The organism is Quadrisphaera granulorum (assembly GCF_003149145.1).
In the GTDB taxonomy this organism is placed as follows: domain Bacteria; phylum Actinomycetota; class Actinomycetes; order Actinomycetales; family Quadrisphaeraceae; genus Quadrisphaera; species Quadrisphaera granulorum.
This window is the reverse complement of sequence record NZ_QGDQ01000007.1, coordinates 1-113,904: the sequence shown is the minus strand read 5'-3', so window position 1 is coordinate 113,904 and position 113,904 is coordinate 1. Positions and strand designations below refer to the sequence as shown.

Here is a 113,904-nt window from a genome sequence, read left to right as displayed (position 1 = left end):
CCGTGGCCGGGCAGGTCCCAGCCCACCACGTGGAAGGAGTCCGCGAGGTGCTCCGCGGCCGCCGTCCACAGCGCCTCGGCGCTGGTGCCGAGCGACGGGCCGACCACGAGCAGCGGCAGGCCGTCGTGCCCGGCGAGCCGGACGAGGGTGGTGCTCACAGGTCCTCCTGCGCGGTCTTCTGTGTGGACTTCGTGAGGTGGTCGGTGGCTCGGGAGGTCGCCTCGTCGACGAGGTCGTCCACCAGGCCCAGGTAGGTGCCGCCGGCGGGCCGGCCGGTCAGCCCGGTCATCGACTCCTGCTCGGCGAGCACGTCGGCGCCCGTGTCGTGCAGCCGGGCGGCCATGTGCGCGGCCTCGACGCGCAGCCCGCGCAGCAGGTCGCTGGCCTGGCTCGCCGCTACCGCCGTGCGGCGCAGCAGCAGGGCGAGGGTCTGCCACTCGACGTGCCACCCGCCGTCGGCGCGCTCGTCGACCTGCTCGGCGGCGGCCAGGTGCAGCGTCGCCGTGAGCTGCGGCGCGCTCAGGGCGGTCCGCCGCACGAGGACGGCGAGCGTGGGGTTGGCCTTGTGCGGCATGGTCGAGGAGCCGCCGGCCGAGCCGTCGCGCAGCTCGCCGATCTCCGGCCGTCCGAGGGCGAGGACGTCGTTGGCGATGCGCCCCCACGCGTCAGTGGCCGTGACCGCCGCGTCGCCGAGGCGCGTCACGGGCGTGCGGCGGGTGTGCCACGGCGCGGAAGGGTCCAGGTCCAACGCAGCGGCGAAGGAGCTCCGCAGCGCCCGGGCGCCGTCGACGCCGGCCAGTTCGACCACCGCGGACAGCGTGCCCGCAGCACCACCGAACTGCACCGGCCAGCGCAGCGCGGCCAGCGCCTCGTCGGCGTCGATGAGGCCGTGCAACCACCCGGCCGCCTTGGCGCCGAAGGTGGTGGGGACGGCGGGCTGCGTCAGGGTGCGCGCGACCATCGTCGTCCCCCGGTGCTCCTCCACCAGGACGGCGAGGCGCTCCACCTGCGCGCGCAGCTCGCTGCGCACCGCCTCGACGCCCTCCCGCGCGCACAGCAGGACGGCGGTGTCGAGCACGTCCTGGCTGGTCAGCCCGCGGTGCAGCCAACGGGCCGCCTGGGGGCCGTGCTCTTGGCCGCTCTCGCGCAGCGACGCCCGCAGCGCCGCGACGAGCGGCATGACGGGGTTGCCGCCGGCTTCGGAGGCCACCCCCAGCGCCGCCTGGTCGAGCCCGCCGGAGAGCTCGAGCACCGCGGCGAGGTCTGCGCCGGCCTCCTGCGGGGCGACCTGCGCGTCGACGAGCGCGTCGAGCCAGGTCTGCTCGACGCGCAGCGCGGCCCGCAGGAGGGCCGCCGGTGCCATGAGCGACCCGGCGCGGTGGTCGCCGGGCCACCACCATCCGTCGGAGCCGAGGTCCACCACGCCCTCGATCCTGCCCGCTGCCGTCACCGGCCCTCGCGCGGCCAGCGCAGGAAGACCGTCTCGCGCTCGCCCTGCAGCCCGATGTCGAAGCGCAGCGCGCCCTCGTCGTCCACGCAGAGGAGCGTGTCCGCGCGGTCACCGGCGGAGCGCAGCAGCGCGTCCGGCTCCGCTCCGTCCAGCGGCAGGTAGGCGCGAGTGAAGAGGCGGTGGAGCAGGCCGCGCGCGAAGACCGTCACAGCGAAGAACGGCAGCCCGCCCTCCACCGCGCCGGGGCGCAGCGTGGTGAACGCGTAGCGCCCGGTCCGGTCGGTGGTGCACCGGCCGAACCCGGTGAAGCTGTGCCCGTCGCGGCGCAGCGAGCCCTGCCGCTGGACCACCCGGCCGGACGGGTCGGCCTGCCAGATCTCCACGAGCGCGTCGCGCACGGGCAGGCCCGAGCCGTCGGTGACGGTGCCGTGGAGCAGCAGCGCCCCGGGTGTGCCGGGCGCGACGAGCTCCCGGTCGCCGTCGTAGGGGAGGGCGTAGTGGAAGAACGGACCGACCGTCTGACCGGGGGTCGGGGCCAGTGCCGTCGGCAGCGCGGGCGCCGCGGCGTCCGTCGTCGTCGTGAGGGTCATCGGGAGGTCTCCTCGTCGTCGCTGCGCTCCACGTCGAGGTCGCCCTCCAGGGGCGTGCGGTGACCTCCCGTGAGCACGATGTCCCAGCGGTAGCCGGTGGCCCACTCGTGCTGGGTGATGTCGTGGTCGTAGGTGGCCACGAGCCGCTGACGCGCCTTCGGGTCGACGATGGACTGGTAGATCGGGTCGAGCGCGAAGAGCGGGTCTCCCGGGAAGTACATCTGCGTCACGAGGCGCTGGGTGAAGTCGGTGCCGAACAGCGAGAAGTGGATGTGCGCGGGGCGCCACGCGTTGTGGTGGTTGCGCCACGGGTACGGGCCCGGCTTGATGGTGGTGAAGCGGTAGTGGCCCTGGTCATCGGTGATGCAGCGCCCCACGCCGGTGAAGTTCGGGTCGAGCGGGGCGGGGTGCTGGTCACGCTTGTGGACGTAGCGGCCTCCGGCGTTCGCCTGCCAGATCTCCACCAGCTGCCGGCGCACGGGGCGTCCGTCGCCGTCGAGCACCCGGCCGGTCACCACCATGCGCTCACCGATCGGCTCGCCACCGCCCTGGATGGTGAGGTCGGACTCGAGGGGGTCGATGTCGCGCTCGCCGAAGCACGGCGCCCACAGCTCCACACCCTCGGGGTCGGCGTGGTGCAGGTCCTTGGTGGGGTGGCGCAGCAGGCTGGAGCGGTAGGGCGCGTAGTCGAGGCGGGGCTGGTGCTCGACGGCACCCGCGGCCTCGTACGCGCGGCTGGTCTGCGCGATCTCGTCATCGATGACGTGCTGGTGCACGAGCCCCGTGCTGGGGTGGCGCGTCGCTGCGCCCTGGATCACCCGCGAGCTGCTCATGACAGTGACGGTAGGCCTCCACGCCTGGCCGAACGCGCTTCCTCTTCCGTCCAGCGGAAGTCATGATGGGGTCGTGGCGGGGAACACCGGGACGGCGGGGCGGAGTGTGACCTCCCGTGCGCTGAGCCTGCTGGCAGCCTTCGATGAGGACCACCGCCGTCTGGCGCTGACGGTCCTCGCCGAGCGGGCCGGCATGCCGCTGCCGACGGCCCACCGGCTGGTCTCCGACCTCGTGGAGTTCGGGGCGCTGACCCGCACGCCCTCGGGTGACTACGTGGTGGGCCGGAGGCTGTGGGACATCGGCCTGCTCGCTCCCGTGCAGTCGGGTCTTCGGGAAGTCGCGTCTCCTCACCTGCAGGACCTCTACGGCGTGACCCGCGCCACCGTGCACCTGGCGGTGCGCGACGGCGCCCGAGCGCTCTACGTGGACCGGCTGCGGGGGCACGCCTCCCTCCCGATCGTCTCCACGGTCGGCTCGCGGCTGCCGCTGCACGCGACGGGCGTCGGCAAGGTGCTGCTGGCGCACGCCCCGGCGGCGGTGCAGGAGGAGGTGTTCCGCGAGCTGCCTCGCTTGACGCCGTTCACCATCACCGCGCCCGGCAGTCTGCGGCGTCAGCTCACCCTCGTGCTGCGCGACGGCTTCGCCACGACCGCCGAGGAGCTGGGCCTGGGGGCGTGCTCGGTGGCCGTGCCTGTGGTGCAGCGCGACCAGGTGGTGGCGGCGCTCGGCGTCGTCGTCCCCAGCCTCACCCGCGACAGGCCCCGTCTCGTGGCGGCGCTGCAGGTGGCTGCACAGGGCATCTCGCGTTCGCTCGCGCGGGTTCCCGCCGTGGTGGGGGAGGCGGCGGAGAACTCAGCACCGCCGGCTCTGGCTGACGGTGGCTGACGGCGCCGTCAGAAGGTGAAGCGTCCTGTGAGTTCCTGCAGCCGGTGCGCGGAGGCCGCCAGCGAGGTGGCGGTGGCGGCGGTGTGGCCGGCGGACTCGCGGCTCTGCACGGTGCCCGCGGCGATGTCGGAGACGTTCGCTGAGATCTGCGCCGACCCGATGGAGACCTCGGTGACGTTACGGACCATCTCGTTGGTGGTGGCCGACTGCTCCTCGACGGCTGCGGCGATGGTGGCCTGCACTTCGTCGATGCGGGAGATGACCTGACCGATCTCCGTGACGGCCGATGCTGCCGCGGCGGCGTCGCCCTGGGTGGCGCTCACCTTGCTGATGATCTCGTCGGTGGCCTGCGCGGTCTGGCGGGCGAGTTCCTTGACCTCTCCGGCCACCACGGCGAAGCCCTTGCCCATCTCTCCGGCGCGGGCGGCCTCGATGGTGGCGTTCAGGGCGAGGAGGTTGGTCTGCTCGGCGATGGAGGTGATGAGCTTGACGACGTCGCCGATCTCGCGGGAGGAGATACCCAGCCGCTCGATCGCTCCTCCCGCGGAGCCCGCGGCCGAGACCGCCGAGGCGGCCATCTGTGACGCCTCGCTGGTGGCGGTGGCGATCTGGGCGATGGCGGCGGTCATCTCCTCCCCGGCCGCCGCGACCGTGGAGATCGACGCGCTGACCTCCGCGGAGGCCGCGGACACCACCTGGGTCTGCGCAGCCGACTGCTGCGCGCTGGAAGCCATCTGTGTGGAGACGCTGCTGAGGGTGCTGGAGGCCGACGACAGGGAACGCGCTTCGTCGCTGATGTCGTGCATCGCTGCGGCCAGGGCTTCCAGGGAGGCATCCGTGGCGACGGCCAGCTGGCCGAGCTCGTCCTTGCTCGTCAGGCCCACCCGCTGGTCGAGGTGGCCACCGGCGAGGCCCTGCATGACCTCCACGACCCTGGACAGGGGGCGAGTCACGGAGCGTGAGACCGCCGTCGTGATCGCCGCTGCCAGGACCAGTGCCGCGACCGAACAGCCGACGAGCAGTGCCACAGAGAAGCGATACGCCTCGCCTGCGGCCGTGGTGGTGCTGTCTGCCGCGGTGTCCTCGGTCTGGGCGAGTTCGCTGAGCACGTCGGCGGTCTTCTTTGCTGCCGTCAGGAGAACTGCGTCGCGCTGCTGCATGTACTCGGTGATGTCCGTGCTCGTTGCCAGGGGGAGCACCCGGGTCATCACGTCGCGCAGCTCACCCCAGCTCGCCTGGAAGGCGGCTCGCTGCTGGGGGGTGCTCGCGGGATCGGTGCTCAGGTACAGCGTCCAGTCGTCCTCGACCGTCGTCAGGGCGTCGTGGAAGGTCTTCGTCGCTTCCTCCGTGTCGCGGTCGTCCATCGCGAGCGCCACGCCGTTCAAGGCGTTGCGGGCGGCGATGACGGAGGTGTTGATGTCGTCGACGGCAGAGATCGAGGCCATGCCGCTGCCGGAGAGGTCTTCGAGGTTCGCCTGGGACGCCTTCAGCTTCGCGATGCCGATGCCGCTGATCGTGAGCAGGAGCAGGCAGACGGCCGCGAAGCCGAAGGTGAGTTTGGTGGCGACCTTCAGGTCGGCTAGATGGCGCATGGCGACTGTCCCCCAGGTGCGTCGGTGTGACACGTCCTGGATCGGCACCGCACTTGTCCCCCTGAAGGGAGACTTCCATCTGTGATGATGGCCACGTGCGCACGTGGCGGGCGCCCATCGTGATCATGGGCGTCTGCCACCCCATGAGGTGGCGGACGCCCATGATCACGGGGAGGGTCAGAGGGGGTACTGGCCGGGCTCGCGGCGCAGGGTGATCCACCGGGTCTCGGTGAACGCCTCGACGTTGGCCTGCGCCCCGCCGTGGCGCGATCCCGTGCCCGACGCGCCGACGCCGCCGAAGGGCGTGTTGGCCTCGTCGTTCACCGTCTGGTCGTTGATGTGGACGATGCCCGTGGGGATGCGGCGCGCCAGGTCCAGCGCCCCCAAAGCGTCCTTGCTGACGATGCCGAGGGAGAGTCCGTACTCGGTGGCGGTAGCCAGCTCCACCGCCTCGTCGTCGTCTGCGTACGAGACGACCGACGCCACCGGTCCGAAGACCTCCTCGCAGTACGCCTGCGCGTCCTTCGGGGTGTGCGCGAGCACGGTGGGCCGGTAGAAGAGCCCCTCGTAGGTGCCGCCGGCGCGCAGCTGCGCGCCCTGGGCCACGGCGTCCTGCACGAGGGAGTGGACGCGGTCGCGCTGGACCTCGTCGATGAGCGGGCCGAGGTGCACCTGCCCGGCGGCCGGGTCACCCACGTGCATCGAGTCGGCCTTGGCGGCGAGCTTGTCGACGTACTCGTCGAAGACCGACTCGTGCACGATGTGGCGGCCCACCGTCATGCAGATCTGCCCCTGGTGGAGGAACGAGCCCCACGTGGCGAGGTTGACGGCCCTGTCGACGTCGGCGTCCTCCCGGACGAGGAACGCGCTGTTGCCGCCCAGCTCGAGGTGGGCACGCTTGAGGTGGCGCCCGGCGAGCTCGCCCACGGCGCGCCCGGCGCGGGTGGAGCCGGTGAAGGCGATGACGCGCACGCGCGGGTCGGTGACGAGGGCCTCGCCGACGTCGGCGCCGCCGGGCACCAGCTGCAGCAGACCGGCGGGCAGGCCCGCCTCCTCGAAGATGCGCACGAACGCCACGCCACCGGTCATCACGGTGCGGGGGTCCGGCTTGAGGAGCACGGCGTTGCCGAGCGCCAGGGCCGGCGCCACCGCGCGGATGCCAAGGATCAGCGGCACGTTGAACGGGGAGATGACCCCGACGACGCCGACGGGCACCTGCTCGGCCAGCGACAGCCGCGGCTGCTCGCTGGACAGGACCGTGCCCAGGGGCGCCGACGGCAGCGAGGCGGCCTCGTAGCACTCGGCGGCCGTGACGTGCAGCGCGAAGCCCGCCAGCGGCGGGATGGCACCGACCTCACGGATGTTCCAGCCCATCACCTCCTCGGCGTGCTGCTCCCACAGCTGCCCTGCGCGGCGCAGGACGGCGGCGCGGGCCGGGTGCGGCGTGGCGGCCCAGGCCTTCTGCGCGCGGGCGGCGCCCTCGGCGGCGCGGGCGACGTCGTCGGGGCCGGCGATGCCGACGGTGGCGATGGTCTCGCCGGTGGCGGGCGCGAGGGACGCGAGCGTCGAGGCGCCCTCCACCCACTGGCCGTCGATGAAGATCCGGCCGCGGACGGCCGCCTCGTCGATGAGGCCGCCGGTGGGGGCGGGAGCGGTGGTGCTGGTCTGCGAGGTGGCGGTCATCGTCGGGCCTCCTGCTGGGTCGGGACTGCCGGGTGGGGCGCGGGGGTGCCGCTGGCCGCGTGCTGCACCAGCGCGAGGGCGCGCTCGGCCAGGCCGAGCCCGTCGTCGTAGGGCGAGCGCCAGATGGCCAGGGCGTCGGCGACGGCGCCCGGCATCAGCGCACGGGAGAAGGCTTCCACGCCCACGCGCCCGGTGTACCCCCCGGCCAGGGCCGAACGGAGCACCCCCGCCACGTCCACCGCCCCGGAGCCGAGGTCGCCGCGGCCGGACTGTCCCAGCTCGAGGTAGCGCAGGTGGGGCAGCGCCGTGCGCACCGCGGCGGCGAGGTCCGCCTCCTCGACCGCCATGTGGAAGGTGTCGAGGTGGACGCCCAGGTGCGCCGACCCGCTCGCCGCCACGTACTCCACCGCCTGCGCGGCGGTGTTGACCAGGCCCTCCTCGTAGCGGTTGAGCACCTCGAAGGTCAGCTGCACGCCGCGGTCCGCCGCGCGGTCCGCGACCTCGCCCACCACCAGGGCGCTGCGCTCGAACGCCGCGGCGCCGGGAGCGGTGGCCGGCTTGCCGAACAGGCCGTACGGCACGCCGTTGAGCTGGTCCGCGCCCAGCGCGACGGCGAGGTCCACCGCAGCGAGGAGCGCTGCGCGGCCGGCGGCGCGCTCGTCGTCGTCGTCCGAGGAGACGTCCTGGCCGGGGGCCAGGCCGACCATGGCGATGGGCGCGAGGTCCGCCCGCTCGAACGCCGTCCGCAGCGACGCGGCGTCGGTGCCCGCCGGGTCGAGCGGGGGCAGCACCGCCCGCCGGTACCCGAGCTCGCGCAGCCGCCCGAGCACGGGGGCGAGCGCGTCGCCCTCCGGGGCCACCGGCAGGGCGCTGGTGTGGAAGGCGAGGTCGACGCCCACCGCCCGGTCGCTCACCGCCACCTCAGAAGGTGGGGAGCTCGAAGCGCTGCTTGAAGACGGTGTACCCGTCGTCGCAGCTCACCACCGTGCCGTTGATGACGTTCGACTCCTCGGAGGCCAGGAACGCCACCACGTTCGCGATCTCCTCCGGCTCCGTCATCGTGTTCCGCAGCAGCTCGGAGGCGAACAGCGCCCGCAGCTCGGGGCTGAACTGGTTGATGATCGGCGTGGCGACGCGGCCCGGGGTGATGGCCACCACGCGGGTGCCCTGGTGGGCCAGCTCGTAGGCCGCGGAGCGCGTGAACGAGATGACGGCTGCCTTGGCCGCGCTGTAGGTGAACGCCAGCTCGGCGGCCTGCTCCCCGTAGATGGAGGACGTGTTGACGATGACGCCACCCCCGCCCTGGTCCCGGAACTGGCGGCCCGCGGCGAGGATGCCGTAGTACACGCTGTCCTGGTCCACCCTGATCATCGGGTGGTAGTCCTTCTCGGGGTCGTGCTCCAGCAGCGGCTTGCCGCCCGCGATGCCCGCGTTGTTGAAGAGCACGTCCAGGCGCCCGAAGCGCTCCACCGTGGTCCGCACGGCCGCCTGGAAGGCGTCGAAGTCGGACACGTCCACGCCCACCGCGGTCACCGCCCCGGGTGCGCCCTCGTGGGCCACCTCGTCGGCGGCGGCCTGCGCGCGCTCGGTGTCGACGTCGGCGACCACCACCTTGGCGCCCTGCCGCAGGAAGACGCGGACGGTCGCGAGCCCGATGCCGCCGGCACCGCCGGTGATGAGGGCCACCTTGTTGTCGAGAGCCATGGTCATCTCCTCTGTGGAGACGTCCGGCGCCCGGCCGGGCGGGGGAGCACCCCGCCCGGCCGGGCGCGGGGACGTCAGCTGCCGAGCTTGTCCGACGGGGTGATCGAGGCGGCGTTGTCCTTGGTCACCAGCGTGGTGTCCACCGCGTCGAAGGTCTCCGACGGCTTGGTGCCGTCCTTCTGGTAGGCGAGGATCGCGTCCTCGACGGTCTTGTTCACCGACGGCCAGGGCTGCTCGACGGTGGCCACGAGCGGGCTGGTGCCCGACTGGATGGCGGCGATCGCCTCGCTGGAGGCGTCGCACCCGGTGACGATCGCCTTCGAGCCCGACTCGCTGACGCCCTGCGCGGCGCCCAGGGCGGCGTCGTCCCAGCCGACCCAGACGGCGTCCAGGCCGCCGGGGTTGGCGGTGAGGTAGTCGCTGACCAGGGCGAGGGCCTCGGTGCGGCCGGTGGCCGGGGACTTCACCTTCTGGATGGACCCGCCGGCGATGTTCGCCCCGGCCTTCTTCAGCTCCGCCTCGGCGAGGCTGGCGCGCATCCGGATGCCGGGGTGCGGGTCGTGGCCGATGACCATGACGTTCTTGCCCTGCAGGCCGCCCAGCTGCTTGCTGATCTCCTGCACGGTCTGGTCGGCGATGCCCTGCTGGTTCGAGGTGACGTTGAGCGCGAAGGCGTCGTTCGCCTCGGTGCCGGCGTCCACCGCGAAGATCGGGATGTCGGAGTCCTTGGCCGCGGTGACGATCGAGCTGATCGAGGCGACGTCGGTGTACCCGTCGAAGATGGCGTCCGCGCCCTGCCCGATGGCGCTCTCCACCTGCGGGTTCATCTTCTGGAAGTCGAAGTCGCCCTGGATCATGGTCAGGTCCCAGCCGTTGGCCTTGGCGTCGGCCTGGACCTGCTTGACCCACCAGGCCCCGATGGGGGTCTGGTTGCCCGAGGTGAACGCGATGACCTTGAACGGCTTGCCGGAGCCGCCGTCGCCGCCCGACCCGGCGTCGGTGCCGCTGCTGCCGCCGCAGCCGGACAGGACGGTGGCTGCGGCGAGCGCCGCCGCGGCGAGGGCCGTGAACCTCATGCGCATGGTGACTCCTTCGTCAGTGCGTGGAAGACCTGCCCCGCGGCGGGTGCCGCGCGGCCGAGGGGGTTCTGGGGAGGCTGTGCTGGGAGGGGGAGCCGGAGCTCCGGGAGGGGCGGGGGTCAGCGGCTCCGCGTCTTCAGCGACGAGAGCGTGACGGCCGCGATGATGATGATCCCGGTGACCACCTGCTGGACGTAGGAGTTCACGCCCAGGATGTTGAGGCCGTTGCTCATCACCCCGATGATCGCGACTCCGATCACCGTGCCACCCAGGTTGGCTGCCCCGGACCTGATGACGGTCATGCCGAGGAACACCGCCGCCACGGAGAACATGAGGTTGTCGCTGCCCTGCACCGCGGACGACGAGCCGAGCCGGGCGGCGAGGAGGATGCCGCCGATGCCGGCCACGAGGCCCGCCACGGTGAAGGCGAGCAGCCGCGACCGCCGCACGGAGATACCGGACAGGCGCGCCACCTCCACGTTGCCTCCGATGGCGTACCAGCTGCGCCCGATGGTGGTGAACCGCAGCACGGCCCACGCCACGAGGGCGATGAGGACGGCGAGGTAGACGGGCATCGGGATGTTGAGCAGGCGGCCCTGGCCGAGCTGCGTGAAGCCGGCGGGGAAGTTGAACAGCGTGGTCCCCTGCGTCACGAGGTACGCCGCCCCGACGATCGAGGTCATCGACGCCAGGGTCGCCACGAAGGCCGAGAGGTTCAGGTAGGCGACCAGCAGGCCGTTGACCAGCCCGATGGCCAGGCCCACCGCCACCGCGGCGAGCACCGCGACGGTCACCGACTGGCCCGCCGTGAGCAGCGCACCGGCCACCGAGCCCGACAGGCTCGAGGTGGCGGCCACCGACAGGTCGAAGTCGCCGACCACCATCACCACGGTCTGCGCCACGGCGATGATCGCCAGGATGGACACCTGGTAGAGGATGTTGCGGACGTTGGTGAAGGTCAGGAACACGTCCGGCCGCATCGCGAAGAAGAAGAGGACCAGGGCGACCAGGGCGAGCACCGTGCCGCCGGACAGGGCGCGCTGGCCCAGGGACCGGCGGGGCACGGCGAGCACCCCGGCCGAGGTGTCCTCGATCCCCGGGTTGCGGGTGGGGGTGGCGGTCATCGCACGTCGGCCTTTCCGTAGCAGTACGACAGCAGGACTTCCTCGTCCGCGTCCGCGGCGTCGACCTCGCCGGAGACCCGGCCCTCGTGCATGATCAGCACGCGGTCGCTCATCCCGATCAGCTCCGGCAGCTCCGAGCTGACCGCGATGACGGTGGTGCCGCCGGCGGCCAGCTGGCGGATGAGCCGGTAGATCTCGGCCTTCGTGCCGACGTCGATGCCGCGCGTCGGCTCGTCCATGAGCAGCACCTTGGGCCTGCGGGCGAGCATCTTGGCCAGCACGACCTTCTGCTGGTTGCCGCCGGACAGCTCACCCACGGGCTGGCGGGGGCTGTGCGCCTTGATCTGCAGGTCGCGCATGCCCCGCTCGACGATGGTGCTGATCCGCGCGCCGGAGACGACGCCCGCGGAGCTGACGGTGGGGATGTTGGCCAGCGCGATGTTGTCGCGGATGGTGGCGCCGAGCACCACGCCCTGGCTGCGCCGCTCCTCGGGCACCAGCGCGACCCCGGCCTCGAGCATCTGCGGGACGGCCGCCCGCATCGACACGGTGGTGCCGGCCACGGTGATGGTCCCGGAGGTCTGCTTCTGCGCCCCCGCGAGGATGCGCAGCAGCTCGCTGCGCCCGGACCCGGCCAGCCCGCCGATCCCCAGCACCTCCCCGGCGCGCGCCGAGAAGGAGACGTCCTTCACGCGCCGGCCCTGCAGGTCCGAGACCGAGATCGTCACCTGCTCGGTGGCCGTGCCGCGGTCGGGGTAGAGGGACCCGGGGTCCCGGCCCACCATCGTGGAGATGACCTCGTCGATGGTCGAGGCGCTGACGTCCCTGGTGGTGATGTGCGACCCGTTGCGCATGATGGTGAGGCGGTCGCAGAGCTCGAAGACCTCCTCCAGCCGGTGCGACACGTAGACGATGGCCACGCCCTCGTCGCGCAGGGACCTCAGGACGACGAAGAGCTCGCGGATCTCGGTGTCCGTGAGCGACGCGGTGGGCTCGTCGAGGATGAGCACCTTGGCGTCGGTGGCGAGGGCCCGGGCCACCGAGACCATCGTCTGCTGGACGGGGGAGAGCTCCCCGGCCAGCATCCCCAGCGGGATGCGCTGGTTGAGCCGCTCCAGGTGCACGCGGGCGCGCTGCCTCATGCTCCGCCAGCTGACGATGCCGCCGCGGGAGGGCATCTGCTCGCCCAGCAGCACGTTCTCCGCCACGGAGATCGACGGGATGATCGACAGCTCCTGGTAGAGGGCCACCACGCCGGCGCGGTTGGCGGCGCGCACCCCGGTGAACTGCACCTCCTCGCCGTCGCGGACCAGCGTGCCGCCGTCGGGGGCGTAGACGCCGGTGACCACCTTGATGAGGGTCGACTTGCCCGCGCCGTTCTCCCCGAGCAGCGCGTGGATCTCGCCCGGGCGCACGGCCAGCTGGGCCCCGCGCAGCGCGTGGACGCCGTCGAAGTGCTTGGAGACGTCGCGGGCCTCCAGCGCGAACGGGCCCGCTGCGGCCGCGGCCGGTGCGGCGGCGGCCGTCGTCGTCGAGGCGGGCTCTGCGGGTTCCGTCATGAGCGTCACACCAGCTCCTCGACGGCGTTGCAGCGGATGACGACCTTGGGGAAGCGGCCGGAGAGGTGGACCTCGAACGCCCGCTCGGCGTCCTCGAGGTCGAAGACGGCCTGCGTCATCTCCTCCAGCTGAAGGTGGGGGAGCAGCTGCAGCGCGCGGGGGAACGCGTACGGGGAGACGAAGACGCCGGTGAGGGTGAGCTCGCGCAGGTACAGGTGCTCGGACAGGTCGAGCGGCAGCTCGAACCCGGTGGGGTACATCGCGCCGTAGATGACGGTGGCGCCCTTGGCGGCGATGTCCAGCAGCCCGCGCACGGCGCGCGTCGACCCGGAGGCGTCGATGACGACGTCGTACCCGCGGCCCTGCGTGATCTCCAGGGCGCGCTGGCCCTGGTCCTCGCCGACCGGGTCGATGACGTGCTCGGCCCCGGTGCGCAGCGCGAGGGCCCGGCGCTCGGCGATCGGCTCGATCATCGTCAGCGACGTGGCGCCGTACCGGCTCATCACCTGCAGCGCCAGCTGCCCGATGGGCCCGCCGCCGCAGACGGCGACGCGGTCACCCACCCGGATGCGCGTCTTGTCGGCGATCCGCACCGCCACCGACACCGGCTCCAGCAGGCAGCCCTGCAGCAGGGTGACCGACTCGGGGAGCCGGTAGACCTGCGACTCGTGCCAGGTGACCGTCTCGGACATGCCGGGCCGGTTGTAGTCCTGGATGTGCTCGCAGAACTGCTGCCTGCCCTCCTGGCAGGGGCGGCAGGTGCCGCAGAACCTCAGGAAGTTGCCGGCCACCCGGTCGCCGACGCGCAGGCCGTTGCGCGTGGCGCGCTCGCCGAGCGCCTCCACCACCCCGGAGACCTCGTGGCCCAGCCCGATCGGCACGTCGGTGCCGAAGAAGCCCTCGGCCAGGTGCGGGTCGGAGCCGCAGATGGCCGCGTAGGCCACGCGGATGCGGACGTCCTCCGGGCCGAGCGGGTGCTCGGGGAGGTCGACCACGCCGATGCGGCCGCGGTCGCCCTCGTCGGTGGCCCTGAGGCTGCCGATCCTCGTGACGGCGACGGTCCTCACGGCTGGGCCGCCAGCACCCGGCGGGTGGCGGCGACGGTGGCGGCCAGGCCGTAGCCGTGCTTGTCGCGCAGCTCCTCGTCACCGCCGAAGCCCGCGTACACCTGCGGGATGCCCAGGCGCTCGAAGGCGGTGAGGCGGATGCCGCGGTCGGCGACGACGTCGGCCACCCGCGTGGCGAGCCCGCCGTAGGCGAGGTGGTCCTCCAGCACCACGAACCGGCCGCCGGTCTCCTCGGCGCACTGCGCGATGAGGTCGGCGTCGATCGGCTTGAGGGTGAACATGTCCACCACGCGCACGGAGCGGCCGTCCTGCTCGAGGGCCTCGGCGGCCTGCACGGCCTGGGCGACCGTGGTGCCGTGCGTGAAGATCGTGGCGTCGGTGCCCTCGCGGGTGACGATGCCCTTGCCGATCCGGACGTCGTGCTGGCCGGGCTGGTAGAGCACCTGGTCGGACTTGCCGACGGCGAGGCGGATGTAGATCGGGCCCTTCATGGCCATCGACTGGCGGAGCACCTCGCCCACCATGAGCGGGTCGCCGATGGAGGTGACCGTCATGTTGGTGAGGGCGCACATGAGGGCCAGGTCCTCGACGGCGTAGTGCGTGGAGCCGCCGTTGCCGACCAGGCCGCCGTGCGTACCGATGATCTTCACGGGGAGGTTCGGGTAGCAGACGTCGGTGCGGATCTGCTCCAGCGCCCGCATGCTCAGGAAGGGCAGCATCCCCGAGACCACGGGGATGTTGCCGTCGTAGGCCAGGCCCGCGGCGATGCCCACGCAGACCTGCTCGGCGAGGCCGACGTCGAGGAAGCGGTCGGGGAACTTCTCGCGGAACTCCACCAGGGTGGCGCCGATGTCGGGGGTCAGCGCCCACAGGTTGTCGTGCGTCTCGCCGAGCTCGGCCAGGGTCGAGCCGATGACGGACCGGGCCGAGAGGAACTCCCCGAAGGTGAAGGTGACGGGCATCAGACGTTCTCCTTCTGCGTGCGGGAGGCCTCGAAGGCGGTGTTGAGGGCGGTGAGGGCGCGCTCGAGGTCGGCCTTGCCGAGGGAGCCGGCGTGCCAGGCGAGGTTGCCCTCCATGAAGTCGACGCCCTTGCCCTTGACGGTCTCGGCCACCACCACGGTGGGGCGGTCGCTGTCGGGGTCGGGCAGCTCGTCGACCACGCGGACCAGGGCGGCCATGTCGTGGCCGTCGACGTGCACGACGTTCCAGCCGAACGCCGCCCACTTGTCGGTGTAGGGCTCGAAGACCACGCGCTCCTCGGCCATGCTCGTCATGAGCTGGCGGTTGCGGTCGACGAAGGCCACGAGGTTGCCCAGCCGGTTGCTGCGGGCGGCCATCGCGGCCTCCCACACCGAGCCCTCGCCGGTCTCGCCGTCTCCCAGGAGGCAGAACACGCGGTGCTGCTGACCGCGGTGGCGGGCGCTGAGGGCCATGCCCACGGCCAGCGGCAGGCCGTGGCCGAGGGAGCCGGTGGAGGCCTCGACACCGGGCAGCTGCACCTTGCACGGGTGCATGCCGTAGGCGCTGTCCAGCTGGCCGTAGCTGGAGACGATGCCCTCGTAGGAGAAGAAGCCGCGGATGGCCATGGCGATGTACATGCACACCGCGGCGTGGCCCTTGCTCAGCACGAACCTGTCGCGCTGCGGGTTGCTGATGTCGTCGGGGTCGACCGTCATGCCGTACTCGAAGAGCACCGTGAGGATGTCGGCGGCGGAGAGGTCTCCGCCGATGTGCACGGCGCCCTCGTAGGTGCCGCACAGCTCGAGCAGCTTGGTGCGCAGCTCGTGCGAGAGCTCCTCGAGCTCGGCGACGCTCAGGTCTCGAGAGGCGGTCAGGGGCTGGGCGGTCATCGCGTGTCTCCTCGTCGATGCACACGGGGGTGGTGCGGCGGGGCGGTGGGCGCGCCGCTGCGGCGCGTCGTCGACGCCGCCAGCGACCCGGTCGCTCCTCGGCGAGACCTCCGACGTCCGTGTCGGTGGCTCGTGCCGCGGAACGTAACAGCCAGCCTGTTGACATGTAAACACCTTCATGGAACAACTTGCTGGCGCGCCGATGATGGCGCTGTGAGGGCGTCCGGGCGCACGCGCCCTTCCACCTGGTGGAAACTCGTCGCACCCGACGTCGGCTCCTGGAACGAGGCAGCACATGGTCATGCCCCACGAGTGGCCCAACGGCGGGCGCGCCGCGGAGGACATCGTCACCGAGCCCCTGAGCACGCGGATCGACCTCGAGGAGTTCACGCCGCGGCTGGTCTACCTCGTCTCCAACGCGCTGGTCTGGCAGGAGTCGCACGAGATGCGCCGCCGCTTCGGGCTGGGCACCAACGACTGGCGGGTCATCTCGGCGCTGGGCTGGCGTCCCGGGCTGTCGGCCACGGAGGTGACCCGCTTCCTCGGCGTCAACAAGGCCGTGGTGTCCAAGAGCGTCGCCGTCCTGGTCGACCGCGCGCTCGTGGCGCTGCTCCAGGGCCCGCGCGGCTCGCGGCCGATGTACCTCACCCGGGCCGGCGCCGAGATGCACGACCAGATGGTCCCGGTCTCCCACCGCGGCCACGAGCTCATCACCACGGGCCTCGAGCCGGAGCAGGTGACGCGCCTCAACGAGCTGCTGCGCGAGATGCTCGGGCAGCTGCGCGGCCAGAGCGTGGAGGGCGACGGCGCCGTGCCCGTGGGCGACCTCGACCAGCCGCCGGTGCGGCTCGACCCGAGGCGGCGCAGCACCGACGCACCCCGAGAGCCGTGACCCTCACCACCCGCACGCTCGACGTCCTGGCCGCCTTCACCCCCCGCCACCCGCGCCTGCGGCTCGCCGACGTGGCGGTGGCCAGCGGGCTGCCGCTCACCACCGCGCACCGCATCGTCAACGACCTGGTCCGGTGGGGGGCGCTGGAACGGGCACCCGACGGCACCCTGTCGGTGGGGCTGCGCCTGTGGGAGCTCGCCTCGCTCGCCCCCCGCGGGCCCGAGCTGCGCGAGGCGGCGCTGCCGTTCCTGGAGGACCTCTACACCGCCACCCGCGAGAACGTGCAGCTGGCGGTCCGGGAGGACCTCGAGAGCGTCTTCGTCGAACGGCTCACCGGACCCGACGCCGTGGACGTCATGACCCGCGTCGGGGCGCGCTTCCCGCTGCCCTCCACGGGCGTCGGCCGGGTGCTGCTCGCCCACGCGCCCTCCGAGGTCCAGGAGGCCGCGCTCGCGGGGCCCCTGCGGCGCTGGACCGAGCACACCGACACCGACGCCGGCCGCCTGCGCGCCCTGCTCGCCGAGGTGCGCCGCGCCGGCGTCGCCTTCAGCGACCAGCAGGTGACCGAGGGAGCGGCGTCGGTGGCGGCCCCGGTGCGGCGCGGCCGCGGCGAGGTGGTGGCCGCGGTCTCCGTGGTCTACAGCACGGCGCGCACCACCGCGGCGCCGCTCGTGCCCGCGGTGCGCGCCGCGGCGCTGGGCATCTCCCGGGCCCTGGGGGCCCGCGCCGCCGCACGCCCCTGACCAGCGCTCCTTCCGCCTGCCGGAAGCGCTGCTGCGGGGCGTCGTCGTCGTCGCCGATCCTCCCGGGAAGCCACGACGACGTGACGCAGCACGGTGAGGAGCACCCATGACCGACGTGCAGGCAGAGCCGCTCGCGGCGCCCGGGCAGGTCAACGCCAAGATCTTCCCCTTCCCCCTCAACGCCTGGTACGCCGCCGCGTGGGACCACGAGGTGACCTCCCAGAAGCCGCTGGCGCGCACCGTCGCGGGGCAGCCGATGGCGCTGTACCGCACCGCCGACGGACGCCCGGTGGCGCTGGCCGACGCGTGCTGGCACCGGCTGGCGCCGCTGTCGATGGGCACCCTGGTGGGCCGCGACGGCATCCAGTGCCCGTACCACGGGCTGCAGTACAACTCCGCGGGCCGCTGCACCAAGATGCCGGCGCAGGAGACCGTCAACCCCAGTGCGCTGGTGACGTCCTACCCGGTGGAGCAGCGGTACCGGTACGTGTGGGTGTGGCCCGGCGACCCGCTGCTGGCCGACCCGGCGTCCATCCCCGACATGCACCAGATGGACTCCCCGGAGTGGGCCGGTGACGGCCTGACCATCGAGGCGCCGTGCAACTACCAGCTGGTGCTCGACAACCTCATGGACCTCACGCACGAGGAGTTCGTGCACCACTCCAGCATCGGCCAGGACGAGCTGAGCGAGTCGGAGTTCACCACCCGCCGCGAGGCCGACGGGTCGGTCAGCGTGACCCGGTGGATGCGCGACGTGGCCCCGCCGCCGTTCTGGCTGAAGAACATCCGCGACAGGTTCCCCGACTTCGACGGGCGCGTGGACCGCTGGCAGATCATCCACTACTACGCGCCGTCCACCATCTGCATCGACGTGGGCGTGGCACCCACGGGCACCGGCGCTCCGGAGGGCGACCGCAGCCAGGGCGTCAACGGCTACGTCATGAACACCATCACGCCCGAGACCGAGCGCAGCTCGCACTACTTCTGGGCGTTCATGCGCAACTACCGCCTGGACAGCCAGCTCATCACCACCCAGCTGCGCGAGGGCGTGCACGGGGTGTTCGGGGAGGACGAGGCGATGCTCGCCGCGCAGCAGCGCGCCATCGACGCCAACCCCGGCAAGGAGTTCTACTCGCTCAACATCGACGCCGGCGGCATGTGGGTGCGGCGCATCCTCGACGAGATGCTGCGCTCCGAGGGCCGGGTGTGAGCGCCTCGCCGACCAGCGCGGCGGTGGGTGCGTCCGCGGCGGGCGCCGCGCTGCGGCCGGCGCGCGTGGTCGAGGCCCGCGACGTGGCCGACGGGGTCCGGCGCGTGGTGCTGGAGCACGCGCCCGGGCGTCCCGCCGAGCCCGGGGCCCACCTGCAGCTGGCCGTGCACACCCCGGCCGGGCGCGAGGTGCGCTCCTACTCCGTGGTCGAGGCCAGCGCCGACGGCACGCGCTCGGCCATCTCGGTGCTCCTCACGCCGACCTCCCGCGGGGGCGGGCGCTACGTGCACTCCCTGGCGGTGGGGGACGACGTCGAGTGCAGCGCCCCGCTGCAGGGCTTCCCGCTGCGCCTGGGCGCCGGGCGCTACCACCTGGTGGCCGGCGGCATCGGCGTCACCGCGCTGGTGGCGATGGCCCGGCGCCTGGCCGCGCGCGGCGCCGACGTGGTCCTCGACCACGTGGTGCGCACGCGCACCCGGGCGGCGTACGCCGCGGAGCTGGCCGAGCTGCTGGGCGACCGCTACCGCCTCCACGTCGACGACGAGCACGGGCCCTTCGACGTCGCCGCCCTGGTGGCGGAGCTGGCCGCGGAGCACGAGCGGGTGCCCGGCGGCGTGGAGGCCTACGTCTGCGGGCCGATCCGGCTCATGGACGCGGTGCGCCGGGGCTGGGAGGCGGCCGACCTGCCGGCGAGCACGCTGAGGTTCGAGACGTTCGGCAGCTCGGGCTGGTACGCCCCGCAGCCGTTCACCGCGTGCATCCCCGAGATCGGGCTGCGCACCACGGTGGGGCCCGACACCACGCTGCTGGAGGCCCTGCAGCGGGCCGGGGCGGACCTCATGTACGACTGCCGCAAGGGCGAGTGCGGGCTGTGCCGCATCGAGGTCGCCTCCGTGCGCGGCGTCGTCGACCACCGCGACGTCTTCCTCAGCCGGCGCCAGCAGGAGGCGGGCACGTCGCTGTGCGTGTGCGTGTCCCGCGTGGCCGCCGCGCCGGGTGCCGAGGGCGGAGGCGAGCCGGCGGAGCTGGTGCTGCGCCTCCCGTAGTCCGACCGGGCCCCGGTCTTCACATGTCAAGTTCAAGGGTCCATGCTCGTCCTGTCGATCCCGTCCGCACGAAGAGGTGCTCACCAGATGACTGACACGCTCGACGCCCCCACCGCCCACGAGACCGCCCCGGTGGAGACCGGCCTCTACATCGGCGGGCAGGCGCGCACCACCGCCGACCACCTCGACGTCGTCGACCCGGCCCGCCCCTCGCGGGTGGTGGGCCGCGCCGCCGCCGCCACCGCGGCGGACGTCGCCGACGCCGTCGCCGCCGCCAAGGGCGCCTTCCCCGCCTGGGCCGCGCTGACCCCGGCGCAGCGCGCCGAGCAGATGACGGCCGCCATCGCCGACCTCGCCGCCGAGCGCGACGGCGACGCCGCCGTGCTCGCCCAGGAGAACGGCAAGGTCGTCCACGAGGCCTGGGTGGACGCCCTCGTCTTCGAGATCCGCTGGCAGCTGGCCCTGATGCACACGGACGAGGTCGAGGCCGCGACGGTGCTGCCGCCCGCCCCCGGCATCGCGGTGGAGACCACGGTCTCCTACCAGCCGCTCGGCGTGGTGACGGTCATCGTGCCCTTCAACTGGCCGCTCGCCATCCTCGCGGCGGCGCTGCCGCACGCCCTGCTCACGGGCAACACCGCCATCGTCAAGCCGCCGCCGTCGGCGCCGCTGGCGACCGCCCGCCTCGTGCAGCGCGTCGCCGAGAAGCTGCCCCCGGGCGTGCTCAACGTCATCACCGGGCGCGACGCGGAGATGTCGGGCCTGGTGGAGAACACCGACGTCGCCAAGGTCTGCTTCACCGGCAGCGTCGGCGGCGGCCGGCGGATCATGGAGATGGCCGCCCGCAGCCTCACCCGCGTGACGCTGGAGCTGGGCGGGAACGACCCGGCGATCATCCGCGCCGACGCCGACCTCGGCGACGAGGCCCTCGACCGGCTCTTCGGCGCCGTCTACGACACCACCGGCCAGATCTGCATGAACGCCAAGCGCCTCTACGTGCACTCCTCGCGCCGGGACGAGCTGGTGGCCGGGCTCTCGGCGCGCCTGGAGCGCACCAAGCTCGGGCACGCGCTGGAGGAGGGCACCACCATGGGCCCGCTCCACTCGCGCGCGCAGCGCGACTTCGTCGCCGAGCTCATCGCGGAGGCCGAGGAGTCCGGCGCCACGGTCCTTCGCTTCGGCGAGCTGCCCGGCGGTGACCTGGCGGACGGCAACTTCCTGCAGCCGGCGATCGTCGTCGACCCCGACCCCTCGCTGAGGGTGGTCACGGAGGAGCAGTTCGGCCCGGTGGTCCCCGTCATCTCCTTCGACGACGACGACGAGGCCGTCCGCGCCGCCAACGACACGTGGAGCGGCCTGGGCGGCTCCGTGTGGACCGAGGACCCCGACGCCGCCACGAGCATCGGCAACCGGCTGGCGGTCGGCTACGTGTGGGTCAACGACCACGGCGCCAACCGCCTCGACCTGCGCGCGCCCTTCGGCGGCATGAAGCAGTCAGGCATGGGGCGCGAGCAGGGCATCGCCGGCGTCCGCGCCTTCCAGGACACCCGGTCCGTGGCGCGGACCGCTCCCGCCGCCTCCTGAGCGGCTCGCGCACGGGACCAGCACCGCACCGACCGCGGCGCGATGCTGGTCCCGTGCCCGACGCCCCCGCTGACGCCGTCACGACGCCGCTGCCCAGGACCCTCCCCAGCGACGCGTTCACCCCGAGGCTCCTCGCGCTGGTCTCCAACGCGCTGGTCTACCGGGAGTCGAGCCTGCTCAAGGCCGAGTTCGGCCTGGGCACCAACGACTGGCGGGTCGTGGCGTCGCTGGCGGTGCGGCCCGGCATGACGGGCGCGGAGCTCAGCGAGTACCTGGGCACCCACGAGGCGCTCGTCTCGCGCAGCAACCGGGTGCTGTCGGAGCGCGGCCTCATCACGAGCAGCGCGGGACCCGGCCGCTCGCGGCACCACTACCTCACGGACGAGGGGGCCCGGCTGCACGACCTCATGCTGCCGATCTCGGCGGCGGGGCAGGACGTCGTGCTGGAGGGGCTCTCGCCGGAGGAGGTCGAGCACCTCAACGAGGTGCTGCGGGGCATGCTCGCCAAGCTCCGGGCGGCCGGCCCCCGCCCCCACCCCTCGTGATCATGGGCGCTGCGCACGGGGGGCGGCGTTGCGCGGGGCCGTGTTCCTCGGCGGGGCGCCCCTCGCGCGTCGATCGCTCGAGGGCGCCCGACCTGACCGCGTGACCCGCCGGACCGTCACCCACCCCCGCGACGATCAAGGACGTTGGCGCCAGAACAGTGCGTGACCTGCATGCTCACCGCTTCAACGATCGCCGAGATCTGCCTCACCTCTGATGGGCCGGTCCTTCCAGACCGCAACGACGGCGTGGTGTCGCCGACGTCCTCGATCGAGACGGAGGGGGTGACGGGTGGTGTCGCGCTCAGGCCGGCTGGAGCGTGGTCGACACCTGGCGCAGGGCCGGCTGGCCCGGTGGCCCCCCTGCCGCCGGGTGGGGGCTGCCCGCTGGGTGGCCCCGTGCCCGGGCTGAGGGCCCGGACCCGGGCACCAGCGCACCCAGCGGGCACCTGACGCCCCACCGCCGCGGTGTGGCGGCGCGGACGCTCATGATCACGACGAGTGGGGGCAGCTCAGGCGTGGGTGGCGCGGAACTGCTGCGCCCACTCGGCCGTGGCCCGCAGGCCGCCGAACGTGTAGAGGTGCAGCTTCACCTCGCCGTGCACCGCCGGGTCCAGCTGCGCCGCCAGCGCCCCGAGGAACCGGTCAGGGCCGGCGGTGCCGAGCAGGTTGGTCAGCGACAGCCCGTACTTCTTGGCGATGCCGGCGCTGGTGCCCACGCCGAAGCGCTTGGCGTAGCCCAGCAGCCGCTTGATGCCCGCGGGGCCCGGCACGCCCACCCGCACCGGCAGGTCGACGCCGCGCCGGCGCACGGCGGCGAGGTAGGCGAGCACCGCGTCGGCGTCGAAGCCGAACTGCGTGATGACCGTCCCCGGCAGCCCCTGCTCGCGCAGCGCTGCGTGCTTGCCCTCCAGCGCCTGCCACAGCACGGGGTCGCCGATGTCGGGGTGACCCTCGGGGTAGCCGCTGACGCTGACCCTCTGCACGCCGTGGCGCTGCAGGAGCCCGCTGCGGATGACGGCGAGGGAGTCCTCGTACGGCCCCTCCGGCGTGGCGGGGTCACCGCCCACCACGAACACCTCCTCGGTGGCGCCCACCCCCTCCAGCGCGGTGAGGAACTCCTCCAGCTGCGCCTGGGAGGCCAGGCGCCGCGCCGAGACGTGGGGCACCGGGACGAAGCCCCAGTCCTTCACCGCCTTCGAGGCGGCCACCCGCATCGGCAGGTCCTCGTTCGCCAGGTAGGTGACGTTGATGCGCGTGCCGGCGGGCAGCGCGGACCGGGCCTCGTCGAGCTTCTCGACGTCCTTCCCGGTCATCTCCAGGGAGAGGTCGTCGAGCAGCGACGCCGGCGGGACCCCCACCGTCACCGCGCCCCTGCCGTGCGCCAGCCGGCCTGGTAGGACTCCCGCGCCACCTTGGAGTACGGGGCCGGGCTGACCACGGCGCGCACGGAGACCTGCTCGTGCGGCTCCACGGTGGTCTTGGCCGAGCCGCCGTCGGGCTCGCCCCACACCACGCGAACCTCGGCGCCGACCGGCACGCCCGGGTCGACGGTGGCCAGTGACAGGCCGGTCCGCTCGTTGGGGCTGTACCCGGTGAACAGCGACAGGCCCACCTGGTGGCCGTCGCCGTCGAGCACGGCGTCGTAGTTGGAAGAGCCGTAGTTGGCGTTGGGCAGGTCGAACCACTGCGCGCCGGGCTCGGGGCTCAGCGGTGAGGCGAGGATCTTGCCGAGGTCCTCCGCGTTCCAGGCCAGGGTCACCTTGCGGCGCTGCTCCCCGGGGACGACGGCCCGCAGGGCGTCGCTGCCGATGAAGTCGTGGTCGAACTTCACGAACGAGCCGTACCCCAGCTCCCACGGGTTGAGGTAGTAGTCACGGATGTCGTCGGTGACGTAGCTGCCGGCCAGGGCGTTGGTGGCCTCGTAGCCGTCAGCGGGGAGCCACTCGCGGTAGGCCTTCAGCTCGTCGGAGGTGTACACGGCGGGCAGCGGGGAGGGGATCCAGCCCGACTCGAAGGTGTTGCAGGAGTAGGCCCGCGAGCCCGAGGGCTCCAGCCCGAACTCGGCGCCGGCCTCGAGGATCGCGTCGCGGACGGCGTCGTAGGTCTCGTACGGTCCCCAGATCTCCAGGCCCGGTGCGCCGGCCATGCCGTGGCGCAGCGTGCGGACCTCGTGCCCGGCGATGCGCATCCGTCCCATGCGGAAGAACTTGACCTGCTCGACAGGGCCGCCGTTCAGCTTCTCGATGACCGGCCACGCGTTCGGGCCCTGGATCTGGAAGCGCCACAGCTCGCGGGTCACGGCCTTGCCGTAGGGGCGCGAGGGGGAGCGCTCGTCGCGCCGCACGTCGACGTCGTAGCCCTGCTGCGCCTGGTAGGTCAGCCAGTTGGCCACCGGCGCCCGGCCGACGAACGTGAACGCCTCCTCGGCGTCGCGGAAGAGGATGCCGTCGCCGATGACGCCGCCCTCGGGGGAGACGGGCACGAACTGCTTGGCGGTGTCGACGGGGAAGTTCGCGGTGCTGTTGACGCCGGTCTCGGTGAGCAGGCGCAGCGCGTCCTTGCCGGAGACGAAGAGGTTGACCATGTGGTGGGACTGGTCGAAGAGGACGGCGGTGTTCCGCCAGGCCTTCGCCTCGCGGCGGAAGTTGGTGAACTCCGCGGGCACCACGGGGTAGATGTAGGTGCCGAGGCGGGAGCTGCGCAGCAGCTCGACGGTGCTGCCTGCGGCGTCCAGCACGTCCTGGAGGTTCTTCGCGCTCATGGGCGTCCTTCCTGCTGAGGGGCTGGTCGCGCGCGGTTCCTCGACGTCGAGGTCTGCGAACCACCCGCTCGCCAGGCTAGGCAGCCGCGCGGCGCCGTCCGACGGCGCGATGACGGGTCGTCGCCGCGCGCCGGGGCCGCTCGGCGTACGTCATCCGTCGCAGGACGACGACGCCGCGTCGACCCGACCAGGACGTCGCAGCACGACCATCCACTGCTGCCTCGCGCCCCTCCTCCCGGTCGGGGGTGGGGGCAGCGGGCGCGACAGCTCCCCGAGCGAACTGCACGAACGGGGCCGGGGCCACGGCGGCGCGCAGGGTGCGCTGCTGGTGTGGCTCCACCTGGGGCTTGGTGGAGTCCGGTGACTCGTCCCACAGCACCTCCATCCGGGTGCCGGGCTCGGCGTGCTCGGCCTCGACGACGAACAGGCTGACGAAGGCGCGTTCGTCGGCGAGGTAGCCGCAGTCCAGGGACACCCGATGGGGGCGCCAGGCGAGCAACAGCTGTTGATCGGTCGACCCGCGACGGACCACACCGGCCCATGGACGTTGCGCGGGCGTGGCGAGCGGCGCAGCTCACGCCCGCGCGAGCTGCTCCTCGGTGCGTGAGTCGCGATCCGCTCGTGGCAACACCTAGCGGATGAGACCGAACAGGCGGGCCGCGTTCTCCTTCAAGATCAGGGGGCGCACCTCGTCCTTGATCGGGAGGTCCTCGAAGTCGCGCAACCAGCGGTCTGGACTGATCGCGGGGAAGTCGGACCCGAAGAGGACCTTGTGCTTCAGGAGAGATCCCGCCTGAGCGACGAGCTGGGGTGGGAAGTACTTGGGCGACCAGCCAGACAGGTCGATGTACACCTGCGGCTTGTGCGCAGCGACGGCGAGCGCCTCGTCCTGCCACGGCACAGAGGGGTGCGCGATGACGATCGGCATGTCGGGGAAGTCCACCGCGACGTCGTCCAGGTGCATCGGGTTCGAGTACTTCAGGCGGATACCCCCGCCTGCACGCTGGCCAGCGCCGAGGCCGGTCTGCCCGCTGTGGAACAACGCGGGCAGACCGGCGTCGGCGATGACCTCGTAGAGGGGGTAGGCGCTCGCGTCGTTGGGGTAGAACGCCTGGTCGCTCGGATGGAACTTGAACCCGCGCACTCCGTGGTCGGAGATCAAGCGGCGCGCGGTGCGCACCGCTTCAGCCCCACGGCCCGGATCCACGCTGGCGAAGGGGATGAGGGTGTCCGGAAAGCGAGCGGCCTGCTCGGCGATCTCTTCGTTCGACACACGAGGCCCTTCACCAGTGCGCGTGAAGGCATCGACCGTGAAGATGACGGCTGCCATCGACCGCTGCTGGTAGTGCTCGGCGAGCTCGGGCACGGTGAGCTCCGGGATCGCGCCGAAGGTGCCGGCAAGCGCGTCGGTTCCCGCGCCGCTGCGATGACCGTCCACCGAGGCCAGGACGTGCGTGTGCACGTCGATGGCCACCAGCTCCTCGACGTCCATGCAGCTCTCCCTTCGCTCGTCGTGTGGATGGCGCTCTCAGACGGCGGTGAAGCCGCCGTCGACGACGAACTGGGCTCCCACCACGAAGGAGGCCCGCTCGCTGAGCAGGAACAGCACCACCTCCGTCACCTCGTCCACCGTCCCGAGCCGCCCGATCGGGTGCTTGGTGGCGATGAGGTCCTGCACCTCCTTGGAGACCTCCTCCAGCAGCCGGGTGCGGATGTAGCCCGGGTGCACGGAGTTCACCCGCACCCCCCTGGCGGCCGCACCAGCAGCGGCCGCCTTCGTCATCCCCGCCACCCCGTGCTTGGCGGCGGTGTAAGGAGCCACCGTGGAGTCACCCACCACCCCGTAGATCGAGGACATGTTGACGACCGCTCCACCACCGGCCGCGATGATCGCCGGCAGCTGGTACCGCATGCCGTAGAAGACGGAGTTCAGGTTGATGTCGATGAGCCTGTCGTAGGCGGCGAAGCCGTCGGAGTCGTCGTAGTCCTCGAGCTGGCCCCTGGGGCCGCCAATACCGGCGTTGTTCACCGCCAGGTGCAGACCGCCGAACGCCTCCACCGCCTGCTCCACGGCCGCCTTCATCACGGCGGGGTCGGCCACGTCACCCTGCCCGGCGACCGCTGTGCCGCCCGCAGCGGTGATCTGCTCGACCACCGCTCGCGCGCTGTCCGCGTCGAGGTCGTGCACCAGCACCGATGCCCCTCGTGCCCCCAGCGCGACGGCCACGCCCTGCCCGAGGCCCGCTCCGGCACCCGTCACCAGGGCCACCTTGCCCTCGAACTCACTGCTCATGTCAGCTCCCACTCCTCGTCGTTCGTCGTTCGTCGGCGTGCACCTGTGCTCCCGGGCGGGGCGCGACCGGAGGACCGGTCGTGACGAGCGAGTTCTTGTCGCCCGTGATGGTGAAGGTGCCGGGCTCCACCAGCTCGACGGCGACCCGGACGCGGAGCCGCTCGCGCACGGCTGCCTCGATGCGCTGGCGCAACGAGGACTCCTGGGCTTCGTCGAGCGGTCCGAGGGGTTGGACCTGCAGCGGGATGGCCTCGTCGAAGCGCACCTGGTCGGCGCTCTCCTTGCGCACCTTCACCACCTCGTGCACCTCGCCGGGCGCCGCGCCGAGCGCCACCTCGCGCAGCGCCGTCGGGAAGACGTTCATGGCCTTGTAGATCAACATGTCATCGGTGCGGCCGATGCAGCGGATCTTGGGCGTCTTCCGGCCGCAGGAGCACTCCATGCCGGTGATGACGACGTGGTCCCGCGACCTGAACCGCAGGACGGGGGTCGCCTCCCTCCGGATGGTCGTGTAGACGAGCTCGCCCTCAGCCCCCGTCTCCCAGGGGAGCTGGTCTCCAGTCGCCGGGTCGATGAGCTCCACGAGGACGTCACGGACCGCGGTGAAGTGCATGCCGGTCCCGGCCTCGCACTCGGCCCACAGCCCGGGCATCACATCGCCCAGGCCCATGACCTCGCTGATCCTCTCGGCGCCCCACTTCTCCATGACTGCCGCCCGGACGTCGGGGAGCCCCATGCCGGGCTCACCGCCGGAGATGATGGTCCGCACGCCCAGCTCGCGGGCCGGATGGCCCAGGACTTCCTCGATCTTCTCTGCGAACATGGTCACGAAAGACGCTGTGGCCACGAGCGTGTTGACCCGGAGCCGTTCGATCGTGGTGACCATCCGAGGAGTGGTCTGACCGCCGAACCAGACCAGGGCGCCTCCCGCGTTCCGGATCCCGTCCGCGTAGGGCACACCGCCGGCGACGATGGGCATGCCCGTCGACAGACCGGCGACCGAACCCGGACCGATCCCGGCGGTGGCGTAGAAGGCACCGATGGCCTCGGTCCAGGTCTCCCGGTCTCGCCGCGTCAGCCCGAAGTAGACCGGGTTGCCCGTCGTGCCCGACGAGGAGATGACCTGCTCGATGGCCGACGTGGGAACAGCCTGCTGGAGCCCGAGGACCTGGTCCTCCGCAGGCTCCGCCTGACCGTCGCGCAGGTCGTCCTTCGTGGTGAAGGGCAGCCCGGCCAGGCCCTCGAGCGAGCCCGCGGCTGCGGGGTCACGACCGCTGAGGCGATCCGCGTACAGGGCGGAGCGGTCGCGCAGCTGGCGCAGGAAGCCGGGCAGCTGCTGCGCCCGTCGCCCCTGGATGACAGCCCAGTCCTCGCCCTCCTCGGCGAACCAGAGGCGGCCTGTCGACGTCATGACGCTCCTCCCGTGCGCAGGTCCTCGACGACCCGGCGAACGGACTGCGGTGAAGCACCGGCGGGCACTTCGTCGCTCGTGGTGACCAGGCGCGCTCCAGCACCCAGCCCGGTCAAGAACTCCTCCGCGGTGGGGGAGGCCAGGTGCTCCGACTCCTCTCCGGTCGACTCCACCAGGGCGATGTCGAAGTAGTCGCACAGGCCCGCGACGAGCTGGCCGCGCTCGCCGGGACCCACCCTGAAGACGACCTCGGGCTGCGCCGCACCGATGGCGCGAAGCACAGAGCCCACGGCGTCCTCGGCCCAGTCCTCGTCGACGGTGGGGCCCAGCGAGGCTGCGAGTGCTGCCCCGGTCGGCACGACCACAGCCGTCTTGGCCCTGCCGGCGAGGAGGGTCCGAAGGCGGGTGACGATCGCCTCCAGGTGGGCCACGGCCTTCGAGGACTCGAGGGCATCGAGGTCGGGGAGCTGGCAGAGGGGACGGCCGGGGTGCTCGGCCGCAGAGGCGGCCAGCGGCGCCCCGGGTGCTGCGGCGCCGCGCACCGCCCACGCCACGGCGTCGGCCGGCGCAGCCGCGACGACGTCGAGTCCGTAGAGGCGCTGGGCCGAGGAGAGCGCTCGCGATGCAGCATCGGGATCGCTGAGCACCGCGGACCGGCTCAGCTGCTCCAGGCTCGCTGCGTGCCAGAAGACCAGTGGGGCGAGGAGCTTCCTGTCACCGCTGGCTGCCAGCAGGGACTCCAGGTCGGCCATCAGAACCGCGCCAGCGGGGTCTCCCGCACGCCCTCGGGCCACGAGCCGAAGTACTCCAGCACAGGCTCCGGCGGCTTCAGCTGCTCCCAGTCCGCGTGGAACTCGTCCCAGGACTTCCCCCGGGAACGCCTCTGCTCCCGAGCCTTCTCCCGCTCGGCGTTGGTGGCGTTCTCGTCCACCGCGAAGGTCTGCGGGTCGACCACCACGTGGTGCACGTGGCAGGCGGTCCACTCCGTGACCGCCTGGTCGCGCAGGTCCCTGGCGACGAGTTCGGGGTCGCGTGCCAGGGGGTCTCCGTAGCCCCCGCCGCCGCCGGTGGTCGCGACGATGATGTCGCCTTCGAGCGCAGGGCGGACGGGTCGGTTGCTGTGTTCGAAGACGTAGTCCCCGGAGATGGCCTTGCGGGTCGCGAGCTCCACCGAGTCGCGGGGGATGTCTGCGTCACCGCGGCGCAGCTTCTCCAGCACGTCCGTCCCGTGGACGCTGATGCCCGGTGCTGAAGCTGCCGGGTAGCCACCGAACACGCCCAGCGTGACCGGCAGGTAGCTGCTCATCGCGTAGACCGTCCACACCGCGAACGGCACGTTCCAGATGCACAGGGCGGTTTCGGTGCCCATGCCACCGCGGTGCGTCCCCGCGCCGGCGCTGTCGGCGCGCAGGCGGAAGTAGAGCCGCAGGAACTGCTGTTCCAGCTCGGTGTCCTCGGTGTCCGGAGCACGAGTGGCGTGGCCGTACGCGAAGCCGTAGGCGTCCACGCCGTCCCGGTCTCCTCGGGCACCGTGGCCGTCGGTGTTGAGGATGGCGCTGTCGACCTCCGCCAGGGGAACTCCGTACTGGTTGGGACCGGCCACCAGCGGAGCGCACGGCTGACAGCAGATGTTGCCTGTGACCTGGTCGCGGTCCTCGCTGGAGAACATCATCCGGGCGAAGACCTGCTGCACCACCGAGACCGTCAGGGAGTTCACCATCGGGCTGGAGCTGATGGCCGCGTCGGGGTTCGCGTTGAAGATCGTGCCTTCTGGTACGACCCAGTTGAAAGGCGCAAGAGCTCCGTTGGACACCGGCAGGTCGTGGAACTGGAACGCGTACATCGTCACCGCCGCATGGGCGGCGACGATGTGCGGGAAGCAGTTGTAGGGACCGTCGTTCTCCGGTGAGGTCCCGGTGAAGTCGAAGGTGATCTCCGAACCCTGCTTGGTCGCAGCCAGCGTTCCGCGGACCAGGACGGACTTCGGCCCGATCGTGTCGATGAAGGCGGAGGAGCGGTAGACGCCGTCGCGCCAGCGGCTGATGCGTCGGCGCGTCGCGTCCTCGGCCTCGATGATCAGCTTGGCCAGGAGCCCGCGCACGAAGTCGTTGCCGCGGTCAGCGGCCAGTTCGACGATGCGCCGCCGGAGTCGGTCTGCGCCGGTGATTCGGGCGCGGACGTCGATGGCCTGCATGCGCGGAGCGCGCGACGTGAAGTTGGCCATCATGTCGAGCATGTCGTCGCGGATCCGGAAGTCCTCACCCACCTTGATGGGGGTGAGCTTCATGCCCTCGTCGTGACGGGAGCGGGCCATGACCGGCATGCCGCCGGGCTCGATGGCACCGGTCTCTGGGTTGTGCGTGAGGGCGGCGACCCAGGCGATGAGCTCACCCTCGTGGAAGACGGGCATGAAGGCCATCTGGTCGGGGTTGTGGATGCCCCCGTAGCGAGCTTCGTTCGCGTAGAAGATGTCGCCGTCGCGCACCCCCACCGAAGGGTTGGTGAAGTACTTGTGCATGACGAACTTGACGGGCAGCACCGCTGTGACGCAGTGCAGGTACGTGCCCGCTGATGCGTTGGCGAGGTCGCCGTTCGCCGTGTAGACGGCCACGATGAGGTCTCCGGCACGCAGCATGCCGGTGACACCGCTGCGGACGAAGACCTCTCGCGCCTCCTCCAGGAAGTTGCGGAGCTTCTCGTCGTAGATCTCGTAGTCGCCGGGCTCCAGGGACTCGACGCACCGGCGCACCAGGGGTGAGAGGGGTTCGGGCTTGGTCCACTCGATCATCGTCGAGGGGCTGATGGTGATCGGCGTGACCCTGAGGTGTTCGTCGACCTCGTGCGTCTGGACGGTCATGACTCCCCCTGCCTGTCGGCCGTGATGACGAAGTTCAGGTGCTGGTCGACCTCGAGGGAGTAGCCCGGCTCGACGACGACGGTGGTGTACGGGGCCTCGACGATGCACGGCCCTGGGACCGCGTTGCCAGCGCGCAGGAGGTCCTGGGCGTAGACCGGTGTCTGGGCTTCTCCGTCCGGCCAGTGCACGGTGCGGCTGCCCTTGAGCGCGGCTGCGGCGTCACGCCCTTCGAGCGGGTGCGTCGGCAGTTCCCAGTCCGGGGGAGCGGTCTGCGCTCTGAGGACGAAGTTGTGGATCTCGACGCCCCCTTCGGGGAAGACGTTGAGCGGGCTGAAGACCTCCGCGTACTCCTGCGCGAAGCGCTCGTACACCGCCTTGACGTCGTCGTCGCTGGTGATCTCCAGCACCGGCGAGGAGGCGCGGTGGAGGTGGAACTGCCCACCGAACTTGATGTCGAGCTCCAGCGTGAGCACGGCGTCGACCGGGTCGTAGCCTTCCGCACGAAGGTCTCGCTCGGCTTGAGAGCGCAGCTCTGCGACAGCGCTGTTGAAGGACTCGAAGTCGGCCAGCAGCTTCTGGCTCACCGGCTCCAGCAGATCGAGCCTGCGCGACAGCTGGTAGATGTGCACCACGGGCATCGTCGAGGAGCCCCACGCGCAGAACACCGGCGAGGTCGGCAGCACGTAGATCTTGGAGATTCCGAGGTGGCCCGCGAAGCCCGTGCAGTGCGTCGGGCCCGCTCCACCGAAGGCCATCAGAACGAACTTGCGAGGGTCGTAGCCGCGCAGGAGGGTCTCCCGCGCGATGACGTCAGCCATGTTCGCGTCCACGATGCGGCGGATGCGCAGAGCGGCCTCGACCACGCTGATCCCGAGCGGTTCGGCGATGTGCTTTCGGATCGCCTCCTCGGCCAGGGCCGGTCGGAGCTTGAGGCTGCCGCCGAAGTAGCCCGTGGGATCGATGAGCCCGAGGACCAGGTCAGCGTCTGTGACGGTCGGTTCCTTGCCGCCGAGGCCGTAGGCGGCCGGACCGGGCAGGGATCCTGCACCGCGCGGCCCCACCTCGAGGCGGTTGCCGACGGCGGTGTTGACCCAGGCGATCGATCCGCCGCCGGCGCCGATGGAGCGCGTCTGGAGGATGGTCATGTCCACCCAGAACTGGTCGATCACGGGACGGAACTCGTAGGTCCGCGTGGACCCGTCCACGACGACACCCAGGTCGAAGCTGGTGCCGCCCATGTCACCGACGATGACGTTGGGGTGCCCCAGCTTGCGCCCGATGGCAGCTCCGCCGATGAGTCCTGCGACGGGGCCGCCGTTGAACGTCTCGACGGCTGCCGTCTGGTAGACCTCGGCCATGCCGCCGGTGTTGTGGACCATCATGATCCCGCGCTGGTAGCCGCGGGCGCGAAGGTCGTCGTTCATCCCCGCCAGCTCCTCCCACATCGCCTGGTGGAGGTAGGCGTTGAGGAGGGTGGTGTTGGTGCGGGTGTACTCCCACCGCTTCGGCAGCACCTCGCTGGCGAGCATGATCGGCATGGCGCCGAGCAGGCCCTCGGGGTACTCCGACTCGATGAGCTCGCGGATGCGCCGCTCGTGCACCGGGTTCTGGTACCCGAACAGCAGCGACACGACGAAGCCCCGGACGCCCTGGTCGACGAGGTCGCGCAGCTGGAGCAGGAAGTGCTCCTCGGCCAGCGGCTGGACGACCCGACCGAAGCAGTCCACGCGTTCGCGAGCGCCGACCACGAGGGAGCGCTCGACGAGCGGCTCGGGCTTGTCGATCTGCGCGACGTTGCGGATCTCCTTGGGGAGCGTGGAGTCGGTCCAGGACGCGGCCCGGGCGATGCGCAGGACGTCCTCGTGGCCAGCCGTCGTGATGAGCGCGAGCTTGGGGCCGTTGCGCTGGATCAGGGTGTTCATGGCGACGGTCGTCGAGTAGCGGACCACGTCGGTGCGGCCCAGCAGCTCCTCGACGCTCATCTCGAACTGGCTGGCCGCCTGCTGGACGGTCTTCATGAACCCGGCGGCGAGGCGGTGCTTCGTCGTCGGGGTCTTAATGGCGGCGGTGCGCCCGTCGTCGAGGGTGACGAGGCAGTCGGTGAAGGTGCCGCCGATGTCGACGTCCATCGTCGCGCCCATCAGCGTGCTCCTTCCACGGGGCCGGTGAGCTGGTCGAGGTCCAGCTCGATGTCATGGGTGATGGGGTGGCCGGGAGGGAGGACCTCCACCTCGACCAGCCACTGGCAGCCGGGGCAGTAGAACTCCACGAGGCGGCACCAGTCGCGGTGGTAGCTGAAGGTGACCTGCTCGTCGACGTGCGGCTGCCAGACCTCGTCCGGCTCCCTCGCCGCCACGAGGCAGCCCTGCTTGTAGTTGGTGTCCGCGGAGCCGAGCGAGGTTCCGCAGTGGTGGCAGCACCACTGGCGCGCCTCGACGTCGACGTCGAGGTTCTCCGTGATCTGGATCTTCATGCCGTCAACCTCGCCTCTCCCATGGACCCGATGCGCACTGTGAAGCCCGGTGGCACGGCCACCGTCGTCTCGTCGGTCTCGAGGACGGCCGGGCCGGGAAGGCTGCTCCCGACCGGCAGCCCGGCCCAGTCGTAGACGGGTGTCTTCTGCGGGCCACCGGGCCACTGCACGAGCCGCGTGCTCACCGGTGCATCACCTCCGACGCCCGCCTGGGGGAACCGCGCTCGCCGGCTGCTGGTCGAGGCGGTCAGTCGGACCAGCCGGGGGGACTCACCGGGCTCGGGCTGGTCCAGCCGTCCCGAGACGACCCGGACCCGGCCCGCGGCGTCGACCACCTCGGTCTCCTCCGAGAACTGGACCTGCTCGGGGGAGAAGCCCTCGGACCGCATGTCCGCGTGGGCGCGCAGTCGGAGCGCCTCGAGGTCAGCGTCGAGCGTCGGTGAGTCTGCCGGCGCCTCGTAGGCGTGACGGATGTCCAGTCGCGAGAGCCCGAAGGCGCTGAAGACCGGACTCATGGGGAAGGCGATGGTCTCGGTGGCCGGAGCTGCGATGTGGATGAAGCCAGCGAGCATGCCTCCAGCTCCGCCGGTCGCGAAGAGCGTGGCGTCGGCGTCCACGCCCGCGTCCTGGAGCTGGACGGCGATGGCTGAGGCGATCAGCTGCCCCGCCTTCTCGACGATCTGCGTGGCGAGGGCTTCGGCGTCGGAGCCCACCTCCTGCGCGAGCCGTTCCAGGACCCGGCGGGAAGCCTCGACGTCGAGCTTCTTCCGCCCGCCGAGGAAGTTGTCGGGGTCGAAGAGGCCCAGGTGGCACACCGCGTCGGTGACTGTGACGTCCTCACCGCCGAGGCCGAAGCAAGCGGGCCCTGGCTGGGCGCCTGCACTGTCGGGTCCGAGGACGAGCGCGCCCTCGACGATCCGGGCCACCGTGCCCCCGCCGATCGGTGCGGAGACCAGGGACAGCGCCGGGAGCGCGACGTCGATGCCCTCGATGGCTGGCTGCACCTCGTAGGTCCACCGGCCGTCGACGGCGACGGAGACGTCGGTGCTCGTGCCGCCGACGTCGAACCCGACAGCGACTGGGGTGTCGAGCTCCACGGCGAGCGCCGTGCTGGCGGCGACACCGCCGGCCGGGCCGGATCCCCAGGTGCGCAGGGCCGAGGTCTTGGCGACGCGCGAGGTTCCGCCGCTCGCGTCGGCGACCTGCAGCGGACGGGTGTACCCGTCAGCGCGCAGTGCGTCCTCGACGCGGTAGAGGAAGGTGCTCATGACGGGGTGCAGGTAGGCGGACAGCACGGCGGTCTGGATCCGCAGGCGCTCGTCGTGCACCGGCGTGACCTGGTGGGACGGGAGCACGGGCACCGCACCCAGGTAGTGGCGCGGGTAGGACTCGGCGATGAGACCGCGGACGGCGCTCTCCCGCCCGGCGAGGTCGGGGCCGCCCAGGAGTGCGATGACCAGCACGCGCGCTCCGCGTTCGAGCAGGCGCCGCACTGCGGCCTGCGTGGTGGCCCGGTCGGCCGCGTCAGCGACGCCGGCGACGAGGTCCCTGCTCAGCGGGAGGTTCGGGCTGAGCTCGTCGACGACGTGCTCGGTCCCCTGGCTCAGGAGGAGTCCCACAGCCGGCCCGGAGCGGTTGATGAGGGTGTTCGTGCCGACGGTCGTGGACAGCCGGAACGCGTCGGTGGCCCGCAGCAGATCAGCGCGGGTCACCCCCAGCCGCTCCGCGGCCCTGTCGATGCAGGCCAGCACGCCCGTCGAGAGGTCGTAGGGAGTGGTGTCGACCTTCGCCGTGACGACCCGGTCGCCCGCGGTCACGTAGCCGTCGGTGAAGGTCCCTCCGGTGTCGATCTCGATGGTGCAGCCGCTGATGTCACTGGGTGTCGTCGCGCCAGTGCGACTCTCAGGTCCCATGCCCTCGTGGCTCCTTCCCCGGTCGCCAGGCCAGCGACGGTAGGCAGGGCGGCCTCGGACGTCTTCACGCACGCTGCACTGCTGCTGTCACGTCAGTGCACTCGCTCTCGGCCCACCTCCGGTCGCGATGAGTCATTCGTCGCGCTGTCGGGGGACGGACCGTGGACGTCGCCCGCGCGCGGGCGTGGGAGGCTCGTCAGCGACGACCGGCCTCGAGGGCCGGTCGACCAGGCGGAGCGAAGGAGCGCGGCTGGTGTTCAGCGTGACGACCCATGGCGTTGCCAAGGCGAAGCAGCTCGCCTTCTGGGGGGAGACCGTCCGTCATCACTTCTACGACATGCACGGGTCGTCTGGGGAGGGACTCGACCGCGCCGGCTTCTCCGCACGGATGGACCGGGTCGTGGTCGGCGGGCTCGCCGTCGACCGGGTCGTCTCGCAGCCGTACCGCGTCGTCCGATCGGGGACGCTCGCCCGGCGGTCGCCCAGTGAGGCACTGGTGCTCTTCGTCCTGCAGGACGGGAACGTGTGCGTCACGCAGGGCGATCGCGTGGCAGAGCTGCGTCACCGAGGCGACTTCACCGTGATCGACGCGGCCCAGGCCTATGGGGCCGAGCTGCGAACGACCAGCGACCTGACCCTCGTGCAGGTCCCTCACGGATGGGCCGGGTCTCAGCTCGATGCCGTGATCAAGCGCACGGCGCTTCCCGTCGGGGGACGAGGGGGGCTCGCAGCGACCGCAGCGGCGACATTGAGCGCTCTGCGGCTCATGGTGACTGACCGGAACGACGGCGTGGCGCACGCCGCGGCGCGGAACGCCGTCGACCTCGCGACTGCGGCGGTGCTGGAAAGGGGCGGTCAGGCGCAGGTCATCGTCACCTCCCGAGCGTCGATCCTCGCGGGAGCACGGCGCTTCATGCTCGAGCACCTCGCCGACGGAGACCTCACGCCTGCTCAGGTCGCTGCTGCGCTTCCGATCTCTGAGCGCTACCTGTTCTCGGTCTTCCACGACGAAGGCACCACCCCCGCGGAGTGGCTCAAGCGCACCAGGCTCGACCGGGCGCGAGACCTCCTGACCTCGAGCCAGGTGCAGGGTGGTCCGACCATCCAGCAGGTCGCCATCGCCGTCGGGCTGCCTCGGGCGTCGCACTTCAGCAGGCTCTTCCGAGAGCAGTTCGGGATGAGCCCGCGTCAGTACCGTGACCTCGCTGCTGCGGCGGCGCCGGTCGGCCGACCCATCGCCGCACGTCCCGCGTGTGCGGCGTGCGGGCGTGAGTGACCAGCTGCTATCGCGGTCGAGGCCGCCTCAGTGCATCAGCCCGCCACCGTCGCACACGACCGTCTGGCCGGTGATCATCCGGGCGTCGTCTCCGGCCAGGAACGACACCAGCCCGGCGAGGTCGTGCGGCTGCCCACGGCGGGGGATGGCCTGCTGCGCCATCGTGCGGTTGAAGTCGGCGTCGGACAGGTGCTCCCGCGTACCGGGGGTGGCGACCTGTCCGGGCACCGCAGCGTTCACCGTCACCCCCTGCGGGCCCAGCTCTCGGGCCAGCACGCGGGTGATGCCGAGGACCGCGCCCTTGCTCGCCACGTACCCGAGCTGCCCGGGGCTCCCGGTGAAGAACGTCCGCGAGGCGATGTTCACCACCGCGCCCCGGCCGCTGGCCACGAGGTGGTCGTGGGCGGCCTGCACGGTCAGCGCGCAGCTCACCGCGTTGGTCGTGAGGTAGCGGACCAGCTCCTCCTTGGTGCTCTCCCGGTACGACGTGCGCGGAGAGATGAGCCCCGCACCGTTGACGAGCACGTCCAGCCCGCCGTGAGCGTCGACGACGGCCGCGACCGCCGCCATCACCGCGTCGGGCTCGGTGACGTCGCAGGGCAGGAGCAGCGCACCGGGCAGGGGGGCGCCCACCTCGACGTCGAGCACCGCCACGCGGTGCCCGTCGCGCTGGAGCCGTTCGGCGATCGCGCGTCCCAGCCCGCGACCACCCCCGGTCACCACGCTGGAGCGGGGGCCCTCCGCGGACGGCGAGGTCGTGCCGGGGTCGTCGTCCACACGGCTCATGCTGCCCCCGTCCCCGTCAGGGCGAGGAACTCTGCCCGGGTACGGGCGTCGGAACGCATCCGCCCCAGCAGTGCCGAGGTGCGGGTACGGGCCCCGGTGGCGCGGACGCCGCGCACGCTCATGCAGAGGTGCTCGGCGTCCAGGACGACGCCGACGCCGCGCGGCCGGAGCCGATCCTGCAGCAGCCGAGCCACCTGGCTGGTGAGCCGCTCCTGCACCTGTGGGCCGGCGGCGAGGTGCTCCACCACCCGAGCCAGCTTGGACAGGCCCACGATCCGCTCCCCGGGCAGGTACCCCACGTGCGCCACCCCCACGAACGGCAGGAGGTGGTGCTCGCAGACCGACCGGAAGGGGATGCCCCGGGCCAGCACCACCTCGTCGTACGCCTCCTCGTTCGGGAAGGTGGTCAGCTCCACCGGGCCGGCGTCGAACAGCTCGGCGTAGGCGCGGGCCATGCGCTCGGGGGTGCGGTCCAGTCCGGGCCGGTCGGTGTCGACTCCCAGGGCCTGCAGGAACGCGGCGGCTGCTGTGGTCGCGGCCTCCAGGTCGACCCCGGGCCTGTCGGTGACCAGCAGGTCCGCGGGCACGGCGCTCACCCCGCGTGGGCGGCGCGCTGGAGGCGGGCCGCTTGCAGCGTGTTCGCCAGCAGCACGGCGATGGTCATCGGCCCGACGCCGCCGGGCACCGGGGTCAGCCACCCGGCCACGGACGCGGCGGTCTGGCCGTCGACGTCGCCGGTCAGACCACCCTCGACGCGGTGGATGCCCACGTCGACGACGACCGCCCCGGGCTTCACGGCGTCGGCGCCCACGAGACCGGGGATGCCGGCTGCCACCACGAGCACGTCGGCGCGGCGGCAGACCTCCTCCAGGTCGCGCGTGCGGGAGTGGCACAGCGTGACGGTCGCATCGCGCTGGAGGAGCAGCTGAGCCATCGGACGCCCGACCAGCACCGACCTACCGACCACCACGGCCTCCGCGCCGCGCAGTTGCACGCCGGTGCGGTCGAGCAGGTGCACGACACCGGCTGGGGTGCAGGGCTGCCGCCCAGCGCGTCCCTGGGCGAGCAGCCCGGCGCTCTCGGTGGTCAGCCCGTCGACGTCCTTGAGGGCGGGGATCCGCGCCAGCAGAGCATCAGCGTCGAGGTGGGCCGGCAGCGGCAGCTGCGGGAGGACTCCGGAGACTTCCGGGTCTGCGGCCAGTTCGTCCAGGACGGCACCCGCCTGCTCCTGCGTGACGTCTCCCGGCAGGTGCCGGTGGTGGTCGACCATGCCGGCCTCCACGCACGCGCGCTGCTTGCTGCGCACGTACACCTGGGAGGCGGCGTCGTCACCCACCAGCACGGTCGCGAGCCCCGAAGGTCGGCCGCCGTCAGCGACGAAGGCCCTGACGCCGTCGGCCACCTCCGTCCGCAGCTCACGGGCCGCCGTCGTGCCGTCGATCAACTGTGCCGTCACGTCGTCACCCCTCAGAGCACGACCGTGGTGTTCCCGTGACGGGCCACCCGGTCCTCCAGGTGCCACCGCACCGCCCGCGAGAGCACCGCGCGCTCCACGTCGGCGCCCAGGCGGGCCAGGTCGGCCGCGGTGTGCTGGTGGCCGACGCGGACGACGTCCTGCTCGATGATCGGGCCCTCGTCGAGGTCTGCCGTGACGTAGTGGGCGGTGGCGCCCACCAGCTTCACCCCGCGCCCCTTGGCCTTGGCGTACGGCGCCGCGCCGATGAAGGCCGGCAGGAACGAGTGGTGGATGTTGATCAGCGGGCAGCCGACGCCGTCCAGGAAGGCGGGGGTGATGATCTGCATGTAGCGGGCCAGCACCACGAGGTCGACGTTGCCGCGCAGCAGCTCCAGCATCCGCTCCTCGGCCTGCTCGCGGTTGTCCCGGGTGGCGGGGACGTGGAAGAACGGCACGCCGAAGCTGCGCACGTCGTCGGCGAGGTCGGGGTGGTTGGAGATCACCATCGCCACGGTCATGGGCAGCTCGCCGCGGCGGTTGCGCCACAGCAGGTCGAGCACGCAGTGGTCGGTCTTGGAGACCAGGACCGCCACGCGCTTGGGGTGGCGCTCCTCGTGCAGGGTGAAGTCCATCCCGTACGGCCTCGCGACCTGCTCGGTGAAGTCGGCCTCCAGCTGGGCGCGGGCCGCGGCCAGGCCCGGCAGGCGGAACTCGGTGCGCTGGAAGAACGTGCCGCCCTCGGGGGCGGTGGAGTGCTGGGCGAGGGAGTGGACGTTGGCGCCCGCGCGGGCCAGGAACGTGCCGACGGCGCCGACGATCCCCGGCTGGTCGCGGCAGGTCACCAGGAGCCGGGCCCGGTCCGCCGGGCCGGCCGGGGCGTCCCGGCCGCCGGCGCCGGCGGGGCCGGGGGTCGTGAGGGGGGAGACGGCCAGGGCCGTCGGGGTCGCGCTGCTCATCGGTGAACACCTCCGCGGCGACGCTACGGACGCCGCCCCCGGTGGCGCCTCGGTCGACCGGCCGCGCACGGCGAGACGTTCGTCGTACACCCGGGAGGACGTCGTGGTCGATCCTGGCCGGGTGCCACCATCGGTCCGGACAGCGCCGCCGGCAGCACGCCCGCGGCCGGAGCGCGGAGGCACGGACGTGGAGCCGGAGGAGTGGGGCGCCGTCGCCGTCGCCCACAGCCCCCAGGGCCTGGCCGTCGTCGACGGTGCCGGTCGCTTCGTGGCCGCGAACGCCGCGGCCTCCCGCCTGTGCGGCGCACCCGCCGCCGACCTGGTCGGCAGGCCCGCCCCGTTCGCCGCCGACGGCGCTGCGGAGGCGGGGGAGGTGGTGGTCGAGTGGACCAGGCCCGACGGCGAGCAGCGCGCCTTCGCCTGCACCACCGCCCCGGTGCCCGGCACCGACCAGCGCGTCGTCGCCTTCCGCGACGTCAGCGAGGCCCGGCGGCAGGAGCGGCGGCTGGCCGCGATGGCCCGGGCCGCGTTCAGCGTCACCGCCGAGCGCTCCCTCGCCAGCACCCTGGAGGCCCTCGCCGAGGAGGCGCAGCAGGCCGCGGCGCTCGCGGGGGTGCAGGTGCTGCTCGCCACCCCGGCCGGCGCGCGCCTGCACGTGCTGGGCACCGCCGGCTTCAGCCGCATCCCCGACTTCTTCGACAGGCTCCTGGAGTGCCAGGCGCGGGGCGCGCGCCTGGAGATGGTCGAGTCGCTGCGCAGCGGCGTCCCGCGGGTGCTGCAGCACCGCTTCGACGCGATCATGGGCGACCCGGCCTGGGAGCCCCTGCACGACTACATGAGCGCCACCCCCTGGGACGCCTTCGCCAGCGTGCCGCTGCGCATCCGCGGCGGCGCGGTCGGCGTGCTCAACGCCTTCTTCGCGCCCGGCCAGGAGGTGGGGGAGGCCGAGCTCGGCTTCCTGCTGGCCATGGCCGACCAGGCCGCCGTGGCCGTCGACCACGCCGAGCTGTTCCAGCGGCGGATGGACGAGGCCCGCCGCGAGGAGCGGCAGAAGCTGGCGCGCGACCTCCACGACTCCGTGGTGCAGCAGGTCTTCTCGATCATGATGCAGGCCGGCTCCCTCGGCGTGCTCGCGCGGCGGGGCCTGCCGCCCTCGGCCGAGAGGCTCGCCACCATCGCCGGAGAGCTGAGCGGCGCCGCCGAGGACGCCCTCGCCGACCTGCGCGGCATGGTGGTGGAGCTGCGCCCGGCGGTGCCGTCCGGCACGAGCCTCGGGACGGCGCTGCGCTCCCTGCTGGAGGCCACCGCCGCGCGCAGCGCCCTGGCCTGCGACCTCACCATCGACGACGCCGGGGGCGACCTCCCGGCGCTGGACGTCGAGCTGGCCGAGGACGTCTACCGCGTGGCCAGCGAGGCGGTGCACAACACCGTGAAGCACGCCGGGGCGAGCCGCCTCGACGTGGCGGTGGTGGTCGGCGCCACGGCCACGGGGCCGCGCGTGGTGGTGGACGTGGTGGACGACGGGCGCGGCGCGAGGCACGACGCAGCGGCGGGGCCGGGCGCCGCAGCGGCCGGCGGGCAGCCGGGGAGCCGCGCGAGCTCCGGCGGGTACGGCATGACGGCGATGCGCGAGCGCGCGCACCGCTGGGGAGGAGAGGTCGACGTGGTGGCTGAGGACGGCGGGGGCACCCGGGTCCGCCTGGTGGTGCCCGTGGTGCGCGGGGAGGACCGGCGGTGAGCGGCGCCGGCAGCACGGGCGGCGCGGGCGGCACCGGCAGCACGATCACGGTGCTCGTCGTCGACGACCACGCCGTGGTGCGCCGCGGCGTGGTCGCCTACCTCGACGCCCTGGAGGACGTGGAGGTGGTGGGGGAGGCCGAGGACGGCCGCGCCGCCCTCGAGCGCCTGGCGCAGCAGGCCGTGCTCAGCGAGCTGCCCGACGTCGTCCTCATGGACCTGCAGATGCCGCGCCTGGACGGCGTGGCCGCCACCGAGGAGGTGGTGCGCCGCTTCCCCGGGGTCAAGGTGGTGATCCTCACCAGCTTCGGGGAGACCGAGCGCGTACACGCCGCGCTGGAGCGCGGCGCGTCCGGCTACCTGCTCAAGGACGCCGGTCCCGCGGAGGTGGAGGCCGCGCTGCGCGCCGCCGTGCGCGACGAGGTCTTCCTCGACGCCGCGGTCACCCGGCGCCTCACGCAGGAGATGCGCGCGCCGCGCGTGGGCCTCGGCGCGCTCACCGCGCGGGAGCGGGAGGTGCTCGTGCTGGTGGCCGAGGGGCGCTCCAACCAGGAGATCGCCGACCAGCTGGTCATCAGCGAGCGGACCGCACGCACCCACGTGAGCCACCTGCTGGCCAAGATGGGCCTGGCCTCGCGCACCCAGGCCGCGCTCCTCGCCGTCAGGGAGGGCCTCGTCAGCCCGCGGTGAGCCGGCTCGGGAGCCCCCGGCCCGGGACGGATGACGTACGCCGCCCGGCCGCTGCGGCGGTGGCCGGCGCGACCGCGGCCCGTGGCCCGCCGGCCGCGGCCCGCCTAGCGTGGGCTGCGGCGACGGAGCCCGCACCCGCCGCCACCCACCCGCGACGGGAGGAGCAGTCGGTGAGCACGTTCGTCCTGGTCCACGGCGCCTGGCACGGCGGCTGGTGCTGGGACCGCGTGGCCCCGCACCTGCGCGCCGCCGGCCACCACGTGGTGGCCCCGACGCTCACGGGCCTGTCCGAGCGCGCGCACCTGCTCTCGCCGCAGGTCGGGCTGGAGGCGCACGTCGAGGACGTCGTGCGCGTGCTCGACGTGCTCGACAGGTCCCAGGACCCCGACGTCGTGCTCGTCGGGCACAGCTACGCCGGCCAGGTGGTGACCGCCGCGGCCGACCGCCGCCCCGACCTCGTGTCGCTGCGCGTGCACCTCGACGCCTTCGTCGGCGACCACGGCGAGTCCGCCCGGGCGCTGCTGCCCGAGCGCGTCGAGCACCACTGGGCCGAGTCCGCCGCCGAGCTCGGCTTCGGGTGGCTCGTGCCGGTGCGGTCGCTGGAGGTGCTCGGCGTCACCGACCCCGCCGACGTCGCCTGGCTCACCCCGCGGCTCACGCCCCACCCGTGGCGCACCTACACCGACGCGCTGTCGCTCACGGGCGCCGTGGACGCCGTGCCCGCCGCGTTCGTCGAGTGCACCGACTGGATGGGCGTCTTCGCCGGGCAGGCCGACCGCGCCCGCGCCCGCGGCTGGCCCGTGCGGCAGCTCGCCACCGGGCACGAGGCGATGGTCACCGCGCCGCAGGCGCTGGCCGACGCGCTGCTCGAGCTGGCCGCGGCACCGCGCGGGACGACGCGCGCGTCGTCGTCCTGAGCCCCCCGACCACCCCGACCACCAGACCGACTGCCGACGACGACAGGAGAGGCCCGTGGAGTTCCTCGTGCGGTCCGAGAACCGCATGCCCCCCGAGACCCCGCCGGAGGTGCGCGAGCGCATCCGCACCGCCGAGCGAGCCCGCGCGGTCGAGCTGCGGGAGGCCGGGACCCTCAAGCGGCTCTGGCGCGTGCCCGGGCGCACGGCGACCATCGGCCTCTACGAGGCCCCGGACGCCACCGCCCTGCACGACGCGCTGGCGTCGCTGCCGGCGGCGCCCTGGCTGGACGTCACCGTCGAGGCGCTGGCGACGCACCCGCAGGAGCGGTCGTGAGCAGCCCGACGGCCGGGGCGCCGACGGGAGGCGGCCGGGTCGACGTGCCCGGGACGCCGATCTTCGACGGCGCCACCAGCCGGCGCGGCATCCGCATGAACAAGATGTTCATGAGCCTGCGCACCGCCGAGGCGCGCGAGCGCTTCACCGCCGACGAGGCCGGCTACTGCGCCTCGTTCGGGCTGTCCGCCGAGCAGCAGCGGGCGGTCCTCGACCGCGACTGGCAGGCCATGATCGACCTCGGCGGGAGCATCTTCTACGTGTACAAGCTGGCGATGATGGACGGCCGCTCGATGCAGTACCTGGGGGGCGTCTTCACCGGCACCTCCGAGGAGGAGTTCCTGGCGGCCCTGCGTGCAGGAGGACGACGTGGCTGAGGTCATCTGGGGTCTGGCGACCTCGCACGTGCCGTCGATCGGGGCGGCCATGGACCGCGGCAAGACCGAGGACGCCAGCTGGAAGGACCTCTTCGACGGCTACGCGCCGGCGCGGGCCTGGCTGGCCGAGCACCGGCCCGACGTCGCCATCGTCATCTACAACGACCACGCCAACGGCATCGACCTCGACGTCGTCCCCACGTTCGCGATCGGCACGTCCGACCACTACGACGTGGCGGACGAGGGCTTCGGCAAGCGGCCCGTGCCCGACGTCGTCGGTCACCCCGAGCTGTCGCTGCACCTGCTGGAGAGCCTGGTCGACGAGGGCTTCGACCTCACGGTGTTCCAGGAGCTGGACGTCGACCACGGGCTGACCGTGCCGCTGTCGGTGTGGACGCCGGACCCGGGCGAGGCGTGGCCGTGCCCGGTGGTGCCGATCCTCGTCAACGTCATCCAGTACCCGCAGCCCACGGCCGCGCGCTGCTACGCGCTGGGGCAGGCGCTGGGCCGGGCCATCGCGAGCTTCCCGCAGGACCTCAAGGTCGGCGTGCTCGGCACCGGCGGCATGTCGCACCAGCTGGCGGGCGCCCGCGCGGGGTTCATCAACCCCGAGTTCGACGCCATGTTCATGGAGGCGGTCGAGACCGACCCGGAGCGCCTCACGGCCCTGTCGCGGCAGGACTACGTCCGCGAGGCAGGCTCCGAGGGCATCGAGATGATCATGTGGTTGGTGATGCGCGGCGCCATGCGCGCCGAGGTCACCAAGGTGCACTCGCACTACTTCGTGCCGGCGTCCAACACCGCCGCGGCCGTGGCCCTCTTCGACAACCGCGCCCCGGCCACCGCCTGAGCGCCCCCTGACCGCGGGCCCCCGCGCACCCCGTCCAGCCGCGGGTGGCGGGGGTCCGCCCCCCAGGCCACCGGCGCCCCCGCTCGACCAGCAGACCTCCGAGGGGACGGACCACCCGTGGACGACCTGACGCACCTCTTCGACCTGTCGGGCCAGGTGGCGCTGGTGACCGGCTCCTCGTCCGGGATCGGCCGGGCCGCCGCCGAGGGGCTGGCGCTGGCCGGTGCGCACGTGGTGGTCCACGGGCGCCACCCCGAGCGCACCCGCGCGGTGGCCGAGGGGATCGCGGCGGCCGGGGGCTCCGCCAGCACCGTGCTGGGGGACGCGTCGGACCCGGCCTGGGTGCGCGCCGCGGTGGACGGGGTCGTGGCCGAGCACGGCCGGCTCGACGTCGTCATGGCCAACGCGGGTGTGGCGGGCGGGCCGAGCTACCGCACCGAGGAGGGGCGGATCGCCGCGGTCTCCGACGCCGAGTGGCAGTCGACCCTGGCCAACAACCTCACGTCGACGTTCAACACGCTGCGCGAGGCCTCGCGCGTGATGGGCGACGGCGGGCGGATCATCGTCACGTCGTCCACCGCGGGGCTGCGCTCGGACCCCTTCGTCGGGTACGGCTACACGGCCACCAAGGCGGCGCAGGTCAACCTCGTGCGCCAGCTGGCCCTCGAGCTGGCGCCCCGCGGCATCCGCGTCAACGCGCTCGCCCCGGGACCCATCAAGGGCACGCGCATCGGCGGCGAGGCCGAGCTGAGCCCCGAGCTCGAGCAGGCGTGGGCCGACACCATCCCCCTCGGACGCATGGGCCTGCCCGACGAGGTCCGCGGGCCGGTGCTGTTCCTGGCGTCCGCGGCGTCGTCGTTCGTCACCGGTGCCGTGCTGCCGGTCGACGGCGGAGCGCTCGACCTCTCCCACGCCGCGTACTGACCAGCGGCGGAGGGTGCCGGACCGCGCTCCGCGGCCCAGCACCCCCCGCCGCGGTCAGGTCAGCGCGCGCGGTAGCTCTCGCGGGCGAACTGCACGAAGGGCGCCGGCGCCACGGTGGCCCGGACGGTGCGCTGCTCGTGGGGCTCCACCTGCGGCTTGGTGGAGTTCGGGGACTCGCCCCAGAGCACGTCCACGCGCGTGCCCGGCTCGGCGTGGGCGACGTCGACGACGGCCAGGCTGACGAACGCCCGCTCGTTGGCGAGGTAGCCGCAGTCCAGGGACACCCCGACCGGGGCGCCGTCGTGCAGCACCGCGTCGACGTGGTGGGTGGCGTACCGCGCCTTGGGCAGCTCGACGTGCTTGGCGCCGGGCCCGGGGCGGAACAGCGACCCGATGGCGTCGGCGACGTCGGCGGCGTCCCACACGAGGGTCACCTTGGTGCGGGTGGTCTCGGCCGCGCGCCGCTCCAGCGCCTCGCGCCCGATGAACTCGTGGTCGAACTTCACGCTGCGCCCGTAGCCGACCTCGTACGGGTCCAGGGAGTACGCGGTCACGTCGTCGGCGGTGAAGCTGCCGCCGACGGACCCGACCTTCGCCGCGGGCAGCCACGCCCGGTACTCCGCCATGAGCGGGTGGTCGGAGAAGACCGCCGGGAACGGCGCCGGCACCCAGCCCGACTCGAGGTTGGCCGTGGAGTACGCCCGCGCTCCCGCGCGCACCAGGCCGTGCGCCTCGCCCGCCTCGAGCAGCGCGGCCAGCACGTCGGCGCCGTCGGCCCAGGGGCCGAACAGCTCGAAGCCGGGCTGGCCCGCCATGCCGTGGCGCAGGGCGGTGACGCGGTGCCCGGCGACGGTCAGCTGGGTGGTGCCGAAGAACCTCACCTCGGGCACGGGCGCGCCGCTGGCGGCCTCGACCACGGCGAGGGCCGTGGGGCCCTGCAGCTCGTAGCGGTACAGCTGCGGCGGGCCGGAGGCGCGCACGGCGGAGTTGTCGTCGCGCTGGGCCTTCGCGTCGTAGTCACCGCGCTCGAGGTGGAACTGCACCCAGTCCAGCACGAAGGGGTGCCCCACGAGGTCGAAGAGCTCCTCCTCGAGGTGGAAGAGGATCGCGTCGCCGATGAGCAGCCCCTCGGGGCTGACGGCGATGAACTGCTTGGCCTTCCCCACGCCGAACCCCGCGAAGGAGTTGACCGCGAGGTCGCTGAGCAGGCGCTGCGCGTCGGGGCCGGAGACGAACAGGTCGGTCATGTGGTGGGACTGGTCCAGCAGGGCGCACGTGGTGGTCCAGGCGTGCTGCTCGGAGCGCCAGTTGGTGAACTCCGGCTGCACGGGGAACGTGGTCGCCCGGCTCTGGAGGTTGCGCAGCAGCTGCACGGGGTCGCCCGCGCGGGCCAGCGCGTCTGCGAGGGAGCCGGAGGTCTCGCGGGTCATGGTCGGCGTCCTTTCGTCGGTGAGGGAGCCGTCGCCGCGGACGCTACGGACGGCCGCAGCGGCCGGGAACCGGCGCATGACGACGGCGCCCCGCCGCTGCTGCCCGTGACCACCGCGACGGATGACGCACGCGGCCCCCCGGGGCAGGGGCCTACGGTCGGCGGTGGGCGGCGCTGCCCGCTGCCGCCACCCCGTGCGGGGACAGGTGCAGGAGAGGTGCAGGCATGAGCAGGACGGTCGTGGTCACGGACCCGCCGCGCGCCGACGTCGAGGACGCCGCCGCCCTGGGGCGCTTCGGCACCGCCACCGTGCACGAGGCCCAGGGCCGGCGCGGCTACCTCGGGCCGCAGCACCGGCCGGCGTGGCCGGGGGCGCGGATCGGCGGCACGGCCGTCACGGCGCTGTGCTGGCCCGGTGACAACCTCATGATCCACGTGGCTGTCGAGCAGTGCCGCGAGGGCGACGTGCTGGTGGTGGCCACCACCTCGCCGTCCACCGACGGGCTCTTCGGAGAGCTGTTCGCCACGGCGCTCGCGCGGCGCGGGGTCCGGGGCGTGGTGCTCGACACCGGCGTCCGCGACGTCGCGGAGCTCCAGCAGATGGGCTTCCCCGCCTGGTCGCGCGCCGTCAGCGCCCAGGGCACGGTCAAGGCGACGCCCGGGTCGGTGAACACGCCCGTCGTCCTCGGCGGGCAGGTCGTGCACCCCGGGGACGTGGTGGTCGGGGACGACGACGGCGTCGTCGTCGTCCCCCGGGGTGACGTGGCCGCGGTGCTCGCCGCGGCAGCGGCCAGGGAGGAGAAGGAGGCGACCAACCGCGCGGCGTTCCAGGAGGGGCGCCTCGGGCTGGACGTGTACGGCATGCGGGGCAAGGTCGCCGACCTCGGCATCGAGTACGTCACCCACGACGAGTGGCTCCGCCAGCAGTGACCCCCTGATGATCATCGACTGCCACGGGCACTTCACCACCGCGCCGCAGGCCCACGCGGACTGGCACGCGGAGCTGCTGCGGGCCCGCGAGGCCGGGGATCAGCCCGCGCCCTACCCCGAGGTTTCCGACGACGACGTCCGCGGGGCCGTCGAGGCGAGCCAGCTGCGCCTCATGGACGAGCGCGGCGTCGACGTCACGCTGTTCTCCCCCCGCGCCTCCACCATGGGGCACCACCTCGGCGACCAGCGGACCAGCGAGGCCTGGAGCGAGGTCTGCAACGACCTCGTCGCCCGGGTGGTCGGGCTGTTCCCTGGGCGGTTCGCCGGCGCCTGCCAGCTGCCGCAGTCGCCCGCAGCGCCGCCGGCGGCGTCCGTGCCGGAGCTGCGGCGATGCGTGGAGGAGCTGGGCTTCGTCGGGGCGAACCTCAACCCCGACCCCAGCGGTGGCGCCTGGACGTCACCGCCGCTGGGCGACAGGTCCTGGTACCCGCTGTACGAGGCGCTGTGCGAGCTGGACGTGCCCGCGATGGTGCACGTCTCGGCGGTGACCAACCCCGCGCTGCACGCCACCGGGTCGCACTACCTCAACGCCGACACCACCGTCTTCATGCAGCTGCTGCAGTCGGACCTGTTCCGCGACTTCCCGACCCTGCGGCTCGTCATCCCGCACGGCGGGGGAGCAGTGCCCTACCACTGGGGGCGGTTCCGGGGGCTCGCAGACGTGCTGGGACGGCCTCCCGTGGAGGAGGCGCTGATGGGCAACGTCCTGTTCGACACCTGCGTCTACCACCAGTCTGGCGTCGACCTGCTGCTCGACGTCGTGCCGACGGCGAACGTGCTGTTCGGGTCCGAGATGGTGGGCGCGGTGCGCGGCGTCGACCCGCGCACCGGGCACCACTTCGACGACACCAGGCGCTACGTCGAGGCGGCCCGCCTCACCGACGCCCAGCGCGCCGACGTCTACGAGCACAACGCCCGCCGGGTCTACCCCCGCCTCGAGCGCCACCTCGGAGCTCCGCCCTCGCCGTGATCATGGGCGATCGGCCACCGCTGGGTGGATCTGCGCCACTCCCGGACTGGCACGGGGTGGCCCTGCGCCAGCAGCACTGGCACAGGGCCACCCCGTGCCGGCGAGGGGGGGCTGCCGACGGGGGGCGCCGGGGTCAGCCCCAGACGCGCTGCGCCACCCGGACGATGAGCTCCAGCTTGCGCCACTGCTCGTCCTCCGTGAGGTCGTTGCCCTCCTCGGTGGAGCTGAAGCCGCACTGCCCGCTGAGCGCCAGCTGCTCCAGCGGCGCGAACGTCGCGGCCTCCTCGATGCGGCGCACCAGGGCGTCCTCGTCCTCCAGGGCCGGCACCTTGGTGGTGACCAGGCCCAGCACCACGCGCTTGCCCGGCGGCAGGAAGCGCAGGACGTCGAGGGAGCCCGACCGCTCGTCGTCGAACTCGAGGAAGTAGCCGTCCACACCGAGGGTGTTGAAGAGCCTGTCGGCGATCTGCTCGTAGCCGCCGGTCTGCGCCCACGAGGAGCGGTAGTTGCCGCGGCACAGGTGGGTGGCGACCTTGAGGTCGGCCGGGCGGTCGGCGATGGCGGCGTTGAACAGGTCGATGAACGCCGGCAGCCGGCTCTCCGCGAGGCCCTCGCCCTTGGGGTCTCCGAAGAACGTCAGCGACACGTCGTCCAGCTGCGCGTACCGCAGGCCCTGCGCGTGCAGGCGCCGCAGCTGCTCGGCGTAGGCGGCGGCGATGTCGGCGCGCAGCCTCGCGTCGGCCTCGGTGCCCGGACCGCCCTCGCCGTAGGCCTCGGTGCCGTCGAGCGGGATGAAGGTGTTGTGGACCTGGTTGGGCGACGGCATGGTCAGCTTGGGGGTCTGCTCGAAGCCTGACGCAGCCCCGACCTCGGCCGCGGCCTGCTGCAGGAAGGCCAGGTGGTCGGCGAAGACCGTCTGCTCCAGGTGCACCGGCGCGGTGGCCTTGACCCGGGTGAGCGGCACGTCGATGGGCTCGCCGTCGAGCGTGTGGAACTGCCGCGTGAACGCCTCCTTCACCTCCACCCCGCCCAGGGAGAGGATGAAGTCCTCGTGCCAGTAGTGGCGGCGCAGCTCTCCGTCGGTCACCACGCGCAGCCCCAGCTCGGCCTGGCGGCGCACGACGTCGCGGATGGCGGCGTCCTCCACCTCCCGCAGCTGCTCGGCGGTGATCTCGCCGGCGGCGCGCTGCTCGCGGGCCCGCCGCAGCGCTGGCGGGCGCAGGAGGCTGCCGACGTGGTCGGCGTGGAAGGGGACGACCTCGGTGGTGGCCGGAGCGGCGGTGCTCGACGTCATCGCCCCAGTCTGCCCACGGCCGCCCGGCCGTGCACAGCGCCCATGATCACGGCGCCGACGATCACGGAGCGGGGTCGGGGCCGAAGACCAGCTTCCGCAGCAGGGCGCGCAGGGCCTCGCGCTCGTCGGGGGACAGCGTCGCCAGGGAGGAGTCCTCGGCGGCCGCGGCCAGCTCGCTCGCCCGCGCGTGCACCGCGCGGCCCTCCGGCGACGCCTGCACGAGGCGCCGCCGGCGGTCGCGCTCGTCGGTGACCCTCACCACCAGGCCGCGCGCCACCAGCTCGTCGACGAGCGCCACCACCTGGCTCGGGTCCAGCTCGAGCAGCGTCGCCAGCTCGCGCTGGGTCAGCGGCTGGGGCTCGCACGCCGTGGACAGCACCGCGTACGAGCGCGCCCGCAGCTCCAGGGGCCGCAGCCGGTGGTTGAGGCGCCGGGTGCCCGCGGCGAAGGCCTTGACGGCCAGGAACTCGACGTCGTGGGCGAGCGCGGCGCTCGAGAACCTGCTCCCGAGCTCTGCTGGAACCGCTCCCGCCGCCTCGTCCGCCACGCCCCGATCCTGCCGCGTGCAGCAGCCCCGGAACAATCCGTTGATTTTTTCAACGATTGCCCGTAGCGTCCGGAGCACCGGGACACCGGCACACCGATGTGCGGAGGACGACGACGTGACCATCTCCCCCACCGACCGCGTGGCCATCGTCACCGGCAGCGGCAGCGGCCTCGGCGCCGCCTACGCCGAGGCGCTCGCCGCCGCCGGCGCCGCCGTCGTCGTGAACGACGTCAGCGCCGAGGCCGCCGAGCGCACCGCCGCTGAGATCCGCGCCGCGGGCGGGCGCGCCGCCGTCGTCGTCGCCCCTGTCGGGCCCACCGAGACGGCGCAGCAGCTGGTCGACACCGCCGTGGAGTCGTTCGGTCGTCTGGACGCGCTGGTCACCAACGCCGGCGTGCTGCGCGACAAGTCGCTGCTGAAGATGACCGACGACGACTTCGACACCGTCATCGGCGTGCACCTGCGCGGCACCTTCACCTGCGTGCGCGCGGCGTGGGCGCACTTCAAGGAGACCGGCACCCCCGGGCGCATCGTCACCATCGGCTCGCCCACCGGTCAGCGCGGCACCTTCGGGCAGACCAACTACGCCGCCGCCAAGGCCGGCATCGTCGGCATGGTCCGCACCTGGGCGCTGGAGATGGGCCGCTCCGGCACCACCGTCAACGCCGTCGTCCCCGTCGCGGCCACCGCGATGACGCGCACCGTCCCCTACTTCGCCGCAGCCATCGAGGCCGAGGACGCCGGGCGGCCGATGCCCGACTTCTACCGCAAGCAGCTCGGTTTCGGGACCACCGACGACGTCGCGGGCGTGGTCGTCTACCTCGCCTCGGAGCAGGCCGCGGGCATCAACGGTCAGGTCATCGGCGTAGGCGGTGACCGGCTGCAGCTGTGGACCCATCCGGAGCCCGCCCTGTCGCTCGAGCACGACGGCGGCTGGAGCGCCGACGCCATCGCCGACGTGGCAGCCGAGCAGATCCGCGCCAGCCTGCAGTCCGTGGGGGAGAAGTTCCCCGCGCTGCCGGCCGAGCTCGACCGCAGCACGCAGGCCTCATGAGCACCGCGGCGACCTCGGGTGCTGCAGTGAGGGTCGACGAGATCGACGCCGTCGACGTCCACGTCCACGTCGAGGAGGGCTGCCACGGCGAGACCGCGCTCCCGGAGGAGTTCGCCGCCGCGGCCGCGAAGTACTTCCGCAGCGACGGCGTCGGCCGCGACCTGTCCGCGATCGCTGCTCACTACCGAGAGCGCCGCACCGCCGCCGTCGTCTTCACCGTCGACGCACGCACCCAGCTCGGCCGGATCGGCGTGCCGGTGGCCGAGCTGCTCGACCGGGCGGCCGACCACGCCGACGTGCTCATCCCGTTCGCGTCCGTGGACCCGCGCCGCGGGAGCACCGCCGTGGCGGAGGCGCGCAGCTTCGTGCGGGAGCACGGCGCTCGCGGGTTCAAGCTGCACCCGACCCTGCAGGGCTTCGACCCGAGCGACCCCGAGCTCTGCCCCCTGTGGGCCGAGATCTCCGACCTTGGCGTGCCGGTGCTGATCCACTCCGGGCAGACGGGCATCGGTGCGGGCCTGCCCGGTGGGGGAGGGCTGAAGCTGCGGTACTCCAACCCGATGCTCGTCGACGACGTCGCCGCCGACTTCCCCGACTTGAAGATCATCCTGGCGCACCCCTCGGTGCCGTGGCAGGACGAGGCGATCTCCATCGCCACGCACAAGCCGAACGTCTTCATCGACCTGTCGGGCTGGTCGCCGAAGTACTTCCCCGAGCAGCTCGTGCGCGCCGCTCGCAGCTACCTGCAGGACAAGGTGCTGTTCGGCTCGGATTTCCCGCTCATCACGCCCGACCGGTGGATGCGCGACTTCGAGGGCCTCGGCATCGACGGTCCGGTCCGCAGCAAGATCCTCAAGGACAACGCCGTCCGCCTGCTCGGCCTCGCCTGAGCGCGCAGCGCCGCCCCAGCCTCGACGCCGACCTCGTCGTCGTCCTCATCACCCATCTCAGACCAGGAGCATCCCCATGGCCGCACGCACCACCACCCTCGCCGAGCTGCCGGGTCTCGCCGGCGCTGAGATCGGCTCCTCCGAGTGGATCACCATCACGCAGGAGCGGATCAACACCTTCGCGGACGCCACCGACGACCACCAGTGGATCCACGTCGACCCCGAGCGCGCCGCCAGCGGCCCCTTCGGTGCGCCCATCGCGCACGGGTTCCTCACCCTGTCGCTGTTCATCCCGCTGTGGTCGCAGCTGCTCGAGGTGAGCGACGCCACCACCCTCGTCAACTACGGTCTCGACAAGGTGCGCTTCACCTCGCCGGTGAAGGCCGGGTCGCGGATCCGCCTCGTCGCCACGCTGAGCTCCGTCACCGAGGTCAAGGGCGGCCTGCAGCTGGCCGTCTCCGGTGTCCTGGAGCTCGAGGGCAGCGAGCGCCCCGCGCTCGTGGTCGAGTTCCTCTCCCGCGTCTACGGCTGAGTCGCAGACCACCAGCACCAGCACCGCAACGAGGCGGAGGACGACGACGTGGACGTCAGCGCGGAGGCGCAGGGGATCGGCAGCTGGCTACGCCTGCGCGCCGTGAAGTCGAAGGGCCACCCGGCTCTGGTCTTCAACGGAGCGGAGCTCACCTACGACGAGCTCGCCGACCGGGTCGACGGCATCGCCGCCGGTCTGCGGGCCCGGGGCGTCTCGCGGGGCGACCGCGTGGCCTACCTCGGTGACAACCACCCCTCCTTCGTGGAGGCGATGTTCGCCACCGCACGGCTGGGTGCGGTCTTCGTGCCGCTCAACACGCGGCTGGCCGCGCCGGAGCTGGCGTACATGCTCGCGGACTGCGGCGCGAGCCTGCTCATCAGCACACCCGCCCTCGCCGGGAGGGCCGACGAGGCCGCTGCTGGGTCGGCGCAGCCCCTGGTGCAGGTGCGGGTCGGTGCCGATGGTGACGACGGGGCTGGTGACGACTTCGAGGCGCTCCTCGACGCACCGCCGCTCACCGACCTGCCCGACGTCGGCCTGGAGGACCCGGCGCTCATCGTCTACACCTCCGGCACCACCGGACGCCCCAAGGGGGCCGTGCTCACGCACGGCAACCTCACCTGGAACGCCCTCAACGTGCTCGTCGACTACGACGTCACCAGCACCGATCGGGCGCTCATGGTGTCCCCGCTGTTCCACGTCGCCTCCCTCGGCATGGGTTGCCTGCCCGTGCTGCTCAAGGGGGCGACGGTGCTGCTGCAGGAGCGCTTCGTGGCGGCCGAGGCGCTCGCCTCCATCGAGACGTTGCGGGCGACGACGATCAGCGGCGTCCCCACCACGTTCCAGCTCATGGCGGACGACCCGACCTGGGCGACGACCGATCTGTCCTCCCTGCGGCTCATGACCTGCGGAGGTTCACCGGTGCCGGACCGGGTGCGCGAGGCCTACGAGGCGCGCGGTCTGCGCTTCTCCGGCGGCTACGGCATGACCGAGGCCTCTCCGGGCATCACGCTGCTGCCGCCGCAGCACACCGCCGCGCACCCGCGCTCCGCAGGGCTGGCGCATTTCTTCACGCGCGTGCGCATCCGTGACACCGCCACCGGCGAGCTCGCCGGCCCGGGGGTCGCCGGTGAGGTGGAGGCTCTCGGCCCGAACACGTTCCTCGAGTACTGGGGCAACCCCTCCGCGACCGCCGATGCGCGCACCCGCGACGGGTGGCTGCGCACCGGCGACGTCGGCCTGCTCGACGAGGACGGCTTCCTCGTCATCGCCGACCGCATCAAGGACATGATCATCTCCGGTGCGGAGAACGTGTACCCCGCCGAGGTCGAGAACGCGCTCATGGCGCTGCCGGGTGTGACCGGGGCCGCGGTCATCGGCCTGCCCCACGAGCGGTGGGGCGAGGTGCCCCACGCCGTCGTCACGCTCGCTCCGGGTGCGGAGCTGACGAGTGAGGCGATGGTCGAGCGGCTGTCGGTGTCGCTGGCCCGCTACAAGGTGCCGCGCACGCTGGAGGTGGTCGCCGAGCTGCCGCGCACGGCCAGCGGCAAGGTGCCCAAGCGCCTGCTGCGGCAGCGCTACGACCGCACCGGCGCCCCCTGATCGTGATCATGGGAGGCGTGCACGCCTGCCGTGTGCACCTTCCATGATCACGGCCGGGGGCCGGTCAGATGCGGCTGCGCTCCTCCGCGACGGAGTTGCCGCCGTCCACCACCAGCACCTGGCCAGTGACGTAGGAGGCGCCGGGGGAGGCGAGGAACGCCACCACGGCGGCCACCTCGTCGGGTGTCCCGGACCTCCCCGCCGGGGTGGCGCGGCCTGCATCCAGCTCCCGTGGGGTGGCTGACCCGGTGGCGATCCACCCCGGCGCCACGGCGTTGCAGGTGATGCCGCGCGGGCCCAGGTCGATGGCGAGGGATCGGGTCAGCCCCACCACCGCGGCCTTGGCAGCGTGGTAGGCAGCGTCGTCGCCGTAGGCCATCACCGGGCCTGATACCGAGGCGACGTTGACGATCCGCCCGACGCCGTCCGGCAGCAGCGGCAGCGCCGCGCGCGTCACGTAGAAGGTGGTGTCGAGGGTGCGGGCGATGCTCGCGCGCCAGTCGGCGTCCGTGGTGGACGCGACCGACGCCGCCGCCTCGGACCCCGACACCGCGACCATCCCGGCGTTGTTCACCAGCACGTCGAGCCCGCCGAAGCGCTCGGCGGCCACCGCGACGAGGTCACGCGCCACCTGCGGGTCGGTGAGGTCGCCGACGACGCCGGCTGCCTCCCACCCCTGGGAGCACAGCTCGGCCACGCGCTCGTGGATGCGGCCCGTGGTGGAGGCGACGACGACGGCGTGGCCGGCGGCGGCGAGGTGACGGGCAGTGGCGAAGCCGATGCCGTCGGGGCTGCCCGCGCCCGTCACCACCGCCACTCGCCGCCTGCTGGGCGCCCGTTGCTGGTCCGGCACCGGCGAGGTCATCGCCGTCACCAGCCGGTGGTCAGCACCCGGTCCAGCGCGTCGACGAACGCGTCGACCGACGCCTCCGCGATGCACAGCGGAGGCTTGATCTTCAGCACGTTCTGGAAGTCACCGGTGGGCTGCATGATGACGCCCAGCTCGAGGAGGCGGGTGCAGATGGCCTCGGTCTCCTCCGTGGCCGGTTCGAGCGTCTCGCGGTCTCGCACGAACTCCAGCCCGAGGTACAGGCCCGACCCGTGCACGGTGCCGATGATCGGGTGACGCTGCCCGAGCTCCTCCAGGCGTGCCTTGAGGTGGGTGCCCACCACGCGGGCGTTCTCCTGCAGGCCCTCGTTCTGGATGACGTCGAGCACCGCGGCGCCGATGGCCGAGGAGACCGGCGAGCCGCCCGTGGAGGAGAAGAAGTACCCCTGCGTGCGGTACCTGTCGGCGATCGCACGGGTGGTGATGACCGCGCCGAGCGGGTGACCGCCACCGATGGACTTGGCCACCGCGACGACGTCGGGGACGGCGCCCTGCTGGTGGAAGCCCCAGAACCAGTGCCCGAGGCGGCCGAAGCCCACCTGCACCTCGTCGGCGATCGCGACGCCGCCGTGGCGGCGCACCGCCGCGTACACCTGCTGCAGGTACCCGTCCGGCAGGGCGACGCCGCCGGCATTGCCGAAGAACGTCTCGCAGATGAACCCGGCCGGCGGCCGGCCCGACGCCGCGAGCTCGTCGATGACGGCCACGGCCTCCGGCGCGTAGAGCGCGGCCTGCTCCCCGCGGTGGCGCCCGCGGAAGGAGTTGGCGGCGTCGACGGTGTGCACCCACGCCGGGCGCGTGGCCAGCGCGTTGGGGTTGTCGGCGATGGACGTCGAGACGGCGTCGCTCGCGTAGGTCCACCCGTGGTACGCCTCGCGCATCGCGACGACGTCGGGCCGGCCGGTGGACGCCATGGCCAGGCGGATGGCCAGGTCGGTGGCCTCCGAGCCGGAGTTGACGAAGAACACCGTGTCGAGCTCGTCGGGCAGCGTGGCCGTGATGCGCTCGGCGTACTCGGTGATGGCGCGGTAGTGGAAGCGGGAGTTGGTGTTGAGCAGGTGCATCTGGCGGGTGCCCGCCGCGATCACGTGCGGGTGCGCGTGGCCCACCGACGCGACGTTGTTGACCATGTCGAGCAGCACGCGGCCGTCGACGTCCACCAGCCACTCCCGGAAGCCGCGCTCGATGCGCGGGGGAGTGTCGTAGTAGTGCTCCTGCACCTCGGCGAGCACGCGGTGGCGGCGCGCCAGCACGTCGTCGCCGTCGTCGTCGCCCTCCGAGGTGCCGGCGGTGGGTGAGGTGGGCAGGCCGAGCGCCGCCTCGGGGTCACCGCAGACCTGGTGCCACGCCTGCGCCATCGCCGGCGTCACGCGCGGCGCCGGGGCGCTGGTTCCCGCGGGGTGGCGCTGGACGAACAGGCGGGTGCGTGCCGGCAGGACGTCGGTCTCGGTGCCCTCGCCGAGCTCGCCCGTCAGCGGGGTGACGGTGACGACCTCGCCGCCGTCCGTCCACGTGAGGACGCCGCCAGCGAGGCTCGCGCCCTTGAGGCGCGCCGGCTGGGCCAGCCAGACGGTGGTGCCGGTGGGCACGGTCTCCCGCGTCAGCGGCAGTGGCCCGTCGGGCGCGAGCAGCAGGGACCGCCACGCGGGCACGGTGACGACGTCGGCGCCGCCGTCCAGCGCGGCCAGTGCCGCGGTGTCGAGCGCGTCCGCGTCGAGCCACGCGCCACCGTTGTTCAGGGGTGACTCGGTGGAGGCGTCGAGCGCCACGTGACGGGCGAGCTGACCGAGCAGCGGTGCCCCGTTCCACGCAGGTGCCGGCGCGGCCGGACGGCCGAGGGCGGCGCGCGTGGCGGCGGTGAGCACGTCGAGCGGCACCGAGACGGCCTGCTCGAGGATGCGCATCTCCCGGTCGAGGCCGTCGGAGGCGTAGGCGTTGTCGTCGTCGATGCGCACCTGCGCGCGACCGCTGAGCACGAGCACCGCTCCGCGCAGCACCACGAGCGGCCAGAAGGCGGTGATCTCGGCGTCGTCGAGCGGGCGCAGCCTGTCGAACGCGCGGACGGCGACGAGTGCGCTCTCGGGGGTGGCGCCGTCGTGGTGGAGCACCGAGGAGGTGGTCACGGCGATCTCGCCGACCCGCCACGACGCGCTCACGTCACCGAAGTCGATGACGGCATCGGGCACGGTGGCGCCGGGGTGGCGCAGCACGTTGTCGTCGGTGACGTCGAAGTGGCCCACCTGCACCGGCAGCGCGTCGGCCACCGGGGCCAGTGCCGCGAGCGCGGCGTCGGTGGCGCGCTGCACGAGGTCGCGCACGGCGGCGTCGGGTTCGGAGGGGAGCAGGACGCCGACGACGCGGGCGGCGTGCTGGAGGTTCCACTGCAGCACGCGCCCGGCGGCCGGGTGCTCGACGTCCGCCAGTGCCAGGCTGACCTGCGCGGCCAGCTCACCCATGCCGGCGACGACCGCGGGGGCCAGGTAGCCGGAACCGTTCAGTGTGCTGCCGGCGATGTTCTCGATGACGCGGGCGTGCAGGCGACCCTGGGAGGTCTGCCACCACGCCGACATCGGCCCGCGCGGCCCCTCCACCAGGCGCGGCACGCGCAGGTGGGGGCTGTACTGGCCGACGACGGCGGCGGCGGTGTCCTGCAGCTCGATCTCGGCTTCGCTGAAGGCGGGGTTGCTGATCTTCAGCACGCCCAGCGGCTCGGACGAGCCGGGCTCGAACAGCCGGAAGTTCTGGTCTTGCTGGCTGCCCAGCGGCGAGATGTCGGCCTCGACGCCGAACACGTCCGCGACGAGGCGTCGGGCCTCGTCAGCGGAGAGCGTCGGGGTCGGGAGGTCGACCTGGGCGAAGTAGTCGAAGACCGCAGTGCTCACCGGGGTGTCCACGGGCGGAAACATACGGTGTTTGTTTTAGCGTGGACAGTGCCTGTCTAGGCTGTTCGAGATACCCGGGAGGCATCCATCGCCAGACCGAAGCAGCCGCTGCTCAGTCGCGACCTCATCGCCCGCACGGCGCTCGCCCTCGTGGACCAGCACGGCAGCGAGGGCGCAAGCATCCGCCGGGTGGCCGCCCGCCTGGGAGTCAACCCCACCTCGCTGTACCACCACGTGCCCGACCGCGCCGCGCTGGTCGAGGACGTGCGCGCCCTCGTCTCGGCCTCCATCGACTCCGAGCCCCTGCGCACGATGGCGTGGGAGGACGGGCTGCGCGCCTGGGCGCGCTCCTACCGGGCGGCCTTCGCGCGCCATCCGCGCACCGTGCCGCTGCTCATGTCCACCCGCTCCTCGACGCCGGTGGTCCTGAACGCCTACGAGTACTTCGCGGTGGCCGCGGAGGGCGTCGGCTGGAGCAGCCGCGACGTGCTGCCCTTGCTCACCGCCTTCGAGTCGTTCGTCATCGGCAGCGTGCTCGACATGTCCGGCCCCCCGGTGATGTTCGACCCGAGCGGCCAGGAGCAGGCGCTGCCCCGGTTCGCGGCCGCGTTCGAGACGCTCTCCGACGAGGACCCGCAGGACCCGGTGGCCACGCGGGCCTTTGAACTGGGACTGCGGATGCTCATCGACTCGTCCCGCCCCACCCCGGTCTGACCCCTCCCCTCCGCGACGATCAAGGAAGCTACGCACGCCCGGCGTGCGCGGCTTCCTTGATCTCGGGGGTGGGGATCAGGTGCGGGCGCGGTGGGAACGCGCTCGAGGCACCACCAGCGGCGTGCCCGTCTCGGGGTCGTCGATGATGACCGCCGCGAGGCCGAACACGTCGGCGACGAGCTCACGCGTGAGCACCTGAGGCGGTTCGCCCTCGGCGACCACCCGCCCGTCACGCATCACCACGAGGTGGGTCGCGTAGCGGGCCGCGTGGTTGAGGTCGTGCAGGACGGCGACCACGGTGCGGCCCTCCTCGTGGAGGTCGGCGAACAGGTCGAGCAGCTCGATCTGGTGGGCGACGTCGAGGTAGGTGGTGGGCTCGTCGAGCAGGAGCACGCCTGTCTCCTGGGCGAGCGCCATCGCCACCCACACCCGCTGGCGCTGACCGCCGGAGAGCGCCTCCACCGGGCGGGTGCTCAGCTCCTCGACGCCAGTGGAGCGCAGCGCCCGCTGCACAGCCCGCTCGTCGGACTGCGACCACTGGGCGAACGGTGTCTGGTGGGGGAACCGGCCGCGGGCCACGAGCTCGGCCACGGAGATGCTGTCGGGTGCCACGGACGACTGCGGCAGCAGTCCCACCTGGCGCGCGAGCTCCTTGGGCTTGTAGCGGGTGACGTCACGCCCGTCGAGCAGCACCGCGCCGCTGCGGGGTGTCATGACACGGGCGACGCTGCGCAGCAGCGTCGACTTGCCGCACCCGTTGGGCCCGATGATGGCGGTGAATCCGCCGTCGGGGATCGCCGTGGTGACGTCGTCGACGACGACGGCCGTGTCGTAGGCGAGCGTGACGCCCTCGATGCGGACGCGGCTGCCGGCGGTGCTCTCGTCCGTGGCCGGCGCGTGGGCCGACGCCGGGGTCTGGGTGGTCATGAGGCGGGTCTCCTGCGTGCTTCGCGGACGACGAGCCAGACGAGGTAGGCGCCCCCGAGGCTGGCGGTGACCACACCGACGGGCAGCACGAGCGTGCCCCCGAAGGCGTGCTGGCCGATGAGGTCGGACGCGGCCAGCAGGAAGGCGCCGGTGGCGGCGGCGGTGAGCGGTTCCACGCCGGGGGTGCCGGTGAGCTTGGCGGCGATCTGCGGCGCGGCCAGGGCCACGAAGGCGATCGGCCCGGCGACGGCGGTGACCACCGCCGTGAGCAGCACACCGCAGACGATGAGGACGACGCGCGTGCGCTCCGCGCGCACGCCCATGCTGCGGGCGGCGTCGTCGCCCATCTCCAGCAGCGTGGCGCTGCGCCAGACCAGCACCACCAGCGCGAACGGCACCGCGAGGAGCACCAGGGCCGGGGTGACGCGCTCCCACTGGACGCCGTTGAGGCTGCCCAGGCCCCAGAACGCCGCGGTGAGCGCGGCCTTGAGGTCGGCGGTGCGCAGGATCCAGGAGTTCACCGCGGAGAGCACGGCGGTGACGGCCACGCCGACGAGGATGATCCCGAAGCCGGTGGTGCTGCCCTGGCGCGCCGCGAGGTAGACCACGACGGCGGTCAGGGCGCCGCCCAGGATCGCGGCGAACGCCGTGGTGGAGAAGGCCCCACCGAGGAAGACGATGGCCACCAGCGCGCCGGTGTGCGCGCCCGTGGAGAAGCCGATGACGTCGGGCGAGCCGAGCGGGTTGCGCGTCAGCGACTGGAACGCTGCGCCCGCGCAGCCGAGCGCCGCGCCGAACCCGAGCGCCGCGATCACGCGCGGCAGGCGCCACTCACGCACCACGGTGGCGGCCATCCCCTCGGCGCGACCGGTGAGGGCCTGCACTACCTCCAGAGGCGGCACCGTGTAGCGGCCCAGGGCGAGGGAGGCGACGACGACGACGGCCGCGGCCACCCCGAGTGCCGCCACCACGGTGACCGCCCGCGCGGAGACCAGGTGCGAGAACGGGCCGAGGCGCACCGGGCGCACCAGGCCGGGGAACTGCACGGAGGGCTGGTCCCCAGACGGCGCTGGGTGTGACGGCGCTGGGCGTGACGGGGCGGGGTGTGAGGGGGCGGCCATCAGGGACGTCCCCTGCGGCTGCGCACGAGCACCAGCAGCACCGGTGCCCCGAGGAAGGCGGTGACGATGCCGACGGGGAGCTCACCGGGGGTGGCGATGCGGCCGATGACGTCGGCCACCAGCACGAGGATGGGCCCGAGGAGTGCGCTGTAGGCGAGGATCCAGCGGTGGTCGGGCCCGACCATCCAGCGAGCCACGTGCGGCATCATCAGGCCGACGAAGGCGATCGGGCCGGCGATGGCGGTGGCGCTTCCCGCGAGCAGGGTGATCGCCACGATGCCCAGCACGCGCGTGGTGGAGACGCGGGCGCCGAGCGCGCGGGCGGAGTCTTCCCCCAGGGCGAGGGCGTTGAAGGACGAGCCCGCCAGCAGCGCCAGCACGAGCCCGACCACGAGGAACGGCAGCAGCGGCACGAGGGCGTCGATCGAGCGGTTGGCCAGCGAGCCGGCGTTCCAGAAGCGCATCTGGTCGAACGCGTCGGGGTTCAGCACCGACAGCGCGGAGGTGATGCCGCTGAGCGCAGCCCCCACCGCGACCCCGCCGAGCACCAGCTGGGCGCTCGACGGCGGGCGCGCTGTCGCCGTCGTGATCCGGTACACGAGCACGGTGACCAGGAGCGCCCCGGCGAAGGCGAACACCGCGTAGAGGTGCACGGAGCGCACGCCGAGCAGGGCCACGGCAACCGCCACGAAGAAGGCTGCGCCCGCGTTGACCCCGAGGAGGCCGGGGTCGGCCAGGGGGTTGCGCACCAGCGCCTGCATGACCCCTCCGGCGACGGCGAGCGCCAGGCCGACGGCGAACGCCGCGAGGGTGCGGGGCACGCGCAGCTCCCACACCACGATGTGGGCCTGCTGCGAGCCGTTCCCGGTGAGGGCAGCCCACACGTCGGACGGCGGCAGGGGCGCCGCGCCGACGAGCAGGCTGGCGGTGACGGCGAGGGCGAGGGCCGCCGCGGTCAGGCCGAGGCCCGCCCGCCGTCCCAGGGGACGGCGGGCGGGCTGGCTCGGGTGCTCCCCGCGGCGCTGGCCGGGGGGAGCACCCGCCAAGGCTCCCGAGGCGGTGGTTGCTGTGCTCACCGGCTCAGGCGTCGAGGCAGGCGCGGACGTCGCCCGCGACCACCTTCGACGCCGCCGGCCCACCGAGGATCCAGGCGTCGAGGTTCTTGGTCACGCACACGCCACCGTTCTTCACGGCCGGCAGCCCCTGCCACAGCGACTGCGACTGCAGCGTCGTGTAGGCCTCGTCGCTGTCGAGGATGGCGAAGATCCTGTCGGCGGAGAGGGTGTCGAGGCGCTCCGCGGGGATGATCGAGAACCGGCCGTTCTCGCTGGGCACCGTCGGCTCGGGCAGGGTGATGTTCTTCATCGAGTCGAGCACGTGGGCGCCGATGAAGGTCCCGGGGAGGTGCCAGCGCACGTGGTCGGCGCGCACCCGCAGCGGGATGACGCTCTGGCCGGGGGTCTTCACGCCCGCGTCGAGCTCGGCGACGGTCGCGGCGAAGTCGGCCTCGACCTTCTTCGCCTCTTCCTGGTGGCCGGTGAACTCGGCGACCTGGTCGAGCTGCGTGCGCCAGTCGAACTGGCCCTCGGCGTTCTCGGTGGAGTAGGCGGCGACGGGGGCGATGTCCTTGAGTGTCGCGAGGTTCTTCTCGACGGTCTGGTCACCGATGATGAGGTCGGGCTTGAGCGCGGTGATCGCCTCGAAGTCGGGCTGGTCGTCGTTGCCGACGAGGGCGAAGTCGGCCGGCACCTTGTCTGCCAGGTAGGCCGGTACCTCGACGGCCTTGGACCAGTACGTGGCGCCGACGGTCGGCACGTCGAGGGCGGTGGTGAGGTCGAGGGCGCGGGACTGCACGACGACGACGCGCTGCGGGTCCTGCGGAACGTCGACGGGTCCGAGTGCGGTCTGGACGGTCCGCGTGCCGCTGGCTTCCGTCGTGGCGCTCGTCGACCCCGCGGCGGCGGGCTCGGTGGATGAGGATCCGCATCCGGCGAGGGCGGAGGCCAGGACGACGGCGGTCAGCGACGCAGAGCGCACGGGGTGCATGGAGATCTTCCTGCTCGAGGTGGCAGGGGCGTCCTCCGGAATGGGGGGACGCCCACTTCGGCGGAGATCACCTTAGGGCAGGCTTACCTACAGCTCGACCGGTGGAGGCCTCGTGGGTGGGTGATGCTGCTCACGTCCCGCTCGACGTCGGAGTCCCGGTCCAGCCACGTCGGCTCCGCCTGCACCGCTGCTCCGCGCACCTGTCCAGGGCTGTCGCTCGGTTGCCGGTCGAACTCGCGGAGGTCGTTCCGTTGCGACCCCCGCGACGTGCGTCTGATCCGGGCTCAAGACAGCTCGGGCAGCTGTCGATCAGGCACAGGTGAAGCCCGACCATGCGCGAGAGCTCGAGGCGCTGCTGGCGCGCTCGGACATCGCGCTGGCGGCCATCGATGACATCGGCTTCCGCGTGCCGTGGCCCGAGGCGCTACCACCGGCGGGGGAGCGCGCCGTGCCCCTGCCACCCTCCCGCTCCACCTTGCTCGACGTGCTCGTGCCATCAGACGCCGCCGCCGTCGCTCAAGCCTGGGAGCGCCGCGGCGAGGGGCGGGTCGCGGTGACGGTCCACCTGCGTGAGGACCCCCGCATCGAGGCGGAGCTGATCTTCTTCGACACCCTCGACAGCGTCGGTGCGGTGGTCGCTGTCTTCCTGCCCGGGGCTGAGTCGTCTGCCGACGGCACCCAGGCGCCCGCAGCGATCCCACGGGAAGCCCTCACCACCTCCCAGGGGCCCCGCAACGCCGTCGTCGTGAAGTCGCTGAAGGCCGAGGTGCTCTCCGCGGACGCTCGGATGACCCTCATGACCGGGTGGTCTGAGGACCAGCTGCGCGGCATGCGTTCCTCCGAACTCGTCCACCCGGAGGACCTCGATCGCGCCGTCCGCGCATGGCTGGAGCTGCGCAACACGGGGCGCTCGGTGAGGGTGCGCGTCAGGCATCTGTGCGCCGACGGGTCCTGGCTGTGGGTGGAGCTGGAGAACCGCTACGGGGAGCGGGACGGCCATCCGGTCGTGGTCTGCGAGATGGTCGACCTGAGCGACGAGATGGCCGCGCACGAGGCCGCCAGATCCACGGCCCGTCTCTTCCGCCTGCTCGCCGCCAGCCTGCCGGTGGGCGTCGTCCTCCTCGACGACGACGGAGCGGCCACGTTCGCCAGCGCGAAGGCACTGGAGCTGCTGGGCGCGCCGACCGTCGCCCGCCTTGACGACGTGGTCGCGCGCTTCGCCGAGAGCCATCGCGCTCAGCTGGAGGCTGCAGCGGCCGACGCGCTCGCCTCCGAGCGGAAGGTCGTGCTGGACGCCGAGATCAGCCCTGGTGACGCAACGGCCCGCTGGTGCCGCGTGGAGATGGCTCATGTCGACGACGACGACGGCGGCCGTGGGGTGCTCGTCTGCCTGACGGACACGACCGAGCGCCACGAGCTGGAGGCGGAGCTGCACCGGCGCGCCCACACCGACGCGTTGACCGGGTGCGCCAACCGGGTGGGCGTCCACGAGCACCTCGGGGCGCTGCTGCGCGCGGCACCGCCGACGAGCGGCGCGGCCTGCGCGCTGGTCTTCGTCGACCTCGACGGGTTCAAGGCCGTCAATGACGAGCTCGGCCACGCCGCCGGTGACCACCTGCTTGCCGAGGTGGGGCGTCGGCTGCGCAGCGCCGTCCGTCCGGTGGACCTGGTGGGGCGCCTGGGCGGCGACGAGTTCGTCGTCGTGGTGACCGATGTCGAACCCGGCGAGCTCGACGTCCTGCGGGAGCGGTTGCTGCACGACCTCAACGACGTCGTCGACACCCCCGCCGGTCCCGCCCGCCTGGCGGCCAGCTGCGGCGCCGTGCTGTCGGCTCCCGGGGACGACGTCGACCGCCTGGTCGCCCGCGCCGATGCCCGGATGTACGCGCACAAGCGGGAGCGTGCGTGCGCCCCTGACCGAGGCCACTTCTCCATCTGACGCAGTCACTCTGCCGTAGCCATCAGAGGACGCTGTCCAGCAGACGCTGGAGGTTGCCCTCGAAGAGGTGACGCCTCTGGGTCCCTCGTCGACGGCACAGCATCTCGGCCAGCGTGGGGTACTCACCAACGTCGATGTCCCCCATGCCTGCTGCGACACGGTCAAGTTCGCCGTCGCGGTGGGAGTCGATGGCCTCCCCGTAGGTGTAGTGCCAGATGAGGGCGTACGCCGCGGCCATCTCGTCGTGGTTGCAGCCGGCGTTCTTGAGGGCGTTCAGCATGCGTTCGACGACGGGCAGGATGTCGGGGCTGCTCAGTCCTTCGGAGGCGACCAGGGTGACCACCCAGGGGTCGCGCCGGAATCTCGCGTGCACGGCGGTGACCAGGCCCGTCAGCTCTTCGCGGGGGTCGAGCGAGACCGGCGGCAGGTCCATCTCCGCCACCGTGCGGTCCAGCATGCGGCGCAGGAGGTCATCCCGGCCTGACACGTGGCGGTAGAGCGTCATGGGACCGGTGCCGAGGTCGTCCGCGAGCTGTCGCATGGTCAGCGACGGCAGGCCGGTGGAGCGGACGCGCGCGAAGGCCGCCTCCAGGACCCGGTCGACGCTGAGGCGCGCAGCGCGCGGCTTCCCCGTCGTCGGAGATCGAGCGTTCGTGCGCTGTCCGGTCACGCTCCGATTCTCGGTCCCGCGCAGCCCCGCCGCGGGGACCGGGAGGTGGCCTTGACGCGACCGTGCCGCTTAGGTGAGGCTTGCCTTGCGCGTACGCCGTACGCACTCGATCGGAGGACGGCATGTCCACAGCTGCTCCCGCTGCCCCACCCGCCGCTACCCCGCCCCCTGCAGGCCTGGGCACGCTGATCGCCCCCGTCCGCTCGCGCGTCGTCCTTGCTGTGCTCCTGCAGGTCGTCGCGTCGGTCGCCGCGGTGGTTCCCTTCGTCGCTGTCGCGGAACTGGGTCGGGCGCTCCTGGCCGATCCCGTCGCCAGCGCGAGGGTCTGGACCGTCGTAGCGGTGGGTGGGCTGGCGCTCGTCGTCAGGTTGGCCGCGATGGTTGCGGCGACCGGCATCACGCACCTCGCGGACAACGACCTGGGCCTCAGCCTGCGCCGCGCGCTGGTCGACCGGCTCGGGCGGGTGCCGCTGGGCTGGTTCACCGAGCGCAACTCGGCCGCCGTGCGTGCAGCAGTCGGCGACGACGTCAGCGCCTTGCACCACCTCGTCGGGCACAGCTTCACGAACATCGCTGCCGCCGTCGTGACCCCTCTCGTCTCGCTGGGATACCTCCTCTGGGTCGACTGGCGGCTGGCGGTGATCACCCTCGGACCCGCGCTCATCGGCATCGCTGTCTACGCCCGGCTGATGGCTGGCGCGCGTGACCACTACGAGAGCTACAACGCCGCCATGGGGAGGGTCACGGCCGCCGCGGTGGAGTTCGTCGAGGGCATCGCCGTGGTCAAGAGCTTCGGGCAGGCCGGGCGCGCGCACCGTCGCTTCCTCGAGGCTGCTGACGCCTTCGCCGATCGCTTCCTTGCCATGGTGCGCACCACCTTCGCGGGCACCGTGGTGATGGAGCTGCTGCTGTCGCCGTCGTTCATGCTCATCTGGACCACCGCGGCGTCCACGGTCTTCGTCGCCGCCGGATGGATCGAGCCCGTCGACGTGCTGCCGTTCGCGCTGCTCGGCGTCGGCCTGGCCGCTCCGCTGACCGCCCTGGGGTACTCGGTCAACGACGTGCGTGTCGCACGTGCGGCGGCGGGCCGGGTGGGTGGGGTCCTGGCGACCCCGGAGCTGCCGCTGAACGTCCACCCGCGGGAGCCAGCGGGAACCGACGTCGTCTTTGACGCGGTCACCTACAGCTACGGCGAGGAGTCGGCGGCGGTCCAGGAGGTCTCCTTTGAGCTCCGGCCCGGCACGGTGACGGCCCTGGTGGGCAGATCGGGCTCCGGCAAGACCACGGTGGCGCGCCTCCTGCCTCGGTTCTTCGACCCGGACGCCGGATCCATCTGCATCGGCGGGGCGGACATTCGCTCCCTCACTCCCGACACGCTCTATCGGTCCGTCTCCTTCGTCTTCCAGGACGTCCGCCTGCAGCGGGCCACGGTCGCCGAGAACATCGCGTTCGGCCGTCCCGACGCGCGGCGGGAGGAGATCGTTCAGGCCGCACGCGCCGCGAGGATCGACGAGCGCATCCGTGCCCTGCCGAAGGGGTACGACGCCGTCGTCGGGGTGGACGTGAGCTTCTCCGGGGGAGAGGCGCAGCGCCTCTCGATCGCCCGCTGCTTCCTCGCCGACGCACCTGTCATCGTCCTGGACGAGGCGACGGCCTTCGCCGACCCCGAGTCGGAAGCCGCGATCCAGGACGCACTGTCGACCCTCGCCGTCGGGCGCACCCTCCTCGTCATCGCCCACCGGCTCCACACGATCGAGCGCGTCGACCAGATCCTCGTTCTGGAACGAGGGCGGATCGTCGAGCGCGGCACCCACGAAGAGCTCCTCGCCGCGGGCGGACGGTACGCGCAGATGCGTCGCGGGACCGCCAGCCCAGCGGGGGCCTACCCGGCGGAAACCCACCCAGCGGAGGTCAGCGCATGATCCGGCAGCTGTTCGGCATCCTCGACCCCGTCGCCGCGCGCACGCTGCGCCGCATGCTCGTCGGGCTCGTGCTGTCCGCGACGCTCCAGGGCATCGGGTTCGTCCTGCTGGTGCCGGTCTTCACGGCGCTCCTCGGGCCCTCGCCCGCGGCGGCGTGGCCGTGGATCGGTGCCATGGTCGTGGTCTTCGTCGGGTACGCCCTCGCCCACGCGGACAGCCAGCTCGCCGGCTACCGCCTGGGCTCAGGTCTCTCACGCCGGATCCACCACCTCCTCGGTGACCACGTGGCCACCCTCCCCCTGGGCTGGTTCACGCCGGCGCGCACGGGCGCCCTCTCCCAGCTGACGGGGAAGAGCACCTTCGACGTGATGGGTGCTCCCGCGCACCTGCTCAGGCCGCTGGTCACGGCCTTCGTGACGCCCGCCGTGGTGGCCGTCTCGATGCTCTTCTTCGACTGGCGCCTCGCCGTGGCGGCCCTCGTGTCCGTTCCGTTCATCGCCGTGACCTTCCGGTGGTCGTCGCGCCGGATCAGCCGGTTCGACGTCGAGCTCGATGCCGCCGCCACCGAGGCGGGTAGCCGCGTCATCGAGTTCGCCCAGATGCAGCCGGAGCTGCGGGCGTTCCGCCGCACCACGGACGGGAACCGGGCGCTCGACGAGGCGCTGGCGTCGCAGCACCGGGTCTCCCGCGCTCTGGTGCGCGGATCCGTGCTCCCGTTCGTGGCGTTCGTCCTCGTCGTCCAGCTGGCCTTCACCGCTGTCCTCGTCGCAGGCGCATTCCTCGCGCTGGGCGGAGAGCTCGGTGTACCGACGCTCCTCGCGTTGCTCGTGCTTGCGGCGAGGTTCGTCGAGCCGCTCGTGGTCGCGGCTGACCTCGGCGCAGCGATCCGGATGGCGCGGGGCGCCCTCGATCGCGTGGAGGAGGTGCTCCGCACCCCCGCGCTCCCCGAGCCGGCCGTCGGCGCAGCCCCGTACGACGACAGCATCGAGTTCGTCGGCGTGAGGTTCGGCTACACCCCGGACTCGCCCGTCCTGCACGACGTGAGCCTCCGCGTCCCTGCCGGAACGATGACAGCGCTGGTCGGCGCATCGGGCTCGGGCAAGACGACCATGACGCGCCTCGTCGCCCGGTTCTTCGACGTCGACGCCGGCAGCGTGCGCCTCGGAGGCGTGGACGTCCGTGACATCCCCTCACCACAGCTCATGGCGCGGCTGTCGATGGTGTTCCAGGACGTGTTCCTCCTGGAAGGCACCATCGAGGAGAACATCCGGCTCGGACGAGCCGACGCCAGCGAGGACGACGTCCGCGAGGCCGCACGGCTGGCCGGAGTGACGGAGATCGTCGAGCGCCTTCCCGGTGGCTGGCAGACGCAGGTCGGCGAGGGGGGAACCGCGCTGTCGGGGGGCGAGCGCCAGCGGATCTCCATCGCCCGTGCCCTGCTGAAGGACGCCCCCATCGTGCTGCTCGACGAGGCCACGGCGTCGCTCGACCCCGAGAACGACGCGGCCTTCCACGCAGCGTTGGTCGAGGTCTCCACACGCCGCACGCTCCTCGTCATCGCCCACCGGCTCGACACCATCGCCCGGGCAGACCACATCGCCTTCCTGGACGGCGGGCGCATCGTCGAACTCGGCACCCACGAGGAGCTCCTCGCGCGTGACGGTCACTACGCGCGCTTCTGGAAGGAACGGAACGCCGCCGCCGGGTGGCGCCTCGACACGATCAGGACCCCCGCATGACCACCCAGACATCTGCCCGACCGACCCAGCGCCGGGAGTTGACCCTCCTCGCCGGCCTGTATGTCTCGCAGTTCCTCGGTGTCGGCTTCTTCTACACCGGCGTGGTCGGCATCCTGCGCTCGCAGGGGGCGTCGCTCGACCAGCTCGGGCTGATTCAGTTGCTCGGCCTGCTGTGGGGCGTGAAGTTCCTGTGGGCGCCGTTGGTCGACTGGTACGGCAGCGCGCGGCGCGGGCACTTCCGCTCGTGGCTCCTCGTGCTGCAGCCACTCATCGCGGTGTGCCTGCTGGTGATGGCCGCGATCGATCCCGTGAACCAGTTCTCCGTGCTGATGGTGGTCGCAGCTCTCGTGGTGCTCCTCTCGGCGACGCAGGACGTCGCCGCGGATGCGCTCGCCGCCCGCATGGTGGAGCACGGCACCCGGGGTGTGGCGAACGGCATCCAGGTCGCCGGAGGCTACCTCGGCAACATCCTCGGCGGCGGCGCCGTGCTCGTGGTGTACGACGTTCTCGGGTGGGCGCCCGCTCTCGTCACCCTCGCTGCGATGACCGTGCTGCCGGTGTGGATGATCGCGCGCCACCGCGAGCCCCCCCGAGGCGTCTCGCCCGAGTCGCGGCCGTCGCTCCGCGATTTCGCGCGCGTGTTTCGAGCTCCCGGCGTTGCTCGCTGGACCTTCCTCGTGCTGCCGCTGCTGTTGATCGGGGTGAGTTCGGCGCAAGCGCTGGTGACGCCCATGCTCGTCGACGCGGGCTGGTCGCTCGCCACGATCGGGACGTTCAGCACCATGGTGGCCGGGGCGGTGGCGATCGCGGCCGCGCTCGCGACGGGCCTGCTGGTGCGCCGGTTTGGTCGCCTGCGGATCCTCGTGCTCGCCGGGGCGATCCAGGCCGTCGCGATCCTGGCGCTGCTCGTGCTCGCCGGGCGAGAGGCGGATGCCGCGGTCATCGCGGTGATCGTCTGCCTGGTGAACGGTGCGTACGGGGCCGTGGCGACGGTCGTGTACACCGTGCACATGGACCTCTCGCGGTCGGCGACGGCCGGCAGCGACTACACGTTGCTCGCGAGCTTCGCGTTCATGGCGGGACTCATCGGAGGTGCGGTCGGGCTCGGCGTCGCCGCGAGCGTCGGTTATGGCTGGGTGATCGTCGCCGCTGCCGTGCTCGTCGCGGCGGGCGTGGCCCTCGCCCCGGTCGCGCTCGCGCCGATCGTGCGAGCCGCGGCGCCGGTGTCGGCTGACGAGGGAGAGCCGGTCGTCGACCCCGCTGTCGACCCCGTCGTCGCGCTCGGCCGTCCCGGTCTGGTCGAAACCGGGGATCCATCATGGCCGTGAGCTTCCAGCGCACCGTCATGCGCGCGATCGGCGCGCGTGAGCAGCGTGTGACGGTGACCGCGGCGCACGACGTGCTCGACGGCTACCGCAGGGTCTCCTTCAGCGCACCCGAAGTGATGGCCTCCCTCGACATCTACCCCACGGCGTGGGTGCGCCTCTGGGTGCCCTCGCTGACCGACCCCCGGGTGCTGAAGCAGCGGGGGTTCACCCTGGTGAACCCCGACCCGAAGGCCGGTACCTTCGACCTGGAGTTCGTCATCCACCACCCCACCGGCCCCGAGGCGTCGTGGGCGCTCGCAGCCGAGCCCGGCGAGGAGGTCGAGATCGCCGTGACCCCGACGGCGTGGAGCCCCGACCCCGAGGTCAGCCGCTACGCGCTCGTCGGTGACGCCTCGTGCATCCCCGCCTTCGTGTCGATCCTCGGGGCGCTCCCGCCCGGCGCCGAGGCCACGGTGCTCTTCGCCGGCACGCCGGAACTGGCCCAGCTCGTCCGACGGACCGACCGACCCGTCGACTTGCAGGTGTTCCCCTCCGGCACTGAGCAGGTGACGGCGCTGAGGCAGCTCGACCCGGACGGGCTGGTCGTGTGGTGCGCGGGGGAGCGCAGGGACGTCGCTGCGGTGCGCGACCTCGTCCGGCGAGACTGGGCCATGCCTCGCCACCGGCGGCACACGCGGTTCTACTGGATGGCCGACAAGCCCTTCGGGTGAGGATCTGCCCTCGCTCCGGCAACCGGGGTGACCTCTCCGCCCCCGCGGCCGGAGCGAGGCGGCACCATGGGCGGATGGACAGTGCGCCCGACATCGGCGACGAGGTGGCAACCGGCTCGCCGGCGCGGGAGGTCGAGCGGTCCGACGTCGGCCCTGCCGAGGGCGACCTGGAGCGCGTCATTGCGGCGCAGGTCCGCGCCTACCGCCTGGCGGCAGGCGTCTCGGTCGCGGAGATGGCGGAGCGGGTCGGCATCTCGAAGGCGATGCTCTCCAAGATCGAGAATGCGCAGACCTCGTGCAGCCTCACCACGCTGGCCAGGCTCGCCAGCGGACTCGGCGTGCCGGTGACGGCGCTCTTCCGCGGCGTCGACGCCGAGCGCGAGGCCGTCTTCGTGCCAGCCGGCCACGGCGCGCAGATCATCCGGCGCGGCTCGCGCCAGGGCCACCTGTACGAGCTCCTCGGCGCGCTCCGCGGCCCCCACAAGCGCATGGAGGCGGTGCTCGTCACCCTCACCGAGGCGAGCGAGGTGTTCCCGCTCTTCCAGCACCCCGGCACCGAGCTGCTCTACATGCTCGAGGGGGTCATGGTCTACGGGCACGGGGAGTCGCGGTACGAGCTGCACCCCGGTGACGCGCTGCAGTTCGACGGCGAGGGTCCCCACGGGCCAGAGCAGCTCATCGAGCTGCCCGCGAAGTTCCTCGCGGTCACGGCCTACGGAGAGCACCCGCCCACGTCGTGAGCACTGCACTCACCCCCTCGCGACGATCAAGGAAGTTGTGCGCGATCACCGTGCACAACTTCCTTGATCGTCGCGGAGGGGATGGGGCGGTGACCGATCGCCCATGATCACTGAAGGACGTGGTGGTCAGGTGAGGAGGTGCTCCAGGGCTGTGGCGAGGGCTGCGGCGCCCTGCTCGGCGTCGTCGTCCTCCACCGCCTCGGCGGGGGAGTGCGACACCCCCGTGGGGTTGCGGACGAAGAGCATCGCCGAGGGCACGTGGCCGGCGAGCACCGCGGCGTCGTGGCCGGCGCCAGTCGCGAGCACCGGGGCGCCGGACAGGACGCGCGTGAGCCGGTCGCGCAGCACACCGTCGAAGTGGGCCGTCGCGCTGAACGACTCCTGCGTCACCACCAGCTCGCACCCCTCAGCCCGGGCGGCCTCCGCAGCACGCTCGCTGATCTCAGCGACGACGGCGGCGGTGACCGCGTCGTCGGGGTGGCGCACGTCGAGCCACGCGTCCACCCGGCTCGCGATGACGTTGGTGCCGCCGGGCACCGGCACGATCCGCCCCACCGTGGCGCGGGCGTCCGCGTGCGCGAGGGCGCTTTGCCGCGCGGCGAGCACGGCGGCCGCCGCGGCGACCACCGGGTCGCGCCGGTCGGCCATGAGCGTGGCGCCTGCGTGGTTGCCCTCGCCGGTGAAGGACAGCCGCCACCGGCCGTGGCCTAGCACCGAGCTGGCGACGGCAACGGGCGCGTCGAGATCGATCAGGCCACGGCCCTGCTCGACGTGCAGCTCGACGAAGGTGCCGATGCGCGCCAGCGCCTCGTCGTCCCGGCCCAGGTGCGCGGGGTCCATGCCGGCCCTGCCCCAGGCCTCGGCGAGCGTCGTCCCGTCCGGGTCGGTCAGCGCCAGCGCCCGCTTAGGGGCCAGCTCACCGGTGAGCAGCCTCGACCCCAGGCAGGCGACCCCGAACCGCGAGCCCTCCTCCTCGGGGAAGACAGCGACGCCGAGGGCGCGTGACGGCGTGATGCCGCGGGCACGCAGGTGGTCGACGGCCACCAGCGCCGACGCCACCCCGAGTGGCCCGTCGAAGGCACCGCCGCCGGGCACGGAGTCGAGGTGGCTACCGGTGACCACCGATCCGCGCAGGTCGGCGCCGGAGGGGTTCCACCAGGCCCAGGCGATGCCGTTCCTGTCGACGTCGACGTCGAGGCCGCGCCGCTGCGCCTGCTCGACGAACCAGGCCAGCAGGTCGCGTTCGGAGCCTGACAGCACGGGGCGGCTGTAGCCGCCGCGGGCGGCGTCGCGGCCGGTGTCGGCGATCTGCCCGAGCAGTTCCGTCACCGTGTCGCCGCGGTTGCCAGCCGGGGGTGGAGGGGTCACGAGATCAAGCTTGCCCTCAGCCACGGGCGGACACCGCACCCACCCGGAACCGCTCCGGCGCTTGCGCGGCACCGCTCGCGACGTCGGCGGCGATCTCACCCAGCAGCGGCGCGAACTTCGCCCCGTGGCCCGAGCACGGGGAGAGCACGGTGACGCCGTCCACACCATCGATCACGAAGTCCTCCGTGGGGGTCATCGTGAACAGGCACGTCGTCTCCGCGTACGGCTCCGGCACCAGCCCCGGCATCCAGTGGCGCACGTACTCGACGACGCGCTCGCGGTTGGCGGGGTCGATCAGTCCGCTCTGCCGCGACGCCGACCCGATGCGCGGCCCCGCGGCGTACTCGGCCACCTTGTGCCCCGCGAAGCCCGCGTCGCGGCCGCCGGGCAGGGAGTAGACCTGGATCTGCGGGGTCTTGTGGATGGTGGTCGGCCAGGTCCCGTGAGGGTGCTCGTCCGAGTAGGGGAAGTGGAACGCGTTCTCCTGCGTCACCTCCAGGCGCGGCAGCGCAGCCACGAAGCCGGCGGGCAGCGCCAGACGCTCCAGCAGGTCGGGAAGCCAGCCGCCGGCGGCGACGACCACGCGCCCGGCGGTCAGGGAGCGGCCGTCGTCGGACTGCGCGACGAAGCCCGCCGCGCTGCGCTCCAGCGAGCGCAGCGGCCACCCGGTGAGCACCTGAGCGCCGTGCGCGCGAGCCTGGTCGAGCATCGCCGCGACAGCACCGGCCGCATCGATCACCGCGCCGCCGGGCTGCACGAGCACCTCACCGTCGACCGTCAGCTGGGGCCACCGAGCGCTGGCCTCGGCGGCGGAGAGCAGCTCGTGCTCGACGCCGACCTCTTCCAGCACCCGCGCGAGGGCCCGCGGGTTGCGCAGCGGGCCGTGGTCGACGGCGGGGGTCGGGGTGAGCACGGGGGAGCCGTGCAGACGCTCCAGCTCAGCCCACCCGGCGGCCGACTGCACCACCATCGCGGCGTACGCGCGCTCGGGATAGGCGTAGCGGAAGATGCGCGCCGACCCGTGGGAGCTGCCGTCGTGCGCAGCAGGTTCGGTGCGCTCGACCACCGTCACCTCGTGTCCCCGCTGCGCCAGGCGCCACGCGGTGGCAGCGCCCGCCAGGCCCGCTCCGACGACGAGGTACTCGGTGCTGCTCATGGAACGACCTTCCAGGCGAGGTGCTGAGTGGAGTCAGGGAGACAGACCGCGGGAGAACCGACTCAGAGCGGGGCGAGGAGGGGCTTACCCAGTCCGTGATCATGGACTTCCCGAGCACACCACGGCTGAGAGCTCGCAGATCTTGGCGCTTCGTCGCCCTGTGCCCGCTCACGGGCCGACACATCGCCAAGATCGGCACCGCTCGTGGCTCGAGAGTGTTCCGGAAGTCCATGATCACGACGGATGGGGAGGCATTCTCACCACGTGTTCAGGGGTGGGTGGTGGAGCTCGGGCGGATCGGGGCGACGTTGATGACCAGCGCGGTGCCCAGCACGTGCGCGGGGCCTTCGACGAGGTCGAGCGGTCCGAGGTCGCGCCCGTCGGCCAGGTGCGCCGTGCCCTCGAGGACGACGAGCGCGGTGCCGGGGCGCACCAGCTGCTGCGTCTGGCGCCGTCGTACGTCGACGCGGCAGACAGACCGCTCGGCGAAGACGTTGATCGCCCGCGCCGGACCCCACGGCAGCGCGGCACTGACGTCCGCCTCGCCGTCGAAGCGGAACGGCCTCCCGGCGGGTAGCTGGTGGGTCGTCCCGTCGACGGTCAGCTCGACGTCAGCCCCGACCGGTGTGAACACACGCTCGACACCGGGGAAGGACGAGAAGGGCCCGGGCTGGGTGAGGTCGGCGACGCTCACCCACCAGCCGCCGTCGTGCTCGGAGCGGGGCCGCAGCTCCCGGGTGGTGCCCTGGCCGTTGCGCCAGGGCACCACCCGCGCCTGCGTGAAGCGGGCGACGTGCAGCTCGTCGTCGAAACCGGACCGGGACCCTGATCGACTGCTCGACCGGAAGCCCGACCGAGCGCCGGACTGCGAGCCGGGCCGGGGAAGCGTCAGAGTCCCTGACCGGGGATCCATGAGGTGCCTGCCAGGGGGAGCCGCGCCATGGCGGCGGACTCGATGGTGAGCGCCACCAGGTCTTCCGGCTCGAGGTGGTGCAGGTGGGCCTTGCCGCAGGCGCGGGCGATGATCTGCGCCTCCATCGTCATGACCCGCAGGTAGTTGGCCAGGCGGTGGCCGGCGGCCACCGGGTCCAGCCGCTGCTGCAGCTCCGGGTCTTGCGTGGTGATGCCGGCCGGGTCCTGGCCGGCCTGCCAGTCGTCGTAGTACCCCGCGGCGGAGCCGAGCTTGCGGTACTCGTCGTCCAGCGCCGGGTCGTTGTCACCGAGGGCGATGAGCGCCGCCGTGCCGATGGCCACCGCGTCTGCACCGAGCGCCAGGCACTTGGCCAGGTCGGCGCCGTTGCGCACGCCACCGGAGACGATGAGCTGCACGCCACCCTCGGTGCGGTGCACGCCCATCTCCTGCAGCGCCTGCACGGCCTGCGGGATCGCGGCCAGCGTGGGGATGCCCACGTTCTCGATGAAGACGTCCTGCGTGGCGGCGGTTCCGCCCTGCATCCCGTCGACGACGACGACGTCAGCGCCCGCCTTCACCGCGAGCTTGACGTCGTAGTACGTGCGGGAGGCGCCGACCTTGACGTAGATCGGCTTCTCCCAGTCCGTGATCTCGCGCAGTTCACCGATCTTGATGGCGAGGTCGTCGGGGCCGGTCCAGTCCGGGTGGCGGCACGCCGAGCGCTGGTCGACGCCCACGGGCAGCGTGCGCATCCCCGCCACGCGCTCGGTGATCTTCTGACCGAGCAGCATGCCGCCGCCACCGGGCTTGGCGCCCTGGCCGAGCACCACCTCGATGGCGTCGGCGGCGCGAAGGTGATCCGGGTTCATGCCGTACCGCGAGGGCAGGTACTGGTAGACGAGGTGCTTGGACTGGCCGCGCTCCTCCTCGGTCATGCCGCCGTCGCCGGTGGTGGTGGAGGTACCCACCTCGCTGGCGCCGCGGCCCAGGGCCTCCTTGGCGCGACCCGACAGCGCACCAAAGCTCATCCCCGCGATGGTCACCGGGGTCTGCAGGCGCAGCGGGTACTTCGCGTTGCGGGCGCCGAGCACCACGTCGGTGTCGCAGCGTTCGCGGTAGCCCTCGAGCGGGTAGCGGGACATGCTCGCGCCGAGGAAGAGCAGGTCGTCGAAGTGCGGGAGGGCCCGCTTGGCGCCGCCTCCGCGGATGTCGTAGATGCCGGTGCGCGCGGCGTGCTGGATGGCGGCGATCGTCGTCCTGTCGAACGTCGCCGACTCGCGCAGGCCGCGGCTGGCGACGTCGTCCGGCGTGTGAGTCATCGTGGGTCTCCTCAGGACGCAGGGGCTCAGTACGCCGAGGCGTTGTCGACGTGGAAGTTGTAGAGCGTGCGCGCCGAGCCGTACCGGGTGAAGGCGGCCGGGTCGTCGTCGCGACCGGCGGCGCGCAGCAGCTCGGTCAGCTCGGCGAGGTGCTCGGGGCGCATCTCCTTGGCGACGCAGTCGGCACCGAGGGACGCGACGCGGCCCTTGACGTAGAGGCGGGCCTCGTAGATGGAGTCGCCCAGGGCGTCACCGGCGTCACCGCACACCACCAGCCGGCCGGCCTGCGCCATGAACGCGCTCATGTGGCCGACGTTGCCGCCCACCACGATGTCGACGCCCTTCATGGAGATGCCGCAGCGCGCCGAGGCGTTGCCGTCGATGACGAGCAGACCGCCGTGCGCGGTGGCCCCGGCCGACTGCGACGCGTCACCGTGGACGTGCACGCGCCCGGACATCATGTTCTCGGCCACGCCGACGCCCGCGCTGCCGTGGATCTCGACGGTCGCGTGCTGGTTCATGCCGGCGCAGTAGTAGCCGGCGGGCCCCTCGATCTCGACGGTGACCGGGCGGTCGAGCCCGGCGGCGATGCTGTGCGTGCCGTCCGGGTTGAGCACCCGCCAGCGCGAGGAGTCACCCTCGGGCAGGGCGTGCAGGGCGGCGTTGAGTTCGCGGACGGTGGCGGTCCGGAGGTCGTGGACGACGACATCGACAGTAGAGCCAGCGGCAGCTGCTCCCGCGTCGTCGTCGTTGATCGTCGAGGTCGGGGCGTCCTCGATGACGGGCGTGCTCAGCGCTCCCATGCGTACACCACTTCCGGCTCGGGCTCGAAGATGCGGGCGGACTCCACGCCGGGCAGCCCGGCGAGGTAGCGGTACTCGGAGGCCATGGCCACCCACGCGTCGGTCTCGGCGATGATCGCGGGTTTGCAGGCGATGGCGTCGCGCACCACGGCGAAGGAGTTCTCGGTGGCGACGAGCAGCGTGTAGAACCCGTCGAACCGCTCGCACAGCAGCCGCAGGGCCTTCTCGACGTCGGCGCCCTCGGCGAGGTGCTTGGCCACGAAGCGAGCGCCGACCTCGGTGTCGTTCTCCGAGTCGAAGACGATGCCCTCGGCCTGCAGCTCGCGGCGGATGGTGGCGTGGTTGGCGAAGGAGCCGTTGTGCACCATGCACTGGTCCGGGCCCACCGAGTACGGGTGCGATCCGGTGCTCGTCACTGCGGACTCGGTGGCCATGCGGGTGTGGGCGACGCCCTGGTAGCCGGTGGCGTCGGCCAGGCGGAAGGTGCTCGCCAGGGCGTCGGGGTGGCCGGTGCCCTTGAGGACGGCGAGGGAGGAGCCGCGGCTGGTGAGCACCGCGCCCGGCAGGGCCGCGCGGACGGCGGCCTCGAGCTGGGCGGTCGGCGCCGGGGCGGAGAAGACGCTGGTCTGCCCCGCGTCGCGGAAGGTGACCGGGCCGACGCCGGCCGCGTCGAGGCGGGCGGCGCCTTCCGCGGCGGACACGGGGGACTCGATGACGCAGACCGTCGAGGTGCCGGCCGGCGTCAGGGACGTGTCTCCGTAGATACCGACGCCGGCGGCGTCGGTGCCGCGCTCGGCGGCCTTGCAGAGCATGGACTGCAGCAGGCTTCCCAGCTGCGCCTGCAGTGCGCTGTCACGCACGTGCAGGCCGGCGATGCCGCACATCAGCGACCTCCGGGGTTCGAAAGGGTGTGTAGTAAGAGTAGCCCAAGTTTCCTGTCAGTGTCCACGTGCTCGGTGCGAGGTGGGTCACACCACCGTGAGGTAACGGTCGACCTCCCAGGCGCTGACCCGGCTGTGCCAGTCGTAGAACTCCTCACGCTTGAGCTGGGCGTAGTAGTCAGCCACCCCCGCCGTGGGGTCGACGGCGTCCAGGACGCCCTTGACCACCGGGTCCGCCTCGAGGAGGTGGACGGCATCGAGCAGCGTGCGCGGCAGCAGGGGAGCGCCCTGGGGGCGCGCGCCCGGGGCGCCCGGGTCGAGGCGGCGCAGCACGCCGTCCAGTCCCGAGCCGAGCGCAGCCGCCACCGCCAGGTGGGCGCTCCCGGCGCCGTCACCGGAGCGCAGCTCCACGCGGTTCGCGTCCGGCACCCGCACCAGGTGCGTCCTGTCGTTGCCGCCGTAGGTGGCCGAGCGAGGCGCCCACGTGGCCCCCGACGCCGTCGAGGTGGCACCCGTGCGCTTGTAGGAGTTGACGGTGGAGGCCAGCAGGCCCTGTAGCGCCGGGGCGTGCGCGAGCAGTCCGGCCACGAAGCCGTACCCGGTGCTCGACAGGCCCAGGCCGTACGGGTCGTCCTCGGTGCCGGCGGGGAAGCGCGGGCCGGGACCGTCGGGGGAGCCCTCGGCGCCCCACAGGGACAGGTGCAGGTGCATGCCGCTGCCGGTGCGGTCTGTGAACGGCTTGGGCATGAACGTGGCCACCATGCCGCGCTGCTCGGCGAGCATCTGGATCACGTAGCGCAGCGTGGTGACGCGGTCGGCCGTGGTGAGCGCGTCGGCGTAGTGGAAGTTCTGCTCGAACTGCCCGTTGCCGTCCTCGTGGTCGCTGGCGTACGGGCCCCACCCGAGCTGCTCCATGACGTCGGAGACCGCGGTGAGGTGCTCGTACATGCGCGTCAGGCCGCGCGCGTCGTAGCAGGGCTGGTCGGCGTCGTCGGCGGTGTCCGCTGTCCGCAGGGTGCCGTCGGCGCCGCGCTGCACGAGGAAGTACTCCACCTCCGCGCCCACCGAGAGGGCGAGACCGTGCTCCGCTGCGCGGCGGATCTGCTTGCGCAGCAGCACCCGCGGTGCAAAGGGGTGGGGGACGCCGTTGACGTGCGGGTCGCACTGCACCATCGCCAGGCCCTCGCGGACGGACGGCAGCGGCGTGTAAGAGGAGACGTCCGGGACGGCGATGAGGTCGGGGTCGGTCGGTACCTGTCCGATCGCACCGGCCGCGTACCCGGCGAAGCCGCAGCCCTCGGCTTCCAGCTCGTCGGCCGCGGCTACCGGCACGAGCTTGGAGCACGGCTTGCCGGACAGGGTGGTGAACGTCGCGAGGATGAAGCGCACGCCGTCGGCGCGGGCCCGGCTCGCCAGTGACTGGGTGGCCGCGGAGGCCACTGGAGTCGAGGTGGCGGTCGAGGGTGCTGTGCTGGGCAGCGTGGTGGCGGGATCGGGCAGCGTGGTGGTCACGGGGTTCCTCCGGGGGCTGTCGTGATCGGAGCGGCGGTGCAGGTAACGCAGTGGGTGGGGGACTGGGGGGCTCGAGCGGCGGGCGTAGCCGGCGCCGCGCGTCAGCCCGTCGTCGTCGTCGTGCGGGTCTCGGGGAGGGCGACCACGCCCGGGTGGGGCAGCGAGCCGCCACCGACCGCCAGGCTGGGCGACAGGTCGTAGGCGGTCTCGGCGTGGAGGGCGTGGTCGACGCCGTCCTCTTCGGCCTCGGCCGACACGCGCAGGCCGAGCGTCGCCTTGAGAGCGAGCGCGATGAGCAGCGTCACCGTGAACGAGTACGCCAGCACCGCGGCAGCGGCGACCGTCTGGGCGCCGAGGAGGGCGAAGCCCCCGCCGTAGAACAGGCCGGCGCGGCCGTTAGGGGCGGCGGGGCTGGCGAGCAGGCCGATGAGGAGGGTGCCGAGGATGCCGCCGACGAGGTGCACGCCGACGACGTCGAGCGCGTCGTCGTAGCCGAAGCGCCGCTTGAGACCGACGGCGAAGGGGCAGACCGCGCCGGCGGCAAGGCCGATGACCATCGCCCCGACGGGGGTGACCGCTCCGCATGAGGGCGTGATGGCCACGAGGCCGGCGATGGCGCCGGATGCGGCGCCCAGGGACGTGGGGTGGCCGTCGCGCAGCTGCTCCACCAGGAGCCAGGCGAGCATCGCGGCGCACGTCGCGGCGAAGGTGGTGAGGAAGACGACGGACGCGGCGTTGCCCGCGGCCAGCGCCGAGCCGGCGTTGAAGCCGAACCAGCCGAACCACAGCACGCCCGCGCCGAGCATGGTGGAGACGAGGTTGTGCGGACGCTCCGGGCGGGCCCAGGAGCGGCGACGGCCCAGCACCAGCACCACGGCGAGCGAGGCGATGCCGGCGTTGATGTGGACGGCGGTGCCACCGGCGTAGTCGACGGCCTTGAGCTGGTTGGCGATCCACCCGCCGACGACGGAGCCGTCGGTCGCGTCGAACGCGAACACCCAGTGCGCCACCGGCAGGTAGACGAGGGTCACCCAGAGCGCGCTGAAGGCCAGCCACGGGCCGAAGCGCATGCGGTCGGCCACCGCGCCGGCGATGAGCGCCACCGTGATGGCCGCGAACAGCGCCTGGAAGGAGGCGACCAGTGCGGGTGGCAGGGTGGCGTCGGACTGCTCGGCCAGGAGCTGGCTGGAGCCGGCGTACTCCTCGAGGTTGCCCAGCAGGCCGAGGCCGCCGTACGAGTTCCCGAAGACCGCGGAGTATCCGTAGAGCACCCAGACGATGCCGGCCACGGCGACCGCCCCGAAGACCATCATCATCATGTTGAGCGTGCTACGGGCGGCGGTCATGCCGCCGTAGAACAGCGCCAGTCCGGGGATCATCAGGCTGACCCCCATCGAGGCGGCGAGGATCCAAGCGGTGCTTCCGGTGTCCATGAGCGACCTCCAGGACTGTCGGCCGGCGACCTGCGCCGCGCCTACTGACAGAAGACTGTGTTGCCCATCAGTAGACATCTGAGAGGTGTCGCGGCCGTGTCCTTGTGTGTCGCCCGTGTTACGGCACTGTCTCGCGCCGGTCAGACGGCCCGGTCAGGCATCCTGCGGGCGGCTCGGTGAGCGGGCGGTGGGGCTGCGTCAGTCGAGTGCGTCGAAAACCGATTTGGTCTCCAGGAACAGGTCGAGGCCCTCGGGGCCGAGCTCGCGACCCCAGCCGGACTGCTTGTACCCACCGGTGGGCATGGTGACCTCCGGCCAGGCGTGCACGTTGATGCCCACCCGGCCGGCGCGCAGCGACCAGGCCACCGTCCGGGCGGTGCTCGCGTCGCGGGTCCACACGCTCCCGGCCAGGCCGTAGGGACTGTCGTTGGCCTGGGTGATGACGTCGTCGGTGTCCGTGAAGGACATCACCGCCAGCACCGGACCGAAGATCTCCTCGCGCACGGCGGTCATCCGGGGTGTGGCGCCCACGAGGACGGTCGGCTCCACGAAGTAGCCGCGCTCCGAGGTGCTGCCACCGGTCGCCAGGGATCCGCCCTCGGCGAGGCCCGACTGCACGTAGCCCATGACGGTGTCGCGCTGGCGCCGGGAGATGAGCGGGCCCATCTGCGCCCGAGGGTCGGTGCAGTACCCGACGGTGGTGCGCTCGGCGATGTCGACGATGCCGGCCACCACCTCGTCGTGCACCGACTCGTGGACGAACAGGCGCGAGCCTGCGGTGCAGACCTGGCCGCTGTTGGTGAAGATGGCGGCCGCCGCGCCGGGGATGGCGCGCTCGAGGTCGGCGTCGCCGAAGACGATGACAGGTGACTTGCCGCCCAGCTCCAGGCTCACCTTCTTGAGGTTGCCCGTGGCGGCGCGGGCGATGGCGCGGCCCACCTCGGTGGAGCCGGTGAAGGCCACCTTGTCGACGTCGGGGTGCTCGGCCAGGCGTGCGCCGACGACGGACCCCACGCCCGTGATGACGTTCAGCACGCCGTCGGGGACGCCGGCCTCCTGCAGCACCTCCGCGAGCAGCAGCGCGGTCAGCGGGGTCTCCTCGGCGGGCTTGAGGATGCAGGTGCACCCAGCCGCGAGGGCCGGGGCGAGCTTCCAGGCGGCCATGCCGAGGGGGGCGTTCCAGGGGACGACGAGTGCGGCGACGCCGACCGGCTCGCGCCGCGTGTACGTGTGGAAGCGACGGTCGCCGTTCCACGACTCCGAGGAGCGGCCGGTGACCTTGTCGGCCCAGCCGGCGTAGTAGCGGAACGTGCGGGCCGCGTCCGGCAGAGCCCTACCGAGAGCCATGCTCAGGGGCATTCCCTGGTTGCGGCTCTCAACGCCCGCGAACAGGGAGGCCCGCTCGTCGAGGAGGTCCGCCGCCCGGAAGAGCACCTCGGCGCGCCGCTGGGGTGGCAGTCCGACCCAGCGGCGGGTGTCGTCGAAGGCGGCACGCGCCGCGGCCACGGCGCGGTCTGCGTCGTCGATGGTGGCGGAGGGGACGCGGGCGATCACCTCGCCCGTGCCCGGATCTTCCACCGCGAGCTCCTCGCCGGAGGACGAGCCCACCCACGCGCCGTTCACGAGCATCTGCCACGAGCTGCGGGGCAGCTCCGGAGCGGGGGTGGTCTCCACGGGGTGGAGCAGGCTCATCTCGTGACTCCTCGAGGTTGTCGCTCGGCCGCGAGACGTCGCCCTGCGCGGGCGTTGGCGGCCCTCCTGGCGGAGACTGGCATGCCAGTTCCGGCATCGTCAATGGGGTCCATGCAGTTCCGGCGATGCTGTTCTGGCCGGGCATTGCCGGGTTGTGCTGCGGTGCGTTGACGGGTGCGTGGGTGCCGGTTAGCGTGCTGTGGCATACCAGAGACCCGCTGGCGGGTCGCATCACCGGCACCCGGGAGAAGAGGACGCACATGGCAGCTGGGACGGCGCTCGCGCCCGCACCTGAGCTCGACCTCGCGCGCGCGGTGCAGGCCGCCGGCGCGGTGCTGCGCAAGGTGGTCGTGCACGAGGACGAGGTGCTCCGCGAGGGCGGCCTCGTCGTCGACGGGCTCGTCCGTCGTGTGGCCGCCGCCGCGGTGATCCGCAACCCCTGGGTAGGGCGCGGCCACGTTGCCGACCTCGCCCCCGCCGTCGCCGCCACGGCCCCGCTCGTCGCGCGGGCGCTCGCGCACCTGCTCCTCGACGCCGCCGGCGGAGCCCACCGCGTCGAGGCCTTCGGCAAGGCGGTCGTCGTGGGTCTGGACGGTGAGGCCGAGCACGGAGCCGCCTTCATCCACACCCCCTACTTCGGTGACGTGCTCCGGTGGGCCACGGAGGGAACCTCGATCATCGCCTTCTCGGAGGCACGCGGTGATGCTGGCGAGACCATCACCGTGCCGATGTGGCACAAGACCGCGGCGGCCACCCGGTCCCACTACCAAAGCGTCCAGGTGCGCGTCCCTGACGCGCCGCGCCGCGACGAGCTGGTGCTGGTCGCCGCGGTCTCCACGTCCGCGCGTCCGCGTGCCCGCATCGGCGACCGCACCACCGACGCACCGTTCGACCCGAGCGACCCGGCCGCCTACGGCCACGGCAATGGCGATACGGGTACAAGCAGTGACAGCACCGCAGGAGGCGCAGCGTGAACGTCCGAAAGATCAGCACCATCACCGAGCTCGTCTTCACAGAAGGCGGCCGCGCTGTGCCCGCGCCGGTGCGTACCGCCGTCGTCCTCGCCGTCATCGAGAACCCGTGGGCCGGCCAGGGCTTCGTGCAGGACCTCGCACCGGGCATCGACTCTGTTGCCTCCGACCTTGGTGCACTGCTAGCGCCGCGTGTGGTCGAGGCGCTCGGCGCCCCGGTCGAGGCCTACGGCAAGGCCGCCATCGTGGGGCTGGACGGCGAGGTGGAGCACGGCTCGGCCCTCATCCACACCTTGAAGTTCGGCGACCACTTCCGGAAGGCGGCCTCGGCCACCACGCTGCTGCCCGCCGTCGAGAAACGAGCCCCCGCCGGAGCCACCTTCGACATCCCGCTCAAGCACATCACCGACGCGACGATCCGTTCGCACCACCAGTCCATCGAGGTCCGCCTCGGTGACGCTCCCCGTCCGGACGAGATCATCATCGGCCTGGCAGCGGCGGCCCAGGGGCGTCCGCAGGCGCGCCTGGCACCGCTCAGCTCCGAGCAGTGACGAGCGCAGTGACGAGCCCCAAGACAGGCGCAGTGACGAGCCCGGTTGTGAGTGCAGGGGGGCTGGCCGGCGAGGTGCACGGGAACGGGCCCGACATCCTGCTCCTGCACGGCGTGGGGCTCGACCGGCGCATGTGGGACCGCGTCTGGCCCGAGCTGGCCCGCACGCACCGGGTTCACCTCGTGGACCTGCCCGGTCACGGCGGCTCCGGCCCCGTCAGGCGGGGCAGCACCCTGGCTGACATCGCGCAGCGCGTGGCCGACGCCATGCCGGCCCCGGGGCACGTCGTCGGGTTCTCCCTGGGCGGCCTCGTCGCGCAGGAGCTCGCGCTGGACCACCCGGAGCTCGTGACCCGGCTCAGTCTCGTGAGCACGGTGGCCGACCGGACCGCCGACCAGCGGCGCGCGGTGCTGGCGCGGCTGCAGGCGGCCACGGACGACTTCGAGGCATCGGCCCGCGCGTCGGTCGACCGGTGGTTCAGCGCCGCGTGGCACGAGCGCGAGCCCGACCTCGCGGACGAGGTGCTGAAGGTGCTCCTCTCCAACGACCGCGAGTCCTACCTCGCCTGCTACGAGGTGTTCGCGCGTGCTGACGAGGAGCTGTGGCCCCGACTCGCCCAGATCAGCGCGCCGACCGTGGTGGTCACCGGTGAGGACGACGGCGGCTCGACCCCGGCCATGACCCGTGCTCTGGCCGCGGCCGTGCCGGACGCGCGCGCCGTCGTCGTCCCCAACACGCGGCACCTGCTGCCGCTGGAGCGACCGCAGGAACTGCTCGAGGTGCTCCTCAGGCAGGGTTGAGCGTGCTAGCCGGTCAGCCGCAGACCGGTCAGCTGCGGGGAGACGTGGCGGCGTTCAGCCCGATGAGGACGGCACGCTGGCTGGCCCGCACGTGCTCGCGCATCACCTGCTCGGCGCTGTCGCCGTCCTTGGCGCGGATGAGGTCGAGCACCTGGTGGTGCTCCTGGTCGGACTTCGAGGGCCGCCCGGGCTGGCTCAGGGACGTCCTTACCAGGCGCGCGTAGGCAAGCTGGTTCATGAGGGTCCGGTAGTGGCTCTGCAGCTTCCGGTTGTCCGATCCCTGCACCAGCAGGTCGTGGAAGTCGAGCACCAGCTCGGCGTACCGCGCGTGCTGACCGGCCGCTACGGCGCGGTCAGCTTCGACGAGGTTGGCTTCGAGAAGGTCGAGCTCGGCGACCTGGCCGCGCTGCGCCAGGAGCCGGGCGGCGGCGCCCTCGAGGACCTCCTTCATGACGAACAGCTCCACGACCTCGCGGCGTGACGGCTCGGTGACGAACGTGCCGACGCGGGGCCTGATCTCGACGAGGCCCTCGGTCTGGAGCTGCTTGAGCGCTTCGCGCACCGGGGTGCGGCTGACGCCGAAGTCTTCGGCGAGGGCCAGCTCCGACAGGCTCTCGCCGGCGGCGAAGTCACCGCTGGTGATGCGTCGGCGCATCTCTGCGATGACCCGCGCCTGCATGCTCGCGCCGGGGCTCGCGGTGTCTTCGGACAAGCTCACGAGGTCAGTCTCTCCGATCGCTGGACGATGGACGATGGACGACGCAGCCGTCGAGGAGGCAGAGCCGGATGCTCCCTGTCGCTCACTCGGACGCACTCTCCCCGGTGACGATCAAGGACGTTGTACGCGGCCAGCGTGCACAACGTCCTTGATCGTCACCGGGGGGCGGAGGTCAGGGGGAGCCGATGGTCAGGTGAGTTGGACGAGCTGGTCGCCGTCGTAGAACTTGCCGCCCTGCTGGTAGACCATCGGGGGCAGGTTGGTGGTCTCGGCGTGGACGACGCGGCCGATGAACACCGAGTGGGTGCTGGCCCGCAGCCGCTCGCGGATCTGTACCTCGATGCGGGCCGAGCTGTTCTGGAGCAGCGGGCTGCCGTGCGGCCCCGCGATCCAGTCGAGTCCGGCGAACTTGTCGTCGGACTTGCTCGCGAAGCGCCGCACCACCTCGAGCTGGTCGGTGGACAGGATGTTGATGGCCAGGTGCTCGGAGCGGAACAGGCTGTCGTGCGTCGACGAGGTGTGCTGCACGCACACCAGCACCGTCGCCGGGTCGACGGAGATGCTGGTGAAGGAGCTTGCGGCCAGGCCCCTCGGCGTGCCGTCGTCGTCGACGGTCACCACCGTCACCCCGGTGATGAAGCGCCGGTTGACCTGCTTCATGAGATCGGGGTCGATCGCGTTCACCGTGTTGACCCCCGGTGTTGTCATGGTCGCTGCTCCCAGCGTGGTCATCGTCATCAGGCGTCCTGTCCGATCGAGATGATGCCCAGCGCGGACAGCAGCGACCGCGGGTCCCAGGTCACGTCCTCCCGGACGATGCGGCCGCCCTCGAAGCGGGCGAAGGTCGCGCCGGAGACCTCCACGCGGCGGTGCGTGGGCGGAACTCCCAGGAAGGAGTGCGCGTGGGTGCCGGAGCTGCGCCAGCGGATGGCGGCGCGGTCTCCCGAGACGACCACGTCGTCGACGGTGGTGGTGAAGTCGGGGAACGCCGTGCGGGTGGCGGTGACGGTGGCCTTGTAACCGTCGAGGTCAAGGCCGTCGTCCTGCGGGCCGGTGAGCCGGCGGTAGGTGGGCGCGAGCAGCTCGTCGAAGGCGTCGACGTCGCCGTGGTCCCAGGCCGCTGCCCAGACGCGTGTGATGAGCGCGGCGCGGTCGTCGTCGTCAGTCATGGTCCTTCGCTCTCCCGCCTCGCCGCCCGGCGGGGGCCGGGCGGCGAGGCGCTGGTCGGGTGAGTGCGGTCGGGAATCTGCAGTGGGGAATCTGCAGTGGGGAATCTGCGGTCGGCGTCAGACGGTGGGGGAGCTGTCCGACGGCGACTTCGTGAGGGCGGCTGCCGCCTCGCTGAGCTGCCGGTCGGTGTGCAGGTCCTTGTAGAACGCCACGGACAGTCCGGCGATGATCAGCAGGAACGGCAACGACGTGACGATGACGGTGTTCTGCAGGGCCGAGAGACCACCGGCGAACATGAGGACCACGGCCGTGACTCCGGTCAGCACGCCCCACAGGATGAGGATCGAGCGGCGGGGGGCCAGCGACCCGTTCGAGGTCATCATCCCGAGGACGTAGGTGTTGGCGTCCGCCCCGGAGACGAAGAACATGATCACCAGAATGATGGCGATGACCGAGGTGACCTGCGACAGCGGGAAGTAGCCGAGCATGGCGAAGAAGGCGCTGTTGATGTCCGCCGTGGTCTGCTTGGCGATGTCGCCGCCCTGGAACATGTCGACGTGGATGGCGCTGCCGCCGAAGACGGTGAACCAGGTGAAGAAGACCACGCTGGGGACCACGAGCACGCCGCTGATGAAGCCGCGGACGGTGCGGCCGCGGGAGATGCGGGCCAGGAAGACACCCACGAAGGCCCCCCATGAGACCCACCACGCCATCATGAAGTAGGTCCACCACTGCATCCACTCCAGGCCGCCGAAGGCGGTGCCCTGCAGGCTCATGCGGAAGAAGTCGGTGGCCCAGGTGCCCAGTGACTCGATGTAGAGGTTGGCCAGGAAGACGGTGGGGCCGACCACCAGCATGAACACGAACAGCGCGATGGCGAGGCCGGCGCTGCCCTGGCTGAGGTACTTGATGCCCTTGCTCACGCCGGTGACCGCCGACAGCGTGAAGATGGCGGTCACCGCGGCGATGATCACTACCTGGGTGACGGAGCTGACCGGGACACCGAAGACCCTGAACAGCCCGTTGTTCACCTGCAGGGCGCCTAGGCCGAGGGAGGTGGTGGTGCCGAACAGGGTGGAGAACACCGCGAGTACGTCGATGACCTTGCCGGTCAGCCCGTTGGCCCGGCGCTCTCCGATGAGGGGCACGAACAGCTGGCTCACCAGCGTGCGGCGGCCCTTGCGGAAGGTGCTGTAGGCCATGGCCAGGCCGAAGACGGCGAAGATCGCCCAGGCCTGCAGGCCCCAGTCGAAGTAGGAGTACTGCATCGCCCTCACGGCGGCTTCCGGCGTGCCGGGCTGAGCGAGCCCGTGAGGCGGTGTGGCGAAGTGGGAGATGGGCTCGGCAACCCCGTAGGAGACCAGGCCGATGCCCATCACCGCCGAGAGGATCATGGCGAACCACGTGATGGTGGAGAACTCCGGGCGGTCGGTGTCCTTGCCGAGGCGCATGGCGCCGGCCGGGCTGAACGCCAGGAAGACCAGGAACACCACCAGGGCCAGCGTCACCAGCAGGTAGCTCCAACCGAACGTGGCGGTGACCCAGTTCAGCGACGCGTTGGTGACGTCGGAGAGGTTCTTGGTGAAGAAGACCCCCCAGATGACGAACGTGGCCGAGAGTGCCACCGACGCCCAGAAGACGGAGCCGAGGCGCCCTTCGCTGGCGGGTGGCGGCGCGCTGCCGTCGGGTGGGAGCGCTGTGCTGGGGGGCAGGGAGACGGCTGGCCGCTCGCCGAGGTCACTGGACATGGCTCTCCTTCAGGGGGAATGGCGACGGCGCCGTCCGGTCCTGGTATGCCAGCGGACGCTAGACGGGGGCCGTCAACCTGTCAACGAGTGGAGGAGCTGGTACTGCAGCCGGGTGCGCCCCGGCGGGGTCCCGGTCCCTTGGATCCCGCTCGATCCTGCGAGATGTGCAGGTGGATGCGGTGCTCTAGGGGACCGGTGAGTCGCAGAGTAGGGCGGGTCTCGCGATCGTGGGGCGTTGTGTGGCAGATCCGTCTTGACGGCTCTTCGCGGCACTGCCTACCGTTCCTTGCATGCCACAGACGGTGCGTCGATCTGCCGAGGGAATGCCATGCCGCTGGTGGAGGTGAGCCTCGCCGAAGGGCGCAGCGCAGCCCAGGTGCGCGCTCTCGTGCACGAGGTGCACATCGCCGTGGTGCGCTCCCTCGGAGCCGATCCCGACAACGTCACCGTGCTCGTCCGCGAGATCCCGCGCAGCCACTGGGCGCGCGCCGACATCACGATCGCCGAGCGAGACCTCGCGGCGGCAGCGGCGGAGCGCCCGCCTTCTCGGCACACTGCCGCTCCCAGCACGTCCGGTGCTCCCCGTCCATCCGACACCCACCCCTCACCCGTGGAGGCACCATGAGGTTCTCGTTGTTCGTGCACATGGAGCGCTGGGACGAATCAGTGAGCCACGAGCAGGCCTTCGCCGATCTCACCGAGCTCGTGCTCATGGCGGAGGCCGGCGGGTTCGGAACCGTGTGGATCGGTGAGCACCACGCGATGGAGTTCACTGTCAGCCCCAGCCCGATGCCGCAGCTGGCCTACCTGGCCGCCAAGACCAGCACCATCCGCCTCGGCGCCGGCACGATCATCGCTCCGTTCTGGAACCCGATCCGCGTGGCGGGGGAGTGCGCGCTGCTCGACGTCATCAGCGGCGGGCGCATGGAGGTGGGCCTGGCCCGCGGCGCCTACCAGTACGAGTTCGACAGGATGACCCCCGGCCTCGCGGCCAGCGACGGCGGCAAGCACCTGCGCGAGCTGGTGCCCGCGGTCAAGGCCCTGTGGGCCGGTGACTACGCCCACGACGGCGAGCTGTGGCAGTTCCCGACCTCCACCAGCGTGCCGTCGCCCGTGCAGACGCCCGGTCCGCCGGTCTGGATCGCCGCCCGTGACCCCGCCTCGCACGACTTCGCCGTCGCCCACGGCTGCAACGTCATGGTCACGCCCCTCATGAAGGGCGACGAAGAGGTGGTCGCGCTGCGCGACAAGTTCGAGGCGGCGCTCGCGGCGCACCCCGACGTGCCCCGGCCCGACCTCATGGTGCTGCGCCACACCCACGTGCACTCCGAGAGCGACCCGGACGGGTGGCGCCCCGCCGCCGAAGCCGTCGCGCGCTACTACCGCACCTTCGATGCCTGGTTCGGCAACCAGGAAGCTCCCGTGAAGGGCTTTCTGCCGCCCAGCCCGGGGGAGAAGTTCGCCGAGCGGCCCGAATTCGAGCTCGACTCACTGCACCGGACCGCGATGATCGGCACCCCGGCCGAGGTGGTGCGGCGCATCAAGGAGTACGAGCAGCTGGGCGTCGACGAGTACAGCTTCTGGATCGACAACGGCATGACCCACGAGGAGAAGCGCGCGTCCCTGCAGCTGTTCATCGAGGAGGTCGTCCCCGCCTTCGGGGGCTGACGTCGCGGACCGACCTGAGGGGCGCCTGGGCCTAGCCGGGTTCAGGCGCGCTCAGGCGGGCAGGTGCTCCGTGACGAACCAGACGAGCCCGGGCGACACCTTCCGCAGCGCGTGCAGGGCCCGGCCGCCGGGCACCACCACCCGGGCGCCTCGGGCCAGGCCCCGTTCCACCTGGTCGAGCACGACGTCCGGCGTGGTCATGAGCGGTGACCGCTCCGAGCGGGCGAGCCTGCGCACGAACGCGGGCCCGTCATGCGCCTGCTGCAGCAGGGGCGTCTTGACGGCCGTCGGTGAGACGAGCAGCACCTGGATGCCGTGGCGCCGCTCCTCCTGACCGAGCACCTCGACGAAGGAGTTCACCGCTGCCTTGCTCGCCGAGTACGCGGCGAAGGCGGAGGTCGGCACGTAGCCGGTGAGAGACCCGAGCACCACCACCTGACCTCGGCCCTGCTGCCGCATCACCGGCAGCACCGCCGTCGTCATGGTCACCGTGCCGAGGTAGTTGACGCGCATCGGCTCGAAGAGCTGCTCGCGCGTGAGGTCGGCGACTCTCCCGCCGGGCATGATCCCGGCGCAGTGCACCAGCCTGTCGATGCTCCCGAGGCGTTCCTGCGCTGTGGTGACCAGGTGGTCGGTGTGCTGCGGGTCGGTGACATCTCCGGCGACGACGACGATGTCGGCGTCGTCCCCGTAGAGCGATGTCAGCCGGTTCTCGTCGAGGTCTGTGGCCAGCACCTTGACGCCGTCGGCGCGCAGGCGTGCGACGGCACGAGCGCCGATCCCGCTGGCCGCTCCCGTCACGATGGCGGTGCGGATGCCGAAGGGGGTGGTCTTCCGTCTGGTCACGATCTGCTCACCATCTGATCAGGTGAGCTTGCGCGGGCCGAAGCGTTCCAGTGTGAAGAGGAACGGCGTCTCGGTGTAGCCCCGGATGTCCATGAGCCCGATCACCGTGCGCTCGTCCACTCGGCGGAAGTGGTCGTTCACGGGGATGCCGTCGTACGCCATGGTCGCTGTCACCACGCCGCGGTGCTCGATCATGCGCAGTCTCGCCTTGGGCTTGTCGGTCTTCAGCAGTCTGATGGCTCGGCGCGCCGCGCGAGCAGACGGTGCCCACCGAGCCAGCCGCAGGCCGTGGTCAACGGCGAAGGACACCGGGACGAGATCGGGGTTGACCTCGAAGACGCCGCGTGAGTCGTGGAAGAGCAGTGGCCGCACGTCGTCGTCGTCGATGAACCGTTTGCCGTACCAGCCGAGGGTCTCCAGCACCCCGTCCAGCCGGTGGCCCGTCGGCAGGGGGCCGCCGCGCCAGGTGCCGAACATGTCTGCGACGCGCACGGCGGGCAGTTCGTCGAAGAAGGCCAGGACCTCGGCGAGCTCGTGGCGTCCCGGCCGCAGCTCGGCGAGGCGCCGGGCGCGTGCCTCGGACCCGTCGTGGCTGGAGAGCACGTTCCACCCCAATGATCGGAAGAGCGCGGTGTCAGGACCGTAGCAGCCGAACACGCTCCGTTTGAAGATCGTCACAGAACGGTGCCTGGACGGCATGCGGCGACGGCTGAGGTGTGCACAGAGTCCATGATCACGGAGGTTCAGAGGAGGGGGTGGGCAGACAGGGTCGACTGGGCGGCGGCGAGCACCAGGCCGCCGCTGAGGGCCCGCACGACCGCCTCGATGTCGGGAGCCAGGTAGCGGTCGGGGCCGGGGCCGCCGACCCCGGCGGCGCGCAGCGTGTCACGCACGGCGGCCGTGGCCGGCGCGGGCTGCAGACCCGCGCGCAGGTCGAGGCCGCGGGCGGCCGTCAGCAGCTCGATGGCGAGCACTCGCCGCAGCCCGTCGACGGCGCGCCGCAGCTTGCGCGCGGCCGCCCAGCCCATGGAGACGTGGTCCTCCTGCATCGCCGAGGAGGGGATCGAGTCGACGCTGGCCGGTGCGGCCAGCCGCTTGAGCTCGCTGACGATGCCCGCCGACGTGTACTGGGCAATCATCAGCCCGGAGTCGACGCCCGGGTCGTGCGAGAGGAACGGCGGCAGGCCGTTGCTGCGCGAAGCATCGAGGAACCTGTCGGTGCGTCGCTCGGAGATGCTCGCGACGTCTGCCGTGACGATCGCGAGGAAGTCCAGCACGTACGCCACCGGTGCCCCGTGGAAGTTGCCGTTCGACTCCACGCGCCCGTCGGGGGTCACCACCGGGTTGTCGACGGCGGACGCCAGCTCCCTCCCGGCGACCAGCGCCGCATGGGCGAGCGTGTCACGGGCCGCGCCGTGTACCTGCGGCGAGCAGCGCAGGGAGTAGGCGTCCTGCACGCGCGTGCACGCCGGGGTGCGGTGGCTGGCCATGACGCCGCTGTCGGCCAGCAGCGCGCGCAGGTTGGCGGCCGAGGCGGCCTGGCCCGGGTGCGGGCGCAGCGCCTGCAGGTCCGCGGCGAACACCGCGTCGGTGCCGAGCAGCGCCTCGACGCTCATGGCGGCGGCGACGTCCGCCGTCGTCAGCAGCGTCTCCAGATCAGCCATCGCCAGCACGAGCATGCCGAGCATCCCGTCGGTGCCGTTGACGAGCGCCAGCCCCTCCTTCTCAGCGAGGACGACGGGCTCGATCCCGTGGGCGCGCAGCGCCTCTCCCGCCGGGCGGCGCACGCCGTCGGCGTCGCGCACCTCGCCCTCGCCCATGAGCGCCAGCGCCACGTGCGACAGCGGCGCCAGGTCGCCCGAGCACCCCAGCGAGCCGTACTCGAAGACCAGCGGGGTCAGCCCCGCGTCGAGCATGCCCGCGTACGCGAGCACGGTCTCGGCGCGCACGCCCGTGCGGCCCGTGGCCAGCGTGGACAGCCGCAGCAGCATGAGCGCCCGCACCACCTCGCGCTCCACCTCCGGACCGCTGCCGGCTGCATGCGAGCGGATGAGGCTGCGCTGCAGCACGGCCCGCTTCTCCACCGGGATGTGCGTGGTGGCGAGCGCCCCGAAGCCCGTCGAGACGCCGTAGTGGGGCTGGGTGTCGGCGGCCAGGCCCTCGATCACCGCGCGGGTGCGGCGGATCTCGGCCAGTGCCTCCTCCGACACGCGCACCCCGGCGCCGTCGCGCGCGACCCGCACGACGTCCGCCGGGTCCAGCGGACCGATACCCACGACGACCTGTTGCGTCTGCACGCCTGCCCCCTCGTTCCTGCTGCTTGCTCGTGTCTGTTCATTGCCGGGTTGGCTGCCAGCCCTCACGGCTCAACCCCTGATCGGCGAAGGCACCGGCTGCCCGGCTCGCCAGACGCTGTGCGTCAACGGCATGCCTGGCCGGTAGGCGAGGTGCGTCATCGACGGCGCCTCGAGCACGTGCAGGTCAGCGCGGTGCCCCACCGTCAGCGACCCCACGGCCCCCGGGCCGGTGTGACGACCCAGCGCGAGCGCCCCACCCCACGTGGCCGCGCGCACGGCCTCCGCCACCGTCAGGTGCATCTGCAGCACGGCGGTGGCCACGCAGAACGCCATGGACGAGGTGTACGACGTGCCCGGGTTGCAGTTGCTCGCCAGTGCCACCGGCACCCCGGCGTCGAGCAGCCTCCGCGCCGGAGCGAGCGGTGCTCGCGTCGAGAGGTCGCACGCCGGCAGCACCGTCGCGACGGTCCCGTCACGCGACGGGTCGCTCCAGCTCGCGGCGAGCACGTCGACGTCGTCGTCGTCGAGGAAGTTCACGTGGTCGACGCTCGCCGCACCGAGCTCCACCGCCAGCCGGACGCCCGGCCCGGGGCCGAGCTGGTTGCCGTGCACGCGCAGCCCCAGTCCCGCGCGCCGCGCCGCGAGCAGCACCTCGCGGGACTGCTCCTCGGTGAAGGCGCCCCGCTCGCAGAACACGTCGGCCCACTGCACGTGAGGGCGGACGGCCTCGAGCATCGGGCCGCACACGAGGCGCACGTAGTCGTCAGCAGTGATGCCGTCGACGGCGGACGGCACCAGGTGCGCCCCGAGGAACGTCACCTCGTCGACCTCACCGGCCGCGATGCGCGCGCTGCGTAGCTCGTGCTCGACGTCGAGGCCGTACCCGGTCTTCGTCTCCAGGGTGGTGGTGCCCTGGGACATGGCGACGGCGACCCGCTGGCGCACCAGCTGCCGCAGGCGCTCGTCGTCGGCGGTCCGCGTCGCGCCCACCGTCACGGCGATGCCGCCGGCGGCGTACGCCTGCCCCGCCATGCGGGCCGCGAACTCCGCGGACCTGTCGCCGTCGAAGACGAGGTGGGAGTGGGAGTCGACCCAGCCCGGCAGCACCGCGCGGCCGCCGACGTCGGTGGCGGAGTCGCACGCAGGCGCGGACGAGGCCGGCCCGATCCACGCGATGGTCGGCCCATCGAGCACGAGCGCGGCATCAGGGAGCACGCGGTCGTCGTCGTCCTGGGTGACCAGCTCGCCGATTCCAGTGATCAGGTGGCTCATCGCAGATCCTCCACGGCTCGTGCGAGCAGTGCTCCGGGGTCTCCGAGCTGGGCGTGCTTGCCGTGGGCGGCCACCGTTCTGCCGCCCACGAGCACCTCGGTCACATCGCTCGCCGTCGCGCACAGCACTAGCTGGTCCGGGTCGGCGCCGGCGGTGCGGGTGCTGCGCGAATCGATCACCACGAAGTCGCAGGGCTCGCCGACGGCCAGCGAGCCGACGGCCGCCCCCGCGATCGTGCCGCCGCTGGCCGCGCGTCCGCCGCTCGTCATCGCCGTCGTCAGATCGGCGGGAGAGAACCGGCCGCGACGCCGGCTGGCCAGGCGCTCCCCGTGTTCGAGCGCCCGGGTTTCCAGCAGCGGATCGACGACGGCGTGCTGGTCGGTGCCCAGCGCAATGGTCACACCGGCGTCGGCGAGTGCGCGGGCGGGGCCGATGCCGTCGCCGAGGTCGGCCTCGGTGGTCGGGCACATCACCACGGTGGCGCCGGCTGCGCCCAGCAGGGCGATGTCAGCGTCGGTGAGGTGAGTGGCGTGCACGGCCGACAGTCGCGGGGAGAGCAGGGCGTGCTCGGCGAGCAGCCCCGTGGGGGTCAGCCCGGTCGCGGCCAGGCAGGCCTCGTTCTCGGCCACCTGCTCGGACAGGTGGACGTGCACGGGAGCGTCATGGCCCAGCACCGCGTCGATGCCTGCCGCTACCTCCGGCAGCGCTTCGGGGGGCACGGCACGCACCGAGTGCAGGGCGGCGCCGAGCCGCACCTGCCGCGCGTCGAAGCGCTCGGCCACGGCGTCACGCAACGAGGCGAGCCGCTCCACCCAGGCGTGAGCCGAGCCGTCGCTGAAGCGCTGCTGCTCCGGTTGCAGCGGCAGCCCGAAGCCACCGGCCAGGTAGACGGTGTCGAGCAGGGTGAGCCGCACCCCGGCGGAGCGAGCCGCCCGCGCGAGCGCCAGCTCCATTGCGTGCGGCCCACCGTCCTCAGCGCCGTAGGGGCGGCCGTCCGGAGCGTGGTGGACGTAGTGGAACTCCACCACCGACGTCCACCCGGTCGCCGCCATCTCCGCGTAGACGGCGGTGGCCACCCGCTCGTACAACTCCGGTGTGAGGCGCGAGGCCTGCGTGTACATGAGCTCGCGCCAGGTCCAGAAGCTGTCCCCAGCGGCCGACGACTGGTGGGTGCGCCCGCGCAGCAGCCGGTGGAACGCGTGGGAGTGCGCGTTCACGGCTCCCGGGAGCACCACGCCGTCCAGGCGCCTGTCGTTAGGGCCGGGGTCAGCTCCGGTCTCGAGGCGCTCGACGGTGCCGTCGGCGGCAACGTGCAACCGCACCCGCTGCGCGAGCCGGCTAGGTGCTCCCGGCGTCGTCGTCACCCAGGCGTGCGGAGCCCAGAGTGGGGAGGGAGCCACTCAGGCGGCCCCGCCGTCTGACCCGCTGTCCGGCCCCTCAGAGGCGCCGGTCTCCCACATCGGGATCCGCACGCCGCGCTCGCGGGCCACCTCGTCGGCGCGCTCGTACCCGGCGTCGACGTGGCGGATCACGCCCATGCCCGGGTCGTTGGTGAGCAGGCGGGTGAGCTTCTCGGCTGCCAGCTGGGTGCCGTCGGCGACGGAGACCTGACCGGCGTGGATGCTGCGCCCGATGCCGACCCCGCCGCCGTGGTGCAGGGACACCCACGTGGCTCCGGAGGCGGTATTGAGCAGGGCGTTGAGGATCGGCCAGTCGGCGATGGCGTCGGAGCCGTCCGCCATCGCCTCGGTCTCGCGGTAGGGGGAGGCCACGGAGCCGGAGTCGAGGTGGTCACGGCCGATGACGATCGGCGCGGAGACCTTCCCCTCGGCCACCAGCTCGTTGAAGCGCACGCCTGCACGGGCGCGCTCGCCGTACCCGAGCCAGCAGATGCGCGCCGGGAGCCCCTCGAACTCCACGCGCTCCTGGGCGGCGCGGATCCAGCGGTGCAGGTCGACGTCGTCGGGGAAGAGCTCGAGGATCGCCTCGTCGGTGGCGGCGATGTCGGCCGGGTCCCCGGACAGGGCCACCCAGCGGAAGGGGCCGCGGCCCTCGCAGAACTGCGGGCGGATGTAGGCGGGCACGAAGCCCGGGAAGGAGAAGGCGCGTTCGCAGCCGCCGAGGCGGGCCTCGTCGCGGATGGAGTTGCCGTAGTCAAAGACGACGGCGCCCGCGTCGGCGAACCCAACCATGGCCTCGACGTGCGCGGCCATCGCGGCCTGGGCGCGGCGGGTGTACTCGGCCGGGTCCTTCTCGGCCTCCAGGTGCCGGTCCTCCAGGGCCACGCCGAGGGGGAGGTAGGAGAGCGGGTCGTGCGCGGAGGTCTGGTCGGTGACGACGTCGACGACGAACTCGCCCGCGTGCTGCCGGCGCAGCAGCTCGGGCAGCACCTCTGCGGCGTTGCCGATCAGCCCCACCGACAGCGCGCGACGCTCGGCCTTGGCGGCCAGCACGCGGGTGAGGGCGTCGTCGAGGTCGGTGGTGACTTCGTCGAGGTAGCGCTTGGACGCCCGACGCCGCAGGCGCGTCTCGTCGATGTCGACGATGAGGACGGCGCCTTCGTTGAGCGTGACCGCGAGGGGCTGCGCGCCGCCCATGCCGCCGCAGCCGGCGGTCACGGTCAGGGTGCCGGCGAGGGTGCCGCCGAAGTGTTGGCGGGCGACGGCGGCGAAGGTCTCGTAGGTGCCCTGGAGGATGCCCTGGGTGCCGATGTAGATCCACGACCCGGCGGTCATCTGGCCGTACATCATCAGGCCCTCGGCCTCGAGGCGGCGGAACTCCGGCCACGTGGCCCAGTCGCCGACGAGGTTGGAGTTGGCCAGCAGCACCCGGGGCGCCCAGGTGTTCGTGCGGAAGACCCCGACGGGCTTGCCGGACTGGACGAGGAGGGTCTCGTCGTCCTCCAGTCGGGTCAGGGCCGCGACGATCGCGTCGTAGCTGGCCCAGTTCCGGGCGGCCTTGCCGGTGCCGCCGTAGACGACGAGGTCTTCGGGACGCTCGGCGACCTCCGGGTCGAGGTTGTTCATGAGCATCCGCAGCGGTGCCTCGGTCTGCCAGCTCTTGGCGGTCAGCCGGGTGCCGCGGGGGGCGCTGACGGCGCGTGGTCCGGTCATGGCGGTTCCTTTCGGCAGGGGGGATGGTCAGTGCAGGGCGACGACGGCGGGGGTGCTGGCGGGCATGGCTCCATCGGAGCGGAAGGCCACCCTCGTGCGGTACCCGTCACCCGGCACTGCTGTCTCGGATCCGAGATAGTGTCCCCGCGTGGCTGTGGTCCCAGCGGCAGCGAAGGCCCTCGCGGTGCTGCGCTACCTGTCGCAGCAGAGCGGGCCGGTGCAGGCGGGGGTCATCAGCCGTGACGTCGGCCTCCCGCGCTCGACGACCTACCACCTGCTGGACACGCTGGTGCGTGACGGGTTCGTCACGCACCTGCCGGAGGAGGGCCGCTACGGCCTGGGCCTGGCTGCCTACGAGCTCGGCTCCGGCTACGACCGGCAGGTGCCGCTGCAGCGCATCGCGCGGACGCCGCTGACGGCTCTCGCCGACCGCTGCCGCCACAACTCCCACCTGGCCGTGATGCACGGCCGCGACGTGGTCTACGTCATCGAGGAGCGGGCGCCGGGCCAGCCGAGGCTCGTCTCCGACGTCGGGGTGCGCCTGCCGGCGCACCTGACGGCCAGCGGGAGGTCGATGCTCGCGGCCCTGCCGGACGCTCAGGTGCGTGCCCTGTTTCCCGACGCGTCGGCGTTCGTCACCCGGCACGGCGCCGGTCCGACGACCATCACCGAGCTGCGGGCCCTCCTGGTGCGCACGAGGCGGCTCGGAATGGCCACCGAGGAGGGCGAGGTCACGCCCGGTTTCTCGTCGGTCGCGGTGGCGGTGCTCGACCACCTCGACCACCCCGTGGCGGCGGTAGCCGTCACCTTCGCCTCCGATGCGCTCGACGAGGTGCAGCTGACCGCACTCGCCGAGCGGGTACGGCGTACGGCGGCCGAAGTGGGCCGTCGCCTCGGTGGTCGCGCGGGGCAGTGAGGGGCGGGCTGGTCGAGTCGCCTACCGCTGACCCAACACCCTCCGTGATCATGGGCGTCCGCCACCTCAGGGTGGCGGACGCCCATGATCACGGAGTTCAGGTGGTGGTCGCGTCGTCGGGGGACTGGTCGGTGGTGGTGCCCCTGCCAGGTGGCGCCGCTCATAGGTCGCACACAGCACGCGCCCAGACACGAGCGCCCGCCGCGACCGACACTGACCTCATGACCACCACCGACACCCTCGTCCGCGCGGACGGGAGCCCTCTGCGCGCGCTCGTCGTCGACGACGAGCCGCAGCTGGCCGACCTGGTGGCCATGGCCCTGCGCTACGAGGGCTGGCAGGTCCGCTCGGCTGGAGACGGCGCGTCGGCGGTCAAGGAGGCGCACGAGCTGCGGCCCGACGTCGTCGTCCTCGATGTCATGCTCCCCGACGTCGACGGACTGACCCTGCTGCGCCGCCTGCGGGAGGAGGCCCCCGACGTCCCCGTGCTGTTCCTCACCGCGAGGGACTCGGTGGAAGACCGCATCGCCGGCATCCGCGCGGGCGGAGATGACTACGTGACCAAGCCGTTCAGCCTCGAGGAGGTCATCGCCCGGCTGCGGGGACTGGTGCGGCGCACGGGCGTGGTCGCCCGCCGCGAGGACCCCCGGCTCGTGGTGGGCGACCTCACCATGGACGAGGAGGGGCACGAGGTGTTCCGTGGCGACGACGAGATCACGCTGACAGCCACCGAGTTCGAGCTGCTGCGCCTGCTCATGCGCAACCCCCGCAAGGTGCTCAGCAAGGCGCACATCCTCGACCGGGTGTGGAACTACGACTTCGGCGGGCAGGCCAACGTGGTGGAGCTGTACGTCTCCTACCTGCGCAAGAAGGTCGACGCCGGCCGCCCTCCGATGATCCACACGGTGCGCGGAGTCGGGTACGTGCTCAAGCCTGCCCAGTGACGTCACCAGTGACTTCACCAGTGACTTCATCGATCACTCCGCCGGGGCCGCCGACGGGAGGCGGGGCGTGGTCGCTGAGCGCGTGGTCGTTGCGGACGCAGCTCGTCGTGGCGCTCGTGGGTCTGGTGGCGGTGGTCTGCGCGGTGGTGGGGACGGCGACCGTCGTCGCGCTGCGCCAGCTCCAGCTGTCCCAGCTGGACGCGCAGCTCGTCGCCTCCGCTGAGCGCGCTCCCTTCGCGGGTGATGCTTTCCGGTTCCGCTCCTTCCAGCAACCGCCCCAGGATCCGAACCAGCGGGGAGGCGAAGGTCAGGACAGAGAGCTGGGCCGCTGCCCCACCTCCACGGTCGAGGAGGAGGCAGCGGCGTCGGGCATCGGCTTCCTGCTGGCGCCGGGGCAGGCGCCGGGCACGCTCGCCGCGCGCACCGCGGACGGCAGCGTGATGGCCGCCGCCGCGCTGGTCGGCTTCTGCCCGACCACCGTCAGCAGCGCCGACGCCGCCGCTCTCGCCGACGTCGCTGGCGACGGCGTCCCCCGCACCGTCCACGTGGGTTCGCTGGGTACGTATCGCGTCGTCGGTGTCACCGCTGGTTCTGAGGATGGTGTCCTCGTGACGGGTGTCCCGCTGGCTGGGCTGGAGGGCACGCAGCGCCGGCTGGTGGCGGTGGAGCTGGCCGTCGCCGTCCTCGCGATGGTGCTGGCGGGGCTGGCGGCCGCCGTCGTCGTCCGCCGCTCCCTGCGGCCCCTGCAGCGGGTCGCGGCGACCGCCTCACAGGTCAGCGGCATGCCGCTGGACCGCGGTGAGGTGGATCTCGCCGTGCGTGTGCCTGCGCGTGATACCGACCGGCGCACCGAGGTCGGCCAGGTCGGTGCGGCGCTGAACACCCTGCTCACCCGCGTCGGCTCGGCGCTGTCGGCCCGCCACGCCAGCGAGCTGCAGGTGCGCCAGTTCGTCGCCGACGCCAGCCACGAGCTGCGCACGCCGCTGGCCTCCATCCGCGGGTACGCCGAGCTCGTCAACCGTGACCCCGCCGCGCTGCCACCCGACGCGGCGCATGCGCTGGGGCGTGTGGAGTCGGAGGCGAAGCGCATGACGGGCCTGGTCGAAGACCTGCTGCTGCTGGCGCGTCTCGATGCCGGCCGGCCGTTGGAGACCGCGGTGGTCGACCTGACGCGCCTGCTCCTCGACGCCGTCAGCGACGCCTCCGCCGTCGGCCGCGACCACACCTGGCGCCTGGACCTGCCCGACGAGCCCGTCGAGGTCATCGGTGACGCGGCCCGTTTGCAGCAGGTGGTGGTGAACCTGCTGGCCAACGCCCGCACGCACACGCCGCCGGGAACCACCGTCACCGCAGGACTGGCGACGACGACGCCCGGCCGCGTGGTGCTGTCCGTGCTCGATGACGGACCCGGCATCCCCGTCGAGCTGCTGCCGCACGTCTTCGATAGGTTCACCCGCGGCGACGGGTCCCGGTCGAGGGCTGCGGGCAGCAGCGGTCTGGGGTTGTCGATCGTGCAGGCGATCGTCGCGTCCAGCGGCGGCAGTGTCGACGTGACCAGCCGCCCCGGGCAGACCGCGTTCCTCGTGACGCTGCCCGTCGTCAGCGTGTAACAGCGCCTCGTCAGCTGGCGGAGCGCGTGAGCTGTGACCAACGCTTGGTGGCGCCCTGGCGCGTCATGCCCGTCGCGACAGCGACGCTCTCCCAGGGGCGTCCTGCAGCACGAGCTGCTGCAACGGACTCGTCCAGGCGCTGCTGGGCTTGGCGTAGCTCGACCATCTCGTCGTCGCTCGAGACCACATGCCACTCGGTGTCCTCGGACTCGGCCAGTGCAGCAGCAGCCAGGGTCTCGGGAGTGTCCGGGATGGTTCCCTTGATGAAAGTCATGATCATCACCTTTCGATGCCAAAGGATCGCAGGAGGCGGTGGCGTGCGGGCATCGCGTGCACGATGGCCAGCGCTCGGTGCTCCATAGCTCGCCCACAGGATCGCGGGGGACGTGCCCCAGCGGTCGCACCGACGCTCAGGGCATGAGCATGAGCTACACCGCCGCCAGCTCCGGGGACGCTCCGCCGCTGGACAGGAGCCCGGGCGTCGCAGAAACCGGCCCGCGCCGTCGTCCGTGGTCTCGGTCCTGGTGGACCGAGCGCCGCGACGGCGGACCAGCCTGGGAGCGCCCCGCGCTGGCGGGGCTGCTGGTCGCCGCAGCGGTGGCCTACCTGGTCGGGCTGGGCGCCTCGGGGTGGGCCAACTCCTTCTACTCCGCGGCCGTGCAGGCCGGGTCGGTGAGCTGGAAGGCGTTCCTCTTCGGCAGCTCCGACGCAGGGAACAGCATCACCGTCGACAAGCCCCCGGCGTCGCTGTGGGTGATGGCGCTGTCAGTGAGGATCTTCGGGTTGTCGAGCTGGTCGATCCTCGTGCCGCAGGCGCTCGTGGGCGTGGCGACGATCGGCGTCCTGTACGCCGCGGTGCGACGGCACTTCAGTGCGGCCGCGGCGTTGCTGTCCGGCGTCGTCCTGCTCCTCACCCCCGTGGCCGCGCTGATGTTCCGGTTCAACAACCCCGACGCGCTGCTCGTGCTGCTCATGACGCTTGCGGCGTACACCGTGCTGCGGGCACTCGAGCACGGGCGGACGCGATGGCTGGTGGCGGCCGGGGCGCTCATCGGGCTGGGCTTCCTCACCAAGCAGCTGCAGGTCTTCCTCGTGGTGCCGGCGCTGGCGGTGACGTACCTGGCGTTCGGGCCGCCCCGCGTGGGGCGGCGAGTGGTGCAGCTGCTCGCCGCCGGTGCCGCGCTGCTCGTGACGGCCGGGTGGTGGGTCGCGCTGGTGGAGCTGTGGCCCGCCGCGTCGCGGCCGTACATCGGCGGCTCGACCGACAACAGCTTCCTCGGGCTGACGCTCGGCTACAACGGGCTCGGACGGCTGACCGGTGAGGAGACCGGGTCGGTCGGTGGCGGGTTCGGTGGGGGTGCAGGTGGCGCCGGCGGCAGCATGTGGGGCGAGACCGGCATCACCCGGCTGTTCACCGCCGAGTTCGGCGGGCAGATCGCCTGGCTCATCCCGGGCGCGCTGCTGATGGCCGTGGTGGCGCTCGTGCTGCTGCGGCGTCAGCCGCGCGGCGACGGTCAGCGTGCCCAGGTGGTGCTGTGGTTGAGCTGGCTGCTGGTCACCGGACTCACCTTCAGCTTCATGTCGGGGATCATCCACGCCTACTACAGCGTGGCGCTGGCGCCCGCGGTCGCGGCGCTGGTGGGTGTGACGGTGTCGCTGCTGTGGTCTCGCCGGTCGCAGCCGCTGGCCCTGGGGGCGTTGGCCGTGGCGACGGCGACGACGGCGGTGTGGTCGTTCGTGCTGCTCTCGCGCAGCGCCGACTTCGTGCCGTGGCTGTCGTGGGTGGTGCTGGTTGCGGGCCTGGTTGCCGCCGTCGGGCTGGTGGCGACGGCGGTGCGTCCGTCGCTGACCAAGGCCGCGGCGGGAGTGGCGCTGGCGGCGTCGCTGGCGGGGCCGCTCGCGTACACGGTCCAAACCGTGAGCACTGCTCACACCGGCTCGATCGTCTCCGCCGGCCCGACCGTCGCGGGCGCCGTGGGAGGGCCCGTCGGTATGGGACGGCCCGGTGGCTTCGGTGGAGCGCAGGCGGACGGCGCCGGTCGCGCGTTCGGCGGTGCCGCCGCGACGGGGGGCACGGCTGAGATGGGTGGCCCGGGCGGGATGGCCGGGGGCATGGGGGGTCTGCTCAACGGCAGCACGCCCAGCGCCGAGCTCGTGGCGCTGCTCGAGGCCGACGCCAGCTCGTACCGGTGGGTTGCCGCGACCGTCGGCGCGAACAACGCCGCGGGCTACCAACTGGCCACGCAGGAGTCGGTGATGCCGATCGGCGGGTTCAACGGCACCGACGCCTCCCCGACGCTGGAGCAGTTCCAGGCCTGGGTGACGGAGGGGAAGATCCACTACTTCATCCCCGGGCGCACCGGCGGGGAGGGTCAGGGGACGGCCGCGGCCATCACCGCGTGGGTGGAGGCGAACTTCACGGCGCAGACGGTCGGCTCGACGACGGTCTACGACCTCACGGCCGGCTCGTGAGTCGCCGCTGAGCGTTGCCACTCGGGGCGCCGGTCATCCCTGCATGGGGTGGCCGGCGCTTCGCCGCTGGGAGGGTGGCGGACGTCCATGATCACGGTGGGGGTGAGTCATAGGGGCAGCACAGGGTTCCTCCACCGCCCCGCGAGGCGCAGCGCCGAACCTCGGTGCATGACGACGTTCCTGCTGGACGGCAACCCGCCCAGCCCCTCCCTGCAGAACGCACGCGGCCTGCTCGTGGCGGCGCCGGGACGCGCGCTGCTCGACGTCGTCGTCCCCGTGTTCAACGAGGAGGACGACCTCGAGCCCTGCGTGCGGCGCCTCCACGCCCACCTCACCCGGGCGCTGCCGTACCCGTTCCGCATCACCATCGCCGACAACGCCAGCACCGACGCCACCGCGGCGGTCGCGGACACGCTGCAAGCGGCGATCCCCGAGGTGGTGGCCGTCCACCTGCCAGCCAAGGGCCGCGGGCGAGCGCTCAAGGCCGTGTGGTCGGCCTCCGACGCGCCGGTGCTCGTCTATATGGACGTCGACCTGTCCACCGACCTCGCCGCGCTCCTCCCGCTGGTCGCGCCCCTGATCTCGGGTCACTCTGACATCGCCATCGGCTCGCGCCTGGCCCGCGGCAGCCGGGTGGTGCGCGGCCCGAAGCGGGAGTTCATCTCCCGCTCGTACAACGCGCTGCTGCGCCGCAGCCTGGGCGCCCGGTTCACCGACGCGCAGTGCGGCTTCAAGGCGATCCGCAAGGACGTCGCCGAGCAGCTCCTGCCGCTCGTCGAAGACACCGGCTGGTTCTTCGACACCGAGCTGCTCGTGCTCGCGGAGCGCGCCGGCGCCCGGATCGCCGAGGTGCCCGTCGACTGGGTGGACGACCCCGACAGCAGCGTCGACATCCTTCGCACCGCCGCCGACGATGTCCGCGGCATCCTCCGCCTCGGCCGTGCTTTCGCCACCGGCGCCCTGCCGCTCGCGGCGCTGCGCCGCCAGCTCGGGCGCGCTCCGCTGGAGCCCACGGTGCCGGGGGTTCCGCGTGGGTTGCTCGGTCAGGTCGTGAGGTTCGGTGCCATCGGTGTCGCCAGCACCCTCGCCTACCTCGCGCTGTACCTGCTCCTGCGCGGCGCCGTCGGCCCGCAGGCCGCCAACCTCGTCGCGTTGCTTGCGACCGCGCTCGTCAACACCGCAGCCAACCGGCGACTCACTTTCGGTGTCACCGGCCAACGCGGCCTCGTCCGGGCGCACGCTCAAGGGCTCGTCGTCTTCGCCGCCGCGCTCGGGCTGACCTCAGGTGCGCTCGCGGTGCTCCACACCCTGGCGGACCCATCGCGCGCCGTGGAGGTGACGGTGCTGGTGCTCGCCAACGTCGTCGCCACAGCCCTGCGCTTCCTGCTCCTGCGCCGGTGGGTCTTCCCCGGGGCGACCAGCGCACACCTGAACTAGGACGGCGAGGTCGTCGTGCGTCACACCACAGCGGAGAGCGAGGCGCTTCTCAGTGGCGGACGTCGCGGGCAGCCAGCGAGAGCAGGTCGAGTGACGGACCGCTGGGTCGCTGGCCCGTGGGCCACACCGCGCGCAGCGCCCGCGTGAGGTCCAGGCCGGTGACGGCCACGGCGGTGAGGCGGCCGGCGGCGAGGTCGTCCCGGACCGCGTGCTCGCTCAGCACGGCCGGGCCGGCGCCGCTGGCCACGGCGGAGCGGATGGCCGACGACGTCGACAGTTCCAGCAGCGGCGGTGCCGGAGCGTTGTCAGTCGTGCCGTCAGCGGCGTCGGAGGTGCCGGCTGAGGACTCGAGGGCGGCGCGCAGCGCGGCCTCGTAGGCGCTGCGGGTGCCCGAGGCCGGTTCGCGCTGCACCAGCCGCGTCCGTGCGAGCTCCTCCGCGGTGACCGGGGATCCGCGCCGGGCCCAGGGGTGCCCAGGATGGACGACGACGACGAGCCGGTCGCGCGCCACCTCGCGCGAGTCCAGCCCCGACGGGACTGCCGGCCCCTCCACGAAGCCCAGGTCCGCGCCCCCGGCGAGCACCGCGGCGGTGACCTCCTCGGAGTTCATGGCCCGCAGGCTGACCTGCGTCTCGGGCCGGCGCTGCGCCAGGGCCACCAGCCATCCGGGCAGGAGGTGCTCGGCCACCGTCATGCTCGCCGCCACTCGCAGCCGTGTGCGTCCCTCTTCGCGCAGGGAGCTCGCCCCGGCGTCGAGCACGGCAGCCGCCGCCAGCACCTGCTCCGCCCAGCCGGCCACGAGCTTGCCCGCGGCCGTCAGCGTCGAGCCGCGAGGGCCGCGCGTCACCAGCGGCACGCCTACGAGGTGCTCGACGGTGCGGATCCGCGCGGAGACAGCAGGTTGGCTGATGCCGTGCTCGGCCGCCGCCCGGCCGAGGCTCCCGGTGGCGGCCACCCGCAGCAGCAGCTGCAGGGAGTCGAGGTCGGGGACCCGCTCAAGCGCCACCGCCTCACGGTAGCCGCGCGGGTTGCCCGAGACCCCGGAGCCATCAGCTGCGCTGATGAGTCCAGTGCGAGAACCCCTCTACTGGCCGAGGTCGCAGCAGGTCACCGTGAGGGTGGAGCGTCTCACCAGCAGCGGTGAGGCCACCTCACGACGAGCGGGGCGACACCGCCATGGGTACCGGCATCCACACCGCCACGGGCAGGGGCACGGGCATCGGCGGGGACGTCGGCAGTGTGGGCGCGGAGGGACCGATCAGGACGACGATGAGCGCCCGTCCGGGCAGCTCCGCCCGGAGCCGCGCGAGGTCGCTGGCGCCGGGACTCGCGGTGGTGGCCGCCGCGACAGCCGCCGCCTTCGGCGCGGCGTCGCTGCTGCCCGAGCTGAACGCCTCGACGGTCGGGGTGGTGCTCGGTGCGCTGATGGCCAACCTCGGCCTGCATCGAGAGGTGCTGCGACCGGGGACGGCGTTCGCCTCGCGCCAGCTGCTGCGCATCGCGGTGGTGCTGCTGGGCCTGCAGCTCGCCCTCCCGGAGCTGGCCGCCCTGGGGTTGGGCGGGCTGGGCGTCGTCGTCCTGACCGTCGCGGTCACCTTCACCGGCACCTGCCTCCTGGGCCGGGTGCTGCGCGTGCCGCGGGCTCGCGCCCTGCTGATCGCCACCGGCTTCTCGATCTGTGGGGCCTCGGCGATCGCTGCGATGAAGGATGTCGCCGATGGCGACGAGGACGACACCGCCGTGGCGATCGCCCTGGTCACCCTGTGCGGGAGCCTGGCCATCGTCGTCCTGCCCCTCCTGCGGGGACCGCTGGGACTGGACCCGGCGGCCTTCGGCTCGTGGGTGGGGGCCAGCGTCCACGACGTCGGGCAGACGGTGGCCACCGCCGACCGCGTGCCCGGGGCGTTGACCGCGGCGGTGGTGGTCAAGCTCAGCCGCGTGGTGCTGCTGGCGCCGCTGGTCGCCGGGGTGGCGGTGGCCCGCACCCGGAGCGCTCGCCGCGCTCGCGGCGTGTCGGGCGAGGAGGCGGCGACAGGACCGAAGCGCCGCCCCCCGATCGTGCCGCTGTTCGTGGTGGGCTTCCTCGCAGCCATCGCCCTGGCGAGCGCCGGGCTGGTCCCCGCCGGCGCGCTGGACGCCGCGCAGCACGTGCAGGAGGTGCTCATGGTGGCGGCCCTCGTGGGCCTGGGCACCGGCATCCACGCGGCGGTGCTGCGCCGCACCGGAGGGCGAGCCCTGGTGCTGGGGATGGCCTCGTGGGTGCTGGTCGCGGGGGTGGCCTACGCCGGAGTGCGCCTGGTCGGCGCGTAAGCCTCCGGGGCGCAGAACGCCAGTGATCCGCCGGGAGATCGGACGCGGTCGGCAGGGTCGTGGCGCAGGCGGCTGAGGGTGCCCTTGGATCGGCCGAGCAGCCGATCAGGTGCGTCGAAGTTCAACTTTCGTTTACCGTTCGACTCACCAGCCCGCACGGTGCTCCGCGAGCACGAGCACGAAGTTGGGGTCTTGCTCCAGTTCGAGCAGGCGGGGCAGTTCGACCATGCTCTTCTGGATCTCTGGCGTGACCAGCAGGACGGCGCCACTGAGACCACTTTGGAGGGCCTGGGCCAAACGCTCATTGGTGTCGCCAGGGGGCAAGTCGGTGGCGTCATGCCAGACGGGCATGCCTGCTGCGCGCAGCGTCCACGCCAAGGCGGCAGCCGTTGCCGCGCCGTCGCTCTGTCGGTAGGAAATGAAGATTGGCCCTCGTGGGTCAGTGCCGTTGGCTCCGGTGGTCATCTCGCTCCTGTCGTCGGCGACCCCACCGCCGCTGAGCCGCGAGTCCCTCGTGCGCTCCGATGCGGTGCGAGGTGGTGAGGGAACGGAGGCGCATGGTCGAGTCTTGGCTCCTCCAGGGTCTGAAGCGCGCTCAGAGCCTGGAGGAGCCACCAGGGCACGCTGGGTGCGTCGGCACAGAGCCCCAGCCATGTCGGTGGCGCGTCCTACAGTCGCGGTGTGACCTTGAGTTCGAGCATCGACGAGCGAGTGGCCGAGGCCATTGAGCACGGTGAAATCTTCACCCGGCGATGGGTCGTCGACCTCATCCTCGACCTCTGCGGTTACACCTCTGACCGGGACCTCGCCGACCTGCGCGCTGTAGAGCCCGCCTGCGGCGCCGGTGCCTTCCTCGGCCCGATGGTCGAGCGGCTCTCCGCGAGCCTGCGCGCGCATGATCGAGCCATTGGCGACGCCGCTGAGGCGCTGCGTGCCTACGACCTGCTCGACCACAACGTCGTCGCTGCGCGCCGGCTGGCGACCACCACGTTGACCCAGCAGGGCTGGGACGCCGAGGAGTCGGCCCGGATCGCCGAGAAGTGGGTCGGTCAGGGCGACTACCTGCTCCGAGAGCGCGACGTCGACCTCGACCTCGTGGTCGGCAACCCGCCGTACATCCGGCTGGAGGACGTTGGGGAGGAGCGCAGCGCCGAGTACCGCGCCGCCTGCAGCACGATGAGCGGCCGCGCCGACATCTATGTGGGATTCATCGAAGTCGGGCTGCGATCCCTCAAGCCCGGCGGGGTACTTGGCTTCATCGTCGCCGACCGCTGGATGCGGAACGCGTACGGAGCGCGACTGCGGGAGTTCGTGGCCGCTGGTTACGCCGTCGATGTGACCGTCCAAATGCACGACGTCGACGCGTTCGAGGAGCAGGTCGCCGCATACCCCGCGATTTCGGTCCTGCGCCGTGGGGAGCAGCGCAGCCCCATCGCGGCAGATACCACCCGGACCTTCGGTGAGCCCGCCGCGCGCCAGTTGGTCGAGTGGTCACGCACTGCGGACGCGGAGCCGCTGACCACGCCGGCGCTGCAGGTGGATCGACTGCCGACCTGGTTCTCCGGTAGCGACCTGTGGCCGACCGGCAGCCCGATTGCGCTCGGCATGATCGAGCACCTCAACGCGAACTTCCGGCCGCTAGAGGACCCTGAGACGGCGACCCGAGTCAGCATCGGGATTGCGACCGGCGCCGACAAGGTTTACGTCACGAAAGACCCCCGGGTGATCGAGGGGCCTGACGCGATCGAGCACGAGCGCTTGCTGCCGCTGGCGATGGCAGCCGACACCAACTCCGGGACGATGACCTGGAGCGGGCACTACCTCGTGAACCCGTGGGATGAGGAGGGCCTCGTGGAATTGGAGGCGTGGCCCCGGTTTGCCAGCTACATGAGGTCGCACGGTGAGGCGCTCTTGCGGCGCCGTGTGGCTGGTAGGAACTCGGACCGCTGGTGGCGGACCATCGACCGGGTCACCGCGGGCCTCATCGACCGTCCGAAGCTCCTGTTCCCGGACATGCGTATGACCTCGCGGCCGGTGTACGAACCCGGTGGCCTTTACCCCCACCACAACGTCTACTACGTCGTCTCCGACGGCTGGGATCTGCGTGTCCTCGGCGGCCTCCTGTACTCCAAGATCGCCGAACAGACCGTCTCCGCGTACTGCGTGAAGATGCGAGGAGGGACGCTACGTTTCCAAGCTCAGTATCTGCGTCGTGTACGGGTCCCGCGGCCAGAGCAGATCGACGCAGACACCGCGGCCGCGCTGGCGAATGCCTTTGACCGTCGTGACAGCGCCGCCGCCACTGAGGCCGCACTGAGGGTCTACGGCCTCGACGAGCGCACCGCTGACTGGCTGCGGAGCCTCTAGGAGCCGTCAGGCTCCCGGCAGCGCCAACTGCTCAGCAGCCGTCGCACCGGGGCCCTGCGGGTAGGCAGCGCGGATCCGCGCGGTCATGGACGCGGTGAACTGCACAAATCCCGTGTCCTGGCTCATTTCTGACCAGTCGAAGCGGTGCTCGTGAGGCAGCCGCTCCGGGGTGGGCCAGCCCTTCTTGGCGGCCTCCTTGTCCAGCCGCGCCTGCTGCAGGATCACCGGGCAGATCTTCTCTCCGGCGCACTCGGGCCTGCTCGTGGTCACAGCCCACGCGGCGACGTAATGCTCGTCCTCCACGAGCCGCTGACAGAGCAGGCGCACCCGCGACTGGTAAGTCCAGTCGGCGAAGATCGGATCGCGGGGGAAGGCCGCGCTGTCCTTGGCGCCGCCAGATGCTCGGGAGATGTCGTCGTCCTCAATCAGGAAGACGTAGCCGGTCCACGGGTCACCGGGCACCAGTCCCTCATCCAGAGCGCGCTGCAAATCCACGGCATTGCCGATCGCTTCCTCGGCCCTGTTGTTGGCGTTGTTCGAGTAGGAGCCGCTCTGACTCTTCAACTCGACGATCACGCACGGCTCACCCAGGGTATCGTACACCACGACGTCGTAGGACTTCGTCGGCCGGAAGTAGCTCGGGAGCGTGTACCGATGAGCGATCTTGTCGCGCTTGTTTGGGTCCCCGGTTGGCGCCTTGTAGTACACGGCCTCGGCCGGTGCTCCAGCGGCGACGGCGACGCCCGCGAGTAGCCGCGCAATCTGATCCATGTGGCCGCCTGCGGTGACACCAGAACGGCCGCCGACGTCGACATTGCCCTTCGCCTGCTGGGCTGCTGCGGCGTCGCTGCGGGCGGTCCAGAACGCGAAGAGCGCGGTGGTCACGGCTTCGTGCTGGTCGGGGGTCATAGGGGGGGCCTCCGGCGTTGGGTGTTCCAACGCCAGCCAATCGCACGGCGAACGAAGACGTGGACGGTTTGCGACAACGCGCCCGCGGGGCGGCGGTCGCTCGGGTGACTCGTGCTGGCTTTCGCGCGGCGCCGCACCGCTGTGGGCGTCGGAGCAGATGGGTCACTATTCCTACAAGATCACACTGGAGGTCTACGACCACTGCATCCCGAAGGACGACGTCCACCCGCTAAACGGGCGCCCGCGTGCGGCGTAAGGCGTGCGGCGTCGGGCGAGACGAGTCAGACGTCGGGAGCACGGTGTCTCGTTCGCTCGGTAGCGGCCACGACTGACCCCTCGACGGCCCTCGCCTCGGTGCGGCGAGGGCCGTGGACGCGTGCTCAGCCCTGCTCCAGCTTGGCGGACCACACGCCCAGTCGTTCGCGGACGGCCGACGCGCCGGGCTGCTGTTCGATGAAGCGCGGTATCACCACTGCATACACGTCGTGGTCGAGCGCGCTGGCGGGCCAAGGGGCTGAGGGGTGGGCCACCTGGGGGTTGTCTTCGACGGCGCTCATCAGTAGCTCGCACTGCGTCTCGTTCAGGTTCCGGAGGTTTCGCAGTCGTGCCCACACGCGGTCCGTGGTCTGGAAGTTGCGTGACTGCTGCATCGCCATCACGAGTGAGGTGGCGAGGTGCTCTTGCAGCTCCTGGCGCCCGACAACCACGTTGAGCACAGCGTCCGCTAGCTGGGCCGCCGAGAGATTCGCCGCTGCGATCGCCTGCTTCTCGCCGAGCGGTCCGTACGGCGCAGCGTCGAACTTGAGCGAGAAGACGGGGACGCGACGCCCCAGCAGCCATCCGACCTCCTGATCGCACCAGGTGCTCTCGATGAAGCCCTTGTGGATGAAGGCGACTCCGGCATGAGCGGTGTCGAGGGTCTTGATGATCTCGTCGCGCCACGTCTCGTCTTGTCTGGCTCGATGGCCGTGTGGGCGACGAAGAGCTTGATGCCGAAGGTGGCCAGCTCTGCTTCTACTGCGCCTACCTCTGCCTTGTGCCGGGCCAGGTGCGACGCGAAGACGAGCAGAGGGCCTGTAGCGGGGGCGGGAGCTTCACGGAGGTCGGACGCCATGGACCCTTCCACCGACAGGTGGCTGGCGAGCGCGAGGAGGTCGTCGTCCGCGCCTCCCCGCAGCACCTCCAGCAACGAGGGGTCGTAGTGCCCACCGTCCGGCATCCCGTCCCAGCAGCCGAACTCCTTGAGGACGAGGTCTGCGTCGTCCCACGGGAGCCCTTGAAGGGCGTCACGCGACTCTCGGATGACGCGGATACGAGTGCTCTCGTCCAACGGACCTTGTCAGCGACTGCTCACAGCCTGCCACGGGCTGTTACTGCAAGTAGGAGACAACGAGAAATAATCAAAACCTGTGGATGACCGGGCGGGTCGTACCTTCCCGGTGATCTCCACACCCAACGAGAAGAAGATCAGCGTTGCAGCGCTGTTCGGGAAGGTACGACCCGATGTTCACGGTAGACGGACAGGAACCGTTCGGTGGCCAGGGCGCCCAGCACGCGGGGCAGCGCGACGCGGCCGGCGCTGCGGTGGGGGGTCTGTCGGGGCCGGTGACGCTGTCCTGCCTGGACGCCCTCGCGCGCGAGGGCGCCCGCCGGATGCTGGCCGCGGCCCTGCTCGCCGAAGCCGACGTCTACGTCCAGGCCGCAGCAGGACAGGTCGACGAGCACGGCCACCGGCTCGTGGTCCGCAACGGCTACCACGCCGAGCGGACCATCACCACCGCCGCTGGCGCGGTGGCGGTCAAGGCCCCTCGCGTCAACGACAAGCGGATCGACCCCGACACCGGGACGCGACGGCGGTTCTCCTCGGCGATCCTGCCCCGCTGGGCCAGGCGGAGCCCGTCGGTGAACGAGGTGCTGCCGCTGCTGTACCTGCACGGCTTGAGCACGCAGGACATGGTCCCGGCCCTGCAGCAGTTCCTGGGCACCGACGCGGGCCTGTCAGCGCCGGTGATCCAGCGCCTGACCGTCCAGTGGCAAGCCGAAGCCGAGGCGTTCAACGCCCGCGACCTGTCGGGGGTGGACTACGTGTACGTATGGGCCGACGGCATCCACCTCAACGTCCGCCTGGATGCCGAGCGGCTGTGCCTGCTGGTGCTCATCGGGGTCCGCGCCGATGGCCGCAAGGAGCTGATCACCCTGGCCGCCGGTCACCGCGAGTCGGCGGGGTCCTGGGCGGACCTGCTGCGCGATGCCAAGCGGCGCGGGATGCGCGCGCCGGTGCTGGCGATCGGGGACGGGGCGCTGGGGTTCTGGTCGGCCCTGG

The 113,904-nt window shown here is 72.3% G+C and carries 104 protein-coding genes (1 of these 104 only partly in view); 41 read left to right on the top strand and 63 right to left on the bottom strand.

Going from position 1 to position 113,904, the window contains the following annotated elements:
* The 4 genes from pcaDC to pcaH form a co-directional block, all read right to left on the bottom strand.
* A protein-coding gene (pcaDC, locus tag BXY45_RS07635) for a bifunctional 3-oxoadipate enol-lactonase/4-carboxymuconolactone decarboxylase PcaDC (protein ID WP_109773729.1) crosses the window boundary here: on the bottom strand, positions 1-158 show its 5' end (the start). It extends 1,096 nt beyond the left edge of the window; 158 of the gene's 1,254 nt are visible here — the first part of the coding sequence; it begins with the start codon at positions 156-158; its stop codon lies beyond the left edge, outside the window.
* Positions 155-1,363, bottom strand: coding sequence for a lyase family protein (locus BXY45_RS07630; protein WP_109773784.1), 1,209 nt, complete (start codon positions 1,361-1,363; stop codon positions 155-157). The genes pcaDC and BXY45_RS07630 overlap by 4 nt, the downstream gene beginning before the upstream one ends.
* 83 nt (positions 1,364-1,446) lie before the next feature.
* On the bottom strand, positions 1,447-2,040 hold the full coding sequence (gene pcaG, locus BXY45_RS07625; RefSeq protein ID WP_109773728.1) for a protocatechuate 3,4-dioxygenase subunit alpha: 594 nt from the start codon (positions 2,038-2,040) through the stop codon (positions 1,447-1,449).
* On the bottom strand, positions 2,037-2,873 hold the full coding sequence (pcaH, locus tag BXY45_RS07620) for a protocatechuate 3,4-dioxygenase subunit beta (protein ID WP_109773727.1): 837 nt from the start codon (positions 2,871-2,873) through the stop codon (positions 2,037-2,039). Before pcaH ends, pcaG begins: the two co-directional genes overlap by 4 nt.
* 73 nt (positions 2,874-2,946) lie before the next feature.
* Between pcaH and BXY45_RS07615 the strand changes: the two genes are divergently transcribed.
* Positions 2,947-3,759 (top strand): IclR family transcriptional regulator, encoded by an 813-nt coding sequence (locus BXY45_RS07615; protein ID WP_109773726.1) that lies wholly within the window; start codon positions 2,947-2,949, stop codon positions 3,757-3,759.
* Positions 3,760-3,767: 8 nt separating this feature from the next.
* On the opposite strand, the gene BXY45_RS07610 is transcribed toward BXY45_RS07615, so the two are convergent.
* The 10 genes from BXY45_RS07610 to BXY45_RS07565 form a co-directional block, all read right to left on the bottom strand.
* Positions 3,768-5,351 carry a methyl-accepting chemotaxis protein gene (locus BXY45_RS07610; protein WP_109773725.1) on the bottom strand — a complete coding sequence of 528 codons (1,584 nt, stop codon included), beginning with the start codon at positions 5,349-5,351 and terminating at the stop codon, positions 3,768-3,770.
* A gap of 177 nt (positions 5,352-5,528) precedes the next feature.
* Positions 5,529-7,034, bottom strand: a complete 1,506-nt coding sequence (locus BXY45_RS07605) for an aldehyde dehydrogenase family protein (protein ID WP_109773724.1) — start codon at positions 7,032-7,034, stop codon at positions 5,529-5,531.
* A complete protein-coding gene (locus BXY45_RS24500) occupies positions 7,031-7,948 on the bottom strand; it encodes a sugar phosphate isomerase/epimerase family protein (RefSeq protein ID WP_170131368.1) in 918 nt (305 codons plus the stop codon). The genes BXY45_RS07605 and BXY45_RS24500 overlap by 4 nt, the downstream gene beginning before the upstream one ends.
* A gap of 7 nt (positions 7,949-7,955) precedes the next feature.
* The gene (locus BXY45_RS07595; RefSeq protein WP_109773783.1) at positions 7,956-8,738 is read right to left on the bottom strand and encodes an SDR family NAD(P)-dependent oxidoreductase; all 783 of its coding nucleotides are present in this window, start codon (positions 8,736-8,738) and stop codon (positions 7,956-7,958) included.
* Between the two features lie 74 nt (positions 8,739-8,812).
* Positions 8,813-9,820, bottom strand: coding sequence for a sugar ABC transporter substrate-binding protein (locus BXY45_RS07590; protein WP_109773722.1), 1,008 nt, complete (start codon positions 9,818-9,820; stop codon positions 8,813-8,815).
* Positions 9,821-9,936: 116 nt separating this feature from the next.
* A complete protein-coding gene (locus BXY45_RS07585) occupies positions 9,937-10,941 on the bottom strand; it encodes an ABC transporter permease (protein WP_109773721.1) in 1,005 nt (334 codons plus the stop codon).
* Entirely contained in the window at positions 10,938-12,500 is a 1,563-nt protein-coding gene (locus tag BXY45_RS07580) for a sugar ABC transporter ATP-binding protein (protein WP_109773782.1), read from the bottom strand. The genes BXY45_RS07585 and BXY45_RS07580 overlap by 4 nt, the downstream gene beginning before the upstream one ends.
* A gap of 5 nt (positions 12,501-12,505) precedes the next feature.
* Positions 12,506-13,567, bottom strand: coding sequence for a zinc-dependent alcohol dehydrogenase (locus tag BXY45_RS07575; protein ID WP_109773720.1), 1,062 nt, complete (start codon positions 13,565-13,567; stop codon positions 12,506-12,508).
* Positions 13,564-14,529, bottom strand: a complete 966-nt coding sequence (locus BXY45_RS07570) for a transketolase family protein (protein WP_109773719.1) — start codon at positions 14,527-14,529, stop codon at positions 13,564-13,566. The genes BXY45_RS07575 and BXY45_RS07570 overlap by 4 nt, the downstream gene beginning before the upstream one ends.
* On the bottom strand, positions 14,529-15,419 hold the full coding sequence (locus BXY45_RS07565) for a transketolase (RefSeq protein WP_109773718.1): 891 nt from the start codon (positions 15,417-15,419) through the stop codon (positions 14,529-14,531). The genes BXY45_RS07570 and BXY45_RS07565 overlap by 1 nt, the downstream gene beginning before the upstream one ends.
* A 295-nt stretch (positions 15,420-15,714) precedes the next feature.
* Between BXY45_RS07565 and BXY45_RS07560 the strand changes: the two genes are divergently transcribed.
* The 6 genes from BXY45_RS07560 to BXY45_RS07535 all read left to right on the top strand — a co-directional run bounded on the left by BXY45_RS07560 (position 15,715) and on the right by BXY45_RS07535 (position 21,439).
* A complete protein-coding gene (locus tag BXY45_RS07560; protein WP_109773717.1) occupies positions 15,715-16,311 on the top strand; it encodes a MarR family winged helix-turn-helix transcriptional regulator in 597 nt (198 codons plus the stop codon).
* Positions 16,308-17,054 (top strand): IclR family transcriptional regulator, encoded by a 747-nt coding sequence (locus tag BXY45_RS07555; protein WP_109773716.1) that lies wholly within the window; start codon positions 16,308-16,310, stop codon positions 17,052-17,054. Before BXY45_RS07560 ends, BXY45_RS07555 begins: the two co-directional genes overlap by 4 nt.
* 106 nt (positions 17,055-17,160) lie before the next feature.
* Complete coding sequence (locus BXY45_RS07550; RefSeq protein WP_109773715.1) at positions 17,161-18,264, top strand: aromatic ring-hydroxylating dioxygenase subunit alpha; 1,104 nt, start codon at positions 17,161-17,163, stop codon at positions 18,262-18,264.
* The gene (locus tag BXY45_RS07545; RefSeq protein ID WP_211319324.1) at positions 18,261-19,310 is read left to right on the top strand and encodes a PDR/VanB family oxidoreductase; all 1,050 of its coding nucleotides are present in this window, start codon (positions 18,261-18,263) and stop codon (positions 19,308-19,310) included. Before BXY45_RS07550 ends, BXY45_RS07545 begins: the two co-directional genes overlap by 4 nt.
* Positions 19,311-19,397: 87 nt before the next feature.
* Positions 19,398-20,894: an aldehyde dehydrogenase family protein gene (locus BXY45_RS07540; RefSeq protein WP_109773714.1), complete on the top strand. Its 1,497-nt coding sequence runs from the start codon at positions 19,398-19,400 to the stop codon at positions 20,892-20,894.
* 53 nt (positions 20,895-20,947) lie between these two features.
* On the top strand, positions 20,948-21,439 hold the full coding sequence (locus BXY45_RS07535; RefSeq protein ID WP_170131367.1) for a MarR family winged helix-turn-helix transcriptional regulator: 492 nt from the start codon (positions 20,948-20,950) through the stop codon (positions 21,437-21,439).
* A gap of 509 nt (positions 21,440-21,948) precedes the next feature.
* On the opposite strand, the gene BXY45_RS07530 is transcribed toward BXY45_RS07535, so the two are convergent.
* The 11 genes from BXY45_RS07530 to BXY45_RS07480 form a co-directional block, all read right to left on the bottom strand.
* On the bottom strand, positions 21,949-22,752 hold the full coding sequence (locus tag BXY45_RS07530) for a methylenetetrahydrofolate reductase (RefSeq protein ID WP_109773780.1): 804 nt from the start codon (positions 22,750-22,752) through the stop codon (positions 21,949-21,951).
* 47 nt (positions 22,753-22,799) lie between these two features.
* On the bottom strand, positions 22,800-24,200 hold the full coding sequence (ligM, locus tag BXY45_RS07525; RefSeq protein WP_109773712.1) for a vanillate/3-O-methylgallate O-demethylase: 1,401 nt from the start codon (positions 24,198-24,200) through the stop codon (positions 22,800-22,802).
* A gap of 76 nt (positions 24,201-24,276) precedes the next feature.
* Complete coding sequence (locus BXY45_RS07520) at positions 24,277-24,675, bottom strand: hypothetical protein (RefSeq protein WP_109773711.1); 399 nt, start codon at positions 24,673-24,675, stop codon at positions 24,277-24,279.
* Positions 24,676-24,831: 156 nt separating this feature from the next.
* Positions 24,832-25,692, bottom strand: coding sequence for an amidohydrolase family protein (locus tag BXY45_RS07515; protein ID WP_109773710.1), 861 nt, complete (start codon positions 25,690-25,692; stop codon positions 24,832-24,834).
* Positions 25,693-25,728: 36 nt separating this feature from the next.
* On the bottom strand, positions 25,729-26,493 hold the full coding sequence (locus tag BXY45_RS07510) for an SDR family NAD(P)-dependent oxidoreductase (protein ID WP_109773709.1): 765 nt from the start codon (positions 26,491-26,493) through the stop codon (positions 25,729-25,731).
* A gap of 1 nt (position 26,494) precedes the next feature.
* Positions 26,495-27,904 carry a phenylacetate--CoA ligase family protein gene (locus tag BXY45_RS07505; RefSeq protein WP_109773708.1) on the bottom strand — a complete coding sequence of 470 codons (1,410 nt, stop codon included), beginning with the start codon at positions 27,902-27,904 and terminating at the stop codon, positions 26,495-26,497.
* On the bottom strand, positions 27,901-28,656 hold the full coding sequence (locus BXY45_RS07500) for a hypothetical protein (RefSeq protein ID WP_146211123.1): 756 nt from the start codon (positions 28,654-28,656) through the stop codon (positions 27,901-27,903). Before BXY45_RS07500 ends, BXY45_RS07505 begins: the two co-directional genes overlap by 4 nt.
* Positions 28,656-30,761: a hydantoinase B/oxoprolinase family protein gene (locus BXY45_RS07495; RefSeq protein WP_109773706.1), complete on the bottom strand. Its 2,106-nt coding sequence runs from the start codon at positions 30,759-30,761 to the stop codon at positions 28,656-28,658. The genes BXY45_RS07500 and BXY45_RS07495 overlap by 1 nt, the downstream gene beginning before the upstream one ends.
* Entirely contained in the window at positions 30,758-32,902 is a 2,145-nt protein-coding gene (locus tag BXY45_RS07490; protein WP_109773705.1) for a hydantoinase/oxoprolinase family protein, read from the bottom strand. Before BXY45_RS07490 ends, BXY45_RS07495 begins: the two co-directional genes overlap by 4 nt.
* On the bottom strand, positions 32,902-33,234 hold the full coding sequence (locus BXY45_RS07485; RefSeq protein WP_109773704.1) for an acetone carboxylase subunit gamma: 333 nt from the start codon (positions 33,232-33,234) through the stop codon (positions 32,902-32,904). The genes BXY45_RS07490 and BXY45_RS07485 overlap by 1 nt, the downstream gene beginning before the upstream one ends.
* The gene (locus BXY45_RS07480) at positions 33,231-35,147 is read right to left on the bottom strand and encodes a hydantoinase/oxoprolinase family protein (protein WP_109773703.1); all 1,917 of its coding nucleotides are present in this window, start codon (positions 35,145-35,147) and stop codon (positions 33,231-33,233) included. Before BXY45_RS07480 ends, BXY45_RS07485 begins: the two co-directional genes overlap by 4 nt.
* 253 nt (positions 35,148-35,400) lie before the next feature.
* Here BXY45_RS07480 and BXY45_RS07475 point away from each other — a divergent pair, with 253 nt between their 5' ends.
* On the top strand, positions 35,401-36,423 hold the full coding sequence (locus BXY45_RS07475) for an AraC family transcriptional regulator (RefSeq protein ID WP_170131366.1): 1,023 nt from the start codon (positions 35,401-35,403) through the stop codon (positions 36,421-36,423).
* A 27-nt stretch (positions 36,424-36,450) separates the two neighbouring features.
* On the opposite strand, the gene BXY45_RS07470 is transcribed toward BXY45_RS07475, so the two are convergent.
* From BXY45_RS07470 to purU, 4 genes are read right to left on the bottom strand one after another with little or no spacing between them, the layout of a single operon-like run.
* Positions 36,451-37,209 carry an SDR family NAD(P)-dependent oxidoreductase gene (locus tag BXY45_RS07470; protein ID WP_109773701.1) on the bottom strand — a complete coding sequence of 253 codons (759 nt, stop codon included), beginning with the start codon at positions 37,207-37,209 and terminating at the stop codon, positions 36,451-36,453.
* Positions 37,206-37,805, bottom strand: a complete 600-nt coding sequence (gene folE, locus BXY45_RS07465; protein ID WP_109773700.1) for a GTP cyclohydrolase I FolE — start codon at positions 37,803-37,805, stop codon at positions 37,206-37,208. Before folE ends, BXY45_RS07470 begins: the two co-directional genes overlap by 4 nt.
* A complete protein-coding gene (locus BXY45_RS07460; RefSeq protein WP_109773699.1) occupies positions 37,802-38,665 on the bottom strand; it encodes a bifunctional 5,10-methylenetetrahydrofolate dehydrogenase/5,10-methenyltetrahydrofolate cyclohydrolase in 864 nt (287 codons plus the stop codon). The genes folE and BXY45_RS07460 overlap by 4 nt, the downstream gene beginning before the upstream one ends.
* An 11-nt stretch (positions 38,666-38,676) precedes the next feature.
* Positions 38,677-39,621, bottom strand: coding sequence for a formyltetrahydrofolate deformylase (gene purU / locus BXY45_RS07455; protein WP_109773698.1), 945 nt, complete (start codon positions 39,619-39,621; stop codon positions 38,677-38,679).
* Positions 39,622-39,808: 187 nt separating this feature from the next.
* Here purU and BXY45_RS07450 point away from each other — a divergent pair, with 187 nt between their 5' ends.
* The 7 genes from BXY45_RS07450 (at position 39,809) to BXY45_RS07420 (ending at position 45,450) form a co-directional block, all read left to right on the top strand.
* Positions 39,809-41,359 (top strand): histidine kinase, encoded by a 1,551-nt coding sequence (locus tag BXY45_RS07450; protein ID WP_170131365.1) that lies wholly within the window; start codon positions 39,809-39,811, stop codon positions 41,357-41,359.
* The gene (locus BXY45_RS07445; RefSeq protein WP_245961688.1) at positions 41,356-42,048 is read left to right on the top strand and encodes a response regulator; all 693 of its coding nucleotides are present in this window, start codon (positions 41,356-41,358) and stop codon (positions 42,046-42,048) included. The genes BXY45_RS07450 and BXY45_RS07445 overlap by 4 nt, the downstream gene beginning before the upstream one ends.
* 170 nt (positions 42,049-42,218) lie before the next feature.
* Positions 42,219-42,965 (top strand): alpha/beta hydrolase, encoded by a 747-nt coding sequence (locus BXY45_RS07440; RefSeq protein WP_109773696.1) that lies wholly within the window; start codon positions 42,219-42,221, stop codon positions 42,963-42,965.
* 55 nt (positions 42,966-43,020) lie between these two features.
* Positions 43,021-43,299, top strand: coding sequence for a muconolactone Delta-isomerase family protein (locus tag BXY45_RS07435; RefSeq protein WP_109773695.1), 279 nt, complete (start codon positions 43,021-43,023; stop codon positions 43,297-43,299).
* A gap of 95 nt (positions 43,300-43,394) precedes the next feature.
* A complete protein-coding gene (locus BXY45_RS07430; RefSeq protein ID WP_109773778.1) occupies positions 43,395-43,676 on the top strand; it encodes a protocatechuate 3,4-dioxygenase in 282 nt (93 codons plus the stop codon).
* Positions 43,669-44,526 carry a class III extradiol dioxygenase subunit beta gene (locus BXY45_RS07425; protein ID WP_109773777.1) on the top strand — a complete coding sequence of 286 codons (858 nt, stop codon included), beginning with the start codon at positions 43,669-43,671 and terminating at the stop codon, positions 44,524-44,526. The genes BXY45_RS07430 and BXY45_RS07425 overlap by 8 nt, the downstream gene beginning before the upstream one ends.
* 117 nt (positions 44,527-44,643) lie before the next feature.
* Complete coding sequence (locus tag BXY45_RS07420) at positions 44,644-45,450, top strand: SDR family NAD(P)-dependent oxidoreductase (RefSeq protein WP_109773694.1); 807 nt, start codon at positions 44,644-44,646, stop codon at positions 45,448-45,450.
* 59 nt (positions 45,451-45,509) lie between these two features.
* Here BXY45_RS07420 and BXY45_RS07415 read toward each other — a convergent pair whose 3' ends face one another.
* Positions 45,510-46,880 carry an aminomethyltransferase family protein gene (locus tag BXY45_RS07415; RefSeq protein ID WP_109773776.1) on the bottom strand — a complete coding sequence of 457 codons (1,371 nt, stop codon included), beginning with the start codon at positions 46,878-46,880 and terminating at the stop codon, positions 45,510-45,512.
* Between the two features lie 224 nt (positions 46,881-47,104).
* Here BXY45_RS07415 and BXY45_RS07410 point away from each other — a divergent pair, with 224 nt between their 5' ends.
* On the top strand, positions 47,105-47,809 hold the full coding sequence (locus BXY45_RS07410; protein WP_109773693.1) for a 4-carboxy-4-hydroxy-2-oxoadipate aldolase/oxaloacetate decarboxylase: 705 nt from the start codon (positions 47,105-47,107) through the stop codon (positions 47,807-47,809).
* Between the two features lie 7 nt (positions 47,810-47,816).
* Positions 47,817-48,839, top strand: a complete 1,023-nt coding sequence (locus tag BXY45_RS07405; RefSeq protein WP_109773692.1) for an amidohydrolase family protein — start codon at positions 47,817-47,819, stop codon at positions 48,837-48,839.
* 133 nt (positions 48,840-48,972) lie between these two features.
* Here the strand turns inward: BXY45_RS07405 and BXY45_RS07400 are convergent, their stop codons facing one another.
* The gene (locus tag BXY45_RS07400; RefSeq protein WP_109773691.1) at positions 48,973-50,133 is read right to left on the bottom strand and encodes a 5-methyltetrahydropteroyltriglutamate--homocysteine S-methyltransferase; all 1,161 of its coding nucleotides are present in this window, start codon (positions 50,131-50,133) and stop codon (positions 48,973-48,975) included.
* A 61-nt stretch (positions 50,134-50,194) separates the two neighbouring features.
* Positions 50,195-50,680 (bottom strand): MarR family winged helix-turn-helix transcriptional regulator, encoded by a 486-nt coding sequence (locus BXY45_RS07395; protein ID WP_170131364.1) that lies wholly within the window; start codon positions 50,678-50,680, stop codon positions 50,195-50,197.
* 121 nt (positions 50,681-50,801) lie between these two features.
* Between BXY45_RS07395 and BXY45_RS07390 the strand changes: the two genes are divergently transcribed.
* From BXY45_RS07390 to BXY45_RS07375, 4 genes are all read left to right on the top strand, one after another.
* Entirely contained in the window at positions 50,802-51,734 is a 933-nt protein-coding gene (locus BXY45_RS07390; RefSeq protein ID WP_109773774.1) for an SDR family oxidoreductase, read from the top strand.
* Positions 51,731-52,624: an amidohydrolase family protein gene (locus BXY45_RS07385; protein WP_109773690.1), complete on the top strand. Its 894-nt coding sequence runs from the start codon at positions 51,731-51,733 to the stop codon at positions 52,622-52,624. The genes BXY45_RS07390 and BXY45_RS07385 overlap by 4 nt, the downstream gene beginning before the upstream one ends.
* A gap of 76 nt (positions 52,625-52,700) precedes the next feature.
* Positions 52,701-53,156, top strand: coding sequence for a MaoC family dehydratase (locus BXY45_RS07380; protein ID WP_109773689.1), 456 nt, complete (start codon positions 52,701-52,703; stop codon positions 53,154-53,156).
* A gap of 48 nt (positions 53,157-53,204) precedes the next feature.
* Positions 53,205-54,758, top strand: coding sequence for an acyl-CoA synthetase (locus tag BXY45_RS07375; protein ID WP_109773688.1), 1,554 nt, complete (start codon positions 53,205-53,207; stop codon positions 54,756-54,758).
* 64 nt (positions 54,759-54,822) lie between these two features.
* Here BXY45_RS07375 and BXY45_RS07370 read toward each other — a convergent pair whose 3' ends face one another.
* Together BXY45_RS07370 and BXY45_RS07365 are read right to left on the bottom strand one after the other, a co-directional pair.
* A complete protein-coding gene (locus BXY45_RS07370) occupies positions 54,823-55,623 on the bottom strand; it encodes an SDR family NAD(P)-dependent oxidoreductase (RefSeq protein WP_109773773.1) in 801 nt (266 codons plus the stop codon).
* A 5-nt stretch (positions 55,624-55,628) separates the two neighbouring features.
* Complete coding sequence (locus BXY45_RS07365) at positions 55,629-58,553, bottom strand: aminotransferase (protein ID WP_109773687.1); 2,925 nt, start codon at positions 58,551-58,553, stop codon at positions 55,629-55,631.
* 63 nt (positions 58,554-58,616) lie between these two features.
* Here BXY45_RS07365 and BXY45_RS07360 point away from each other — a divergent pair, with 63 nt between their 5' ends.
* Positions 58,617-59,243: a TetR/AcrR family transcriptional regulator gene (locus BXY45_RS07360; protein WP_342799523.1), complete on the top strand. Its 627-nt coding sequence runs from the start codon at positions 58,617-58,619 to the stop codon at positions 59,241-59,243.
* A gap of 75 nt (positions 59,244-59,318) precedes the next feature.
* On the opposite strand, the gene BXY45_RS07355 is transcribed toward BXY45_RS07360, so the two are convergent.
* From BXY45_RS07355 to BXY45_RS07340, 4 genes are all read right to left on the bottom strand, one after another.
* On the bottom strand, positions 59,319-60,170 hold the full coding sequence (locus BXY45_RS07355) for an ABC transporter ATP-binding protein (protein ID WP_109773685.1): 852 nt from the start codon (positions 60,168-60,170) through the stop codon (positions 59,319-59,321).
* Positions 60,167-61,216 carry a FecCD family ABC transporter permease gene (locus tag BXY45_RS07350; RefSeq protein ID WP_170131363.1) on the bottom strand — a complete coding sequence of 350 codons (1,050 nt, stop codon included), beginning with the start codon at positions 61,214-61,216 and terminating at the stop codon, positions 60,167-60,169. Before BXY45_RS07350 ends, BXY45_RS07355 begins: the two co-directional genes overlap by 4 nt.
* A 74-nt stretch (positions 61,217-61,290) precedes the next feature.
* Entirely contained in the window at positions 61,291-62,367 is a 1,077-nt protein-coding gene (locus BXY45_RS07345; RefSeq protein ID WP_109773683.1) for a FecCD family ABC transporter permease, read from the bottom strand.
* 4 nt (positions 62,368-62,371) lie between these two features.
* Positions 62,372-63,337 (bottom strand): ABC transporter substrate-binding protein, encoded by a 966-nt coding sequence (locus tag BXY45_RS07340; RefSeq protein WP_109773682.1) that lies wholly within the window; start codon positions 63,335-63,337, stop codon positions 62,372-62,374.
* 319 nt (positions 63,338-63,656) lie between these two features.
* Here BXY45_RS07340 and BXY45_RS07335 point away from each other — a divergent pair, with 319 nt between their 5' ends.
* Positions 63,657-65,276 (top strand): diguanylate cyclase domain-containing protein, encoded by a 1,620-nt coding sequence (locus tag BXY45_RS07335; RefSeq protein ID WP_109773681.1) that lies wholly within the window; start codon positions 63,657-63,659, stop codon positions 65,274-65,276.
* A 22-nt stretch (positions 65,277-65,298) separates the two neighbouring features.
* Here BXY45_RS07335 and BXY45_RS07330 read toward each other — a convergent pair whose 3' ends face one another.
* A complete protein-coding gene (locus tag BXY45_RS07330; RefSeq protein WP_109773680.1) occupies positions 65,299-65,946 on the bottom strand; it encodes a TetR/AcrR family transcriptional regulator in 648 nt (215 codons plus the stop codon).
* Between the two features lie 122 nt (positions 65,947-66,068).
* Here BXY45_RS07330 and BXY45_RS07325 point away from each other — a divergent pair, with 122 nt between their 5' ends.
* The 5 genes from BXY45_RS07325 (at position 66,069) to BXY45_RS07305 (ending at position 72,385) form a co-directional block, all read left to right on the top strand.
* A complete protein-coding gene (locus BXY45_RS07325) occupies positions 66,069-67,868 on the top strand; it encodes an ABC transporter ATP-binding protein (RefSeq protein ID WP_109773679.1) in 1,800 nt (599 codons plus the stop codon).
* Positions 67,865-69,607, top strand: a complete 1,743-nt coding sequence (locus BXY45_RS07320) for an ABC transporter ATP-binding protein (RefSeq protein ID WP_109773678.1) — start codon at positions 67,865-67,867, stop codon at positions 69,605-69,607. The genes BXY45_RS07325 and BXY45_RS07320 overlap by 4 nt, the downstream gene beginning before the upstream one ends.
* A complete protein-coding gene (locus BXY45_RS07315) occupies positions 69,604-70,935 on the top strand; it encodes an MFS transporter (protein WP_109773677.1) in 1,332 nt (443 codons plus the stop codon). The genes BXY45_RS07320 and BXY45_RS07315 overlap by 4 nt, the downstream gene beginning before the upstream one ends.
* Positions 70,926-71,645, top strand: a complete 720-nt coding sequence (locus tag BXY45_RS07310; protein ID WP_109773676.1) for a siderophore-interacting protein — start codon at positions 70,926-70,928, stop codon at positions 71,643-71,645. Before BXY45_RS07315 ends, BXY45_RS07310 begins: the two co-directional genes overlap by 10 nt.
* A gap of 74 nt (positions 71,646-71,719) precedes the next feature.
* Entirely contained in the window at positions 71,720-72,385 is a 666-nt protein-coding gene (locus tag BXY45_RS07305; protein WP_109773675.1) for a helix-turn-helix domain-containing protein, read from the top strand.
* 126 nt (positions 72,386-72,511) lie between these two features.
* Here BXY45_RS07305 and BXY45_RS07300 read toward each other — a convergent pair whose 3' ends face one another.
* The 9 genes from BXY45_RS07300 to BXY45_RS07260 all read right to left on the bottom strand — a co-directional run bounded on the left by BXY45_RS07300 (position 72,512) and on the right by BXY45_RS07260 (position 83,462).
* Positions 72,512-73,753, bottom strand: coding sequence for an allantoate amidohydrolase (locus BXY45_RS07300; RefSeq protein WP_109773772.1), 1,242 nt, complete (start codon positions 73,751-73,753; stop codon positions 72,512-72,514).
* A 16-nt stretch (positions 73,754-73,769) separates the two neighbouring features.
* On the bottom strand, positions 73,770-74,909 hold the full coding sequence (locus BXY45_RS07295; protein WP_109773674.1) for an FAD-dependent oxidoreductase: 1,140 nt from the start codon (positions 74,907-74,909) through the stop codon (positions 73,770-73,772).
* 268 nt (positions 74,910-75,177) lie between these two features.
* The gene (locus BXY45_RS07290; protein WP_170131362.1) at positions 75,178-75,675 is read right to left on the bottom strand and encodes a HutD/Ves family protein; all 498 of its coding nucleotides are present in this window, start codon (positions 75,673-75,675) and stop codon (positions 75,178-75,180) included.
* A 122-nt stretch (positions 75,676-75,797) separates the two neighbouring features.
* The gene (locus BXY45_RS07285) at positions 75,798-77,141 is read right to left on the bottom strand and encodes an FMN-binding glutamate synthase family protein (protein ID WP_109773672.1); all 1,344 of its coding nucleotides are present in this window, start codon (positions 77,139-77,141) and stop codon (positions 75,798-75,800) included.
* Between the two features lie 26 nt (positions 77,142-77,167).
* Positions 77,168-77,944: a GltB/FmdC/FwdC-like GXGXG domain-containing protein gene (locus BXY45_RS07280; RefSeq protein WP_109773671.1), complete on the bottom strand. Its 777-nt coding sequence runs from the start codon at positions 77,942-77,944 to the stop codon at positions 77,168-77,170.
* Positions 77,932-78,828: a class II glutamine amidotransferase domain-containing protein gene (locus BXY45_RS07275; RefSeq protein ID WP_109773670.1), complete on the bottom strand. Its 897-nt coding sequence runs from the start codon at positions 78,826-78,828 to the stop codon at positions 77,932-77,934. The genes BXY45_RS07280 and BXY45_RS07275 overlap by 13 nt, the downstream gene beginning before the upstream one ends.
* Positions 78,829-78,912: 84 nt before the next feature.
* A complete protein-coding gene (glnT, locus tag BXY45_RS07270) occupies positions 78,913-80,304 on the bottom strand; it encodes a type III glutamate--ammonia ligase (RefSeq protein ID WP_109773771.1) in 1,392 nt (463 codons plus the stop codon).
* Positions 80,305-80,438: 134 nt separating this feature from the next.
* Positions 80,439-81,770, bottom strand: coding sequence for an ammonium transporter (locus BXY45_RS07265; RefSeq protein ID WP_109773669.1), 1,332 nt, complete (start codon positions 81,768-81,770; stop codon positions 80,439-80,441).
* 198 nt (positions 81,771-81,968) lie between these two features.
* Positions 81,969-83,462, bottom strand: coding sequence for an aldehyde dehydrogenase family protein (locus BXY45_RS07260; RefSeq protein ID WP_109773668.1), 1,494 nt, complete (start codon positions 83,460-83,462; stop codon positions 81,969-81,971).
* A gap of 260 nt (positions 83,463-83,722) precedes the next feature.
* Between BXY45_RS07260 and BXY45_RS07255 the strand changes: the two genes are divergently transcribed.
* From BXY45_RS07255 to BXY45_RS07245, 3 genes are read left to right on the top strand one after another with little or no spacing between them, the layout of a single operon-like run.
* The gene (locus tag BXY45_RS07255; RefSeq protein ID WP_109773667.1) at positions 83,723-84,436 is read left to right on the top strand and encodes an amino acid synthesis family protein; all 714 of its coding nucleotides are present in this window, start codon (positions 83,723-83,725) and stop codon (positions 84,434-84,436) included.
* Positions 84,433-84,984, top strand: coding sequence for an amino acid synthesis family protein (locus tag BXY45_RS07250; RefSeq protein WP_109773666.1), 552 nt, complete (start codon positions 84,433-84,435; stop codon positions 84,982-84,984). The genes BXY45_RS07255 and BXY45_RS07250 overlap by 4 nt, the downstream gene beginning before the upstream one ends.
* A 47-nt stretch (positions 84,985-85,031) precedes the next feature.
* The gene (locus BXY45_RS07245; RefSeq protein ID WP_211319321.1) at positions 85,032-85,784 is read left to right on the top strand and encodes an alpha/beta fold hydrolase; all 753 of its coding nucleotides are present in this window, start codon (positions 85,032-85,034) and stop codon (positions 85,782-85,784) included.
* A 28-nt stretch (positions 85,785-85,812) separates the two neighbouring features.
* Here the strand turns inward: BXY45_RS07245 and BXY45_RS07240 are convergent, their stop codons facing one another.
* The 4 genes from BXY45_RS07240 to BXY45_RS07225 form a co-directional block, all read right to left on the bottom strand.
* Positions 85,813-86,463: an FCD domain-containing protein gene (locus BXY45_RS07240; protein ID WP_109773770.1), complete on the bottom strand. Its 651-nt coding sequence runs from the start codon at positions 86,461-86,463 to the stop codon at positions 85,813-85,815.
* A gap of 228 nt (positions 86,464-86,691) precedes the next feature.
* Positions 86,692-87,240, bottom strand: coding sequence for a flavin reductase family protein (locus BXY45_RS07235; RefSeq protein WP_211319319.1), 549 nt, complete (start codon positions 87,238-87,240; stop codon positions 86,692-86,694).
* Entirely contained in the window at positions 87,240-87,671 is a 432-nt protein-coding gene (locus tag BXY45_RS07230) for an ester cyclase (RefSeq protein ID WP_109773664.1), read from the bottom strand. The genes BXY45_RS07235 and BXY45_RS07230 overlap by 1 nt, the downstream gene beginning before the upstream one ends.
* A 117-nt stretch (positions 87,672-87,788) precedes the next feature.
* Positions 87,789-89,420 (bottom strand): BCCT family transporter, encoded by a 1,632-nt coding sequence (locus tag BXY45_RS07225; RefSeq protein ID WP_109773663.1) that lies wholly within the window; start codon positions 89,418-89,420, stop codon positions 87,789-87,791.
* A 235-nt stretch (positions 89,421-89,655) separates the two neighbouring features.
* Between BXY45_RS07225 and BXY45_RS07220 the strand changes: the two genes are divergently transcribed.
* Both BXY45_RS07220 and BXY45_RS07215 read left to right on the top strand, forming a co-directional pair.
* On the top strand, positions 89,656-90,045 hold the full coding sequence (locus tag BXY45_RS07220; protein WP_342799521.1) for a tautomerase family protein: 390 nt from the start codon (positions 89,656-89,658) through the stop codon (positions 90,043-90,045).
* Entirely contained in the window at positions 90,042-91,088 is a 1,047-nt protein-coding gene (locus BXY45_RS07215) for an LLM class flavin-dependent oxidoreductase (RefSeq protein WP_109773661.1), read from the top strand. Before BXY45_RS07220 ends, BXY45_RS07215 begins: the two co-directional genes overlap by 4 nt.
* A 51-nt stretch (positions 91,089-91,139) precedes the next feature.
* Here the strand turns inward: BXY45_RS07215 and BXY45_RS07210 are convergent, their stop codons facing one another.
* The 6 genes from BXY45_RS07210 to hutU all read right to left on the bottom strand — a co-directional run bounded on the left by BXY45_RS07210 (position 91,140) and on the right by hutU (position 98,616).
* The gene (locus BXY45_RS07210) at positions 91,140-91,934 is read right to left on the bottom strand and encodes an SDR family NAD(P)-dependent oxidoreductase (RefSeq protein WP_170131361.1); all 795 of its coding nucleotides are present in this window, start codon (positions 91,932-91,934) and stop codon (positions 91,140-91,142) included.
* A gap of 18 nt (positions 91,935-91,952) precedes the next feature.
* Entirely contained in the window at positions 91,953-92,537 is a 585-nt protein-coding gene (locus BXY45_RS07205) for a DUF4334 domain-containing protein (protein ID WP_211319318.1), read from the bottom strand.
* Between the two features lie 140 nt (positions 92,538-92,677).
* The gene (hutH, locus tag BXY45_RS07200) at positions 92,678-94,231 is read right to left on the bottom strand and encodes a histidine ammonia-lyase (RefSeq protein ID WP_109773658.1); all 1,554 of its coding nucleotides are present in this window, start codon (positions 94,229-94,231) and stop codon (positions 92,678-92,680) included.
* Between the two features lie 69 nt (positions 94,232-94,300).
* Entirely contained in the window at positions 94,301-95,503 is a 1,203-nt protein-coding gene (gene hutI / locus BXY45_RS07195) for an imidazolonepropionase (protein WP_109773657.1), read from the bottom strand.
* Positions 95,500-96,867, bottom strand: a complete 1,368-nt coding sequence (locus tag BXY45_RS07190) for a formimidoylglutamate deiminase (RefSeq protein ID WP_109773768.1) — start codon at positions 96,865-96,867, stop codon at positions 95,500-95,502. Before BXY45_RS07190 ends, hutI begins: the two co-directional genes overlap by 4 nt.
* 36 nt (positions 96,868-96,903) lie before the next feature.
* Entirely contained in the window at positions 96,904-98,616 is a 1,713-nt protein-coding gene (hutU, locus tag BXY45_RS07185) for a urocanate hydratase (RefSeq protein ID WP_109773656.1), read from the bottom strand.
* Positions 98,617-98,764: 148 nt separating this feature from the next.
* On the opposite strand from hutU, the gene BXY45_RS07180 reads away from it, so the two are divergent.
* From BXY45_RS07180 to BXY45_RS07170, 3 genes are all read left to right on the top strand, one after another.
* Positions 98,765-99,532: an IclR family transcriptional regulator gene (locus BXY45_RS07180; RefSeq protein WP_109773655.1), complete on the top strand. Its 768-nt coding sequence runs from the start codon at positions 98,765-98,767 to the stop codon at positions 99,530-99,532.
* Between the two features lie 221 nt (positions 99,533-99,753).
* Entirely contained in the window at positions 99,754-100,476 is a 723-nt protein-coding gene (locus BXY45_RS07175; RefSeq protein WP_109773654.1) for a response regulator transcription factor, read from the top strand.
* An 89-nt stretch (positions 100,477-100,565) separates the two neighbouring features.
* Entirely contained in the window at positions 100,566-102,086 is a 1,521-nt protein-coding gene (locus BXY45_RS07170; RefSeq protein ID WP_245961687.1) for a sensor histidine kinase, read from the top strand.
* A gap of 10 nt (positions 102,087-102,096) precedes the next feature.
* On the opposite strand, the gene BXY45_RS07165 is transcribed toward BXY45_RS07170, so the two are convergent.
* The gene (locus BXY45_RS07165) at positions 102,097-102,360 is read right to left on the bottom strand and encodes an HAD family hydrolase (RefSeq protein WP_146211121.1); all 264 of its coding nucleotides are present in this window, start codon (positions 102,358-102,360) and stop codon (positions 102,097-102,099) included.
* Between the two features lie 143 nt (positions 102,361-102,503).
* Here BXY45_RS07165 and BXY45_RS24495 point away from each other — a divergent pair, with 143 nt between their 5' ends.
* The gene (locus BXY45_RS24495; protein WP_109773652.1) at positions 102,504-104,558 is read left to right on the top strand and encodes a glycosyltransferase family 39 protein; all 2,055 of its coding nucleotides are present in this window, start codon (positions 102,504-102,506) and stop codon (positions 104,556-104,558) included.
* Between the two features lie 168 nt (positions 104,559-104,726).
* Entirely contained in the window at positions 104,727-105,995 is a 1,269-nt protein-coding gene (locus tag BXY45_RS07155; protein WP_109773651.1) for a bifunctional glycosyltransferase family 2/GtrA family protein, read from the top strand.
* 49 nt (positions 105,996-106,044) lie between these two features.
* Here the strand turns inward: BXY45_RS07155 and BXY45_RS07150 are convergent, their stop codons facing one another.
* The gene (locus BXY45_RS07150) at positions 106,045-107,001 is read right to left on the bottom strand and encodes a LysR family transcriptional regulator (RefSeq protein ID WP_109773650.1); all 957 of its coding nucleotides are present in this window, start codon (positions 106,999-107,001) and stop codon (positions 106,045-106,047) included.
* Between the two features lie 134 nt (positions 107,002-107,135).
* On the opposite strand from BXY45_RS07150, the gene BXY45_RS07145 reads away from it, so the two are divergent.
* Positions 107,136-108,305: a YeiH family protein gene (locus tag BXY45_RS07145; protein ID WP_245961686.1), complete on the top strand. Its 1,170-nt coding sequence runs from the start codon at positions 107,136-107,138 to the stop codon at positions 108,303-108,305.
* A gap of 144 nt (positions 108,306-108,449) precedes the next feature.
* On the opposite strand, the gene BXY45_RS23155 is transcribed toward BXY45_RS07145, so the two are convergent.
* Entirely contained in the window at positions 108,450-108,770 is a 321-nt protein-coding gene (locus tag BXY45_RS23155; protein ID WP_170131360.1) for a TIR domain-containing protein, read from the bottom strand.
* Between the two features lie 246 nt (positions 108,771-109,016).
* Between BXY45_RS23155 and BXY45_RS07135 the strand changes: the two genes are divergently transcribed.
* Positions 109,017-110,672, top strand: a complete 1,656-nt coding sequence (locus BXY45_RS07135) for an Eco57I restriction-modification methylase domain-containing protein (RefSeq protein ID WP_211319317.1) — start codon at positions 109,017-109,019, stop codon at positions 110,670-110,672.
* Positions 110,673-110,678: 6 nt separating this feature from the next.
* Here BXY45_RS07135 and BXY45_RS07130 read toward each other — a convergent pair whose 3' ends face one another.
* Both BXY45_RS07130 and BXY45_RS07125 read right to left on the bottom strand, forming a co-directional pair.
* Complete coding sequence (locus BXY45_RS07130) at positions 110,679-111,557, bottom strand: PaeR7I family type II restriction endonuclease (protein ID WP_170131359.1); 879 nt, start codon at positions 111,555-111,557, stop codon at positions 110,679-110,681.
* A 404-nt stretch (positions 111,558-111,961) separates the two neighbouring features.
* A complete protein-coding gene (locus BXY45_RS07125) occupies positions 111,962-112,297 on the bottom strand; it encodes a hypothetical protein (protein WP_109773646.1) in 336 nt (111 codons plus the stop codon).
* Positions 112,298-113,084: 787 nt separating this feature from the next.
* Between BXY45_RS07125 and BXY45_RS07120 the strand changes: the two genes are divergently transcribed.
* Positions 113,085-113,904, top strand: an 820-nt coding sequence (locus BXY45_RS07120) for an IS256 family transposase (RefSeq protein ID WP_245961685.1), incomplete at its 3' end; no start/stop codon positions are given.

Bases quoted from the DNA above. Each gene is read 5' to 3' on its own strand.
- BXY45_RS07630 (WP_109773784.1), bottom strand. From the start codon at position 1,363: ATGGCACCGGCGGCCCTCCTGCGGGCCGCGCTGCGCGTCGAGCAGACC.
- pcaG (WP_109773728.1), bottom strand. From the start codon at position 2,040: ATGACCCTCACGACGACGACGGACGCCGCGGCGCCCGCGCTGCCGACG.
- pcaH (WP_109773727.1), bottom strand. From the start codon at position 2,873: ATGAGCAGCTCGCGGGTGATCCAGGGCGCAGCGACGCGCCACCCCAGC.
- BXY45_RS07610 (WP_109773725.1), bottom strand. From the start codon at position 5,351: ATGCGCCATCTAGCCGACCTGAAGGTCGCCACCAAACTCACCTTCGGC.
- BXY45_RS07605 (WP_109773724.1), bottom strand. From the start codon at position 7,034: ATGACCGCCACCTCGCAGACCAGCACCACCGCTCCCGCCCCCACCGGC.
- BXY45_RS07595 (WP_109773783.1), bottom strand. From the start codon at position 8,738: ATGGCTCTCGACAACAAGGTGGCCCTCATCACCGGCGGTGCCGGCGGC.
- BXY45_RS07590 (WP_109773722.1), bottom strand. From the start codon at position 9,820: ATGCGCATGAGGTTCACGGCCCTCGCCGCGGCGGCGCTCGCCGCAGCC.
- BXY45_RS07585 (WP_109773721.1), bottom strand. From the start codon at position 10,941: ATGACCGCCACCCCCACCCGCAACCCGGGGATCGAGGACACCTCGGCC.
- BXY45_RS07580 (WP_109773782.1), bottom strand. From the start codon at position 12,500: ATGACGGAACCCGCAGAGCCCGCCTCGACGACGACGGCCGCCGCCGCA.
- BXY45_RS07570 (WP_109773719.1), bottom strand. From the start codon at position 14,529: ATGCCCGTCACCTTCACCTTCGGGGAGTTCCTCTCGGCCCGGTCCGTC.
- BXY45_RS07565 (WP_109773718.1), bottom strand. From the start codon at position 15,419: ATGACCGCCCAGCCCCTGACCGCCTCTCGAGACCTGAGCGTCGCCGAG.
- BXY45_RS07560 (WP_109773717.1), top strand. From the start codon at position 15,715: ATGGTCATGCCCCACGAGTGGCCCAACGGCGGGCGCGCCGCGGAGGAC.
- BXY45_RS07550 (WP_109773715.1), top strand. From the start codon at position 17,161: ATGACCGACGTGCAGGCAGAGCCGCTCGCGGCGCCCGGGCAGGTCAAC.
- BXY45_RS07540 (WP_109773714.1), top strand. From the start codon at position 19,398: ATGACTGACACGCTCGACGCCCCCACCGCCCACGAGACCGCCCCGGTG.
- BXY45_RS07530 (WP_109773780.1), bottom strand. From the start codon at position 22,752: ATGACCGGGAAGGACGTCGAGAAGCTCGACGAGGCCCGGTCCGCGCTG.
- ligM (WP_109773712.1), bottom strand. From the start codon at position 24,200: ATGAGCGCGAAGAACCTCCAGGACGTGCTGGACGCCGCAGGCAGCACC.
- BXY45_RS07515 (WP_109773710.1), bottom strand. From the start codon at position 25,692: ATGGACGTCGAGGAGCTGGTGGCCATCGACGTGCACACGCACGTCCTG.
- BXY45_RS07510 (WP_109773709.1), bottom strand. From the start codon at position 26,493: ATGAGCAGTGAGTTCGAGGGCAAGGTGGCCCTGGTGACGGGTGCCGGA.
- BXY45_RS07505 (WP_109773708.1), bottom strand. From the start codon at position 27,904: ATGACGTCGACAGGCCGCCTCTGGTTCGCCGAGGAGGGCGAGGACTGG.
- BXY45_RS07500 (WP_146211123.1), bottom strand. From the start codon at position 28,656: ATGGCCGACCTGGAGTCCCTGCTGGCAGCCAGCGGTGACAGGAAGCTC.
- BXY45_RS07495 (WP_109773706.1), bottom strand. From the start codon at position 30,761: ATGACCGTCCAGACGCACGAGGTCGACGAACACCTCAGGGTCACGCCG.
- BXY45_RS07490 (WP_109773705.1), bottom strand. From the start codon at position 32,902: ATGGGCGCGACGATGGACGTCGACATCGGCGGCACCTTCACCGACTGC.
- BXY45_RS07485 (WP_109773704.1), bottom strand. From the start codon at position 33,234: ATGAAGATCCAGATCACGGAGAACCTCGACGTCGACGTCGAGGCGCGC.
- BXY45_RS07480 (WP_109773703.1), bottom strand. From the start codon at position 35,147: ATGGGACCTGAGAGTCGCACTGGCGCGACGACACCCAGTGACATCAGC.
- BXY45_RS07470 (WP_109773701.1), bottom strand. From the start codon at position 37,209: ATGAGCCGTGTGGACGACGACCCCGGCACGACCTCGCCGTCCGCGGAG.
- purU (WP_109773698.1), bottom strand. From the start codon at position 39,621: ATGAGCAGCGCGACCCCGACGGCCCTGGCCGTCTCCCCCCTCACGACC.
- BXY45_RS07430 (WP_109773778.1), top strand. From the start codon at position 43,395: ATGAACAAGATGTTCATGAGCCTGCGCACCGCCGAGGCGCGCGAGCGC.
- BXY45_RS07415 (WP_109773776.1), bottom strand. From the start codon at position 46,880: ATGACCCGCGAGACCTCCGGCTCCCTCGCAGACGCGCTGGCCCGCGCG.
- BXY45_RS07410 (WP_109773693.1), top strand. From the start codon at position 47,105: ATGAGCAGGACGGTCGTGGTCACGGACCCGCCGCGCGCCGACGTCGAG.
- BXY45_RS07405 (WP_109773692.1), top strand. From the start codon at position 47,817: ATGATCATCGACTGCCACGGGCACTTCACCACCGCGCCGCAGGCCCAC.
- BXY45_RS07400 (WP_109773691.1), bottom strand. From the start codon at position 50,133: ATGACGTCGAGCACCGCCGCTCCGGCCACCACCGAGGTCGTCCCCTTC.
- BXY45_RS07385 (WP_109773690.1), top strand. From the start codon at position 51,731: ATGAGCACCGCGGCGACCTCGGGTGCTGCAGTGAGGGTCGACGAGATC.
- BXY45_RS07380 (WP_109773689.1), top strand. From the start codon at position 52,701: ATGGCCGCACGCACCACCACCCTCGCCGAGCTGCCGGGTCTCGCCGGC.
- BXY45_RS07370 (WP_109773773.1), bottom strand. From the start codon at position 55,623: ATGACCTCGCCGGTGCCGGACCAGCAACGGGCGCCCAGCAGGCGGCGA.
- BXY45_RS07365 (WP_109773687.1), bottom strand. From the start codon at position 58,553: ATGTTTCCGCCCGTGGACACCCCGGTGAGCACTGCGGTCTTCGACTAC.
- BXY45_RS07355 (WP_109773685.1), bottom strand. From the start codon at position 60,170: ATGACCACCCAGACCCCGGCGTCGGCCCACGCGCCGGCCACGGACGAG.
- BXY45_RS07340 (WP_109773682.1), bottom strand. From the start codon at position 63,337: ATGCACCCCGTGCGCTCTGCGTCGCTGACCGCCGTCGTCCTGGCCTCC.
- BXY45_RS07325 (WP_109773679.1), top strand. From the start codon at position 66,069: ATGTCCACAGCTGCTCCCGCTGCCCCACCCGCCGCTACCCCGCCCCCT.
- BXY45_RS07320 (WP_109773678.1), top strand. From the start codon at position 67,865: ATGATCCGGCAGCTGTTCGGCATCCTCGACCCCGTCGCCGCGCGCACG.
- BXY45_RS07315 (WP_109773677.1), top strand. From the start codon at position 69,604: ATGACCACCCAGACATCTGCCCGACCGACCCAGCGCCGGGAGTTGACC.
- BXY45_RS07310 (WP_109773676.1), top strand. From the start codon at position 70,926: ATGGCCGTGAGCTTCCAGCGCACCGTCATGCGCGCGATCGGCGCGCGT.
- BXY45_RS07305 (WP_109773675.1), top strand. From the start codon at position 71,720: ATGGACAGTGCGCCCGACATCGGCGACGAGGTGGCAACCGGCTCGCCG.
- BXY45_RS07295 (WP_109773674.1), bottom strand. From the start codon at position 74,909: ATGAGCAGCACCGAGTACCTCGTCGTCGGAGCGGGCCTGGCGGGCGCT.
- BXY45_RS07285 (WP_109773672.1), bottom strand. From the start codon at position 77,141: ATGACTCACACGCCGGACGACGTCGCCAGCCGCGGCCTGCGCGAGTCG.
- BXY45_RS07280 (WP_109773671.1), bottom strand. From the start codon at position 77,944: ATGGGAGCGCTGAGCACGCCCGTCATCGAGGACGCCCCGACCTCGACG.
- BXY45_RS07275 (WP_109773670.1), bottom strand. From the start codon at position 78,828: ATGTGCGGCATCGCCGGCCTGCACGTGCGTGACAGCGCACTGCAGGCG.
- BXY45_RS07265 (WP_109773669.1), bottom strand. From the start codon at position 81,770: ATGGACACCGGAAGCACCGCTTGGATCCTCGCCGCCTCGATGGGGGTC.
- BXY45_RS07260 (WP_109773668.1), bottom strand. From the start codon at position 83,462: ATGAGCCTGCTCCACCCCGTGGAGACCACCCCCGCTCCGGAGCTGCCC.
- BXY45_RS07255 (WP_109773667.1), top strand. From the start codon at position 83,723: ATGGCAGCTGGGACGGCGCTCGCGCCCGCACCTGAGCTCGACCTCGCG.
- BXY45_RS07240 (WP_109773770.1), bottom strand. From the start codon at position 86,463: ATGCAGGCGCGGGTCATCGCAGAGATGCGCCGACGCATCACCAGCGGT.
- BXY45_RS07235 (WP_211319319.1), bottom strand. From the start codon at position 87,240: ATGACGATGACCACGCTGGGAGCAGCGACCATGACAACACCGGGGGTC.
- BXY45_RS07230 (WP_109773664.1), bottom strand. From the start codon at position 87,671: ATGACTGACGACGACGACCGCGCCGCGCTCATCACACGCGTCTGGGCA.
- BXY45_RS07225 (WP_109773663.1), bottom strand. From the start codon at position 89,420: ATGTCCAGTGACCTCGGCGAGCGGCCAGCCGTCTCCCTGCCCCCCAGC.
- BXY45_RS07215 (WP_109773661.1), top strand. From the start codon at position 90,042: ATGAGGTTCTCGTTGTTCGTGCACATGGAGCGCTGGGACGAATCAGTG.
- hutI (WP_109773657.1), bottom strand. From the start codon at position 95,503: ATGAGCCACCTGATCACTGGAATCGGCGAGCTGGTCACCCAGGACGAC.
- hutU (WP_109773656.1), bottom strand. From the start codon at position 98,616: ATGACCGGACCACGCGCCGTCAGCGCCCCCCGCGGCACCCGGCTGACC.
- BXY45_RS07175 (WP_109773654.1), top strand. From the start codon at position 99,754: ATGACCACCACCGACACCCTCGTCCGCGCGGACGGGAGCCCTCTGCGC.
- BXY45_RS07165 (WP_146211121.1), bottom strand. From the start codon at position 102,360: ATGACTTTCATCAAGGGAACCATCCCGGACACTCCCGAGACCCTGGCT.
- BXY45_RS24495 (WP_109773652.1), top strand. From the start codon at position 102,504: ATGAGCATGAGCTACACCGCCGCCAGCTCCGGGGACGCTCCGCCGCTG.
- BXY45_RS07155 (WP_109773651.1), top strand. From the start codon at position 104,727: ATGACGACGTTCCTGCTGGACGGCAACCCGCCCAGCCCCTCCCTGCAG.
- BXY45_RS23155 (WP_170131360.1), bottom strand. From the start codon at position 108,770: ATGACCACCGGAGCCAACGGCACTGACCCACGAGGGCCAATCTTCATT.